This window comes from Streptomyces shaanxiensis, assembly GCF_039537145.1.
Taxonomy (GTDB): Bacteria; Actinomycetota; Actinomycetes; order Streptomycetales; family Streptomycetaceae; genus Streptomyces; species Streptomyces shaanxiensis.
On sequence record NZ_BAAAZY010000028.1, the window covers coordinates 165,910 to 255,539 of the forward strand.

Genomic DNA, 89,630 nt, shown 5'->3' on the forward strand with positions numbered 1-89,630 from the left:
CGTCGGGCCGGTACACCAGGCCCTCGCACTGGAAGCCGGGCATGTTCTCGTCGAACCCGAGGTCGAGGAGTGCCTCGACGGCCCTCCCGGCCCACGCCTCGGGCACGGTCCCGGTGACCCGAAACCAGCTGGTGCCCCAGGGAGCACCCCAGCGGGCGCCCACCTCGATCGGCTCGGGTTCGGCCGCGAGTCCCTCGGCGACGGGCACCGGCTCGCCGGGCGCATGCCACACCGCCACCTCCAGCGGCACGGACTCGGGGTACACGGCGGGGCGGATGCGCTCGTCGAGGACGCGCTTGAGGCGGGCTTCGACCAGGCTGCGGTCGTCATGCATGCGGGGTGCTCCGTAGGTCGTCGGGGCGGGTGGTTACCAGCGGGTCGTTACCAGGGGTGGGTGACGGTCGCGGGGGCCGACGTGGTGTACAGCTCCCCTACGGCGCGCAGTTCGAACCGTGCCTCCTGTTCGCCCTGTTCGGGGCCCAGTCCGCCGACGAAGAACGCGCGCTGACAGGTGCCGCCGAGGAAGCGCCGGGTGCCGTCGGGGAGGAGGCGGTGGAGGGTGTGGTGGCGTACGGCGCCGGGGGCGGGAGACCAGGCGAAGCGCAGGTCGCCGTCGCTCGCGCCGGTGATCCGGAGTGCGGTGGGCGCGGCGGGCGTCTCCGGTGCGTCGCGGACCGCGATGCCGCCCAGCCGCCATGTCACCGGCCCGTCGGTCGCGGTGAGCCGGACACCGATCGCGTGTGCGGTGCCGGTCAGGCCGGTGAGCCGTACGGTCGAGGTCTGCCAGGTGCTGCCCGAGTCGACAGGGAAATATGTGTACGGCGGTGTCGCACCCGGTGCGCTCGGCTCGGCGGTGGCCACCGCCAGCTCGACGGTCACGTTGCCCGCTTCGGTCCGGTGCGTCAGCTCGACGACCGTGTCACCGGTGAGCGGCAGCCGTGTCGCGTACACGTCCACCACCGCGGGCGTGTCCAGGTCACCGTCGACGAGCACACTGCTGCCGCCGCGCCAGGCGTCCTCGAAGTCGAAGGTCACAGCGGGCCGCTGCCCGTCGGTGTGCACGACCCAGCGCCGGGACGGCAGCCGGTCCTGCAGTCCCAGGTGGTTCCACGGGGCGTCCGAGGTCACTTCGCCGTCCTCGTACCACCGCAGCCCGTGCCCGGTGTTGAACACGCTCGCGAACGGCACCGATGCGACCGTCGACCGGTCGGCGACCGACACGGCCGGCGATCGCCAGCTGTCCGCGCCGTCAGGCCGCGACGGATCCAGTGACCGCCCGGTCCAGAACCGGTCGTCGGCGACATGGAACTCCCCCGGGCCCCGTCCGTCCGCCGGAAGGTGATTCCGCGTCCACTCGGGCCGATAGAAGCCGACCGACACGACGTGCGCCTTGTCGCGCGGCACGATCGCGTCCCAGTTCACGGACGAGTTCCAGCCGTTCGCCTCGACATCGACGCCCGCCCACAACTCGTACCGGCCGCGGCCCAGTTGGTCGGCCCGCTGCCCCGACGACGTCAGCTTGGCCGCCGTCCAGCGGAAGTCGACGAACATGGAGTCGGCGGCCTGGAAGAACGCCTCGTTCTGGGAGTTGAGCGCCCCCTGCCAGCTCACGGACCCGTTCACGGTCATCGAGTCGTACCAGGTGACCCGCTGCCCCTTGGCCTTCGCGCGTGTCTTCAGCTCGCGCATGAAGCCGAGCATGTCCGCGCCCAGCGCCGCGTTCCCGCCGCTCGTCTCGGCGTTGACGAACCACCCGTCGAAGCCGTAGGCCTCCGCGACCGCGACCAGCCGTTCGGCCAGCGGATACCGCCCGACCGCGTCCTTCTGCACCAGGTCACGCGTCCACTGCAACTGCCCGCCGTAGGCGACGGGCGGCAGGAAGATGTTGCCGAGGACCGGCACGCCGTGACGGTGGGCGGCGTCCACGATCGGGGCGTTCGGCGCCAGGATCAGCCCCTCGCCGGAGGAGCCGCCCCAGAACACCAGCTCGTCGATGTACGCCCAGTGCGTGAGGGCGTAGTAGTCGGCGGTGGCCGAGCCCTGGGAGGGGTTGGAGGCGGTGGGCCCGAAGGACACCAGGGACTGGATGCGGGCCTGACCTGCGCGGGCGGTCGTGTTCGCCGGCGTCGGAGTGAAGCGCGGGGCGAGCGGGACGGTCGCCGCGTTGAAGGCGAGGTCCGCGTCGTCGGCCGGGCGCCAGGACTTCAGGCTGCGCCAGGTGATGCCGGTGCCGGGGGTGCCGGAGGGCAGCGAGTCCGGGTACCAGTAGGAGGCGTACGGCTGGAGGGCGGCGGCCTTCGGATGCGGAGTCGCCGAGGCCGGAAGCGAGGGGAGCAGTGCGGCCGTGGCGCCGGCGATGAGGACGGTGCGTCTGGTGGGGTTCACGAGCGAGTGCCTCCTGGTGGGGTGGGGAGTACCTGATCGGAGGTGACGACTTCGGTGATGCCGCGCGCGGCGAGGTGATCGGCGTCCGCGGCGCGCTCGTCGAGGACGGTGGTGGGGCGGGCGCCGTCGGCGACCAGCCGGAAGAAGGCGTCGTAGACCGGGCCGCCCGGGGCGCACAGCGAACGCCTCGACGGGTGGGCGGGGACGACCAGCGCCGTGGTGCGGGGTGCCGGGGCGTATGTGTGCTCGCCGGCCGCCTTCGCCAGCGCCCGCGCGATGTCCTTGGGCCGGCGGTCGTTGGTCAGCAGGCCCAGCCCGTACTCGAGAGAGGGGAAGTCGGCGAGGTCCCGGGACACGTCATGGGAGCACCACCAGGTGATGCCCCACAGGTCGGGACAGTCCAGCGCGTTCGCGACGGTCGCCTCGGTGAAGGCGGCCGCGTGCTCGGGCGGGACGAGGGGCGCGGGCGCGCCGACCTCCTGGAGCCAGACGGGCCGGTTCGGGTCGTCGGCCCAGGCCTTGCTCAGCTCGATCAGGTACGCGGCGTGGTGCTCGGCCGGCACCGAGGTACGGCCGTGCCGCTGGGCGGTGCCGTTGAACACCCAGGAGTGCACGGCCGTGACGGCACCCATGCGTGCGGCCTGCGCCGGGGTGAACGGCTGGTCGTCCTGGTACCAGGTCGCGTCGTACTCGGCGTGCAGGTGCAGCCTGCCGGGGGCGCCCTCCTCACAGGCGGCGAGCAGACGCACGAGCCAGGCGTCGATCTGGTCGGACGTGGCCCGGTCGGGGTCCGGGTGGGGTCCCGCGGAGAACTGGTTGACCTCGTTGCCGAGGGTCATGCCGAGGAAGTTGGGCCGGTCGGCGAGGGCCTGGGCCAGCGTCCGCAGATAGGCTGCCTGGCCCTCGACGACCTCCGGGTCGGTGAAGAGGTTGCGCCGGTGCCAGGTCCGCGTCCAGGCCGGCACGAAGTCGAAACTGCTCAAGTGCCCTTGCAGACCGTCGACGTTGACGTCGAGACCCAGCTCGGCGGCGGCGTCGACGAGTCGCACGAGATCCGCGACCGCCCGCTCACGGATCAACGTCCGGTTGGGCTGGAAGTACGGCCACAGCGGGAACACCCGGATGTGGTCGAGGCCGAGCGCGGCGACGGAGTCGAGGTCGGCGCGCACGGAGTCGAGGTCGAAGTCGAGCCAGTGGTGGAACCACCCGACGCTCGGGGTGTAGTTGACGCCGAAACGCACGGCAGAAGGCATTCGATGTCCTTGCACTCGGTGGGGGAGGTTCAGCCCTTCACCGCGCCCTCGCCGACACCGCGGAAGAAGTACCGCTGGAGGCAGGCGAAGAGGGCGATCAGCGGCGCGACGGCGATGATCGTGCCCGCGGCGACGAGGCGTTCGTCGTTGGCGAAGGTGCCGTGCAGATAGTTGAGGCCGATGGTCAGCGTGAACCTGGACGGGTCGCTCAGCACGATGAGCGGCCAAAGGAAGTCGTCCCAGGCGCCCATGAAGGCGAAGATCGCGACGACGGCGAGGGTCCCCTTCACGGACGGCACCGCGATGCGCAGGAACCGCTGCCAGACGTTGGCGCCGTCGACGTAGGCCGCCTCCTCGATCTCGTACGGCAGATTGAGGAAGGCGTTGCGCATCAGCAGGACGTTCATCGCACCGATGCAGCCGGGCAGCACCACGCCGATCAGGGTGTTGTTGAGGCCGAGCTCCCGCATGGTCGTGAACTGGGCGATGATGATGCCCTCCACGGGCACGAGCATCGCCAGGATGAAGGCGAGGGTGGCGGCGCGACGGCCCCGGTAGCGCAGCCGGGCGAGGGCGTAGCCCGCGAGTGCCGCACCGACGCAGTTGGTCACGACGTTGGCGGTGGCGACCTTCAGCGAGTTGAGGGCGTAGTCCCAGACGGGGATGGTCTCGGCGACCCGCTCGTAGTTGTGCACGGTGGGTTCGCTCGGCAGGAACTTCGGCGGGGAGCTGAAGATGTCCTCGGTGGGGCCCTTGAGCGAGGTCGACAGCTGCCAGACGAACGGGCCGACGGTGAGGGCGAGTACGGCGAGCAGGAGCAGGTAGCGCAGGACGAGCTCCCACACTCGTATCCGACGGCCGTGTTCGTCGGTGACGCGGGGTTCGCGAGCGGTCGCCGGCTTCGAAGCGGCGGGCCGCACCTTCTCCAGCACGCTCATGACTCGTCCCTCCGGTCGGCGCGCAGCACGAGCAGCATCAGGGCGACGGTGACGACGAAGACGACGACCGAGATGGCCGAGGCGTAGCCGACGCGGCCGGTCAGGCCGGTGCCGGTGCGCTGGACGAGCATGACGAGGGTGGTGTCCTCGCCCGCCGGTCCGCCGCTCGGGCCGGCCATCAGGTACACCTCGGAGAACACCTTGAAGGCGGCGACCGAGGAGAGCGCCCCGACCAGGACCATCGTCGAGCGGACGGCGGGCACGGTGACCGTGAGGAAGCGACGGACCGCGCCCGCGCCGTCCACGGCCGCCGCCTCGTGCAGTTCGCGGGGCACGTTGGCGAGCGCCGCCAGATAAATGATCATGTAGTAGCCGAGGCCCTTCCAGACCGTCACGGCCATGGCGCTCAGCAGGAGCAGCCACTGGTCGCTGAGGAAGCCGACGCGGCCGACCCCGATCGTCTCGAGGAGCGAGTTCACCAGGCCGCGCTCGTCGAGCAGCCACACCCAGATAAGGCCGACCACGACGATCGAGGCGACGACCGGGGTGTAGAAGGCGGACCGGAAGAAGGTGATACCGGGGATGTTCTTCTGCACGAGCAGCGCGAGCAGCAGGGGCAGGACGACGAGGGCGGGGACCACACCGATGACGTAGAGCGTGCTGTTGCGCAGGCCGATCCAGAACATCTCGTCGTTCAGCAGCTCGCGGAAGTTGGCGAGGCCCACGAACTCGCCCGGGATCAGCGTGCGACGGTCGGTGAAGGCGTTGACCAGGGTGGAGACGAACGGGTAGAGAATGAAGGCGCCGATGATCAACAGGCCCGGGGCGGCGAACAGCCAGGGGCTGGTGGGCAGTTGGCGCCGCACCCGCAGTGCCGGACGTCGGACCCGGGAGACGGTGGAGCCGGCCATCGCGCGCTATCCCTGCTGCTGAAGGAGCCGATTGCAGGCCTCGACAGCGTTGTCAAGAGCTTGCTTCGGACTCTCCTTGCCCTGCAACGCCTTGGCGACCTCGTTGCGCAGCTCGGTCTTCATCTGCTCGCTGAACAGCACGGGTGTGTAGTTGACGGCGCTCTTCAGCGACTTGGCGGCAGCGATCCGCACGCGCGTCTCGTCGGTGCCGTCCTCCTTGGTGAAGTACGGGTCGTCGAGGGATCCGGCGGTGCTGGGGAAGATGGCGACCTGCTTGGCGAACGACATCTGGCGCTCGGCGTCGGTGACGAAGTGGGCGAAGGCGACGGCGGCGGGCGTGCGCTTGGTCTGCGCGTTGACCATCACGCCCATCACGTACATGTTGACGTGACCGGTGCTGGTGATCTGATCGGTGATCCCGATGTTCTTGTACAGGTTCGGCGCCTGCTTCTTGAAGTTGCCGAGGTCCAGCGCGCTGCCGGGGTTCATGGCGACGGCCTCGGTGAGGAACTTCTTGCCGGACGACTCGGGGGTGGCGGTGAGCGCCTGCGGGTCGAGGGCTTTCGCGTCGTACAACTCCTTGTATTTGCCGAGGAGTTCGACCCCCTTTGCGTCATTGAAGGTGAAGGCGGTGCCCTCCTTGTTCATGAGCTCGACGCCGTAGCGGCCGAAGTCCTCGATGGTGGGCACGTTGGCGAGGGTGGCGACCTTGCCGTCGGTCTCCTTCGCCATCTTCAGGGCGGCGGAGAAGACCTCGTCGTACGTCTTCGGCGGCTGGGCCGGGTCGAGGCCGGCCTCCTTGAAGAGCGACTTGTTGTAGAAGAGCGGACCGGTGTTGAGGTACCAGGGGAAGGCGTACGTGCCCGTCGTGCCCGGTATTCGATGACTGGCCCAGGCCCCTTCCAGGTACTCCTTCTTGTACTGCCCGGCCGCCTTGTCGAGGTCGAGCGCGAGGCCCGCCTTGGCCAGCGGGGCGACCAGGTCGGGCGAGACGTTGACGACGTCCGGGAGCGTGCCGCCGGCCGCGTCCGCGCTGATCTTGTCGGCGTAGCCCTCGGCGGGCTGGTCGATCCACTTCACGTCGGTGCCCGGGTACTTCTTCTCGAAGTCCGCGATCACGCCCTCGAAGTAGTCCTTGAAGTTGGCGCGCAGGTTCCAGGTCTGGAAGGTGATGTCGCCCTCGACCTTGCCGGAGGCGTCGGCCGTGCCGCCGTCGCCCCCTCCCGAGCCGCAGGCGCTGAGCGGCAGGACGACACAGACGGCGAATGCGGCGGCGAGGGCTCTACGGGAAACAGGCACGGCGAACCGGCCTCCTTTGCGGGCGAGTTGGCGAACGAGGCAGACCCTGCACGCCGATCCGGCAGCCCGTCAATGACTCTCGCAGAGCTAATTTCTTTAGTGACTAATACGCATTAGGATCACCGAGCTGAACCGCATTAGGCCCCCGAACCTGAACCGCATTAGTGCATACTGCTCCGGAATGTGTCGCCGGAATGGGGAATCACCATGTCAGGCAAGCGGTCACCGGCCCGTCGGCCGACGATGAAGGACATCGCGCGGCACGCGGGGGTCTCCCAGAGCGCGGTCTCCTTCGCGCTGAACGGCCGGCCCGGCGTGTCGGAGGACACCCGTGACCGGGTGCGGCGGGTCGCCGAGGAGCTGGGCTGGCGGCCCAGTACGGCGGCGCGCGCCCTGTCCGGGGAGGGCGCGGCGACGGTCGGCTTCGTGCTGGCGCGTCCGGCCGACACGCTGGGTGTGGACTCCTTCTTCCTGCAACTGGTCTCGGGCATCCAGGAGGTGCTGGCCGAGCGTCATCTCGGCCTGCTGTTCCAGGTGGTGGAGGACATCGCCGACGAGTGCGCGGTGTACCGGCGGTGGTGGGCCGAGCACCGTGTGGACGGCGTCCTGGTCGTCGACCCGCGCACCGACGATCCCCGCCCCGACCTCCTCGACGAACTCGGCCTGCCCGCCGTGGTCATCGGCGGCGCACCCGACGACCGCCACCCCGGCCTGTCGACCGTCTGGGCGGACGACGCGGGCGCGATGGCCTCGGTCGTGGACGGCCTGTACGCCCTCGGCCATCGCCGGATCGTGCACATCGCCGGTCTGCCGGGGCTCGCCCACACCGAGCGCCGCATCCGCACGCTGCGCGCGGAGGCCGGGCGCCGTGGCCTGTCCGAGGTGAAGTCGGTGACCACCGACTACTCCGACGCCGAGGGCGCGGCAGTGACCCGCCGGGTCCTGGAGGGCCCCACTCCCCCGACCGCGCTGATCTACGACAACGACGTGATGGCCGTCGCCGGCGCCGCGACCGCGGCCGAACTCGGCTTCTCGGTACCTGCGGACGTGTCGGTGGTGTCCTGGGAGGACTCGGCGCTGTGCCGCATCGTCAAGCCGTGGCTGTCGGCGCTGTCCCGGGACAGCGTGGAGTTCGGGCGCACGGCGGCGCGGGAACTGACCGCGCTGCTGGACGGGGGGTCGGCGCGGGCGGTGCGGGTGCCGGTGCCGCGGTTGCTCGAGCGGGGCAGCACGGGGGTGGCCCGGGGCGCGTGACGGCCTCGTGTCGGCCGTGACCGCCTCGGGCCTCCCTCCCACCCACCGAACGGCTCAGACGCGCAGCCCCTGAAGCCCTTCGTAAGCGGCCGTCACGATCTCCATGCCCCGGGTGTCCTCCGCGGGCTCGCGCATCTGGTTCGTCACGTACGCCACGACCAACCGGCTGTCGGGCTCGATCATCACCAGGGATCCGCCCCAGCCGCCCCAGCCGTACGTGGTGCCGAACCGTCCGTACCCCAGGCCCCAGCTCATCGGCATGCCCAGCACCCGGTCGTCGCCGGTGAACTGCTCCTCCCACGCGCGGTCACAGCCGGCCCTGGACAGCAGTCGTACTCCTCGCGCCTCTCCCCCGCAGGCGAGCAGGGACTGCACCAGGGCCACCGAACGGGCGTTGCCGTATCCGCTCGCCGCGGGAATCTGCGCGCGACGCCAGGCCAGGCCGTTGCCGTCCCGGACGCGTACGCCGTTGCCCGCCTCGGAGCCCTCGGGGTTGCCGGGCGCGCTCGCCGCGTAGTCCTCGCCGTGGCCCTTCGGCGGGATCGTGCGCGCGACCCGCTGGTCGTGTTCGGCGGCCAGCCCGACGTGGAAGTCGGCGCCCAGCGGCCCGGCCACTTCCTCGGCGAGGAACTCGCCCACGCTGCGGCCGGTGATGCGCCGCACGACCTCGCCGACCAGGAATCCCTGGGTCAGCGAGTGGTATCCGGCCGCGGTGCCCGGCTCCCACCGAGGCGCCCGGGCGGCGAGCCGTGCCGTGGCGGACTGCCAGTCGTAGAGATCCTCGACCGAGCCGTCCCAGTCGGGCAGCCCTGCGGTGTGCGCGAGCAGATGCCGTACCAGCACCTTCTCCTTGCCCGCCGCGCCGAACTCCGGCCAGTACCGGGAGACGGGCGCGGAGAGATCGAGTGCGCCCCGATCGGCCAGGACGAGGGCGCACAGTGCCGTCATCGTCTTGGTCACGGACCAGACGTTGACGATGGTGTCGCGCTCCCACGGAACGGTGCGCTCGGCGTCCGCGAACCCGCCCCAGACGTCCACGACCGGCTCGCCGTCCACGAACACCGCGACGGAGCCGCCCGCGTCCCCCGCGTCCAGCATGGCGGCGAGCGCGTTCGGGACGGCGAGGAACAGGTTGTCGTACGAACCCTGGATGTCGGCCATGTGCCCCATCCAGCCCGTGCCGCACCGCCCCGGTCAACCGAATTTCAGACCCGCGACCGGTACAGCCCGAACTCCACGAGCCGCACCGCGGCACGCGAACCGGTCACCCGAACCCGCCACCGACGCGCCCGCACCGGCGCCGCCAGCAGCAGGATCCGGCTCGCGCCGATCGTCCCGGCCCGGGTCACCTCCGTCCAGGCGCCGTCGCGCTGCGCCTCGACGACGAAGCTCTCCACCTGCTGGCCGAGGCTGATGTCCTCGGCCAGCCGGATCCGGTCCACCTCCCGCTCCCGGCCGAGGTCGACGGTGACACGGCCCGGCGCGGCGGTCGTCCGCGCGTCGCGCGCCAGGTCCTCCGGGAGTTCGCGGTCCACGCGCTCGCGGAACTCCCGCAGCCGTGCCACGTCGGCGGCGGGCAGCAGGCCGTCGGTGTCCGGTGGGATGTTGAGCAGCAGCACCGAGTTGCGGCCCACGGACCGGAAGTAGATGTCCGTCAACTGCTCGACGCTCTTGGGCTGTTGGTCGGCGTGGTAGAACCATCCGTCCCGGATGGACACGTCGCACTCGGCCGGCCACCACTGCAGGTAGTCGGCCACCGGCCGGGCCTTGACGAGCGCGTCGCGGCTGCCCATGTCGGGGGCGTCGTACGCGAGGGCGTAGTCGGTCCGGCCGTAGTCCTTCTCCTGCACCGGTACGACGCTCCACTCGTCCTCCCGGGCCAGCCCGCCCTCGTTGCCGACCCAGCGCACGTCCGGCCCGGAGACGGCGACGGTCGCGTCGGGGGCGAGCGCACGCACCAGCGCGTACCAGCTGTCCCAGTCGTACTTCTCCACCTTGTCCGGCGGGATGCGGCCCTGCGCGCCGTCGAACCACACCTCGTCGACCGGCCCGTACTCGGTGAGGACCTCGTAGAGCTGGTTGAGCATGTGGGCGCCGTAGTCGGTGGCCGGGAGGGTGTACGACCGTGGGGGTGTGCGGTCGTCGCCCGCGACGGGTGTGGGGATCGTGTGGTCGGCGCGGGCGCTGCCGTTGGCGTAGACGCCGTGGAGGTACTGGTTCTCGTCGGCGGGTGAGATGTAGACGCCGACCTTGATGCCGTACCGGCGCATCGAGTCGGCGAAGGAACGCAGGACGTCGCCCCGGCCGTCGCGCCAACTGCTCGATGCCACCGAGTGGTTGGTGTAGCGGGACTGGTAGAGCACGAAGCCGTCGTGGTGCTTGACGGTGAGGATGGCCAGCTTGAAGCCGCCGTCGCGCAGGGCGCGGGCCCACTGGTCGGTGTCGAGGCCGGTCGGCTGGAACACGTCCGGGTCCTCGTCTCCCGTGCCCCATTCCAGGCCGGTGAACGTGTTCACGCCGAAGTGCAGGAAGGCGGTCCGCTCCAGGCGCTGCCAGGCGATCTGGCGGGCGGTGGGGCGGATCTGGGAGGCCTTGCGGACCAGGTCGGCCTCGGTGTCGTCGGGGCTGACGGGGATGCGGTACTGGGGGTCGTTCGAGGTGTGCGAGGCGGCGGTGGGTGCCGCGAGGGCGGGTCTGGTGACGCCGGTCGCGGCGAGGACGGCGGCTGTCGCGACGAAGACGCGTCGGGAAACGGCCATGGGACGGCTCCTCGGGTCGGGTCATCAAGTCAGGTGCTCAGGTCCTCGGTCAGGCCCTCAGGCCAGTTGCCACACGGCGGGCGCGCGCTGGTCCGGCGGGTACTGCACGAGCCGACCGTCCTCCGTGACGGTCACCGTCATCCGGGTGATGGCGTTGACGAGCCGGTAGCCACCGGAGGCGGGCTCCAACTGCCAGCGCTGGAGGGTGTTCGCGGGATCGCACGTCTGCGGCGCCGCCTCCACTCCGGGCTGGAGCGGCACGTTGAGCGTCAGCCTGCCGCCGCGCACCTCGAGGCAGCCGTCCGCCGTCCGCACGGTCACGTAGCCGTCGGCCGTGCGCTCGACCTCGGCGGCGAAGGTCCGACCGCTCGCCCGGAAGGTGTACGAGCCGTCCGCCACCGGCACCCGGGTCAGGTCCCGCCACCCGGGCGCGTGCCCGACGGCCGTGGCGCGGGCGGTGAACCCGGCGTAGGTGGCGTCGGGGTGCGGAGCGCCCCAGGTGGCCTGGGCGATGTGGCGGAGGGCGGGCCACAGGGCGACGGCGACCTCGTTCTCGGTCTCGCCACGGCCGTTGTCCGGCCAGAGGCTGATCTTGGCGCCGGTGATGCCGCCGGCGGAGACCAGCTTCTCGCCCTCGAAGCTGCGCGGGTCCCAGCTCTGGTCGTAGAGCCCCTTGGTGTCGCTGTGAAAGCCGCCCCGGACCAGGTAGAGGGCGTAGGCCGCGTTCATCAACGGATAGCCCTGGGCGCGCAGTCGGCTCGGCTTCGTCGCCACGTTCAGCCAGTGCTCGACAGTCGTGCCCGCGGCCACCGGGACGGTGTTGGCGCCGGTGAGCCCGTCGTTCCAGATGCGCAGCTTCTTGCCGTTGCCCGCCGCGTAGGCGTGCACGCGGTTGACGAAGTCGATGAACGCGTCCTGGGGTGTGGCGTCGGGGCCGTACCTGTCCTGGGCGTACTTCAGGATCTGCGGGTACTTGGCGAAGTCGGAGCCGAGCATGTACTCGTCGGCGCCCATGTGCCAGGAGGTGGCGGGGAAGACCTGGGCGTACTCGTCGATGAGGCTCGTGTAGTAGGCGAAGGCCTCCGGCCGGGTGATGTCGAGGCGCGAGGGCTGCTTGTTGCCGTCGGAGTCGGTCAGTTGCAGGTCCGGGCGGTTCTCGATCCACGGGTCCATGTGGCCCGGGGAGTTGATCTCGGGGATGATCTCGACGTGGTACCGCTTGCCGAGGGCGACCAGGCGGCGTATCTCGTCCTTGGTGTAGTAGCCCCAGGTGTTGGCCTCGGGATGGGCGTCGCTCTTCACCTTCAGTTCCAGGAGAAGCTGGTTGAGCTTGTGGTACGCCATCTCGCGGACCAGGTTCTCCAGCCAGGGCATCGAGACGTGGATGTAGCAGGCGCAGACGCCGACGCCCCGCTCCTTGTAGCGCGGTACGTCGACCGTGCGGCCGGCGGGGACGCGGTCGCCCTGGGCGAGGAGCTGGAGGATGGTGCGGGTGCCGTGGAAGGCGCCGGTCTCGGTCGCCGCGGTGACCGACAGCCGCTTGCCGGCGCGGAGTTCGTAGCCCTCCGTACCGAGGGAGGTCCTGGAGGGCTGGACGTCGATAACGATGTCACCGGTCCGGGCACCGTCCGGCACCACGGGGACGGTGCCGTGTCCCGCGTCGCGGAGATCGTCGGCGAGGGTGTCGGCGACCCGCCGTTCGGTCGCGTCGTCGGCCACGAGCCGGGCGGAGCGCCCGTAGGTGTAACTGCCGGAGGCAGGCGTCCAGTCGGTCAGGGCGGGAACCGTGACCGGTGCGCCCTGCTCCTCCTCCGCGAGCGCCGGCACCGGCGCCGTGAAGAGCAGCGTCAACGCCGCCAGGACACCGGCCCATCTCAAGCGTGTCCTCATGAGGCACCCCCATTCATCGGATGTCTGATGATTGGGTGGGCCTCAGGGGCTGTCAATGGACCGTGAAGTGAGTGGAGTTCACTCATTGGTCGGATGATGTGCAGGTCAGCGGGGCTGTACCGAGGGAGGGCGGCGCGAAAAGTCCAAGAAGACCCTCCCGAATATCCAAGCCGAGTGCCCTCTCGACTCCGGGCCCGTCGCCCGGCAGAGTGCTCCTACATACTCGCGAGTAAGCCCTGAGGAGCGCCCGTGACCAACTGGGTCGGCCGGACCGCCGCCGAGATCGCCGCCGCCGTACGCGAGAAGCAGGCCACGCCCCGTGAGGTGGTGGCCGAGCACCTGGCCCGCATCGAGCGGCTGGACGGCCGCGTCGGCGCCTTCCGCCTGGTCCGGGCCGAGGCGGCGCTCGCCGAGGCCGACGAGGTGGGCTCGCGCGCGGACCTGGCCGAACTGCCCCTCGCCGGCGTGCCGGTGGCGATCAAGGACAACCTCGCGGTGTGCGGCGAGTCCAACCGCGTCGGCTCCGCGGCCACGCCGGACACCCCGGCCGACGACGACCACGTCACGGTGGCCCGGCTGCGGGCCGCCGGCGCGGTGGTCGTGGGCCTGACGAACGTGCCGGAGCTGTGTGTCTTCGGCACCACGGAGGGCGTGCACGGCACCGCCCGCAACCCGTGGGACACCTCGCGCACGGCGGGCGGCTCGTCCGGCGGCAGCGCGGCCGCGGTCGCGGCGGGCATGGTGCCGATCGCCCTCGGCAACGACGGCATGGGCTCCCTGCGCATCCCGGCGGCCAACTGCGGCCTCGTCACCATCAAGCCCGGCCACGGCGTGGTCCCGGCCGGCATCAGCGACGGCGACTGGTTCGGCATGTCGGAGAACGGCCCACTGGCCACCACGGTCGAGGACGCCCGGCTGATGCTGTCGATCCTCGCCGACACCGAGGTCGTACGCCCGGACACACCCGGCACCCACCGGATCGCCGTGTCCCTGCGCAGCCCGCTCGCGGGCGTCACCATCAGCAAGCCGTACGCGACCGCCGCCCGCGATGCCGCGGCGCTGCTGATCAAGGCCGGTCACCAGGTACGGCGCGCCGACCCGCCGTATCCGATGTCGCTGGGCGTCACCTCGCTCACCCACTGGACGGCGGGCACCTCGGTGGACGCCCAGGGCCTCGACCCACGGCAACTCACCCGCCGGACCCGGGTCCACGCCGCCGTCGGGAAGCGCTTCGTCGACCGGGTACGGGCCGGCGCGAGCCGGGAGGAGCTGCGCCGGCGACTGGAGCCGTTCTTCGCCGAGTACGACGTGCTGCTCACCCCGGCCCTGGCCCGCCGCTCCCCCAAGTCCGAGCCCTGGCACGAGCGGGGCTGGCTGCGCAACGTCATGGCCAACACCAACTACTCCCCGCTCACCCCACCGTGGAACCTCACCGGCTGGCCCGCCATGGCGATCCCGTTCGGCACGCTCCCCTCCGGTGCCCCCGCCGCCGTACAGCTGGTCGGACGCCCCGGCTCGGAGGCGGAGCTGCTGGCGCTGGCGGAGCGGATCGAGGCGCTGCGTCCGTGGCGGCGGACGGCCCCGCTGGACTAGGTCGTTTCGTTCAGCGCGGCTGACGGGACCGGACGATCGACGGTAGGTGGGAAGCGCGAGCGGGTGTGCTCGTGCTCAGTACACGTGCACCCCGTAGGCGTTGAGGGCCTCGGTGACCGGCTGGTAGAACGTCGTGGCGAAGAACGGGAAGCTGCAGCTGCCCGAGCCGCCGGAGGTGAGGCCCAGCCCCTGGCTGCCTGCGTAGAGGGGGCCGCCGCTGTCGCCGGGGTTGGCGCAGATGTTGGTGCGGATCAGGCCGGTGACGGTGCCTTGCGGGTAGCGGACGGTCCAGTTGAGGCCGGTGACACGGCCGCAGCGGGTGCCGGTCGTGGAGCCGCGGCGGCAGACCTGCTGATTGAGCTGGGCCTCGCCGGCGCTGGTGATGTCCTGGCTGCCGACCGTGCCGGGCGGGACGGGCTGTCCGCTGTCGTACCGCACGATGCCGTAGTCGTTGCCGGGGAAGCTGGACCCGGCGGTGGTGCCGATGTGCGTGACGAACCGGTCGGAGTACCAGTCGGTGATGCCGTTGGTGCAGTGGCCGGCGGTCAGGAAGAAGTAGTTCCCGGCCCCGTCCTGGGTGTTGAAGCCGAGGGAGCAGCGGTACTGGCCGGCGGGGCCGCTGCCGTAGACGGCGTCGCCTCCGGAGAGGTACGCGGTGAGTTTGCCGCGCAGACGCTCGACGCGCAGCGCGCCGACGTTGGCGCCCGCGCCCCGCCTGATGGCGTCGATCGCGGCGCCGGACACGGTGCTGTCGGCGACGAGCAGCACCCTGCCGGACGTGCCGTCCACGCTCCAGGCGGTGCCGGCCACATCGGCGCTCGCGACCGCCTTCTCGACCGCGGCAAGCTGCGCGGTGCTGTACGTGGTGGTCGGGCTGGGCTCGACGGCGCCTGCGGGGGCCGCGGTCCCGGCCAGGACCGTCGCCGCGAGGGCGGTCAGCCCGGACGCCAGGGCGACCAGGCGGGTATGGCGTCTCGCGCCGCGGGGCGCTGGGCGTCTGATCCTCATACGGGTCTCCAGGAAGGGTCGGGCCACACACCGCGGGACGGGAACGGCCGCTCGGTGATCTCTTCCGGACGCTAATCACGCCCCGAGCCTCCAGCGATCCGGACAGCTCGTACGGGTGACGGCGCGACAGCTCACCGCGTGCGGGCGGCGGCGCCGGCTCGGCCGAGTACGTGGCGCACACCGTCAGTGGCTCGGTGCGGTCACCACGCAGTGTGCGGCCTGGCCAGGCGCCGGCCGACCTCGGACGTGAAAGGGCAGCACGAGCGGCCGGCTCGGTGGTCAGACCAGGCTGACGTCACGCAGGGCGGTGAGGGACTGGGACACAGCGGCTGCGGACCTCGCGTTCTGTGTCTCCCACAGCCTCAGAGTCCGCGGAGGGCGAAGGGCCCGTCGGCGCCGAACGCCAGGCGCGCGAAGCGTTCGCCCATGCGCCGGTGGGTGGCGGCGTCGGGGTGGAGGTCGTCGGGCAGGGGCAGTTCGGCGGAGTCGGTCTCGCCGTAGAGGTCGCGGCCGTCGAGGTAGTGCAGGTTCGGGTCGTCGACCGCCCGCTGCTTCACGATGCGGGACAGCTCGTCCCGGATGACGGCCAACGTCAGCTTCCCGCTCGCGCGTTCCGCCGGGTCGCCCATGGCGACGAACCGCAGGCGTCCGGCGCCGAGGGTGCCGAAGTCCGGGGCGCAGGGGCCGGGCGTGTCCTCGTGCATCGGGCACAGGATGGGCGACACGACCAGCAGTGGTGTCGTCGGATGCCCTTCCCGGATGGTGTCGAGGAACCCGTGGACCGCCGGGCCGAAGGCGCGCAGCCGCATCAGGTCCAGGTTGACCAGGTTGATGCCGATCTTGAGGCTGATGAGGTCGGCGGGGGTGTCGCGCAGGGCGCGGGCGGTGAACGGGTCGAGCAGGGCGCTGCCGGCCAGGCCCAGGTTGATCAGTTCCACGCCGCCGAGGGAGGCGGCGAGCGCGGGCCAGATACCGGTGGGGCTCGCGGCGTCGGAGCCGTGACTGATCGAACTGCCGTGGTGCAGCCACACCCTGCGGCCCGGATCCCGCGCGGGCTCGACGGGGGCGTCGGTGCGCAGGGCGATCAGTTCGGTGGTCTCGTTGTGCGGCAGCCAGATCTCGACGTCCTTGTCGCCCTCGGGCAGCCCGGTGAAGCGGACGGTGCCGGCCCGGCCGGGGCGGTGCTCCGCGGTCCCGGCGGTCATGTCGATGATCATGACGTGGCCGTCGGTCACGCTCCCCTGCCCGGCGGGGCTGCCATCGACGATCAGGTCGTATACACCGTCCGGGCGGGGCGGAGCGCCCACGTAACTGCGTTTGGTGGGCAGCGTGTCCAGCTCCACGGCGGTGGCCCTGGTGCGGAAGGCCAGCCGTACGCCGGAGGGCTGTGACTCGGCCATGGCCAGCTGACCGTCGGTGTTCTGGGCGCGCGCCCGGGCCGGCAGCCGGTGCGGCAGTACGCCGTGCTCGGTGCGCTCGACGTCGAGGGCGCCGCGCAGGAGGTCGGCGGTGACGGGCGTGGTGATCCAGTCGTGCGGAGTGTCCATGTCCTCAAAGTCCTTGTCGTCGGCGTCCCGGTCCCCGGCCCTGCCGGTCAGGGGGTGGGAACCGTGGGCCAGTTGCGCAGCAGGGCGTCGAGGGCGTCGAGGATCCGGGTCCAGGTCTCCTCGGAGTCGGGGGCGCTGTGGCTGAAGCCACCCGCCGACTCCAGGCTGGCGTAGCCGTGGAAGACGCTGCCCAGCAGCCGTACGGCGTGGGTCGCGTCCGGCTCCGCCAGGTCGTAGCCGCGCAGGATCGCCCGCGTCATCTGCGCGTGCCGGACGCCCGCACTCGCGGCCGCCGTCTCCGGGTCCAGCCGCATGCGCGCGGCGGCGGCGCGGCCGGGGTGCTCGCGCTCGTAGTCGCGGTAGACGTTCGCGAAGGCGACCAGGGCGTCCTTGCCGGCCCGTCCGGCGATGGCGTCGGCGGCCCGGTCGGCCAGTTCCTCCAGCGCGAACAGGGTGATCCGGGTCTTGAGGTCCTGGGAGTTCTTCACATGCGAGTACAGGCTCGCGACCTTGACGTCGAACCGCCGGGCGAGCTCCGACGCGGTCACCTGCTCGAAGCCGATCTCGTCGGCGAGCTCCGCACCTGCCCGGACCAGACGTTCCGTACTCAGCCCCACACGCGCCATAACCATCCCCTCGATTGCCATAATCGAGTATGCATTCACCTAAAGCATTTAGGCAAATACCGATGGCGCAGCGACAACCCGCTAAAGCTCCCTGTACATGATGTGCAGCCCCACCCGTCCATGCCGGGGATGGTCGAACGCGTCCGGGACCGTGCCGAGGATCGTGAAGCCGAAGGAGGTCCACAGGCGCACGGCCGGGTTGGTCTCGACGACCGCGTTGAAGACCATGCCCCGGTAGCCGCCCTTCCTGGCCTCCGCCAGGACATGTTCGGCCAGGGCGCGGCCGAGGCCACGGCCGCCTTGGTCGGGGTCGACCATGAAGCCGGCGTTGGCGATACGGGCGGCGGGGCCACCGTAGTTGGGCGTGAGATACGCGGAGGCGACGATGCCACCGGCGCCGTCCTCGACGACGTAGACACGCTTGGCCGGGTTCATCCACAGCGCCCGCGCCGCGTCTTCGGGAGTGTCCGGATCCCAGGTGTAGGTCTCGCCGGCGGCGACGATCCGGTGCCAGAAAGACCAAATCCGCGGCCAGTCGTCGGCCGCGGCTTCTCTGATCAGCATGGGCGTGAGTCTCGCACGCCCATGCGGTCGGCGATCGCGAAGGGTTCTGCCCTGTCAGTCGACGCTGGGCAGGATGTGGGGCTCGGCGAGGTCGTCCTCGTAGCCGGCCAGGCGGATCGGGGCGGACCTGGCCCACACATCGAGACTGCCGATCTCCTTGGACCGGCGGCCCGAGCGCTCCGTGCGTTCCTTGGGGCGCTGTTCGCGATTCGTCTGCTCAGGTGTCACCGCGCACTCCTTCTGTGTCGGATCACCCTCGGGGCGGGGCCGGCCAGTCTGCGGTCCGGTACCTGACGCCCGCTCGGGTCTTACTCAAAGTCGGCTCGGACGCGGTGGCGCCGGTAACTGGTGTGCAAGCAGGCCGTTGTGCACCGGCTTGTCCCGGGACGGACCATGGGTGTGGGTTGGGACCCTGTACTGCTGTCCGTCCGCTACAGATTAACCAAATGAGCGGGTGCCCGCTCGATGGGGCTGCAAACAAGGTGTAACTATCCGGAGACAACCGGCATTCGGCCAACCCGTTATTCACGTGTTTGTTACGGAATGCGCGGTTTACCAGTCACCCGTTCGGCTCAACATCATCTTTCGTCCCCGCTCCGGACACCCGCACGCCGCGCAGTTCAAGTCCCGTTGGCCGATTCGCAAGGCGGCCATGATCTGCTGACGGACGGCAACGGCTTGTCCGGCGGGAGGACTGACGCATGGAGCTGCGCAGTGTCGAAGAGCTGATGGATCTGCTGTACGCCTGCCCGCACCAGCGCGCGCTGCGCACCGCCGCGCTGCTGCGCCGCAGCCGCCCCGCCGACAAGGAGCTCCAAGTGGCGGGGCTGGTGCACGACATCGGGGAGCTGCTGTCCCCCGGCGACGAGGTCCGCCGCACCGAGAGCGCGGCCGAAGCCGTACGACCGCTGCTGGGCGAGCGCGTCTACCGCCTCGTACGCGGTCACGGCACCGACGAGGACGCGTTCCGCCTCAGCCTGGCGGAGGAGGAGAGCCGGGCCACCGGATTCGACGCCGGTGTCCTGGAGGACTGGCGCACGGTCCTTGAGCTCGTGGCGGCACGGCACTCGCGTCTTGGGGCTGTTGACTGACGGTCCGTCATGAGACGGTACGGCGATGAGGCCGTCGTACGGACTTCAGGGCAGGGCCGCCGTCGTCACCGGCGCCACCCGCGGCATCGGGCACGCCGTCGCCCGGGAACTGGCCGCCGCCGGGGCTCGGGTGTGCGTGACCGCGCGGGACGCGGACGAGGTACGGCGGACGGCTGCCGAGCTGGGCGGCGTGGGGGCGGCCGGGAGCGTGGCCGACCCGGACCATCTGCGGGCGGTCGTGGACCTGACCCTGCGAGAGTTCGGCCGGATCGACGTGATCGTGAACAACGCGGCGACGAATCTGCCGTACGGCCCCCTCATGGACGTGGATCCCTTGGCGTGGCGCGAGGCGTTCACCGTGAACGTCGAGGCGCCGCTGCGGCTCGTGCAGTGTGCCTGGCAGGCCTGGATGCACGAGCACGGCGGCGCGGTGATCAACGTCTGCACCGAGGGCGCCGGCCATGTCGGCCCCGACATCGGCGCCTACGGCACGAGCAAGGCGGCCCTCCTCCACCTGACCCAGCAGCTCGCGGGCGAGCTGGCCCCGAAGGTACGGGTCAACTCCGTGTCCCCCGGTCTCGTCCGCACCGAGATGGCGCGGTTCGTGTGGGAGCCGGGCGAGGAGGAGGTGGCCGCCGGCCTGCCGCTCGGGCGCATCGGGGAGCCGGAGGACGTGGCGCGGGCGGTGGTGTGGCTGGCGTCGGACGCGGCGCAGTGGGTGACGGGGGCGGACCTGCTGGTGGATGGCGGGACACGGGTGCGGGCAGCACGAGCACTTACCTCACGGGGTACCCCAACCCCCGGGGGCACGGGGCTGTGTCGACATGCGACTCCGCCGCGTGGGCGCGACCAGCCCCCGACGACCCGCAGCCTCCCACCGACGTGATCACCCCGCCCCCGTAGGGCCTACCACTTGCCCGGCGCGTAGTCCTTCAGAAAGACGCCGTACAGATCCTCGCCCGCTTCACCGCGCACGACCGGGTCATAGACCCGAGCCGCCCCGTCCACCAGGTCCAACGGCGCGTGGAACCCCTCCTCCGCAAGCCGCAGCTTGTCGTAGTGGGGCCGCTCGTCCGTGATCCACCCGGTGTCGACGGAGGTCATCAGGATGCCGTCGCTCTGGAACATCTCCTGTGCACTGGTCCGCGTGACCATGTTCATCGCGGCCTTGGCGGCGTTCGTGTTCGGATGCCCCGCACCCTTGTAGCCGCGCCCGAAGACACCCTCCATCGCCGACACGTTCACGACGTACGCGCGCCCGCTCGCCGCCTTCTTCGCGGCCTCGGCCATCGCCGGCCGCAGCTTGCTGATCAGGATGAACGGCGCCGTGTAGTTGCACAGCTGGGTCTCGAGGAGCTCCACCGGGGAGATCTGCTCGATGGTCTGGACCCAGGTGTTGGTGTCGACGACGTCGGGGACGAGCCCGCCCGCGTCGATGGCGGTGCCGTCGAGGTGCCGGGCGACGCTGGCGTTGCCCGCGACCAGGGCGAGGTCGGCGACCTTCTGGGCGTCGAGGCCGCTGGTGCCGAGGGGCAGCGCGGCCACCCCGTCGACCGCGCCGGAGTTGAAGGCACCGATGACGTGGTGGGCGGGCAGCTCACCGGCGGGCAGCGGAGCGCTCTCGCCGTCGACCAGGGCGGCGTAGGCGGAGGGCAGGCGGCGTACGGTCTGCGTCGCGTTGTTGATCAGGATGTCCAGGGGGCCCGCCTCGGCGACCTGGTCGGCGAGGGCCACGGCCTGGGCCGGGTCGCGCAGGTCGATGCCGACGACCTCCAGGCGGTGCATCCAGTCCGCCGAGTCGTCCATCGCCTTGAAGCGGCGGATGGCGTCCTTCGGGAAGCGCGTGGTGATCGTCGTGTGCGCGCCGTCGCGCAGCAACCTGAGCGCGATGTACATGCCGATCTTGGCGCGGCCCCCGGTGAGCAGGGCCCGCTTGCCGGAGAGGTCGGCGCGGACGTCGCGCTTGGCCCGGTTCACGGCGGCGCAGTCCGGACAGAGCTGGTGGTAGAAGTAGTCGACTTCCACGTACCGGGACTTGCAGGTGTAGCAGGAACGGGGACGCTGGAGTATCCCCGCGATCTTCCCGGCCTCGGTGACCGACGACGGCAGGATGCCCTCCGTCTCGTCGTCGATGCGCTGGGCGGAGCCGGTCGCCGTGGCCTCCGTGACCGCCTTGTCGTGGGCGGTCTTGGCGGCCCGGCGCTCCTGGCGGCGGCGCTGCTTGACGGTGCGGTAGATGCCCGCGGTGGCCCGGCGCACGGCGATCGCGTCGGGGTGGTCGACCTCCAGCTTGTCCAGCTCGTCGAGCACGCTGAGGCAGACGGCGAGCCGCTCGGGGTCGATGCCGGGGCCGTACACGACCTCGTCACCGGGCTCGCGCACGACCTCGTCCGTGATCGCCGCCGAGCCGTCCTCTGTCACCGTCATCGCCGCTGCCGTTCCCTGATCCACCGCGGCGCTCCGGTCGCGCCCGCTTTCGAACGGGGAATTGTACGGAGCGCCGGGCCCGACCTCCAAAAACCGGAGAGGGAACCCTGGGGCAGGGGCTCAGGGAGCGCAGGCGGTGATCAGCTCCGCCACCTCCTCGGACACCGCCCTGGCGAGCACGTCGAGGTCCGGCACGGCCTCGGCGTCGGCGACGAGGCCGTAGTGCACCCGTCCGCGGTACGTCGAGATCGCGATCGCCAGGGACTGGCCGCGGGCCAGCGGGGCGAAGGGGTAGACCTCGGTGACGGCGTGGCCGCCGAGCTTCAGGGCGATGCCGGGCAGCGGCACGCTGGTGACCAGGATGTCGAACCAGAGCCGGGCGGCCCCGCCGACCAGCGGTCCGCCGAGTCGGTGGCCGAGCGCCGGGACGTGATCGGCGAGCAGGGCGACGGCGCCCGCGCCCCGGTTGGGGCCGGCGTCCTTGTTGCGGTCCATGGCGATGCGGACCGTGGCGAGGCGGCGCAGCGGGTCGGGGTCGTCGACAGGAAGCCGTATCAAGTAGCCGGACAGCCGGTTGCCCTGAGGGTGCGCGGTGCGCGGGCGGCGCTTGGAGACGGGGATCAGGGCGCGCGGGGCGACGCCCTCGCTGCCGTCGCCGCGTTCGTCGAGCCAGCGGCGCAGGGCGCCCGCGACGACGGCGATGAGGACGTCGTTGACGGTGCCGCCGACGGCCTTGCGGACCACGTGCACGTCGTCGATGTCGACGACGACGCCGGCGGTACGGCGGGTGCCGCTCGACTCGGCGGTCAGCGCGTGCGACGAGCGCATCCCGAGGGTCGACACGGCGACGGAGGCGCCGATGTCGAGGGCCCGGCCCACGTCGGACAGGGCACCGCGCACCAGCCCCGGCAGCTTGCGCACATCGGGCAGGCGGCTGCGCGAAGGCTCCTCGGGGCGGGGTTTGCGGGCGGGCATGTCCATGGGGTCCAGGACGGCGGCGGCGAGCGTCAGTGCCCGCAGGCCGTCGGCCAGGGCGTGATGGAACTTGAACAGCACGGCGAACGACACCCCGTCCTCGCCCGGCAGCACGTGCGCCTCCCACGGCGGCCGCCCGCGCTCCAGCGGGCGCTCCATGAGCCGGCCCGCCACCGCCTGGAAGTCGGCGGTCGGGGCGTGCAGCCGGACGTGGTCGAGGGGGTCGAAGTCGGGCGCGGGCTCGCGGGCGGCACCCCCGAAGGAGAACGGCTGAAGCAGGCCGCGGGGCTGCCAGGCGTCCCGGATGCGCATCCGCAGCCCCGGAACGGCTGCGGCGCGCGCGGCGAGCAGGTCGGCCGCGTGGGCGCCCGCGGTGGGCGAGTGCGCCGTGAACACGCCTAGCGCGCCCAGGTGCATGGGGTGTTCGGCGGACTCGATGTTCCAGAACGCCAGATCGAGAGGTGCGAGCACGTCAGAAGTCAATGGCTTGCCTCGCGTCGACGACGGGGGACCAGAAGTCAATCGCCCTGAAGCGATTACGGTCAAGTACGATCAAGCTACGCTCAGTTAACAGCAGATTAAGTCCCGCCCCTGGTGAAAGGGGCGGGACTCATGGTGCATATGAGGTCACTCCAACACAGGTTGCGGCGCCGGGCATCCCGTCGGTGTCACCCGGGAGGCGTCACGGATGAGCGCCTCGTGAGCTTCCTTGAGCCGTTTCGTGTCCGGTTTCAGTACGGCCCGGTCGTAGGTGAGGAAGCCGTTCAGCTCCCCCTCGACGTCCGAGATCTGGGTGTACACGGCACCGTTGCCGCCCCGGCAGACCAGGGCCCGCACCTCGGCGAGCCTGGCGAGGTAGTCGTCGGTGTAGGTCGCCGGGTCGACGTCGACGTACGACATCTGCACCGACCAGGCGTGCCCGGGCACCGCCAGGCCGAGTCCGCCGTACTCGCCGCTGACCAGTGCCCGTTCGCCGTCGGGGCGCGGCGGCAGCGCCGGGCTCGGATAGCCGTGCTCGTCCATGATGTCGCCGGCGCCACCGTCGGCCCCGAGGTTCAGACCTGACTGGTTGTTGACCAGCCGGGTGGGGTCCCAGGCCTTCGCCTGCTCGGCGACCCGGCCGATGTCGTACTGGCCCCAGCCCTCGTTGAAGGTGACCCACATGACCACCGACGGGCTGCTGATGTGCTCGTCGATCATCCGCTTCATCTCGCGCTCGTACTGCGCGCGGGCCTCGGCGCTCGGGTTCACCCCCGCGGTCATCGCGGGCATGTCCTGCCACACCAGCAGACCCAGCCGGTCGGCCCAGTGGAACCAGCGGTCCGGCTCGACCTTGATGTGCTTGCGCACGGAATTGAAGCCCAGCCGCTTGTGGACCTTCAGGTCGTACGCGAGGGCTTCGTCGGTCGGCGCGGTGTGCAGGCCGTCGGGCCAGAAACCCTGGTCGAGGGTGGCCATCATGAAGACCGGCTCGCCGTTGAGGACGGTGCGCGGGACCCCGTTGATCTTCTCGACGGCGATGGAGCGCATGCCGAAGTAGCTGCCGACGCGGTCGGCGCCGACGGTCACCTTCAGGTCGTACAGGAAGGGGTCGTCGGGTGACCACAGGTGCGGATCGGGGAGGGTCAGGGTCAGCGCCCGGCCGGTGCGGCCGCTCGCGGTGGCGACCTTGCGCCGTCCGTCGTACGCCGTCGCCGTGACGGGTACGCCGTCGCGCACGCCCTGCGGCCCGACGGTGAGGGTGCCGGCGTCGACGTCAGGGATGAGCTTGAGCCCGTCCACGTGATCGGGGGCGACCGGCTCCATCCACACCGTCTGCCAGATGCCGGAGGACGGGGTGTACCAGATGCCGCTCGGGTCCAGGCGCTGCTTGCCGAGCGGCGGGTTCTCGCCGTTCGCCGCGTCGGTCGGGTCGTACACGCCGACGATCAGCTCCTGGGTGCGGCCGGGTTTCAGCGCGTCGGTGATGTCGGCGCCGAACTTGTCGTAGCCGCCCGTGTGCTCGGTGACCTTGGTGCCGTTGACGTACACCTCGGTCCGCCAGTCGACGGCGCCGAAGTTGAGCTTGAGGCGCTTGCCGGAGCCGATGCGCCAGTCGGCCGGGACCGTGAAGGTGCGGCGGTACCACATACGGTCCTCGTGGCGCTGCAGCCCGGAGAGCTGGGACTCGACCGGGTACGGGACGAGGATCCGCTCGGGCAGGTTCTTTCCGACCGGGGGCCGCTCCCCCGCCGTGGCCGCCGCGAACTGCCAGCGGCCGTTGAGGTTGCGCCAGGCGTCCCGGGTGAGCTGCGGGCGCGGGTACTCGGGGTGGGCGTTGTCCGGGCCCACCTCGTCGGCCCACTTCGTGCGCAGCTCGTATGTCGAACGGTTGGTGCCGCTGCTCCAGAAGGCTTTGACAACGTTGCCTTCGGTGTCGGCGAGGCCGCCCTCACCGTCGTAGCGGACATCGGCCGTGCCGCGTGCGGTGCCTGTCCTGTTGCCGACCACGGGCTCCTTCAGCGCGACCAGGAGGGCCTTGGGGTCGGCCGGGTCCGGGCGGGCCGACCCGAGCGGCCACGCGGCGCCGCCGATCACCGCGTCCAGGTGGTCGGTGACGTCGGCCGGGGGTGCGGTGAGGTTCCGGGCGAAGTCGAGCTTGAGCGTACGTCCGTCGCCGAGGACCGTGGCCGCGATCGCCCCGTTGTAGTCGAAGCCGTCGGGGAGGCGGAACGCGGACTGCGGGACGGGCTCCTTGCCGCCGCCGGGCTCGGTCCAGCGGAGGTGGAGGTTGGAGCCGCCGTAGTGCTCGAAGTACTCGACCTTGATGTCGTAGGCAGTGCCCGCGGTCAACTCGACGGGGGCGGCGGTCTGTTCGCGGTCCCAGTCGTCGACCCAGTGGTCGATGGCGAGTTTCCCGTCGATCCAGAGCCGGAAGCCGTTGTCGCCGGTGATCGAGAAGGTGTGCGGGCCGGTCTTCTCCGGCACGATCTTTCCGGTCCAGCGGACGCTGACGTCGTCCGAGCGGCCGGTGGCGAAGGCCAGACGCGGCTCCAGGTTGTCGAAGTCGAGGTCAGGGTCGAAGGCGGTCGCCTTGAGCTCGTGGAAGTCGAAGGCGCCGGGGGCGGACTGGGTGTGGTACTCGCCCTTCAGGCCGTGGATCTCCACGGGATCAACGGCCGCGGCCGGGGCGGGTGTCGCGGTCAGGCCGGCGAGGCCGAGGGCCCCTGCGAGGAGTAACGCGAGTCGGTTCCTGAGGCGTTGTATGCGCACAGTGCCTCCATAACAACGTTGTCATGGACAGTAGTTTGCATAACAGCACGGATTCCAACACCCGTCCAGGTACATGCCAAGAGTGTCCCCGGGCCCCTAGACGCGCGGAAGTCACGCCGGGCTTGACGTCACCGCGCCTCGCCGGTCGCGGCGGCCGCCAGGAGAGCCTGGGCCTGTTCGCCGGCATGGCCGATGGGGTCCGCGAAGACGTTCAGGCCGTGGGCGACGAGCGCCCCTTCGTGGAGGAGCATGAGCGTCCGGCCCAGGCCGTCGGCCCCGTCCGGGGTGATCTCCCTGGCGAGGTCGGTGAACAGGGCGAGCATCCACTGCTTCTGGCCGGTGATGATCGGGTAGGCCGGATGGGCCGGATCGCCGATCTCGGCATGCGCGTTGACCATGCTGCACCCCTTGGAACTGTGCTTCACGGACCACGCGCGTGAGGCGTCGAAGACGGCCCGGACGCGTGCGGCCGGCGCGGGCTGCGCGTCGTCGAGGTACCGGGCGAGGAAGGCCCGCCAGCGTTCGTCGCGATCCGCGAGGTACTCCACGACGATCTGTTCCTTGGAGCCGAACCGGTCGTAGAGGGTCTTCTTCGTCACCCCGGCCTCGGCGGCGATCAGGTCCACCCCGACGGCATGGATGCCGCGCTCGTAGAACAGCCTCGCGGCGGCCTCCAGGGCGCGCCGTGCACCGGGCGTCATCGTGATCCGTCGTGGCGTCTCGGTAGTCCCCATGGCTCGCAAGTATACCGATCTGTATAGTGGAGAGCGTGGTATACCGATCTGTTTAGTGGAGGAGGACGAGCCGTGAACTTCCTGCTCTCGATCGCCTTCGTGCTGTGCTGGAGTTCCGGGTTCATCGGCGCCAAGCTCGGCGCGGGCAGCGCGTCCGCGGTCACGATCCTGATGTGGAGGTTCCTGCCGCTGGCCGTCGTCCTGATCGGCGTGGCCGTCGTCTCCAGAGCGTCGTGGCACGGCCTCGCAGTGCGGGATGTTGCCCGGCAGGCAGCGATCGGCGTGCTGTCGCAGAGCGGCTACCTGCTCACCGTCTACTACGCGATCCAACTCGGCGTCTCCAGCGGCACCACAGCCCTGATCGACGGCGTCCAGCCCCTCGTCGCCGGCGCACTGGCCGGACCGTTGCTGCGTCAGTACGTCTCGCGCAGGCAGTGGCTGGGCCTGTGCCTGGGGGTGAGCGGTGTCGCCCTCGTCACCGTGGCCGACGCCGCGGCGGGTACGGGTGCGGCCTGGTGGGCCTACCTCGTCCCCTTCCTCGGCATGTTCGCGCTGGTGGCGGCCACGTTCGTGGAAAGCCGTTCGCGCTCACAGGTCGCGCCCACGGTGTCGATGACCGTCCACTGCGCGACCAGTGCGGTCATCTTCACGGCAGTCGCCGTGAGCGCCGGAGCGGCGGGGCCGCCCGCCGAGTTGTCGTTCTGGACCGCGGTCATCTGGCTCGTGGCCTTGTCGACCTTCGGCGGGTACGGGCTGTACTGGCTCATCCTGCGGCGCTCCGGGGTGACCAAGGTCAACACGCTCATGTTCCTGATGGCTCCGGTCACGGCGGTCTGGGGAGCCCTCATGTTCGGCGAGCCGTTCGGCCCGCAGACCGCGCTCGGCCTGGCCATCGGCCTCGCGGCGGTCGTCATCGTCCATCGCGGCGACACCTCGGTTCGCCCCGCGCCGGTCAATTGACGTCACCGGCCGCCTAATTGACGGTTCATCAGTTGCGAAATCAAGTACAACTTTACGACCTCTTGGTGTAGCTCGGCCCTCGACTACGTGAGCCTCGTGGGCACCACAAGGTGACTGCAGCCCCAGTGAGAACAACGGGCGGGATCACCCTTCCCCCACGTACGGCGAGAGGCAACAACCATGACGAGGAACCGCGTACTGCGGTACGGCGGACGCACCCTGGTGCTGGCGGCGACGGCGTTCGGGATGATCGCGACGGCCGTGCCCGCGGTGGCCGAGGACCAGCCCACCACGGAGCAGATCATGGCCGACTGCGCGTCCGGCGAAGGCAAGTGCACCTTCAACACCCCGGAGATCGGCCAGGCTTACCTCGGTACCCCCCGTCAGGTCTCGGAACTGCTCTTCAACTGCACCGCCTCGCCCGCCTCCCAGTCCATGTCGTGGGCCGACACCGTGGGCTCCTCCCACTCGGTGGGAGGGTCGGTGACCGTCGGTGGAGGCATCGAAGGGATCATCACCGCCAGCGTGACCGCGACGTACAACTACACGTGGCAGAGCTCGCGCACGGAGACGAGTTCCTTCACCGTGAACGTACAGCCGGGAGAAGTGGGCTGGATCTCGCGCGCCCAGGTGATGCAGCGGATATCCGGCACGTGGCAGACCCACTACGACGACCCCAAGTGGGGCCACTACTACTGGTTCGTACCCGACGTGATCACCGGCCCCGCCCCGAACGGCACGGACGGCAAGCACAGCGCGGTCGTGGTCAAGTCCCGCAAGATGACGGCCGACGAGAAGAAGCTCTGCTCCACCGGCTCCACCCGCGGCGAGGTCTTCACCCGCAGCGGCTGACGAGGCGGCCCGCCGGCTAGGACACGAGCTGTCCCTTCCCCAGCGCGATCACCCCGCCCTTGGAGACGGTGTACAGCTCGGAGTCCCGGTCCGGATTGACGCCGATCGTCGCGCCGGGCGGCACCTCGACGTTCTTGTCGAGCACGGCGCCCCGCACCACCGCGCCCCGCCCTATGCGCACGTTGTCGTGCAGCACCGCCCCCTGCACCACCGCCCCCGGGTCGACCACCACCCCCGGCGAGAGCACGGACCGCGTCACCTGCCCGCGGATCAGGCACCCGGCGCTGATGATGGACTCGCTCGCCATGCCTCCCGCGTTGAAGCGGGCCGGGGAGAGCTGGTTGGAGTGGGTGTAGATGGGCCAGCTGCGGTTGAAGAGGTTGAAGGCGGGGCGCTCGGCGATCAGGTCCATGTGGGCGTCGTAGTAGGCGTCCAGGGTGCCGACGTCCCGCCAGTAGCCCCGGTCGCGGTTGGTCTCGCCGGGGACGTGGTTGGCGCTGAAGTCGTAGAGCTGGGCCTCGCCCCGGTCGGTGAGCTGGGGCAGGATCGAACCGCCCATGTCGTGCACGGAGTTCCGGTCCTCGGCGTCCCGCTGGAGGGCTTCGATGAGGGCCTTGGTGGTGAAGATGTAGTTGCCCATCGAGGCGTAGACGGTCTCCGGGTCGTCCGGGAGTCCGGGCGGGTCGGCGGGCTTCTCCAGGAAGCGTTCCACCGTCTGGCCGTCCGAGCCGGGGCTGATCACGCCGAAGGACGAGGACTCGGCGCGCGGCACGCGTATGCCCGCCACCGTCACGCCCGCCCCGTTCTCGATGTGCTGAGCCAGCATCTGGCGCGGGTCCATGCGGTACACGTGGTCGGCGCCGAACACCGCGACGTACTCGGGGCGTTCGTCGTAGATCAGGTTCAGCGACTGCAGGATCGCGTCCGCGCTGCCCAGGTACCAGCGCGGGCCGAGCCGCTGCTGGGCCGGGACCGGGGTGACGTAGTTGCCGAGCAGGCTGGACATGCGCCACGTCGTGGTGATGTGCCGGTCCAGGGAGTGCGACTTGTACTGCGTGAGGACGCAGATGCGCAGGATGTCGGCGTTGACGAGGTTGGAGAGGACGAAGTCGACCAGGCGATACGTCCCTCCGAAGGTGACCGCGGGTTTCGCGCGGTCCGTGGTCAGGGGCATCAGGCGTTTGCCTTCTCCGCCCGCGAGTACGATTCCGAGCACCGAAGGTCCGCCACGACGCATGGCCGCTCCCCTCACCGTGGTTGCTCCCAGCCTGCCCCTGTGCAGTGCGCGCTAAGCCTGTTTGAGGATCTCCCCGTAGAGCCGGACCGTCCGCCGCGCCACCGCGTCCCAGCCGAACTCCCCCACGGCGCGCTCCCGTCCGGCCTCCCCCATCCGGCGGGCGGTCTCCGGGTCGCCGATCACCGAGTCCAGCGCCCGCGCGAGGCCGGTCTCGAAGTCGTCGTCCAACGGGACGAGCAGGCCCGTCTTGCCGTCGTCGACGACCTCGGGGATGCCGCCGACCCGCGAGGCCACCACGGGAGTTCCGCAGGCCATCGCCTCCAGGTTGACGATGCCGAGGGGTTCGTACACCGAAGGGCAGACGAACACGGCGGCGTGCGTGAGGAGTTGGATCACCTCCGGGCGCGGCAGCATCTGCGGGATCCAGAGCACGCCGTCGCGGACGCGGCTCAGCTCCTGGTAGAGATCGCGGAACTCCTGGTCTATCTCGGGAGTGTCGGGCGCGCCCGCGCACAGCACGACCTGCACCGACGGGTCGATGTGTCGTACCGCGCGCAGCAGGTGAGGCACGCCCTTCTGGCGGGTGATGCGGCCGACGAACAGCACGTACGGGCGGTCGGCGTCGAGGCCGAACCGGTCGAGGGCGTCGGTGCGGTGGTCGGGCCGGTAGAGGGTGGTGTCGATGCCGTTGTGCACGACGTGGACGTCGGCCGGGTCCAGCGCCGGATAGCAGCTGAGGATGTCCTCGCGCATGGCTCCGGAGACGGCGATCACCGCGTCGGCGGCCTCGATCGCGGTGCGCTCGGCCCAGCTGGACAGGGCGTATCCGCCGCCGAGTTGCTCGGCCTTCCAGGGGCGCAGGGGCTCCAGGGAGTGGGCGGTCATCACGTGCGGGATGCCGTACAGGAGCTTGCCGAGGTGGCCCGCGAGGTTGGCGTACCAGGTGTGGGAGTGGACGAGTTCGCGGCCTTCGAGGCCGGCGGCCATGGCGAGGTCCACGGAGAAGGTGCGCAGGGCGTCGTTGGCGGTGTCGAGCGCGGACCAGGGGCGGTGGCGCTGCACGCCCACTCCGCGGCCCTCGCCCCAGCAGTGCACCTCCAGGTCGACGAGGTCCCTCAACTCCCGGGCGAGGAACTCGACATGGACGCCCGCGCCGCCGTACACGTCCGGGGGGTACTCCCGGGTCAGCAGTCCCACTCGCACCCGGAACCCCCTGTTCTCAGCGGCTGGTTGCCCTTTCATGGTCACCCAGATGGGGCGCGTGGGGAAGAGCGCGGGGCTCGTGTGAAGCAACAGTCACCGCACACACCGCCGCCGGGCACCCGGTAGTAGAGGCAGCAGCTGCGGCGCCGGAACGCTGTTCCGGTGAGAGTGCCGGTACCGGCCAGGAGGGGGTGGGTGAGGAGTTCCGCGGTCAGGGCGCGGGCCCGGGCGGCGGTGTCGGTACGGCCGCCCGCGCGCGCCCACTGGTCCAGTTGGCGGGCGGCGCCCGCGAGGGCGGAGGCGGCGTTGCCCCACAGGAGGCCGGAGGCGACGCGGTACCGGTGGTGCAGGGCGGCGGTCAGGGGTTCCAGGTGGCCGTGCAGGACGACGTCCGCGATGCTCGCCGGGTCCGACGGCAGCGGGCGCACCTCCGTGAGCCACAGGTCGTCGGGGGCGCTGCCGTCGGGGTCCCAGCGCAGCAGGCGCGCGTCGAGGTCGGGGACCCGGCCGTGGAGGGCGGCGCAGCCGAGCGTCACCGACCACAGGCGGGCCGCGAGTCCCTGCTGGGCCACGGACGCGGCGATCCGCAACTCGGGGGCGCGCAGGGCGTTCGCGACTTTCCGGACGCGGAAGCCCAGGGGATCTCCCTGAGGGTCCGAGGAGGGTTCGGCGTACGCCTCCGCGAGGGTCGGAAGTGGCCGAAGTGCTTCCCCTGGTGTGCGTAGTACGAAGAAGCCGCCGAGCGGCCCGAGCGCGGCGAGATCGGGGTCGAGGTCCACGAAGAGCAGTAGTACCAAGGCCTGTCGGGGATCTCACCTGGGGGTCTCCACCCGGGGTCACCCGACCAGAGGATGAGGCGGGCCGCGTAGTACTCCATCGGCAGTACGACATGGTCGGTGCTCTGGTACGACGACGGGAAGAGCTTTTCGAGGCATCGTGTTGATTATGAGAGCCGACCGTTCGCCGCGCCGGGGCTGCCGCCCCCGCCTCACGCAGAGGAGCAGCTCATGAGCGCCCTCGCGTTGTCCGTGCTCCTGTCGCTCATCTCCGCGGTCGCGTACGCGGGCGGGGCGATCGTGCAGGAGCGTGTCGCGGTGTCCTCCCCGGGGCAGCAGTTCGCGCCGATGCGTCGGCCGGGCTGGTGGGCGGCGGTCGCGCTGAACGGCCTCGGCGGTCTGCTGCACGTGGTGGCGCTGGCCTTCGGTCCGCTGAGCCTGGTGCAGCCGCTCGGTGCCCTGACGATCGTGTTCGCGTTGCCGATGGCGGCGCTGTTCGTGGGCCGCAAGGCCGGTTCGACGGCCTGGCGGGGCGCGATCATGGCGACCGTGGGTCTCGCCGGGCTGCTCTCCCTGGTCGGCTCCTCCGAGTCGCAGTCGCTGGCCACGGCGGAGCGGGCCGCGGTGGCCCTGGTGACCGGCGGCATCGTCGTGACGCTGATGGTCGCGGGCCGGGCGGCCCACCGGCACCCGGCGGTGCGCAGCATGCTGCTCGCGACGGGCTCCGGCATAGCCTTCGGCATGTCCTCGGTGTTCACGAAGATAGTCGCCGTCGACTGGGACGGCGGGGTGTCGGCGGCCGACATTCCGTCCCTGGCCACGATAGGCGTCTTCGCCACGGCCGGTCTGCTGCTGTCCCAGGCCGCCTACCGGGGCGCCGGCCTCGCGGCGCCGCTGGCCACGCTGACGGTGGTGAACCCGGTGGTGGCGGCCGCGGTCGGCATCACGATGTTCGGCGAAACCTTCCGCTACGGCACCACCGGCACCGTGCTCGCCCTGGGCTGCGGCGTGGTGGCGGCGGGCGGCCTGATCCTGCTGACGACGGAGCGGATCGCGCGCACCGAGGCGGAGGCCTCGGAGGCCCTGCCCGAGACGGCGGCCCCGGCCGAGCCGGCGGTGGCCCCGGTGGGCGCCGGGGAGCTGCTCGCCGGCCTTCCGGAGCAGCGCGCGGCGATGCCGGACGAGGAACTCCTCGTACCGGACCGGATCGATGGCATCCTCATCCCGGCCCAGGCCGCGGAGGGCGTGTACGGAGACGGGGAGCCGACGCGCACCGACAGCGAGCCCGCGAACCTCTACGGCCCCTTCTACGGCGGCCCGTACGTCCCCATGCCACTCGTCGACCGGCATCGGATGCGCGTCAAATCCTGACGCCACCGGCCCGGAGATAGGCGACCGGGTCGATGTCCGCACCGAAGCCGGGCCCCGTCCGCACCTCGAAGTGCAGATGCGGGCCCGTGCTGTTGCCCGTGGACCCCGAGCGGCCGATGCGCTGCCCGGCACCCACCGACTGCCCGGCCTTCACGGAGATGGCCGAGAGGTGGGCGTACTGGGTGTAGCGGCCGTCGCCGTGCCGGATCACCACCTGGTAGCCGAAGGAGCCGCCCCACCCCGCGCTGACCACCTGACCCGCCCCGACGGACTTCACGGACGTGCCGGTCGGCACGGGGAAGTCGACGCCGGTGTGGTAGCCCTTCGACCAGGAGGAACCGGCCTTGCGGTACGGGGTGCCGGTGGCGGAGCCCACGGGGGCCACGAGCGAGCGACTGGTGGTCGTGGCCTGTTCGTCCCGGTCCGAAGCGGTTTTCCCGGACGACGACGAAGAGTTCTTCGCAGGCGAGGACTTGGGGGCGGACGTTGTCCCGGTCGTCGTCCCGGTCGTCGTGGTGGCGGCCTTGCCGCGCAGCGCGAGCCGCTGCCCCGGCAGGATCAGGTCGGGGTCCGCTCCGATGGCCTTCCGGTTCGCCGCGTACAGCCCCCGCCAACCGCCCCTGACCTTCTGCGACTCGGCGATCTCCGAGAGGGTGTCGCCGCGCACGACCGTGTACATCTCGGCGGTGCCCGCGCGTGACTGGGGCGTGGTCTGCGGCTGGACGTCCTGGACCGACGTCTTCTTCGTGGTGCCGGCGGGGTGGATGTCCGGGGTGTCCCCGCCCCGGGTCAGCCCGGCCCGCACCGAGCACTCCGGCCAGGCGCCGGGCCCCTGCCCGTCCAGCACCTTCTCCGCGACGGCGATCTGCTGGTCCTTGGTGGCCAGATCCGCCCGGGCCGCGTAGCGCGTACCGCCGTACGCCTCCCACGTCGACTGGGCGAACTGCAGACCGCCGTAATAGCCATTGCCGGTGTTGACGTGCCAGCGGCTGGTGGACTCGCACGCGGCGACCTTGTTCCAGGTGTCCATGTCGGCCGCCTGCGCGACGCCGGTGCCGATGAGGGGGAGCGCCATTCCGGCGCCGCCCGCGGTGACGGTGAGCGAGGCGCGGTTGATCCTGTTCGGCTGGTACCGGCGGTGCCGGCCGCGTGCGGCCATGTCGGAGCCTCCCCGTCGACCATCGACATGCGTCAGGAGGGGCAAAAGTAAGCGCTGCGAACAGGCCATGACAAGACAGCAATTCAGCCGCTCGGTCACGCCAAGTGGCGAGGAATCGGCGTACGTTGCCCGTCGCCCCGGGATGACGCGCGGGACGGGCTGAGTGCGGTGGGGCCTTCCGTGCGTATGTGCCTGCGACATCGCGCCACCCCGGATGTGCGGTCGGAGTACCAGCACGTCAGGATGGACGATGGGGCAATACTGGCGGGCATGACCGGCACCGCTGATATATCGAGGTCACTAGGAGCCAACGCATGAGCACTTCGGCGCAGATCGGCGTCACGGGTCTCGCGGTCATGGGCCGCAATCTCGCCCGGAACTTCGCCCGCAACGGCTACACGGTCGCGGTGCACAACCGGACGTCGGCGCGCACGCACGCGCTGGTGGAGGAGTTCGGGAGCGAGGGCGAGTTCATCGCGGCCGAGACCGCCAAGGACTTCGTGGCGGCGCTGGAGCGGCCGCGACGGCTGGTCATCATGGTGAAGGCCGGTGAGCCGACCGACGCGGTGATCCAGGAGTTCGCGCCGCTGCTGGAGCCCGGCGACATGATCATCGACGGCGGCAACGCGCACTTCGCCGACACCCGGCGCCGCGAGCGCGACCTGCGTGAGCAGGGCATCCACTTCGTCGGCATGGGTGTCTCCGGCGGCGAGGAGGGCGCGCTGCACGGGCCGAGCATCATGCCGGGCGGCCCGAAGGAGTCGTACGACTCGCTGGGCCCGATGCTGGAGAAGATCTCGGCGAAGGCGGCCGACGGGGCGCCCTGTGTGACGCACGTGGGTCCGGACGGTGCCGGGCACTTCGTGAAGATGGTGCACAACGGCATCGAGTACGCCGACATGCAGCTCATCGGCGAGGCGTACCAGCTGCTGCGCGATGTCGCCGGGTACGAGCCCGCGCAGATCGCGGAGATCTTCCGGACCTGGAACACGGGCCGGCTGGACTCCTACCTGATCGAGATCACCGCTGAGGTGCTGTCCCACGTGGACGCCGCGACGGGCAAGCCGTTCGTGGACGTGGTGGTCGACCAGGCCGAGCAGAAGGGCACGGGACGCTGGACCGTGCAGATCGCGCTGGACCTGGGCGTGCCGGTGTCCGGCATCGCGGAGGCGGTCTTCGCCCGCTCCCTGTCCGGGCACGCGGCGCTGCGGGACGCGTCGCGCGGGCTGGCCGGACCGAAGGCGTCGCCGCTGAGCGAGGCAGAGGCGGCGGCGTTCGCCGACCGGGTCGAGCAGGCCCTGTACGCGTCGAAGATCGTGTCGTACACGCAGGGCTTCCACGAGATCGACGCCGCGCGCGCGGAGTACGACTGGGACATCGACCTGGGCGCCGTCTCCGCCATCTGGCGCGGCGGCTGCATCATCCGCGCGGCGTTCCTGGACCGCATCCGTGCCGCGTACGACGCCCGGGCCGATCTGCCGAGCCTGCTGTCGGACGAGACGTTCGCGCAGGAGATCGCGGATGCGCAGGACGACTGGCGTGAGGTGATCATCGCCGCGACTCGGCAGGGTGTGCCGACGCCGGGGTTCGCCGCGGCGCTGGCGTACTACGACGCGTTGCGTGCGGAGCGGTTGCCTGCGGCGCTCACGCAGGGGCAGCGGGACTTCTTCGGGGCGCACACGTATCGGCGGACCGACCGGGACGGGGCGTTCCACACGTTGTGGGGTGGGGACCGGTCCGAGGTCTCCGCCTAGTAGCTCGGCTGGTCAGCACGTATCGCGAGTGCGGCTGCGGGTGCGGGTGCGTGGGGGTTGATCGCGCCCACGCGGCGGAGCCGCACATTGATACAGCTCCGCGCCCCTCGAGGGCGTTGCGGTGGGCGGCGTTCGACAGTCGCCCACCGCTTTCGTTTCCTCGCTCAGGTGAGTGGAGGTCCTGGCTCCGGGTTCGGCACCGGCTCCGGTCCCGGTGGGATCGGGGACGGGGAAGGATCCGGGGGTGGAGTCGGGCTCGGGGGCGGGGGTGGCCCGGGCGCGGGAGGTGGACCCGGCGTCGGGGGCGGCTCCGGGGCGGGCGGTGGCTCGGGGGGTGGGACCGGGTGCGGTTCCGGGCCCGGCGTCGGTCCCGGATGGACGGGGTCAGGATGGACGGGGTCCGGGTACGGATTCGTCATGGCGTCCTCCAGCCAGTCGGTGACGTCGGCTCTGGACTACTCCCCCGCGTACCCGACGGCCGCGCCGACAGTCACTCACCCGCGTCATCGCGGGGGCCCGGGTGGGCCTACCGGAGCTGCACCGCGTCCGCTGCCGCCGCCAGTCCCGGGCCTGGGCTGGACAGTACGGGCACCGGCGTCGTCGCCGACCGCTGAGCCCCGGCGATGGAGACCTGGGCGAGGACGATCGCGTCGGCGTCCGTGACCTCGTCCGCAACGGCTGCCACCAGCCGGGCGCAACCGTCGACGTCCCCCGCGTCGAAGAGCTCCCACGCCCCCTCGACGAGACGCGTCCGCACCTCGACGGGCCGCCCCGCGCGCCGGGCCTCGTCCTCGATCAAGGACGCCGTCGGGCCGAGGGTGCTCTCCACCGTGGCGAGGACGACTACACGCGCGCCCTCGGCCACCGCGGCCGCCGCCATCGGACGGTCGACGCGCAGCACCGGCACCCCGGCCTCGGCTGCGGCCTCCTCCGCGACGCCGCCGATGGTCGAGCAGGTGCACAGCACGGCTCGCGCCCCGTCGGCGACGGCCTGGTGCAGTGCCTTGCGGACATCGCCTGCGACCGCTTCGGTGCCTTCGCGGCGGGCCCGGCTCAGCAGTTCCTCGTCGACGAAGTGCCGTAGTTCCAGGTCCTGATGGTGCTCCTGGCGCAGGGCGTCGAAGACGGGGATGTGCAGGGGTGAGGTGTGCAGGAGGGCGAGCATCAGAACCGCCCGGGGTGGGCTCGCAGCCAGTCCTTCGCCGCTTCCAGCAGCTCGGGGTCGGCCGCCGGGGCCTCGTCGGGGTGGCGTTCGGCCCACTTGACGACATACGGGCACAGCGGCGCGACGACGACTCCCTCACGCGCCGCCATGCCGTACAGCTCGCGTGCGAGGGAGCCCGCGATGCCCTTCCCCTCGTGGGCCGGTTCCACGATGGTGTGGACGGGGACGAGGGCGCGTGCCGGGGCTTCGAGGACGAAGTACTCGATGTGGCCGGTGACTTCGTCGCCCAGGAGGGCTTCCAGACGGCCCGCCGCCCGGTCGTCGCGGATCTCTGTCTCGCTCATCGCACCCTCCTGGGCCTGGGCCGTCTTCCGTTGTCCGCTCGTGCGGGGCCGAGCGCCGTCAGGCCACCGGCACGGCCTGCGGGCTGCGCGCCTGGTCGGAGCCAGGCACCGGCTCGGACGGGTCGGCGCCCAGCGCCACGATGCGGTTGGCGCCGTCCACGTGCACGACCCGGGGCTCGAACTCCCGCGCCTCGGCGTCGGTCAGCTGAGCGTAGCTGATGATGATCACCAGGTCGCCGGGGTGGACGAGATGGGCGGCGGCACCGTTGATCCCGATGACCCCCGAGCCACGCTCGCCCTCGATGACGTAGGTCTCCAGGCGGGCACCGTTGGTGATGTCGACGATGTGGACGAGTTCGCCGGGCAGCAGGTCGGCGGCGTCGAGCAGATCCGCGTCGATCGTCACCGATCCCACGTAGTGCAGGTCGGCCTGGGTGACGGTGGCGCGGTGGATCTTGGACTTGAACATGGTACGCAGCATCGGGGCACTCCGGAGACTAGGCTCCCTGCCTGCGTTATTGCAGGTCAAGGGCTGTTGGCACACCGTACGGCCAGGCGTATGTGGCCGATGCCAGCCTACGCAACAGGCTGGGAACATGGTCGTGACCATCGCCACAGCCTGAAAGAGGGAAGCCGCCGTCTTCCTCCGATCACGTCCGGGTCACTCCACCGCCGTCGGCCTTCGCGACGCCGCCGTCGCCTCGGCCACGTCCGTCAGCGGGCGCAGCCGGTACGTGTAGGAGTAGTCGCGGCTCGCGAACAGCTTGTACTCGTCGTGGGTGTGGGCGCCCCAGCTGTTGTCGCCGCCCAGACCCATCTGGCGGTGGTTGACGCGCAGGACGATCTCGTCGCGCGGGGTGAGCTGGTAGTCGTGGCGGACGCCGGACGACAGGTCCTCCGGGGTGAAGTGGGAGGCGTTGACCTCCAGGAGGGGTTCGCCGGTGACGAGGAGGCCGGTGCCCCTGGCGTCGGTCAGGGCGATCCAGCGGACGTCGGTCTTGTTGCCGTTCTCCTGCGGGCGGATGTACGGGGTCCACTGCCCGGAGACGGTTCCGGAGTACACGCCGACGTCGGTGGCGTCCTTGCGGTCGATGTAGTTGTCCTCGGGTCCGCGGCCGTAGTAGCGCAGCCGCTCGAAACGTCCGGGCAGACGCAGCAGCGTGCCGATCTCCGGGATGTACGGCAGGGACGCGGCGCCCGGGTGCAGGGTGTTGTCGACCTTGATCTCGCCGTTGCCGAACACCGTGTAGGTGGTGGTGTACGTCGACTCGACCGTCGTCGGCAGCGTGCCGCTGACCTTGATCTCCACCGCCTTGTCGCGCAGGGTACGCACCGCCACGTCCATCACCTCGCGGTTCGTGCCCGCGTCGCGCCAGGTCTGGTTGCGGGTGTGCTGGCCGTTGCCGCGGTCGTTCTCGGTGGGCGCCCGCCAGAAGTTCGGTACGGGTCCGGAGGTGATGAGGCGGGTGCCCCGGGCCTCGTACGACGTGATGACACCGGTGTTCTTGTCCACCGTGACCGAGAAGCCCTCGCCCTTGACCACGACGGCCTTGTCGCCGTCCTCGTGGCGGAGTGCCGGCACGTCCGCCAGGGGGACGGGTGTCACGGCCGGGGTGTCGGCGTCCAGGGCGAGTTGCTGCTTGGCGACCTCGAAGCCGGCCTTCGCCCACGGGGAGGATTCCTTGGTGGTGAAGGACAGTTGGAGGTAGTACTCGGTGCCCGGGGCCGGGTCGTCCGGCAGCTTCACCGGCACCGTGATGTCCTTGCTGCTCAGGGGCGCGACGTCCAGCTGCGAGCGGCTCAGCTTTCCGCGCCGCACGACCTCTCCGTCGGCCACGAGCGCCCAACGGCCGTCGAACTCACGGAGGTTGGTGAACAGGTACTCGTTGGTGAGGGTGACGGCCGCGTCCGCGGTCACTGAGTCGCCTGATGTCGGTGCCGCGTTGACCGCCTGGTAGATCTGCTTGACCTCGGCCGCCTTGCCGGTGTGGCGGCGGTCGGCGGTGACGATGCCGTCGGCGTTGGAGGTGCCGTCGTTGGGGTTGTCGCCCCAGTCGCCGCCGTAGGGGAAGAAGGTCTTCTCGCGGGGCTGCTTCTCGGTGAGGCCGACGGTTTCCGCGTCGAACCAGAACCGTACGCCCTCGTCAGCGGGGCCACGGCCGGTGGAGCGGAGTTCGGCGGCGCTCAGCGCACGGGCGTACACGCGCGCCCGGCGGATCGTGCCGCTGAACTCCCGGGTGGGGTTGTCCACGTCGGTGGCGAGGGCGAGGGGCGCGGTGTTGGCGGCGGGTCTGCGGGTGGTGGTCCGGGTGGCCTTCACCGCGCCGTCGACGTGGAGGGTCAGTGTGCCCGCGTCCGCGTCGAAGACGCCGGCGATGTGGTGCTCGCTGCCGGTCCAGTCGGCGGGGAGGGCCCAGCTCGCGGTGATCCACTGGCCGCCGCCGTAGATGAAGAACTCCAGGCTGTTGTTCGTCTGCTTGAGGGCGTACTGGGTGTCGCCCTTGGCGAGGATCGGCTGGTGGTAGCCGGTGTGGTGCGGGGTGACCCAGGCCTCCAGGGTGAGCGAGCCCGTGAGGTCGAGGCGCTCGTCGCGGGGGAAGACGGTCGCGCCGAAGACGCCCTTGGCGCGGTCGAAGGTGCCGCTCGCGGTGAGGATCTCGCCGCGCAGCCCGGCGGGCCCGGACTCGGTGAGGAACTTGCGGGCGGGCACCGGCCAGCTCAGGGACTGGTCGACGAAGTCCCAGATCCAGCCGCCCTGGAGAACGTCGTAGCCACGGACGAGGTCCCAGTACTTCTTGAGGTTGCCGTTCGAGTTCCCCATCGCGTGGGCGTACTCGATCATGACGTACGGCCGGGTGTCGGCCGTGTCCTTCGCGCGCTGCTCGACGCGGGAGGGGCTGTCGTACATCTCCGAGCGGATGTCGCTGATGGTCGGCCGGTCGTCGCCCTCGTACTGGACGACGCGTGTGGTGTCGTACGACTTGATCCAGTCGCGCATGGCTACGAAGGTGCTGCCGCCGCCCGCCTCATTGCCGAGCGACCAGATGACCACCGAAGCGTGGTTCTTGTCGCGGTGGACCATGCTCTGGGCGCGGGCCACGCAGGCCTTGGTCCAGTCGGCGTGGTTGCCGGGGTACTCGCCGCGGATGCCGTGGGTCTCCAGGTTGGTCTCGTCGACGAGGTAGAGGCCGTACTCGTCCGCGAGTTCGTACCAGAGCGGGTTGTTGGGGTAGTGCGAGGTGCGGACGGAGTTCATGTTCATCCGCTTGATGATCTCGATGTCCGTGACCATGTGCTCGCGGGTGAGCGACATGCCGCTGTCGGGGTGCATCTCGTGCCGGTTCGCGCCGCGGAAGGAGACCGGCTTGCCGTTGATCCGCATCAGGCCGTCCTTGAGCGCGAACTCGCGCAGGCCGACGCGGTGCGAGAGGGTCTCGATCACCTTTCCGGCCGGGTCGCGCAGACGCAGTACGGCGGTGTAGAGGTTCGGGTGCTCGGCGGACCACAGCTTCGGCTCGGGCACGGCTCTGCTCGCCCGGACGGTGACGTCCTCTCCGGCGGGGGCGGAGGCGAGGTCGACGGGCTGCTGGAGGGGCCTCGGCCAGACGGCGTGGCCGCGGGAGTCGTACAGCTGCGTCTCGACGGAGTAGCCGCCCTCGCTCGTCCCGCCGTACGAGCGCACGCTCGCGGTGACCGCCAGCTCGGCGGCCGTGTAGTCGTCGCTGAGCGGGGTGTCCAGCTTGAAGTCGCGCAGGCGGACTTCCGGCGTGGAGTAGAGGTAGACCGAGCGGAAGATGCCGCTCAGCCGGATCATGTCCTGGTCCTCCAGCCAGTCCCCGTCGGAGAAGCGGTACACCTCGACGGCGATCTGGTTGGTGCCGGGCTTGAGGTGCGCGGTGATGTCGTACTCGGCGGGGGTGAACGAGTCCTCCGCGTACCCCACCAGCTCCCCGTTGATCCACACGTAGTGCGCGGACTTGACGCCCTCGAAGTGCAGGAAGGTGCGTCTCCCCTTCCAGCCGCGCGGCACGGTGAAGGTGCGCCGGTACTGCCCCACCGGGTTGAAGCGGGTCGGCGCGGCCGGGGGCTGGGCCTCCTCGCCGAGGCCGTTGGGTCCCCACCAGGGGTAGGTGATGTTGACGAAGATCGGGCGGTCGTAGCCGTGCATCTGCCAGACGGAGGGGACGGGAATGGTGTCCCAGTCGCTGTCGTCGACGTCGGTGCGGTGGAAGTCGGCGTCGCGGTCGTCGGGCCGGTCGGCGTAGGCGAACTTCCACTTGCCGTCGAGGCCGATCCGGTACGGCGAGCGGGTCCGGTCGGCGTCCAGCGCCTGTCTGACGTCCGCGTACGGCATGAGGGTGGTGTGCGGCGGCTGGGTGCCGATGCGGAAGACGTCGATGTGGCCGTTCCACTCCGGGGTGCCGGCCGCCGCCCCTTCGGCCGCGTGCACCGTGGCGGACGATCCGGAGACGGCGAGCGCGCCGAGCAGCGCGGCTCCTCCCTCCAGAAGACGGCGGCGGCTGACCGGCATGCCCGGGGAGCGGGACGGGCCGGCGGGAGACACGGGAGAGAGCGGCATTGACGGCGGCCTTCCTCGGGACGACTGTGCGGCGCTGCACGGCTTTGAGGGAGCGTCAGATCATGTGCGGTGCTGTTGGCAAACCGAACGCACACTAGGTTGTGGAGACGGTTGAAGCAACGATGTTGTCGATGTTTGTGTGTTCCTGATGGCTACCGGACCCGACCTTGGCCGAATCCAGCCGCTCGGCCGAATCCTGCTGCCGGAACGCCGGATCCGGCTGCTGGAACTGCGTCCGGTGCAGCTCGGCATAGCGTCCCTCCGCCGCCAGCAACTCCTCGTGCGTGCCGCGCTCCACGATCCGGCCGGCCTCGACGACGAGGATCTGGTCCGCCGCCCGTACGGTGGACAGCCGATGGGCGATCACGACCGCGGTCCTGCCCTCCAGCGCCTCGGTGAGCGCCTCCTGGACGGCTGCCTCGGAGGTGTTGTCGAGGTGGGCGGTGGCCTCGTCGAGGATGACGACGCGCTGACGGGCCAGCAGCAGCCGGGCGATGGTCATGCGCTGGCGTTCGCCGCCGGAGAGCCGGTAGCCGCGCTCGCCGACCACCGTGTCGAGGCCGTCGGGCAGGGACCGTACGAGTTCGTCGAGGCGGGAGCGGCGCAGGGCGTCCCAGAGTTCGTCGTCGGTGGCGGTGGGGCGGGCCAGCAGCAAGTTGGCGCGGACGGTGTCGTGGAAGAGGTGGCCGTCCTGGGTGACCATGCCGAGGGTGCCGCGCAGGGACTCGGCACTCAGGTCGCGGACATCGACGCCGCCCACGCGTACGGCGCCCTCGTCGACGTCGTAGAGCCGCGGCAGGAGTTGGGCGACGGTCGACTTGCCCGCGCCGGACGAGCCGACGAGGGCGACGGTCTGGCCGGGTTCGGCGCGGAAGGAGATGCCGTGCAGCACCTCGGCGCCGCCGCGCGTGTCGAGGGACGCGACCTCCTCCAGGGAGGCGAGGGAGACCTTGTCGGCGGACGGGTAGCCGAAGCGGACGTTGTCGAACTCCACCGCCACCGGGCCGTCGGGGACCTGCTGCGCGTCCGGCTTCTCCTCGATCAGCGGCTCGAGGTCGAGCACCTCGAAGACCCGCTCGAAGCTCACCAGGGCGCTCATGACCTCGACACGGGCGCCGGCGAGCGCGGTGAGCGGCGCGTACATACGGGTCAGGAGCAGCGCCAGCGAGACGACGGCGCCCGGCTCCAGGGTGCCGCGCAGGGCGAACCAGCCGCCGAGGCCGTAGACCAGGGCGAGGGCCAGGGCGGACACCAGGGTGAGCGCGGTGATGAACACCGACTGGGCGGTGGCCGTCCGCACGCCGATGTCGGCGACCCGGCGAGCTCGGGACGCGAACTCCTCCGACTCCTCCCCCGGGCGTCCGAACAGCTTGATCAGCGTGGCGCCGGGTGCCGAGAAGCGCTCGGTCATACGGGTGCCCATCGCGGCGTTGAGCGCGGCCGCCTCCCGCTGCATCCGGGCCATGCGGTGGCCCATGCGTCGGGCCGGGAGCACGAACACCGGGAGCAGGACGAGGGCGAGCAGGGTGATCTGCCAGGACAGGGTGAGCATGACGGCGAGGGTGAGCAGCAGCGTGACGAGGTTGCTGACCACTCCGGACAGCGTGTTGCTGAAGGCGCGCTGGGCGCCGATCACGTCGTTGTTGAGACGGGAGACGAGCGCTCCCGTACGAGTGCGTGTGAAGAACGCGACCGGCATGCGCTGCACATGATCGAACACAGCCGTCCGCAGATCGAGGATGAGACCCTCGCCGAGGGTCGCCGACAGACGCCTCGCGAGGATCCCGAGCGCCGCCTCCCCCACCGCGATCAGGGCGATCAGCAGGGCCAGACGGACGACGGTGCCCTCGGCGCCGCCCGTCACGATCGCGTCGACGACGCGTCCGGCCAGCACGGGGGTCGCGACGGCGAGCAGCGCGGTCACCACCCCGAGCACGACGAAGAGCGCGATCCTGCGGCGGTGCGGGCGGGCGAACGCGCCGATGCGGCGCAGCGTCGCGCGGGCGAACGGGCGACGCTCCCGTTCGGCGCTCATGACGCTCTGCAGCTGTGTCCAGGCTGTGGTCTCCATACTCATGAGAGGGAACGTAGAACCTCAAGCAGTCTTGAGGTCAACATCGCAGAGTCCGGGAGCGGCGGCACGGACGGAGCCGAGGGCGGTATCGGCGGCTTCGCGAAGATCGACAGTCGTCCGCAGCCGGTCCGTAAGCCGCCGTCTCCGCTGCCGCAACCCGCCGTTGTCGCGGCGCGGAGAACCTCTCCGAATGTGACAGCGGTACGACTCTCCCTGGGACGCCTGCTCCGGCGCGTCCCGCTCCGCCGGATACTGGTCCTGCTCCCACTCGTCCTCGTGGTCGTGGTCGCGGTGCGGCACCGGGCCGTGCTCGCCGAGGGCATCGGTCATCTGGCGACGGCCAAGTGGCCGTGGCTGTTCGCCGCGGCCTGCGCCACCTGCCTGACCTGGGTGGCTGCGGCGGTGACCCGGCAGGGTGCCGTGGTCGACCGGCTGCCGAAACTGCGGCTGCTCGTCACACAGTTCGCGGCGGGCTCGGCCAATCACCTGCTGCCCACCGGGCTGGGCGCGAGCGCGGTCAACCTGCGCTTCATGACAGTGTGCGGGCTGCCGCTCGCCCGCTCCTCGGCCGCGCTGGCGCTCTATCTGCTCGCGGAGAGCGTGGCCCGGGTCGGTCTGCTGGCCGCGCTGTTGATCGCCTTCCCCCATGCGCTGCAGCTCGGCCCCCTTCTCCCGGAGGGAGCCTGGGGCCCGCTGTTGCTGATCATCGGCGCGGCGGCCGTCCTGGTCGTGGCCGTCTTCGCACTCGTACGCCGACTGCGCGCCGCCGTGGCGTCGTTCCTGCGCACCGCGCTGGGCGAGGCGCGCTCGGTGCACGCCCGGCCCTCCCGGGCGCTGGCGCTGTGGGGCGGTTCGCTGGCGTTTCCGACGCTCCAGGCGGCCGGGCTGGTCCTGGTCGGGCTCGCGCTGGGACTGGACGTGCCGCCGGCGCACATGGCGCTCGCGTATCTGGCGGCGACCGTCGCCGTCGCCCTCGTGCCCACACCGGGTGGCGTCGGCTCGGTCGAGGCCGCGCTCGTCGTGGCGCTGGTGGCGGCGGGCGCGCCGGTGGCAGTGGCCACGGCGGTGGTGCTGGCGTACCGGATCATCACGGTGTGGCTGCCGCTGCTGCCGGGGGCGTTGACGCTGGGGGCGCTCGTGCGCTGGAAGGTCATCTGACCGGTCGGTCGCGATGGAAGGTCACCCGACCGGTCAGTAACGTACGGGGTCCGACCCACGGAAAGGGCACCCCGCCATGCCGGTCCGCGTCGAGCGCCAGGAACACGTCACCACCGTCGTCCTCTCCCGGCCCGAGGTCCGCAACGCGGTCGACGGTCCGACGGCCGCCGAACTCGCCGCCGCGTTCCGGGCGTTCGAGGCGGACGACGAGGCGCGGGTGGCGGTGCTGTGGGGCGAGGGCGGCACGTTCTGCGCGGGCGCCGACCTGAAGGCGCTGGGCGGCGACCGGAGCAATCGGGTCGCCGAGGACGGTGACGGCCCGATGGGGCCGACCCGGCTGCGGCTGTCGAAGCCGGTGATCGCCGCGGTGGCCGGACACGCGGTGGCGGGCGGCCTTGAGCTGGCGCTCTGGTGCGATCTGCGGGTGGCCGAGGAGGACGCGGTCTTCGGGGTGTTCTGCCGCCGCTGGGGCGTACCGCTGATCGACGGCGGCACGGTACGGCTGCCCCGGCTGATCGGCACGAGCCGCGCGCTGGACATGATCCTGACCGGGCGGCCGGTCTCGGCTGACGAGGCCTACGGCATGGGGCTCGCCAACCGTGTCGTGCCGCATGGGCGTGCCCGCGCCGAGGCGGAGGAGCTGGCCGCCGTGATCGCCCGGTTCCCGCAGGGCTGCCTGCGCGCCGACCGTGCCTCCGTGCTCGACCAGGAGGGGCTGGACGAGCGGGCGGCGATGCGGGGTGAACTCCGGCACGGGACGGGTGTGTTGGCGGACAGTCTGGAGGGCGCCGCCCGCTTCGCCTCGGGTGCGGGGCGGCACGGGTCGTTCACGGAACTCTGAGGGCGCGGGCATTTCTGCGAACCCAGGCAACTCTGCGCACTCAGGCAACTCTGCGAGCACAGGCAACTCTGAGAGCGCACGCAGCCCAAGCGTGCCCGGTCCGTACGCCGGGGCGCGCGTCGGCAAGCGCCCGTCGTGCCGCACCCACGCATCAAGCGCGCCCCGGGATGCGGTCGTTCGGCCTCGGAGTCGGCCGGAGTTCCGGGGAGAATGCCCGAAAGCGACCGATGAGGCCGTCCGCCCGACGATCCCGGCACGAACACGTGTACCCGATACGGCAGGATGAACCCTCGTGCCGGTCACGGGGGACGGGGTGGCCGGCGCGACGGCACATCGCGGAATCGAGCAGGTGACAACGTGACGAGACTTCACATCCGGCCGTCGGCGAAGGGGTTCGCCGCCGCTTTTCTCCCCGGAGGTGACCGGTGACGCGAGCGCTCACTGTGGACGACCTGGTCATCGCCGGGATCGCGCTGGCGGCGGGGCTGCTGGCGGCCTTCCTGCTGCGGATGCTGCTGCGCTGGCTGGGCAAGCACGCGGACCGCACCCGCTGGAGCGGTGACGACCTCATCGTGGACACGCTGCGCACCGTGGTGCCGTGGGCGGCGTTCCTCGGCGGCGCGGCCTCGGCGGGAGCGGCGCTGCCGCTGACGAAGACGGTCCAGCACAACGTCAACCAGATCCTGACCGTGCTGCTCATCTTCGTCGTGACGCTGTCGGTGGCCCGCGGGATCGCCGGGCTGATGCGGACGGTCACCCAGTCCCGCCCCGGCGTCGCCGGCTCGGCCACGATCTTCGTCAACATCACCCGGGTCCTGATCCTGGCCATCGGCTTCCTGGTGGTGCTGCAGACGCTGGGCATCTCCATAGCGCCGCTGCTCACCGCGCTGGGCGTCGGCGGTCTGGCGGTCGCGCTCGCCCTGCAGGACACGCTCGCCAACCTCTTCGCGGGCATCCACATCCTCGCCTCCAAGACCGTCCAGCCCGGCGACTACATCCGGCTCAGCAGCGGCGAGGAGGGCTACGTCGAGGACATCAACTGGCGCCAGACGACGGTCCGCAACCTGTCCAACAACCTGGTCGTGATCCCCAACGGGGAGCTCGCGAAGACGAACATGACCAACTTCATGCGTCCCGAGCAGCAGTTGACGATCCTGGTCCAGGTCGGCGTCGCCTACGACAGCGACCTGGACCACGTCGAGCGGGTGACGAACGAGGTCATCGGCGAGGTGATGGCCGAGGTCGAGGGGGCCGTGCCGGACCACGAGCCGATCATCCGCTTCCACACCTTCGGCGACTCCCGGATCGGCTTCACCGTCATCCTGGGCGTCGGCGAGTTCAGCGACCAGTACCGGATCAAGCACGAGTTCATCAAGCGCCTGCACAAGCGCTACCGCGCCGAGGGCATCCACATCCCGGCGCCCACTCGCACGGTGGCCATCCAGCAGGGCTCGGTGGCGATTCCCCAGCAGCGCATCCCCGGGGAGGCGGACGAGATGACCCCCGTCCGCCTCGACTGACCTGCCCGACGTCCCTACAGGGTGGCCGAGTTGTCGTGGGAGCGGCTGCGCTTACGGCTGTGCGGCGCGGCGAGCGCCGGGTTCACCGGCGTGACCGTCCAGTCCGGGTGCCCCGGCATCCGCGGCGTCTTCGTGCCGTACAGCCAGTCCCGAAGGAATCCGGACAGATCCTGACCGGAGACCTCGGAGGCGACGGCGATGTAGTCGGCCGTCGACGCCGAGGAGTTGCGGTACCGGTCGAGGAAGGCGCGCTCCAGCGCGTTGAAGGCGCTCTCGCCGACGAGGTTGCGCAGCGCGTACAGGACCAGCACGCCGCCCAGGTAGCGCTGGCCGTCGAACAGGTTGGCCGCGTTGGGCGCGGCGACCGGCCCGGAGTCGCGCCGCCACTGGTCGCCCTGCGCGTAGGTGTGCTTCATCCGGGCTTCCAGGGTGGTCATGCCCAGGGAGTCCGGCCAGCCGCGCTCGTAGCGGTAGAGCAGCCCGTAGAAGTCGGCGTGGCCCTCGTTGATCCACAGGTCGGCCCAGGAGGCGGGGCTGACGCTGTTGCCGAAGTAGGAGTGGACCAGCTCGTGCATCATGTGCGAGCCGATCTTCGGCTCCGCCTGGAGCAGATAGTTCGGCTTGTAGATGGTCAGGGTCTGGGTCTCCAGGCCGGTGAAGTCGAAGGCGTTCGGGGCGTCGGAGTTGCAGGGCAGCAGGCCGTACGTCTCGAAGGGGTAGGCCCCGAGCCGCGCCTCCAGCCACTCGACCAGGTTCGGCGTCAGCGCGAGCGCCGGTTCCAGTGCCTCGGCGCGCGCGACCGGGACGACGTCGCGCAGCGGGAGGCCGTGCGGGCCCTGCCGGTCCTTGATCACGTAGTCGCCGACCGTGATCTGCACCAGTTCGGTGGCCATGGGCTCGCGGGAGCGGTACGTGTAGGCGGTACGGCCGCCGGAGAGGCTCTCGGTGCGGACGAGCAGGCCGGTGGCCACGCCGCGCAGGCCGCCGGGGACGGTTATGCGGAACGTGAAGTCGGCCTTGTCGGAGGGGTGGTCGTTGCACGGGAAGACGGTGTGGGCCAAGTTCGGCTGGCAGCAGACTGCGAACCCGTCCAGCGTGTCGACCCAGCCGGTGTGCGGCGGCAGGATACGGCGCGGATCCGCCGAGTACTCGACGCAGACGGTGACCCCGGACTTGGCGGGCAGGGTCCGGGCCGGCGTGATGCGCAGCTTCTCGCCGACCTGCTCGTACGTCGCCGTGCGGCCGCCGACGCGGACGGCGCGTATGTCGAGGCCGAGGGCGTCGAGGGAGAAGCGGGTCAGGGCCTGGGTGGTGCGGATCCGCAGGGTCGCGGTGGCATCGACCAGGCGGGTCGTGGCGTCGTAGGAGAAGTCGAGGTGGTAGGCCGCGACGCGGTAGCCGTCATTGCCGAGGGCCGGGTAGACGGGGTCGCCGAGGGTCTCGGGGCCCGGGGTGCCGGAGGTCTTGGCGGCCGACGTCCCCGTGCGTGTCGGTGCCGCGTGGGCGGAGGGGGCGGCGGCGAGGGCCGCTGCCGTGCCGATCAGGGCGGCCGCGGGGGCCGTCACTCGGGTGCGATATCTCATGGTCCGCTTTCGCTGGGGCAGCCGGATGGTCAGGCCCGGCCGCCGGATCGGTGATCTCCCTACATGACTCTGCGATCAGGCGATCCGGTTGCACGGAGGCGGTGCCTCCATTTGCGCGGATCCAAGATGTCGGCGCAGATACCGCACCACTGTGCGGACCCCTGTCGAGCCGAGGTCGATCACGAGATATCTTGATGTCGAGCAATGTTGCAGACGTGGAGCGGAGCACCCGGTGACTGACTCGACCATCATCTATACGCACACTGACGAGGCCCCGGCCCTGGCGACGTATTCCTTCCTGCCGGTGGTCCAGGCGTACGCCTCGCAGGCGGGTGTCGCCGTGGAGACGCGTGACATCTCGCTGGCCGGCCGCATCATCGCGGTGTTCCCGGAGTACCTGACCGAGGACCAGCGCATCCCGGACGCCCTGGCCGAGCTCGGTGAGCTCGCCAAGACGCCCGCCGCCAACATCATCAAGCTGCCGAACATCTCGGCGTCGATCCCGCAGCTCAAGGCCGCGATCGCCGAGCTCCAGGGCCAGGGCTACGCGCTGCCGAACTACCCGGACGACCCGAAGACCGACGAGGAGCGGGAGATCCAGGCCCGCTACGACAAGGTCAAGGGCTCCGCCGTGAACCCGGTCCTGCGTGAGGGCAACTCCGACCGCCGCGCCCCCGCCTCGGTCAAGAACTACGCCAAGACCCACCCGCACCGCATGGGCGCCTGGGCCTCCGAGTCCAAGACGAACGTGGCGACCATGGGCCAGAACGACTTCCGCTCCACCGAGAAGTCCGTCGTGATCTCCGAGGCGGGTTCGCTCCGGATCGAGCTGGTCGCCGAGGACGGCACCACCACCGTCCTGCGCGAGTCCGTACCGGTCCTCAAGGACGAGGTCGTCGACGCCTCCGTGATGCGGGTCGCAGCGCTGCGCGAGTTCCTGACCGCGCAGGTCGCCAGGGCCAAGGCCGAGGGCGTGCTGTTCTCCGTGCACCTCAAGGCGACGATGATGAAGGTCTCCGACCCGATCGTCTTCGGCCACGTCGTGCGCGCCTTCTTCCCGAAGACCTTCGAGAAGTACGGCCAGGCCCTCGCCGCCGCCGGTCTGTCCCCGAACGACGGTCTGGGCGGCATCCTCAAGGGCCTGGAGGCGCTGCCGAACGGCGCCGAGATCAAGGCGTCCTTCGACGCGGAGATCGCCGAGGGTCCGGAGCTGGCCATGGTCGACTCCGACAAGGGCATCACCAACCTGCACGTGCCGTCCGACGTCATCGTCGACGCCTCGATGCCGGCCATGATCCGCACCTCCGGCCACATGTGGGGCCCGGACGGCCAGGAGGCCGACACCCTCGCGGTGCTCCCGGACTCCTCGTACGCCGGTGTCTACCAGGCCGTGCTCGACGACTGCCGCGCCAACGGCGCCTACGACCCGTCGACGATGGGCTCGGTCCCGAACGTCGGCCTGATGGCGCAGAAGGCCGAGGAGTACGGCTCCCACGACAAGACCTTCGAGATCAAGGCCGCGGGTACGGTGCGCCTGGTCGACCAGGCCGGCAACGTGCTCATCGAGCAGCCGGTCGCCGAGGGCGACATCTTCCGCGCCTGCCAGACCAAGGACGCGCCGATCAAGGACTGGGTGAAGCTGGCCGTCACCCGCGCCCGCGCCACCGGCGACCCGGCCGTCTTCTGGCTGGACGAGACCCGCGCGCACGACGCCAACCTGATCGCCAAGGTCAACGCCTACCTGCCGGAGCACGACACCGAGGGCCTGGACATCCGCATCCTCGCCCCGGTCGAGGCCACCAAGCTGTCGGTGGAGCGCATCCGCCGCGGCGAGAACACGATCTCGGTGACGGGCAACGTCCTGCGCGACTACCTCACCGACCTGTTCCCGATCCTGGAGCTGGGCACCAGCGCCAAGATGCTGTCGGTCGTCCCGCTGATGGCGGGCGGCGGCCTGTTCGAGACGGGCGCCGGCGGTTCCGCGCCGAAGCACGTCCAGCAGCTGGTCAAGGAGAACTACCTGCGCTGGGACTCCCTCGGTGAGTTCTTCGCGCTCGTTCCCTCCCTGGAGCAGTACGCGACCGCCACCGGCAACACCCGCGCGAAGGTCCTCGCGGACACCCTCGACCGCGCCACGGCGACCTTCCTCAACGAGGACAAGTCCCCGACCCGTCGCGTCGGCGGCATCGACAACCGCGGCAGCCACTTCTTCCTGTCCCTGTACTGGGCGCAGGAGCTGGCCAAGCAGACCGACGACGTGGACCTGGCGAAGGCCTTCGCCCCGCTCGCCGAGACGCTCACCGCCAACGAGCAGAAGATCGTCGACGAGCTGAACGCCGTCCAGGGCAAGCCGGCCGAGATCGGCGGCTACTACCAGCCCGACCCGGCCAAGGCCGCCGCGGTCATGCGCCCGTCGGCCACCTGGAACGAGGCGCTCGCGTCCCTGAGCTGACGCGAGGGTCCCACGGGCCCGCTTCAGCGTCTCTGCCCCGGTCGGCACACTGCCCGGCCGGGGCAGAGCCGTGATGTCCGGCCTGTCCCGCACGAACGGCGTACCACGGCGGGAGTTCGGTGGCGTGGGCCGGTCTACTGGGCGGGGTAAGCCGAAGCAAAGGAGCAGGCCCATGGCTGTTGTGTTGTCCTTGCGCTGGCCCGGAGCGACGCCCGAGCAGTACGAAGCCGTCCGGGACGCGGTGCGCTGGGAGGAGCAGGTGCCGGAGGGTCTGAGCCTGCACGTGGCCTGGTTCGACGAGGGCGCGCTGCACGTCACCGACGTATGGGATGCGCAGGCGGACTTCGAGCGGTTCTTCGCCGAGCGGCTGACGCCGGCTGTCCAGGAAGCCGGCATGCCCGGTGAGCCGGAGGCGCGGTTCTCGCCGCTGCACCGGCGCTTCGTGGTACCCGGCGTCAGTGGCGGCGCCTGACACGTCTAGTCGGGAAGGACGAGCTCCAGGTCGAGCCATCGGGCCAGGTCCTCGATCTCCCGGCCGATCTCCGCGCTCATCGCCTGGGTGAATCGCTCGTCCTCGTGCACGGCATCGACCCGCAGCACCCCGGCCTTGCGGTCGGCGGTGGCGTCGAGCTTGCCCACCAGCCGGTCGCCGTACAGGATCGGCAAGGCGAAATAGCCCCAGCGGCGCTTGGCGGCCGGCTTGTACATCTCCAGCTGGTAGTCGAAGCCGAAGAGCTCGGTGGTGCGCCTGCGGTCGTGGATCAACCGGTCGAACGGCGACAGCAGGGCGGCGCGCCCGACGAACGGCTGCCCCAACCAGGCAGGATCGACACGCCACTTGCCCCGTACGCCCTCGACGACGGCCGGCTCACCGGCGTTCCCCACGTCCGCGGGCTCCACCTGGCACTCCGGGCCACGGGCGCGGGCGATGCCGAGGGCGCGCAGCCGTCTCTCGTCCCGTAGGCGCAGCGCCTCGTGCACGGGGACCGCGGGTGTGTCGGGGTAGACGCGCTCGGCCAGGTCCCACAGCCGGTCACCACCCGTCCGTCCCGCCACGGCGACCTCGCCGCGCTGCACCATGAGCTCCAGCAGCTTGGTGACATTGCGGTTGTTGCTCCACCCGCTGGACCGCCACGGCAGCGCGCAGGAGTCGGGCAGTTCGCGGGACGGCAGCGGCCCCGCGGCGCCGAGCCGGACGAGGATGTCCCGGCGGCAGGCCTCGTTGGCCGCCACCCACGCGCGGTGATACTCACGCCAGGAGGTCGGCGTCCCGCGCTCGGGCCACTCGGCCATCTCGGCGCGGTACAGCGCGAGATCCTCACCGGGCCGGATCATCGCCCGCAGCTCCAGCAGCGTCCGGTCGGCGAGGGCGGCGCTCAGCTCGGCCGATGCGTACCCGGAGGACCCGAGCCGACTCCACGCCACGAGGTCGGCGTTGGGCGCGACGGCGGCGGTCGGGTCGACCTGGAGCAGGGTCAGCTGTCGTACGACATCCAGCAGCCCGCTCGGCCGCCGAGCGCCGTCCAGGAGCTGTGCGCGTACGGCGATTCGACGGGCGTCGGCCCTGGAGAGCTCGTGGACGGTCATCCGCGTCACCAGTCCCGGGTGGCGATCAGTTCCTCCGCATCGGCGTCCGCGAAGCCGTAGGCGTTCGCCACGAACCAGAACTCCTCGGCTATCTCCTCCCGGGCCACGGTCTCGATGTCGAAGTCGTCGTCCTGAAGGTCGTTGAACTCGTCGGTGGCCGCCTGCGTCAGGACGTACAGCGCGGCAAGGTCGGCCGGCCGCTCCGCCTCGATGCGCTCGCACAGGCGCAGCAGGATCTCCTTGCCCCGGCCCACCGCGTGGTCGGGGTAGTAGCCGTCCCCGTGGAGCCCCTTGAGGAACGGGTGTGCGCTCACCTGCTGGTTGCTGATGTTCATGCTGTGATGGTGCACCACGCCACTGACAACGCCCCGGGAGCAGCCCTGATGACCTCTGCCGTACCGTCGTTCGAGCTGCTCCCCGGCGCCGCGCAGTCGCCGGTGATCCTCCATGTGCCGCACTCGGCACGGGAGATACCGCCCGGGGTGCGCGCGGGCATCGTGCTGGACGACTCCGCGTTGGAGCGGGAGCTGGACCACATCGTCGACGCGCACACCGCGCGGCTCGCGCAGGAGGCGGCCGCCGCGGCGGAGGTCACCCCGTGGCGGTTCGTGAACCGGCTGTCCCGGCTGGTCGTCGACCCGGAGCGGTTCCCGGACGAGCGGGAGGAGATGCTCGCCGTCGGAATGGGCGCCGTGTACACGCGAACCACGCATCGGGAGGCGCTGCGGCCCGACGATTTCGACCCCGCGCCGTTGATCTCCCGCTACTTCGAGCCGTACGCCCGGGCGATGACCGACGCCGTCGCGCAGCGGCTGACCGCCACGGGACGGGCCGTGATCATCGACGTGCACTCCTATCCCACCGCGCCGCTCCCGTACGAGCTGCACGGCGCGGGCCCGCGCCCGCCGGTCTGCCTGGGCACCGACTCCTTCCACACGCCGCCCGAGCTGCTCGCCGCGGCCCGGGAGGCGTTCGCCCCGTGCGGGGAGACGGGGCTGGACAGTCCGTTCAGCGGCACGTACGTCCCGCTGGAGTTCTACGGCCGCGATCCCCGTGTCAGTGCCCTGATGATCGAGCTCCGGCGGGACACGTACATGGCGGAGCCGGGCGGTCCGGCAGGTCCCGGACTCACCCGGCTCGCGCGGGCGCTGACGGCGCTGGTGGACGCCGCCGCACGCTGACCCGGTGGGTCAGGCCCGCAGCCACTCCGTGACCACGACCTCCCCGCCGGTGCGCAGCCGCAGGGCGAACGGCCCGTTCGGGGGTGCGGAGCTGGTGAAGCGGCCCATGTCGTCGGCCACGACCGGCGTGGCCGTCTGCGGGCCGCCGAGCACCTCGATCCGCGCCTGCTGCGGGGGCAGCACCTGCCCCATCAGCCCCTGCGCGGTCACCTCCACGTCGACGGTCACCTCGCCCGCGCGGAAGGTCAGCATCCGCGGGACGTCCGTCGCTCCCCTGACCGGAATGGCGTCCACCACCGAGTCGAACGTCAACTCGGCGATACGGGCGTCGAGGTCGTGCAGCGCGAACGCCTCCACGGCGATCTGCCGCAGCTGGGCCGGCACGGGGTCCAGGATGGCGGCGGCCTGCCGGAGCTCCTCCTCCAGCAGCTCGACGTCGAACCCGTCGTCGCCGAAGGGCTCGTCGCCCGTCACTTCGTCGTGCGTGTCGTCGTTCACAGCGCCCCCCGCGCGTCGAGTCGGGCCCGGAGTCGGCGCAGGCAGCGCTGGCGCAGCGGCCCGATGCTGCCCACGGCGATGCCCAGTGCGGCGGACACCTCCTGGTAGCTGGGCGGCGGCGAGGCCATCAGGACGCGCAGCAACTGGCGGCAGCGTTCGCCGAGTTCCTCGAACTCCTGCCACATCCAGCGGATGCGCTCGGTCTCGGCGGCCGCCTCCTCTGAGTCCAGGAGCGACTGTTCGGGCGTACGGTCCTCGCTGACCCGGTCGAGCAGCTGCGGATCGCTCGTCACCGTCAGCCGCCTTAAGCTCTTGAGCACCTTCAGGCACTCGTGCCGTGCGGTGCTGGCGAGCCATGACCCGGCCTTCTCGGGTTCACGGATGCGCCCGAGGTGCTGGGCGAAGCGGAACCAGACGGTCTGGTAGACCTCATGGGCGTCGGCGTCGTTGAGTCGGTGCGCGCGCACGACCGACCACACCAGTGGGCTCAGCCCTTCCACGAGCGCCTTCCAGGCCGCCGCGTCGCCGTCGACGGCGGACTGGACCAGCGCACCGACATCTGCTCGGTCCACAGCCCCACCCCTCGTGTACGGCAAGTCATCGTACGCCGCGGAGGGGATGGTTCCGACCCTCATGACCGAGGAGCCGGCTGCATGACGGGCACAGGGCGCCAGGTCGGGGGGCGAAGTGCCGGTACGTGCGCCCCCCGCACCTCCGCGTACCCGGAGTTCGCCGCGAGCATCTTGTACCGGGCGACACGCGGGTCGCTCTCCTGCTGTGCGGTCATGTGGGCGGCGATCATGCCGGCGACGAGGGGGGTGGCGAACGACGTGCCGCTCCAGTGCGCCAATCCCTCGAACATCACCTGGTCGGGCTTGGTGGCGCCGCCCTGCTCGCTCAACACACCGGTGTGGCGCGGGGACACGCAGGTGCAGGAGTAGCCGAAGCCGTAGCGGCAGGTGTCGTAGGTGGAGTGCTGGTAGACGTACGGCACGGGCGTGTCGAAGCCGGTCAGGACGCTGGTGAGCCGCTCGCCGGGCGCGTAGGCCTTCACCCAGGCGCCGTGGTTGCTGAAGCAGGCGCCGAACTCGCCGTCGCCGCGCAGTGCTCCGACCGACAGCACCGCGTCCTGGTAGTCGGACAGGTCGGCGTAGGCGGCGGGCCAGAACGGCGTGGCGCTGCCGTTGTTGCCGGCCGCGGCGACGAGCAGGGTGCGCTGTTCGCGCAGCTCCTGCATGAAGGCCTCGATGCCGAGCAGACCATCGGTGCGGCCGTTGGAGGTGCCGGCGGAGAGGCTGAGGATGTCGGGCCAGCCGCCCGCATCGACGGCCTCGAAGAGCTTCTCGCCGAACTCGGACTCCAGGATGGCGCCCGCGTCGTTGAGGGAGTTGCGGACCGTGATGGTCGTGTTGGGTGCGACGGCGGCGACGAGTCCGGCGATGAACGTGCCGTGGCCGACGTACTGCTGGAGGACGCCGTCGTCGTCGCACTCCTTGATCTGCGCGTCGCCGTCGGTGTGGGCGAGCAGCGGGGAGGAGCGGAAGTCGCGCATCAGGCCGGTGTCGATGACCAGAACGCCGACGGCGCTGTCCGCGTCGTGGGTGCCCTCCGCCACCGCGGGGTTGAGTCCCTCGGCCTGCGCGACGGGGGCGGGTTCGTCGCCGGGGCACGAGTTGACCGCGATCGACACCAGGTGGTTGCGGCTGACCAGCCGGCGTCCGGCGCGGCCCTCGGTCTCCCGCAGGGCACGCAGGGCGTGCGCGACGGGGCGGTCGCCGCCCCGGTCGCCCTCACCGGGGTCGCCGACCTGGATACGGGTGATGCCCGACCGGTTGGTCTGCGGGCTCGCGCGGCGCACGTTGTCCTGCACCAGTTCGGGCTCGGCGGTGAAGTGCGCGCGTACGGTGTCCTCGACGAGACGGGCGTCCTCACCGTCGCGGACGAGCACATAGCCCTTCTCGTAGATGAACTCGGCGGAGTCGTCCGGCCCCATCGCTAGGGGGACGTCGGGCATGGAGCGCTGGATCTGCTCGAACTGCTCGTGGAATCGCTGTGGTGCCATGGCGGGTCCTCCCCCTGAGGCGACGTTCGTCAGTCAGAGCCGTGCGGTCACTGATTGATACAGCGCCAAACCGGTGTGGCACGGTTCCGTGGCAACTACCATCCGTGGAGTGACAGCGGGAAGCGACTCGGTTCTCGAACTGCTGCCGATGGTGTTCGCCGCCCCGAACGACGCACTGGCGAGGGCGGAAGGGGTGCTCGACGCCGATCCGTCGCCGTTGCACGCCTCCGTCGCCCACCAGGTGATCGGCATCTGGCAGCGGGATTGGGGCGACATGCGCCTCGCCCTCCATCACCTGCGGCGTGCCCGGGATCTCGCGGCACGCGCGGAATCGGCCGACCGGGAGGCGGACGTCCTGGCGGCGCTCGGGGTCGCGTTGGTGCATGCGGGGCGCACGCAGCAGGGGTTGGCCGCGCTGGAGCGCGGGGTCGCGCGCGGGAGCGGACACACCCGCGCCCGGGTGCTGTTCCGCCGGGCCTACGCGCGCTGGGTCCTGGGCCACCACCGCGAGGCGCTGGAGGACGTGCGCAAGGCGATCCCCGTGCTGCGGCAGGCGGAGGACGTCATCTGGACGGCGCGCGCGCTGACGCTGCGGGCGACGGTGCATCTGGCGCTGGGCACGGTGGACCGCGCGGACGCCGACTTCACCGCGGCCGAGGCGCTGTGGGACACCACGGGCCAGGAGCACGACAAGGCCGACGCGGTGGAGAGCCGGGGGCTCGCCGCGTTCCGGTCGGGCGACATTCCGGCGGCGCTGCGGCTCCTCGACGAGGCCGAGGAGCGGTACGCCAAGCTGGGCACGCCGACCTTCATGCTCAACATCCGTCGCTGCGAGGTGCTGATGGCCGCGGGGCTCGCCCCGGAGGCGCTGGCCGAGGCCGACGCGGCGATCGCCGTGCTCGACGGCATCGGCGGCCAGTCCACCCGCAAGGCCGAGCTGCTGCTGGCCGCCGCGCGTGCCGCCCGGCTGGCCGGCGAGGCGCACACCGCGATCGCGCGCGCCGACATGGCCGTACGGCTCTTCGCCGGGCAGCGGCGCAGCTGGTGGGAGACGCATGCCCGGCTGGTGCTGATCGAGGCGCGGGTGGCCGCCGGGCGCAGTTCGGGGCGGCTGGTGGCCGACACGGCGGCGGTCGCCGAGCGGCTGGCCTTCTTCGGCGCGCCGGCCGCGCCGGAGGCCTCGCTGCTCGCGGGCCGGATCGCGCTCACCCTGGGCTGGCGGGCCGACGCCGAGCAGCATCTGGCCGTCGCCGCCCGCAGCCGGCGCAGCGGTCCGCCGCTGGCGCGGATGACGGGCTGGGCGGCGCAGGCGCTGCGGGCCCGGGCGGCGGGGTCCGGTCGGGGTGTCCTGGAGGCCTGTCGGCGTGGCCTGGACGTGCTGGACGCCCACCGGATGACGCTCGGCGCGTCGGAACTGCGGGCCCGCGCCACCGAGCAGGGCGCCGAACTCGCCGCACTGGCCCAGCAGGCCAGCCTCGACTCCGGCAGTCCGCGGCGGCTGCTGGTGTGGAGCGAGCGCTGGCGGGCCACCGCGCTGTCCACCCCGCCGACCCGGCCGCCGGCCGACCCGGAGCTGCAGGGCGCCCTGACCGCGTTCCGGGTGATCGCGGCCCGCGCGGAGGAAGCGCGTATGGACGCGCGGCCCGTTCCGGCGCTGGAGCGCGAACAGCGACGCCTGGAGCGGGAGATCCGGTCCCGGACGCTGCATCTGCGCGGCGACACGCCCGGCGACGGCTACCGCTTCGACCCGGGCCGACTGCTTCAGCGGCTGGGCGACGACGTCCTGCTGGCCGAACTCGCCGTGCTGGACGGGCGGGTTCAGGTGCTGCTGTGCGGGCAGGGGCGTGTGCGCCGGTTCGAGGCCGGGCTGCTGGCCGAGGCGGAGAGGGAGGCCGAGCACGTCCAGGCCGGGCTGCGGCGGCTGGCCCACCCTGGTGCGGAGGGGCGGCTGCCGGTGGTGGAGGCCGCGGGGCGGCGCCTGGAGGAGCTGCTGCTCGGTCCGGCCGCGGCCCATCTGGGCGACGGCCCCGTCGTGGTCGTACCGCCCGCCCGGCTGCACCGGGTGCCGTGGGCGCTGCTGCCGTCCCTGCGCGAACGCGTGCTCAGCGTGTCGCCGTCGGCCAGCAGTTGGCTGCGCGCACGAGAGACCGAGCCGCCGCCCGGCGGGCGTCAGGTGCTGGTGCGCGGGCCGGGACTGGCGACCGGCGGCGCGGAGGTACCGCACCTCGCTTGCCGGTACCGCGGTGCGGTCGTCCTGGAGCACGCCGACGCGCGCGTGCCCCGCGTGCTGGAGGAACTCGACGGGGCCGAGCTGGCCCACATCGCGGCCCACGGCACGTTCCGCGCGGACAGCCCCCTGTTCTCGTCGCTGCGCATGGCCGACGGGCCGATCGTCGTGCACGACTTCGAGCGCCTGGACCGCAGCCCGTACCGGATCATCCTCTCCTGCTGCGACACCGCCCGCTTCGCCTCCGTCGGCGCCGACGAACTGCTCGGCCTGGTCACCGCGCTGTTGCCGCTGGGCACGGCGGGCGTGGTGGCGGCGAGCGCGCCCGTCAACGACGCCGCGGTGGTGCCGCTGATGCTGGCGCTGCACAAGCGCCTGAGCGACGGCCTCTCCCTTGCGGAGGCACTGCGCGACGCCCGGGCGGCACTGCCGGGCGACGCGCTGCACCAGGCGACGGGGTGGGCGTTCTCGGCGTTCGGGGCGGCCTGACGTTTCTCATCGGGGCGACCCGCTGAACTCCCTTACGCCGGCTGCGCGTCCGGCAGCTCCACCAGCCACGGCAGTGCGCCGCGGTCGCTGGCGCCGAGGCGGGCGTAGGCGCTGTACAGGTGGTTGCCGACCGTGCGGACGGACAGGGTGAGCTTCTCGGCGATCTGCCGGTTGCTCAGTCCCGCGGCGGCCAGCGTGACGATCTGCCGTTGCCGGGCGGTCAGTTCGCCCAGGACCAGCCCGGACAACGCCGGGGTGCGGGCGCCCTGGCAGCGGCGGGCCAGGGCGACGGCACGCGTGCGTGCGGTGCGGGCGGCGCGCGGGTCGCGGTGGGCCCGTACGGCCTGGGCGTGCGCCTCGGCCGCGAAGAGCAGGAAGCCGCGCTCCTCCAGTTGTTCGGCCACCCGGTCGAGCGCGGCACCGTCCCCCTGGGCGAGCGCGTCGGCGTGCGCGGCGAAGACACCCGTCAGGCGGCCCGCGGCGAGCTCGGGGGTGCCTAGGCGGACGGCGTCGTAGGCGTCACCTGCAAGCGCCTCGACAGCCGTGTCGCGCTCGCCGGTCAGCGCCCCGACAGCCCCGTCCGCACCGCCGACGTACGCGGGGACAGCCCCGTCCGCATCGCTGATGCCGGCCGAGACAGCCCCCTCGGCGTCGCCGATGCCCGCCGAGACAGCCCCGCCGGCGTCGCCGCGGGCCGGCGTCGGCCGGGTGACCGCCCCACCCCCGTGGGGGCGGCCACCCAGGATCTCGTGCGCGGCCGTCGTGTCGCCCGACTGCGCTGTGGCGAGGGCGAGTTCAAGGCGGCAGGACGGATCGTCGCCGCCGTCCCGCAGCCCCTCCCGCGCCCACGCCGCCGCCTCCCGCAGCTCGCCGCGCAGCCGCGCGAACCGGGCGCGTACGGCCGCGTACCCGGCCGGCACCGGCGCGCCCTCCGCCACCAGCCACTCCCCCACGGGCGTGGGCATCTCCCGTACGTCCGCCCGCTCGATGCGGCGGGTCAGCGCGGCGCGCTCGGCGTCGACGGCGGGGCCGCACTGGTCCGGCGTACGGGACAGCCGCCTCGCCCGCAGCCTGCCGGCCGCGGCCCGCAGCACCGGGCCGTGCAGGGGGTGGGCGAGGCGGACGGCGCCCTGGTCGTCGACCTGGATCAGGGCGCCGGCCTCCAGGTGTTCGAGGGTGTGCAGATCGAGTCGGTCCTGCTCCAGGTCCAGCGGCAACGGCTCGGCGAAGGCGAGGCGTTCGAGGATGGCTCGCTCCTCGGGGCACGTGCGGTCGAGTACCGGTGCGGTGCGCTCGCGTACCGCCGTGGTGACCGGCATCTGACCGCGCCACGCCCACTCGTCCCGGTCCGGGACCCGGGTCAGCAGCCCGCGCTCGCGCACCGCGTCCACCAGGTCGCGCAGCAGCCGGAGGTCCCCCTGGCACAGATGGTGCAGCCGGTTCACGGTGAGCGGCTCCAGGGCCGCGCCCGCGGCTCCGCCCGCCAGCAGTTGGGCGGTCTCCTCCCGGGGCAGCGGCTCCAGGGTGAGGCGGGGCAGGAGTTCGCCGGTCCACAGACGGGAGACGGCGCCCGGGACCGGGGCGCCGTCGGTGGTGACGACCAGGAGACGGGTGCGTCCGTGCACGGCCAGCTGGTGGACGAGGGCGGCCGAGGCGTCGTCGAGCAGATGCGCGTCGTCCACGAGCAGCAGCCGTACCCCGGACAGGTGCTGGACGGCGCCGTGCAGGGATGCGGTCTCGGGTACGAGGTGCGCGAACGCGGCGAAGCGGATCCGGCGCGTCTCGGGGGTGCCGGCCACCCGGGCGCAGTCGGTGCCGCGGACGGCCTCGGTGACGAGCCGGGTCTTGCCGCAGCCCGCCGGTCCGGTGATCACGATGCCGTGCCGGCCGGCGGTCAAGGCTCCTCGGACCAGTTCGAGTTCGTCCTCCCGGCCGGTGAACGGCCAGGGCAGTTCCAGGGTCTTCGCGTCACGTTCCCAAGGCATCACGGCAATAAGAGCGCGGTGACTCACCCTTGATACAGGGGTACTTGAGTAGCCCCCGACTCAGGCGCCCGCGGCGGTACGACGGCACCCTGTTCGCATGACCGCACGCTACTGCTCCCTCGCGCAGCAGCCTGCCCCCGCTTTCGCACCGGGGCTGGCCGCCGAGCGGCTCAGTGCGCTCATCGGCGGACGCCGGATGTGGGTCAACGGCACCGTGCTGCACTACCACTTCTTCGACCGGGAATCCGACGGATCCGTGATCCCCGACCCGGAGACCGGCAAGGCCCGGCATGTGTCGTGGGTCGGCAGCAAGGAGCAGCGGGACGTCGTGCGCGAGTGCTTCCAGGAGTGGCAGGGCCTGGGCATCGGCCTGTCCTTCGTGGAGGTGGCCGACCGGTCGGAGGCCGAACTGCGCATCGGGTTCCAGCTCGGCGACGGCTCTTGGTCGACCGTGGGCAAGGACGCGCTCCAGGTCGGCCTGAACGAACGCACCATGAACTTCGGCTGGGACCTGACCGTGCCCGGGGAACGCGGAACGGCCCTGCACGAGATCGGGCACGCGCTCGGCCTGCTGCACGAGCACCAGAGCCCGTTCGCCGGGATCCACTGGGACGACGAGGCCGTGTACGCCGATCTGGCGGGCCCGCCGAACTTCTGGAGCCGGGACAAGACGTTCTTCAACATCCTGCGCAAGCTGGACCCGAACGAGGTCAACGGCTCCGCCTGGGACCCGCACTCGATCATGGAGTACCCCTTCTCGGCCGGGCTGATCCTGGAGCCGGAGCAGTTCCGCGGGGGCCTCAACCCGCCGGGTGTGCTGTCCAAGGCCGACAAGGAGTTCGTCCACCGCTGGTACCCGCCTGCCGAGACGCCGGGGCCGCGGGAGCTGGTGCCGTTCCGTTCGGTGCCGCTGCGGCTCGGGCCGGCCGAGCAGGCCGACTTCGTCGTGGAGCCGCCGGAGACCCGCGAGTACACCCTGGGCACCTTCGGCGACGGCGACACCGTCGTCGTGGTCTTCGAGGAGCGGGACGGCGAACCCCGCTACCTCGCCGCCCAGGACGACGGCGGCACCCCGCACAACGCCACGGTCAAGGCCCGACTCGTCAAGGGCCGCCGCTACTACGTCCGGGTGCGTCTGTACTCCAGCTGGGGGTCGGGGGAGACAGCGGTCATGTGCTGGTGACGGCACGGATCCGCGGACGCGCACGGACGCCTCGGTCCACTGTCCGGCGCCGGGGGAAGTGAGCGGGACGCCACCTTCGGGGGAGGGTGACGTCCCGCTCACGCCGTTCGCGGGGGCCGCCACGCCGGGCCCGGACCCGCCACGCCGTTCCCGGGCCCGGCGAAGGTCACGGCCGCCGACCCGGGCGATGCCCGACGGTCACGGCCGCCGGCCGGGCTGCCCGACAGTCCCACCCCTCTTGCCTCGCATGCAGTACCCACCTAACCTGACTTTGTGCCGCTAATAAACAAATCCCGAACGCACAACGCCGTGCCGGGCAACCGCAGCACCCTGACCCGCCTCCGCATCGCCCTCACCGCTTTCTTCGCCCTCGACGGCTTCCTCTTCGCCGGCTGGGTCGTCCGTATCCCCGCGATCAAGGAACAGACCGGCGCCTCCGCCAGCGCCCTCGGCCTCGCCCTCCTCGGCGTCTCCGCGGGCGCCGTCCTCACCATGACCCTGACCGGTCGGCTGTGCCGTCGCTACGGCACCCACCAGGTCACCGTCGTCTGCGCGGTCCTGCTCTCCCTCAGCGTCGCCCTGCCCCCGCTCACCCACTCCGTGCTCGCCCTCGGCTCGGTGCTCGTCGTCTTCGGCGCCGCCTACGGCAGCATCAACGTCGCCTTCAACAGCGCCGCCGTCGACCTGGTCGCCGCCCTGCGCCGGCCCGTGATGCCCAGCTTCCACGCGGCCTTCAGCCTGGGCGGCATGGTCGGCGCGGGGCTCGGCGGGCTGGTCGCGGGGGCGCTCTCCCCGACCCGGCACCTGCTCGGCCTCGCCGTGATCGGGCTGCTGGTGACGGCCGTGGCGGGCCGTACGCTGCTGCGCCACGAACCGCCGACGGCCGCGGGCCCCGTACAGCCCGAGAGCGGCACCCCGCGCCGCCCGGACACCAGGACCCGCGGGCTGGTGATCGTCTTCGGCCTGATCGCCCTGTGCACCGCCTACGGCGAGGGCGCCATGGCCGACTGGGGCGCCCTCCACCTCGAACAGGACCTGGACGCCTCCCCCGGCGTCGCCGCCGTCGGCTACTCCTGCTTCGCGCTGGCCATGACGATCGGCCGCCTCAGCGGCACGGCCCTCCTCGAACGGCTCGGCCACGGCCGTACCGTCGTCGCGGGCGGCGCCACCGCGGCGGCCGGCATGCTGCTCGGCTCGCTCGCGCCCTCCCTGTGGGCGGCGTTGCTCGGCTTCGCGATCACGGGGCTCGGTCTCGCCAACCTCTTCCCCGTGGCCGTCGAACGCGCGGGCACCCTCGCCGGCCCGAACGGCGTCGCCACCGCCTCCACCCTCGGCTACGGCGGAATGCTCCTCGGACCGCCCGCCATCGGTTTCATGGCCGACTGGTTCTCCCTGCCCGTGGCCCTCACCAGCGTCGCGGTGCTGGCGGCGATCGCCACGCTGATCGCCATCGCGACCCGCCGCGCGTCGCCGAACTGACCGAAGGGGTCGACGCCACCGCGTCCGGTGAGCACGACGGGTGTCACCCGGCAGGGTCAGCAGCCGGTCCGGGCTCGACTCGACGACGGTCGGGAATCGGCGCCGAGGTGGCGTGCGGCCGCCGTGAAGGCCTGCTCGGTGGCTGTACGACCGTCCCGTCACCCCCGGCCCGCCCGCGAGCAGCGTGAGGACCTGGCCGTCGGTCGGTTCGGCGTCCGGCGCCCGGTCCGGAGGGACCTGCGGCCGTTGCCCGCCCCACCCCGGCTGCGCATCATGACCGGATGGCCCGACTCCACGACATCGTCATCGACTGTGCCCGTCCGGCCGCCACGGCCCGTTTCTGGGCCGCCGCCCTCGACGACCACGCCGTCGCCCCCTACGACGGCGCCGAGCTCGCCCGGCTGCGCGCGCAGGGGATCGACGACCCCGAGGACGACCCGACCGTCCTCGTCGAGCCCCGGGTCCGAGGGCCTCGCCTGTGGTGTCAGCTCGTTCCCGAACCCAAGCGCGGGAAGAACCGCCTGCACCTGGACCTGACCTCCCCCGCCCCGGAGACCGAGCTCGACCGCCTCACCACCCTCGGCGCGACCGTCCTGGCCCGGCACGACGACCACTGGTTCCTGGCCGACCCCGAAGGAAACGAGTTCTGCCTGTTCCCCGCCCCGTCCTGAGGGCTGAGAGCTGAGCACTGAGCGCCCCTCACGGGGGCCGTCGCCGACCGGACGAGTCGGCCAGATGGCCTGCCCACCCGCCATCAGCGCTCAAGGCCGCCCTTGTGCAGGGCCGCACTCGCCCGGAAGCCGATGCGCCCGCAGCGACCGGGCGAGGAACCGGCGCCGTCGAATCCGCGCAGCGGGCTTGACTCGGTCATCAAGACTCCGCCGACGCACAACGGAAAGGCACCTCCCTTCGACCGCACTCCATCCGGCACACTCACCCGCATGGAGACCGCTGACTTCGTCCGAACCCTGGACCGCGAAGGACTGCTGCTGGCCGCTGCCGCCGAGGAGGCCGGAGTCGACGCCAAGGTGCCGACCTGCCCGGACTGGCAGGTGCGGGACCTGCTGCGGCACACAGGGGCGGTGCATCGGTGGGCCGCTTCGTTCGTCGCGCAGGCGCACACCTCGCCCCGACCCCTGGGCAGTGGCCCCGACCTCGACGGTCCCGAGCTCCTGGCCTGGTACCGGGACAGCCACCGGCACCTGGTCGACACCCTCGGCGGAGCCTCACCCGACGTGGAGTGCTGGACCTTCCACCCCGCGCCCAACCCGTCACCCCTGGCCTTCTGGGCCCGACGGCAGGCCCATGAGACGACCGTCCACCGCTTCGACGCGGAGTCGGCGCGCGGCGGCACGCCGACCGGCATCGCTGCGGAGTTCGCGGTGGACGGGATCGACGAGCTGCTGCGCGGCTTCCACGCCCGCCCCAGGAGCAGGGTCCGCACGGAGGAGCCGCGCCTGCTACGGGTGCGGGCCACGGACGCGGGTGCGGATGCGGATGCGGTGTGGGCCGTACGGCTGTCGGCGGAGCCGCCCGTGACCACGCGGGAGGAATCGGACGGGGACGCGGACGCCGAACTGGCCGGTCCCGCCGCGCAGCTGTACCTGGCGCTGTGGAACCGGCTGCCGGTGCCCGACGTGACGGGTGATGCCTCGCTCGCCGCACTGTGGCGGGAGAAGTCGGCGATCGGCTGACGCCGGTGACGGGCGGTCAGCCGGCCGGGCCGCCCGCCAGCATCCGGGTCAACACCGCACGCTGCACCGGCAGCACATCACCGTGCAGTGAGCGCCCCTTCGCCGTGAGCGCCACCTTCACACCCCGCCGGTCCTCCGCGCACATCCCGCGCTCGACCAGCCCGTCCTTCTCCAGCCGCGCGATCAGCCGCGACAGCGCGCTCTGGCTCAGGTGAACGCGCTCGGAGATCTCCTGGACGCGGTAGGAGCAGGCACCGACCGCCAGTACGTCAAGGACCTCGAAGTCGCTGGCGCACAGCCCGTGTTGATGGAGTGCACGGTCGAGCTCGCACTGCGTGCGCGCATGCAGCGCCAGAATGTCCCGCCACTGGTCCACGAGCGCCTGTTCGGCCTTCTTCGCCGCCATGGGCGCACCGTAGCAGAGATCCGCTTTCATTGCATCAGCATTAAATGCATTTGCATTCGATGCATGCGCATGTACTGTCGTCGCCATGACCTCTCCGCTCACCCACCCCACGTCCGCGGGCCGTTGGACGCCCCGCCTGTGGGGCACCCTCCTGGTGCTGTGCGCCGCGATGTTCCTGGACGCGCTGGACGTGTCGATGGTCGGTGTCGCCCTGCCGTCCATCGGCGCCGACCTGGGCCTGTCCACCTCGACCCTGCAATGGATCGTCAGCGGCTACATCCTGGGCTACGGCGGCCTTCTCCTCCTCGGCGGACGGACCGCCGACCTGCTGGGCCGCCGCCAGGTGTTCCTGGTGGCCCTCGCCGTCTTCGCGCTCGCCTCCCTGCTCGGCGGGCTCGTCGACTCGGGTCCGCTGCTGATCGCCAGCCGCTTCGTCAAGGGCCTGGCCGCAGCCTTCACCGCGCCCGCCGGCCTGTCCATCATCACCACGACCTTCGCCGAGGGCCCGGTCCGCAACCGCGCGCTGGCGATCTACACCACCTGCGGCGCCACCGGCTACTCGATGGGGCTCGTCTTCTCGGGCCTGCTCACCGAGGCCAGTTGGCGCCTGACCATGCTGCTGCCCGCGCCCGTCGCCCTGATCGCGCTGTTCGCGGGGCTGAAGCTGCTGCCGCGCAGCGAGCGGGAGAAGAGCACCGGCGGCTACGACGTCCCGGGCGCCGTCCTCGGCACCGCCTCGATGCTGCTGCTCGTCTTCACCGTCGTCGAGGCGCCGGAGGCGGGCTGGGGCTCCCTCCGCACCGTCCTGTCCTTCATCGCCGTCACCCTCCTGCTGACCGCCTTCGTCGCCGTGGAGCGGCGCAGCCCGAGCCCGCTGATCCGGCTGGGGGTGCTGCGTTCGGGTCCTCAAGTACGGGCTCAGCTGGGCGCGTTGACGTTCGTCGGCAGCTACATCGGCTTCCAGTTCCTGGTCACGCTGTACATGCAGCAGCTGCTCGGCTGGTCGGCGCTGCACACCGCGCTGGCCTTCCTGCCGGCGGGCGCGCTCGTCGCGCTGTCGGCGACGAAGGTCGGGGCGATCATCGACCGGTTCGGTACGGCCCGGCTGATCGCGATCGGGTTCGCCCTGATGGTCGCCGGCTACGTCCTGTTCCTGCGCATCGACCTCGACCCGGTCTACGCGGCGGTGATCCTGCCCACCATGCTGCTGGTCGGCTCGGCCTTCGCGCTCACCTTCCCCTCGCTCAACGTCCAGGCCACGAACGGCGTCGACGAGCACGAGCAGGGCATGGTCTCCGGACTGCTCAACACCTCGGTCCAGGTCGGCGGCGCGCTCTTCCTGGCCGTCGTGACGGCGGTCCTGACGGCGAACGCGCCGGAGGAGCCGGGGGCGTCCCCGCAGGCCGTCCTCGACAGCTACCTGCCCGCCCTGGTGGTGATCACGGTGATCGCGGTCGCGGGTCTGCTGATCTCCCTCACCGGGCTGCGCACCCGCCGTACCCAGCAGACCGTCGTGGTCGCCAAGTCCACATCCCAGGAGGCGGAACGCGTCGTCGTACGCGACTAGGGGGCCGCCTCCGACACCGTGCGCCCGGCGGAGCCCGCTTGCTCCGCCGGGCGCACATACGCCCTGTGCCGTGGGGCGTTGGCTGCGATCGCAGCCGCCGTGCTCTTCGTCGCCCGCGTCGTCAGCGTGCTGGTCCGCTTCGGGCGGCCACGGGCCGACGGGGGCGGGGCGGCTCAGCCCAGCCAGCCCGGCCGTACCAGCCCCGACTCGTAGGCCAGGACGACGAGTTGGGCCCGGTCGCGGGCGCCGAGCTTCACCATCGTGCGGCTGACGTGGGTCTTCGCGGTGAGGGGGCTGACCACCAGGCGGCGGGCGATCTCCTCGTTGGACAGACCGATGCCGACCAGCGCCATCACCTCCCGCTCGCGCTCGGTGAGTTCGGTGAGGGCACCGGCGGCCGCGGGCTCCTTGGAGCGGGCGGCGAACTCGGCGATCAGGCGCCGCGTCACTCCCGGCGAGAGCAGCGCGTCCCCGTCCACGACCGCCCGTACGGCGCGCAGGAGTTCCTCCGGCTCGGTGTCCTTGACCAGGAAGCCGGAGGCGCCCGAGCGGATGGCCTCGAAGACGTACTCGTCGAGTTCGAAGGTGGTCAGCATGACCACCTTGACGCCGTCCAGGGTGCCGTCCTCGGTGATCCGGCGGGTCGCGGCCAGGCCGTCCAGGACCGGCATGCGGATGTCCATCAGGACGACGTCGGGCCGCAGTTCGCCAACCTTGCGCAGCGCCTCCTCCCCGTCGGACGCCTCTCCCGCCACCTCGATGTCGGGCTGCGCGTCGAGCAGCGCCCGGAAGCCGGCCCGCACCAGTGACTGGTCGTCGGCGAGCAGTACCCGGATCACCGGTCCTCCTTGGTCTCGGCAGAAGCCTTCAACGGCAGTACGGCGAGCACCCGGAACCCGCCGTCGGCACGCGGTCCCGCCTCGATCGTGCCACCCAGTGCGGCCGCCCGCTCCCGCATTCCGGCGAGTCCGTTGCCGCTGCCGCCCGCGTCGGCGCCGGTCGCCGGACCGTCGTCGTCGATACGCAACCGTAGCGTCGCTCCGTCGTCGTGATCGAGGTGCACGCGCGCGTGCCGCGAGCCCGAGTGGCGTACGACGTTGGTGAGGGCCTCCTGGACGATCCGGAACGCGGCGAGGTCGGTGCCGGGCGGCAGGCGGGGCGGCTCGCCCTCTACCTCGACGGTGAGGCCCGCGCTCGCCGCCTGCTCCACCAGTTCGGGCAGCCGGTCCAGGCCGGGTGCCGGGGCGCGCGGCGCGTCGCCGGGGGTGCGCAGTGTGTCGAGGACCTGGCGGACCTCGCCGAGCGCCTCCTTGCTCTGGGCCTTGATGGTGGTGAGCGCCGTGCGCGCCTGCTCGGGGTCGGTGTCGAGGAGCGCGAGGCCGACGCCCGCCTGCACATTGATCACGCTGATGCTGTGCGCGAGGACGTCGTGCAGCTCGCGGGCGATCCGCAGCCGCTCCTCGTCGGCCCGGCGTCGCGCCGCCTGCGCCCGCTCGGCCCGCTCCCGCGCCCACTGCTCGCGCCGGGTCCTGGCCAGCTCCGACACCGCCAGAATGGCCGCGACCCAAGCGGCGATCACGCCCTCCTGCCCCCAGGGGGCGGCCGAGTCGCCGGACGGCGGCAGCCACTCGTACAGCCAGTGGGCCACCAACGCGTGCCCGGCCCAGAACACCGTGATCGCCGACCAGGCGGCCCTGCGGTGTCCCATGACGATCGCGTTGAAGCAGGCCACGGCGACGGCCAGGAAGACCGGCCCGTACGGGTACCCGGCGCCCAGGTACACAGTGGCGGCCACCGCCGTGCCGAACACGACGGCCACCGGATACCGCTTGCGCCACAGCAGCAGTCCCGCCGCCACGACCAGCAGCACGCGCGCGAAGGCGTCGAGGGCCTCCCGGTCGTCCAGTTGCCCCCGAGCCGCGAAGTTCGAGCCGGCCAGCACGAAGACGGTGATCAGCACGGTGGAGCGCCAGGGCCAGCGGGAAGAAGCGCGCTCGTCGCCGTCTTCCTCCCGGTTCCACCACGGCGGCCCGTGCCGCCACCACATCGGCGGACCGCCGCCCCCGCGTCCCTGCTGCTCGTCCATGTCCGCCACGCTAGACGCGACGGCCGCCGGGCGGCGTCACCCGCGCGTGGTGATCACACGTACTCCCCGCGAAGTACGTCCGCGGCCTCGGGCTCCCTGATCCGCAAGCGCCGCAGCCGCCGTGGCACCCACCAGTTCGCCCGCCCGGCGAGCCGCATCGTCACCGGCAGCAGGACGACCCGGATGAGGGTCGCGTCGACCAGGATCGTCAGGGCGGTGCCGACTCCGAGTTCCTTGAGGAAGACGACGCCGGAGGTGGCGTACGACAGGAAGGACAGGGCGAGGATCCCGGCCGCCGCGGTGATCAGCGGCGCGCTGCGCCGGATGCCCTCGCCGACCGCCCGCTCGGTGTCCCCCGTGCGCTCGTACTCCTCCTTGATGCGGGCCAGCAGGAAGACCTCGTAGTCCATGGACAGCCCGTACGCCACGCAGAACATCAGCACCGGGATGCTCGGCTCGATCGAGCCCGTCGGCGTGAAGCCGAGCAGCCCGGACAGATGACCGTCCTGGAAGACCCACACCAGGCAGCCGAACATCACCGAGAGGCTGAGCAGGTTCAGCGCGGTCGCCTTCACGGGCAACAGCACACTGCCGGTCATCAGGAAGAGGATCACGTACGTCGCCACCAGCACGAATCCGACGGCGAGCGGGAGCCGGTCGAGCAGCGTGGCGCGGAAGTCGGTGGTCTCGCCCGGGTAGCCGCCGACGAGGGCGGGTGCGGGTGCGGGCGTGTCCCGGATGCGTTCGGCGAAGGCGGGGACGTCGCCGTACATGGCCTGCTGCGTGGGTACGACGGCCAGCCGGACGCGTCCGTCCGGCGCGGTGAGCCGGTCCTGGCCGGGGGCGCCGACGCGGCTGCCGTCCCGGTAGGCGCCGCTCGGCGAGTCGACCTGGAAGACGCCCGGGAGCCGGGAGAGTTCGGCGGCGTACGCACGCGTGTCGGACGGCTTGGTGAGCACCACCTGGACGGTGTCCGTGGGTTCGGCGGCGAAGTCACGGTGCACGGTCTCGGAGGTGGTGCGCGAGGAGGTGCCCTCGGGGAGCGTGCGCTCGTCGGGGAGGCCGAAGCGCAGGCCGAGGACGGGTGAGGCGGCCAGGAGGAGGACGGCCAGGACGGCGGAGCCCGCGATCAGCGGGCGGCGCATGGCGGCGAGGGCCGTGCGGTGCCAGAACCCGGAGGCGGGTGCGGTGGGGCGCTCGACGCGGTGGCCCCAGCGGGCGAGGGCCGCCGGGAGCACCAGGACGGCACCGGCGACCGCGGTGAGCACGACGAGGACCCCGGCGTACGCGAACGAGCTCAGGAAGAAGAACGGGAACACCAGCAGCGCACAGAGCGAGACCGCGACGGTGACGCCGCTGAAGACGACCGTGCCTCCGGCCGCCGCGGTGGCCCGCACCACGGCCTGCTGCTGCGCATGCCCGGCGGTCCGTTCCTCGCGATAGCGGTTGATCATGAAGAGGCCGTAGTCGACGCCCAGTCCGAAACCGAGGACGAGCGCGAGGTTCGCGGCGAACGTGGACACCTCGGTGAACCGCGCGAGCAGCCGCAGCCCGGCGAGCGTGCCGAGGACCGAGAACAGGCCGACGGAGACGGTCAGCAAAGCGGCCACGGTCCGCCGGAAGACGAGGATCAGCAGGAGCAGCACAGCGGGCAGCACGAACGCCTCCGCGCGCAGGAAGTCGGCGCGGGCCTCCTCGCCGACCTGCCGCGAGATCTCCTCCTGGCCGCCCACCTGGACATCGAGGTCGGCGGTGGTGCGGGTCAACCGCGGGGACAGCTCGGCGAGGTGCTCGCGCGTCTCGGTGGCCGTGCCTTCGAGACGGGCGAGGATCAGGGCACGCCGGCCGTCCGCCGCGCGCAGGGCGGGGCTGTCGGCGTCCCAGTAGGAGGTGACGTCGGTGACGAGCGGCACCTCACCTACCTCCACGGCGAGTTCACGTCCGGCGCGCTCGGTGCGCGGGCTGTCCACGTCGCCGTCGCGGGCGGTGACGAGCAGGGCGAGATTGGGGTTGCCGGTGCCGAAGTCGTCGCGCAGCACGTCGCCGGCGCGCACCGACTCCGTGCCGGGCGAGCTCCAGCGCGCGAGGGCGAGGTCGCCCTGGGCGCCCGCGCCGTACGCGCCGAGGCCGAGGAGGACGAGCAGGGCACCGACCAGCACGGCACGGCTGCGGTGCACGGCCAGACGGCCGAGCCGGGTGAGCATGGGGCGGCCTTTCTCCGGGAGTTGAGGACTCACACAGTCACCCGGCCCGCTGGAACGGCCGCTGGAAGATCCACTGGAACGCGGGCCCCGGGATAGGCTCGACACATGGGTGAGGGGACATCGGAGGGCACGACCGGCGGCACGTCTCACGACCTGCGCTGCGAAGTGCTCGGCCCGCTGCGCGCGTTGCGCGACGGCACGGAGATCCCGCTCGGCCCGCCGAAACAACGCGCCGTCCTCGCCGTACTGCTGCTCCAGGAGGGCCGTCCGATCTCCTACGACGGCCTGGTCGAGGCGGTGTGGGGCGGGACGCCGCCGGCACACGTCCGCAACCTCGTGCAGAAGTACGTCTCCGGGCTGCGCCGCGCGCTCGGGGCGGGGCCGGAGCTGTCGTGGACCGGCACCGGCTATCTGCTCACCGGCGTCGAGGCCGACGATCTGCGGGAGCGGCGGCGTCTGGTGGACGCGGCGCTGGCGGCGCGGGACGCGGGCGAGCTGCACCGGGCGGGCCAACTCGCCCGGCGCGCCGAGGAGTTGTGGCGCGGCGAGTTCGCCGAGGGCCTGCGGGCGCCGTATCTGGCGGCGGAGCGCCTGCGCTGGGCCGAGAAGCGCCTCACCGTCCTGGAGGCCGTGCTCGCCGGTGAGATCGAACTCGGCCACGCCTTCGAGTACGTCCACGAACTCATCCGCCTCGTCGCGGCGCACCCCTTGCGGGAACGCCTCGTCGAGCTGCTGATGCTCGCCCTGTGCCGCACCGGCCGCCCGTCGGACGCGCTCACCGCGTACGAGGCGGCTCGGCGCAGGCTGGCCGACGCCCTGGGCACGGACCCGGGGCCCGCACTGCGCTCACTGCACGCACGGATCCTGCGCCAGGACCCGGAACTCCTGCCGTCGCCGCCGGTGCCCGTGGCCTGACGATCCGCGCGGGCCTACCGCTGCCCCTCCACCGGGCCGTCCACCAGGCCCACCCCTTGCGCGAGCCGGGCCGCCGCGTGCCGGAAGAACGTCTCCCTGTCCTCCACGACCCGGTTGAACTGCCCGAACAGCTCGAACCCGACGAGCCCGAAGAGCTCGCCCCAGGCGGCGATGAGCGCCGCGACCGCCGCGGGAGGGAGGTCGGGGGCCAGGTCGGCGGCCATGCGCTCGGCCTCGGGGCGCAGGTCGGCGGGCAGGGGCGGGGGTTCGGTGAGGGCGGAGCCGTGATGGGCGTCGCGGACGATGCCGATGAAGACGAGTCCGACGCGGGAGGCGGGCGGGACGGTGGTGTCGGGGGCGGTGTAGCCGGGCACGGGCGAGCCGTAGATCAGCGCGTACTCGTGCGGATGCCGCAGGGCCCAGTCGCGTACGGCCTGCGCGACCGCCGTCCAGCACTGTACGGGGCCGGCGTCCGCGGCCTTCTCGCGCGCCGCTTCGGCACTCTCCCCGATGGCGTTGTAGGCGTCGATGATGAGAGCGGTCAGCAGGTCGTCGCGGCTGGGGAAGTAGCGGTAGAGCGCGGAGGAGACCATGCCGAGTGCGCGGGCCACGGCGCGCAGCGACAGCTTGGCGGCGCCCTCGGCCGCGAGCTGTCTGCGTGCCTCGTCCTTGATGGCGGCGGTGATTTCCATCCGGGCGCGGGCGCGGGCGCCCTGTGCGGTGCTGCTGCTCATGGGAGGCAGTCTCCCACGAACAGCGGAGCAGTGCACCAATTCGAGAGCACTGCTCTTGCTTTGGATCACCGATCTCGTGCACACTGCTCTCAAGCGAGAGCACCGCTCTCTCAAACGGGAACTCCGGGGAGTCACCATGTCGTCGCCGTACTACCTCAAGGGCAGCCCGCTGAACGTCCGCCTCAACAGCGTCATCGGCTGGCTGGCCCGGCACGGGCTCAGCCTCGCCGGCACGGCGGAGATGTCCGTGCGCGGACGCAAGAGCGGCAAGATGCAGCGCATTCCGGTCAACCCGCACGCCTACGAGGGCACGCAGTACCTCGTCTCGGCGCGCGGCCACTCCCAGTGGGTGCGCAACATGCGTGCCGCCGGCGGTGGGGAGCTGCGGGTCGGACGCAAGGTCCGTGAGTTCACCGCGGTGGAGCTTCCCGACGCGGAGAAGCTCCCGATCCTGCGGACCTACCTGGAGAAGTGGGGCTGGGAGGTCAACCAGTACTTCAACGGGGTCACCGCGAAGTCCTCCGACGAGGAGATCGTCGCGGCCGCCCCGGACCACCCCGTCTTCCGGATCACCGTCCAGAAGTGACCCGGGGGGCGCTCAGGACGTGGCCTCGTCGCCCGCCACCACCGGACGGCGGTCCAGCGCGGTCAGGGCGCGGTGGGCCATCGGGTGGGTACGGACGATGTCGGCCAGCGACGTGGAGCCCCGGGTGATGTCCATGAACGCCTTCCAGGCCGGCCGGAAACCGGTCAGGGTGGCGTGGAAGAGGCCGGGCCGGCGCTCGAACACCGTCAGCAGCCGCTTGCCGACGCTCATCTCTACGCCGAGGCCCGCCTTGACCGCGAAGGCGTAGTTCAGGGCCTGGCGCCGGGTGTCCACCGCGTCGTGCGCCTCGGCGATGCGCACCGCCCACTCCCCCGCGAGGCGCCCCGACCGCAGCGCGAACGAGATCCCCTCGCGCGTCCACGGCTCCAGCAGGCCCGCGGCGTCACCGCACACCAGCACGCGCCCGCGCGAGAGCGGCGAGTCGTCGGCACGGCAGCGCGTCAAGTGGCCGGAGGAGATGCTCGGTTCGAACCCGGCGAGCCCGAGCCGCCCGATGAACTCCTCCAAGTACCGCTTGGTCGCGGCGCCTTCACCGCGCGCCGAGATCACCCCGACCGTGAGGGTGTCGCCCTTGGGGAACACCCAGCCGTAACTGCCGGGAATCGGCCCCCAGTCGATGAGCACCCGCCCCTTCCAGTCCTCGGCGACCGTCTCGGGCACCGGGATCTCCGCCTCCAGGCCGAGATCCACCTGGTCGAGCTTCACCCCGACGTGTGCCCCTATGCGGCTGGCACTGCCGTCCGCGCCCACGACCGCCCGCGCGAGCAGCGTCTCGCCGCCCTGCAGGACGACGGCGACGCTGCGCCGGTCCGGCACCGCCGAGCCGTGCTGCTCGACGCGCTGCACGGTGACGCCCGTACGCAGCTCGGCGCCCGCCTTCTGCGCGTGCTCGACGAGCTGCTGGTCGAACTCGGGCCGGTTGATCAGCCCGAACAGCATCTGCTTGGAGCGGCGGGTCCGGCTGAAGCGGCCGTTGTTCGAGAACGTGACCGCGTGCACCCGGTCCCGGAAGGGCAGCTCGAAGCCGGGCGGCAGGGAGTCCCGCGAAGGGCCGATGATGCCGCCGCCGCACGTCTTGTAGCGCGGCAGCTCCGCCTTCTCCAGCACCAGCACGCGCCGCCCGGCGACCGCTGCCGCATAGGCGGCCGAGGCTCCCGCGGGCCCCGCGCCCACCACGACGACGTCCCACACCCGCTGCACGTCGTCCGCCGAAGAGTTCTCGCTGCTCACGATGGTCTACTGCTCCTGATCAAGCCGCCGTCCGCTGCTGTCCCCCGCATCCTACGGCGGGCATCGTCGCAGGCTGCTGTGGGAGGATCACAGCACTCACACGTACAACGTCGCACCCACAAGGAGCGTGCCCATGTCGTCGAATCCGGTCGCCGAGACCGTCGCCTCGCTGATGCCCAGGGCGCGGGCGGAGCTCACCGAACTGGTGGCATTCAAGTCGGTGGCGGACTTCGACCAGTTCCCGAAGAGCGAGAGTGAGGGCGCCGCCCGCTGGGTCGCCGACGCGCTCACCGCCGAGGGCTTCGAGGACGTGGCCCTGCTCGACACCCCTGACGGCACGCAGTCGGTGTACGGCTACCTGCCCGGCCCCGAGGGCGCCAAGACGGTCCTGCTGTACGCCCACTACGACGTGCAGCCCCCGCTGGACGAGGCCGCCTGGAGCACGCCGCCCTTCGAGCTGACCGAGCGCGACGGCCGCTGGTACGGGCGCGGCGCCGCCGACTGCAAGGGCGGCGTGATCATGCACCTGCTGGCCCTGCGCGCGCTCAAGGCGAACGGCGGCGTGCCGGTGCACGTGAAGGTGATCGCCGAGGGCTCGGAGGAGATGGGCACCGGCGGTCTGGAGCGGTACGCCGAGGAGCACCCGGACCTGCTGGAGGCCGACACCATCGTGATCGGCGACGCGGGCAACTTCCGCGTCGGCCTGCCCACGGTCACCTCCACCCTGCGCGGCATGACCCTCGTCCGCGTGCAGATCGACACGCTCGAAGGCAACCTCCACTCGGGCCAGTTCGGCGGCGCCGCGCCCGACGCGCTCGGCGCGCTGATCCGCGTACTGGACTCGCTGCGTGCCGAGGACGGTTCGACGACGGTGGACGGGCTGACCGGCGAGTCGTCGTGGGAGGGCCTGCAGTACGAGGACGATCAGTTCCGCCAGGACGCCAAGGTCCTCGACGGCGTCGAGCTGATCGGCTCCGGCACGGTCGCCGATCGCATCTGGGCGCGCCCGGCCGTCACGGTCCTCGGCATCGACTGCCCGCCGGTCGTCGGAGCCACCCCGTCCGTGCAGGCGAGCGCGCGGGCGCTGATCAGCCTGCGGGTGCCGCCGGGCGTGGACGCGGCCGAGGCGACCAAGCTGCTGCAGGCCCACCTGGAGACGCACACGCCGTGGGGCGCCCGGGTGCGCAGCGAGCAGATAGGGCAGGGCCAGGCGTTCCGCGCCGACACCGGCAGCCCGGCGTACCAGGCGATGGCGGACGCGATGGCGGTGGCCTACCCCGGCCAGGAGATGCAGTACGCCGGCCAGGGCGGCTCGATCCCGCTGTGCAACACCCTCGCCGCCCTCTACCCGCACGCGGAGATCCTCCTCATCGGCCTGAGCGAGCCGGAGGCCCAGATCCACGCCGTGAACGAGAGCGTGTCCCCGCAGGAGCTGGAGCGTCTTTCGGTCACCGAGGCGCTGTTCCTGCGTAATTACGCGGCGAGTTGAGGGGCCGCGCGGTGACGATGGGGGGATGACCCGCACTGATCGCCTCGCCGCCCACACGGACATCGCCACGTCCCTCTCGCTCCTCAGCGACCACGAACTCGCGGACCTCGTGGAGTCGGGCGCGCCGCTCGCCACCGGCATCGGCGGCCGCTCGACGCTGATCGAGGTGGACGGCAGACGGGTCTTCGTGAAACGCGTCCGGCTCACCGACGTCGAGCTGCGGCCGGAGAACGTCCGCTCCACGGCGAACCACCTCGGCCTGCCGGCCTACTTCCACTACGGCGTCGGCAGTCCGGGGTTCGGCGCCTGGCGGGAGCTCGCCGTACACACCATGACGACGAACTGGGTCGTCGCCGACCGCTTCGCGGGCTTCCCGCTGATGCACCACTGGCGGGTCCTGCCGCAGCCGCCCCAGCCCCTTCCCGACCAACTGGCCGACGTCGAGGGGGCCGTCGCCTATTGGGGCGGCAGCCCGCAGGTGCGCCAGCGCATCGAGGAGCTGCGGACGGCGTCCGCGAGCCTGGCACTGTTCCTGGAGTACGTGCCGTACACCCTGCACGAGTGGTTCGACGCCCAACTGCGCACGGACGGCGCCGAGGCCGCGTGCACCCTGGTGGAACAGGGGCTCAGGGCCACCACCGACTTCCTCCACGAGCGCGAACTCCTGCACTTCGACGCCCACTTCGCCAACATCCTCACCGACGGCGAGCGGCTCTACCTGGCCGACTACGGCCTCGCGCTCTCGGCCCGTTTCCCGCTCACCCCTCGGGAGCGCGAGTTCTTCGACCGGCACCGCGTCTACGACCGCTGCTACACCGCCGCCCACCTGGTGAACTGGCTGGCCACCGCGCTGCACGGGTACGGCCGCGAGGAGCGCGAGGCCTTCGTGCGGGACTGCGCCGACGGCAGGCGGCCCGAGGGCATCCCGCGGGCCGCCGCCGACATCATCGTCCGGTACGCGCCCCTCGCCGCCGTCGCGAACGACTTCTTCGGGCGGCTGATTCACGAGAGCAAGCTCACGCCGTACCCGTACGAGGCGCTGGGCGGGCTGCTTCAGGACGTGGGGATCCCGGCCTCCAGGTAGAGCGCCGCCCCGCGTTCGCGCGCCCGCAACGCCCAACGCAGCCGCTCGTAGCGCACCGGTGGCAGCAGGTCGGCGGCCTCCTCCTCGGTCACGAAGCGCCAGTCGCGCAGCTCGGGCCCGGGCAGCAGGAGACGTCCGGCCTCCCCGGAGTCGAGGCGTCCGCCGTCGAAGAGGAGCCGCAGACCGCCGTAACCGGGGGGCTTGGGCCGCTCCCAGTCGACGACGAGGAGGCGCGGCACGTCGTCCAGCCGTATCCCCGTCTCCTCGGCGACCTCGCGCATGCCCGCGCGCGCGGGCGCCTCGCCGGGTTCGACGACTCCGCCGGGGAACTCCCAGCCCGCCTTGTAGGTGGGGTCGACGAGCAGCACCCGGTCCTGCTCGTCGAAGAGGAGGACCCCCGAGGCCAGGGTCTCGGAGGTGGGCTCCGGGGTCTGCACGATGTCGCAGACGGGGACCGTACCGCCGCCGACCGCCTCGGCGATCCGGACGGCGGTCTCGTACGGAGTCAGGCCGCTGTTGTCGACCGGGTAGGCGTCGGCGGTGAGCCAGGAGGCGAGCGCGGCGCGGTACGGCTCTATGTGGTCGTACGACCACTGCCGGATCCGTATGTCGCCGTCGGGCAGGTCGGCCGGGATCTCCCGACCGGCTATTCGCTCCCGCAGGATCGTTTCCGCCGGAGCGAGGAGGACGTGCTGGACAGTGATGCGGCGGGCCGCGAGGCCACCGAAGATCTCGTCGCGGTACTCCTGACGCAGCAGCGTCATCGGGACCACTAGGGTCCCGCCCAGCTCGGCGAGCAGCGCGGCCGCCGTATCGATCACGAGACGTCGCCAGATCGGCAGGTCCTGGAAGTCACCGACCTCGGTGAGGTGTTTGGGCGGGAGCAGGTGGGTGAGTGCTCCGCCGATGACCTCGGGGTCGAAGAGCGTGCTGTTCGGGATCAGCTCGATCAGGTCCCGTGCGGTGGTGGTCTTCCCCGCACCGAACGCACCGTTGATCCAGACGATCACGTTTCCCCCTCTTCTGTTGGCCCCCTGTGGCTTGCCCGCTCCACACTGCCACGGAAACCACCTCCCGTAGAGGGCGCATGACCACGGCGCCGGAGTCCCCGCGGGTGCGGGGGCTCCGGCGCCGTGTGGTCGGGGCGGTGGGCTCGTCAGCGCTTCTTCCCGTGCGGGGCGTTGTTCACGGCCCGGTCCGTCTCACGGTTGATGGCCCGGCCGAAGGTGTTCAGGGCCTGGTCCACGTTGACGCCGGCGACCTTGGTCTCACCGCCGGCAAGCTTCGTGCCACCGGTTTCACTGCCGGCAAGCTTCATCCCGCCGGCCTCACCGCCGAGGAGCTTCATTCCTCCGCCGCCGATGCCAGGAGTCTCCGTGGAAGGGGTCCCGGTGACAGGGGCCTCGGCGGCGTGGGACGGAGTGACCGCCGCGACGACGAATCCGGTGGCCAGGGAGGCGATGGCGAGCATGCTGCGCTTCTTCATGACCGGTTCAACTGTGAAACGGAGCGGGAGTCACGCCCCACCTCAGGACAATCGGGACAACGCCGGAACTCCGGCCCCGGACCGGCGCCGGTCGACCCGGCGCAGCCGCACCCGTTGCGCGAGGTCCTCGGCCGCCTGGGGCCATCGGCCGTACTCGAAGGTGAACCCCTCGTCGAGCAGCCGGCCAGGGACCACACGCCGGCTCTTGAGCAGCAGCTCGGTGTCGGAGCGCAGCGCGAACGCGCCGAGTTCCGCCATCCACTTCGTCGCGGGCAGGCCCACGGGGACGCCCCACGCGGAGCGCAGCGCCCGCATGAACGCACGCTGCGGCAGCGGCTCGGGGGCGGCGAGGTTCACCGGCCCGGTGAGATCGTCGCGGTCGACCAGGAAGTCGACCGCGCGGACGAAGTCACGGTCGTGGATCCAGGAGACGTACTGCGCGCCGCCCGCGACAGGGCCGCCGAGCCCCAGCCGGGCCATCCTCAGCAGGATGTCGAACACGCCGCCACGGTCGGGGCTCATCACCATGGCGGAGCGCAGGGCGACCTTGCGGGTGTGCGGGGTGTCGGCCTCCTCCTGGGTCCGCTCCCAGGCCTTGGCGATCTCGATGCTGTACGCCCAGTAGTCAGGTACGTCGGGCTCGCTGCCGCCGATGACGCCGGTCGCCTCGTCGTTGGGCGCGTCGAAGCGGTGGGCGTAGACGGTCGCGGTGCTCATCTGCAGCCAGATCCGGGGCGGCCGGGCGGCCCGCGCGATCGCCTCGCCCACGACCTGGGTGGAGTGCACTCGCGAATCCATCATGGCCTGCAAATTGGGCGCGGTGTAGCGGCAGCTGACGCTGCGCCCGGCCAGGTTGATCACGATGTCGCTGCCGTCGATCACCTCGGCCCACCGGCCCAGCGTCTCGCCGTCCCAGCGAATCTCCCGGTCCCGCGTGGGCCGCCTGGTCAGGACCACGACCTCGTGGCCCGCGGCGGTCAGCGCGCGGTTCAGGACGTTGCCCACCTGCCCGGTTCCACCGGGGATCACTATCTTCATCGACTCCCCCATCTCGTGTGAGTACGAGCGTATCGCAACTCTTGAACATGTTCAAAAATCTGCCGGACAAGATTTTCGGGCCACCCGGAGCCCTCCCCCGCCGCCACTCACCTTCCAACGCGACCCACCGGGCCCTACCGTGGACACGGTCATGACGCGTACATGCCGCCATCCCGCTTTTGCAGGTTCGGAGGAACGTAACGATGCGTCACCTTCACATCCGCACAACCCGCAAAGCCCGAAGAAGAGCGGTCGGCGCCCTCGCGGCAGCCCTGCTGTGCGCGGCCGGACTCGCCGTCCCCACGGCCACCGCGGCCCCCGTCGCGCCCACCCTGGACGACGGTCTCGCCCTCACCCCGCCCATGGGGTTCAACAACTGGAACTCCACGCACTGCCGCGCCGAGTTCGACGAGGCCATGGTGAAGGGCATCGCGGACATCTTCGTCGACAAGGGCCTCAAGGACGCCGGGTACGAGTACGTCAACCTCGACGACTGCTGGGCCCTGCCGAACAGGGACGCGAACGGACAGCTCGTGCCCGACCCGGTTCGCTTCCCGGGCGGGATCAACGGGGAGAGCGCCGCGGGCGACGGCCAACCGATCACCGTCGGCGGCGTGGTGTACGACAACGGACTCGGCGTCCATGCCCAGAGCACCGTCGAGTACTACACGGGCGGCGGATGCGAGACGGTCACCGCGGACGTCGGCGTCGACGACGAGGAGGGCGCGGGCGGCACCGTCACCTTCGAGATCTGGACCGACGACACCCGAGCAGCCTCGACGGGCCTCCTCACCAACGCGATGCCGGCCCAGCCGATCACCGCCGACGTGACCGGGGCCCAGGTGGTCCGGTTCGTCGTCACCGACGGCGGCGACGGGATCGACTCGGACCATGGGGACTGGGCGGAGGCACGGGTGAGTTGCTGAGGGGGGTGGGCCGACAGGCCGGCCCACCCGCCGCCAAGCGCGCCTCCAGCAGCCGCGGGAACGTTCCTCCCCGCCCCCTCAGACCGTCGCCGCGTCCGTTCTCCGCGCCAGTGCAGCCGCCGCGGCCCCCACCAGTCCCGCGTCCGTGCCCATCTGGGCCGGTGTGATCGCCAGCCGCTGGACGAAGGACAGGGTGGCGTAGTCGGTCAACGCCTTGCGGAGGGGTGTGAAGAGGACGTCGCCCGCCTTGCCCACGCCCCCACCGATCACGGCGATGTCGATCTCGACGAGGGTCGCGGTGGCCGCGATCCCGGCGGCCAGGGCCTGGGCGGCGCGCTCGAAGGAGGCCACGGCGACCGGGTCGCCGTCACGGGCGGCGGCGGCCACCGCGGCGGCGGAGGTGTCGCCGTCCGGACCCGGCCGCCAGCCGTTCTCCAGCGCCCGCCGGGCGATGTTGGGGCCGCTGGCGATGCGCTCCACGCAGCCGCGCGAACCGCACGGGCACAGGTCGCCGTCCAGGTCGACGCTGATGTGGCCGATATGGCCGGCATTGCCGGTGGGGCCGGGGTGCAGTCGGCCGTTCAGGACGAGGCCCCCGCCGACTCCCGTGGAGACGACCATGCAGAGGGCGTTGTCATGCCCCCGGGCCGCTCCCTGCCAGTGCTCGGCCGCGGTGATGGCCACGCCGTCGCCGATCAGCTCGACGGGCAGCCCGCCGGCCGCCTCCCGGACCCGCCGGACCAGCGGATAGTCGCGCCAGCCGGGCACGTTCACCGGGCTGACGGTGCCCGCCGATGCGTCCACCGGTCCCGCGCTGCCGATGCCGAGGGCCGTGGCGCGCTCCCACAGGGGCGACGCGGTGAGCTCGCCGACGACCTCCTCGACGGCCCGCATCACCGTCTCGCCGTCCTCCCGGGCCGGCGTCGCGCGCTGTGCCCGGACCACGATCGTGCCGTGGCCGTCCACCAACGCTCCGGCGATCTTGGTGCCGCCGATGTCGAGCGCAGCCACGAGGTCGGTGTGCATCTGTGTCAGTTCTCCCCGTCAACCATTCGGATCTCCCCGCCGGCCACGGGAATTGGACTAGCCGGTCTCGCGGTGGGGGCGCAGGCCGGAGATTGCGGTGGACAGTGTCTCCCGGATCTGACAACGTTGTCCAGGCTCTATGCTCGACGCCACATCCTCATACAAACCCATGGACCGACGCATCCCCATGGACAGACGTACTCCGCGGGTCGTCGTAAGCCGCATCGACGAACGCACTCCCGCGGATCTACGTAGCACCATGGACCGCCGCATCCCCGTGGACGACGACAGGACAGGACACCGCATCGTGCCCGAGGCCATCCGCCGATCCGACCGCCCTGCTGACCGCCTCGCCGGGGCCCGCTACGGCAATCGTCCGACCATGAAGGACGTCGCGGCGCGTGCCGGAGTCGGCCTGAAGACCGTCTCGCGCGTGGTCAACGGTGAGCCCGGAGTCACGCCGGAGACGGAGCGCCGCGTCCAGGAGGCCATCGACGCACTGGGCTTTCGTCGCAACGACAGCGCGCGGGTGCTGCGCAAGGGCCGTACGGCGAGCGTCGGCCTGGTCCTGGAGGATCTCGCGGACCCTTTCTACGGTCCCCTCAGCCGGGCGGTCGAGGAGGTCGCCCGAGCGCACGGTGCCCTGCTCATCAACGGCTCCAGCGCCGAGGACCCGGACCGCGAGCAGGAGCTGGCGCTGGCGTTGTGCGCACGGCGGGTGGACGGGCTCGTGATCATTCCGGCCGGTGACGACCACCGGTACCTGGAGCCCGAGCTGAAGGCGGGCGTCGCCACGGTCTTCGTCGACCGCCCGGCAGGGAAGATCGACGCCGACTGCGTCCTGTCCGACAACTACGGCGGCGCCCGGGACGGCGTCGCCCACCTCATCGCCCACGGACACCGCAGGATCGGTTTCATCGGCGACATGCCCCGCATCCACACGGCCGCCGAGCGGCTGCGCGGCTACCGGGCCGCGATGGAGGACGCGGGCATACCGGTGGAGGACTCCTGGATGTCCCTGGGCGTCACCGACCCGGAGCGGGTGCGCGACGCGGCCGAGGGGATGCTCACCGGCCCCTCCCCCGTGACCGCGATCTTCGCGGGCAACAACCGGGTGACGGTCACCGTGATCCGTGTCCTGGCCGAACAGACCCGTCGCGTCGCCCTCGTCGGCTTCGACGACATCGAACTCGCCGACCTGCTGGAACCCGGTGTCACCGTCGTCGCACAGGACGCGGCGGCGATCGGCCGTCACGCCGCCGAGCGCCTGTTCCGCCAGCTGGACGGCACCCTGGTCACCCCGGAACGCATCGAGCTGCCGACCCGGCTCATCACCCGCGGCTCGGGTGAGCTGCCGCCGGCGGACTGAGCGGCCCATGGCGGACCTCACCAGCGGGTCATGGCTGCCCCGACGCGGGCGCACACTGGAGTCGCTCGGCCTGGCCGAGGCACCGCGCGATCGTCCGCTGCTCTATCCGGGCGCCTGGCCCTCGGACTCCGGGCTCCTCGACGGGGACCGGCTGCTGCCGCTCGACCGACTGGTGCACGACGACCGCGTGCCTGTCCTCGCGGTCGGTTCCAACGCCTGTCCGGGCCAACTGCGGCACAAGATGGACGAGTTCGGGATCGTCTCCCCCATCCCGATGGTGCGGGTGCGGGTCACCGGGATCGACGTGGGTGTCTCGGCGCACGTGAGCCGCATGGGGTACGTGTCCGCCTCGCCGTTCCACGCGCCCGGCCGCGTACGGGAGTTGTTCGTCACCTGGCTCGACGCCGAGCAGCTCGCGGTGATCGACGCGAGCGAGGGCGTTCCGCTGCCGAACGGCAACTACGGCCGCCCCTGGCTGTCGGCACCCGAGGTGCGGATCGAGCTGGCGGACGGCGGCACACTCCCGGGCGCCTTCGCCTACGTCAACCGCCACGGCGTCCTGCACGACGGCACCGACGCGCCGCGCACCCACCCCGGCCAGCGGGCGCTGCTCACCGAACTCCTGCTGGGCTCGGCCCGGTTGAGGGGCCTGTTCGGGGTCACCGCCGACGAGTTCTGCGCGCGGGCGCGTGCCGACGCCGCGCTGTGCGAGCAGGGCACGCGGCTGTTCGCGGCGGAGAAGCTGGTGACCGCCTCCGGGTTGGAGAGGTACCTCCGGGAGGAGCGAGCCTGACCTCGGCGGCCGGGCAGGGGCAGGCGCCCCTGAGTCAGCAGACCGGAAGTCCGGGCACCGGCTCGTCGTTGTTGCCGCCCTCGAGGTAGACGTCGCTCACGAAGACGTTGGTGTTGCCGCTGTCGTCGTCCGTCTTGGCCCACCAGACGTTGGTCCACTCGCCGTAGGTCTCGCGGCGGCCCAGATTCTGCTGGCAGTAGAAATAGTTGGTGCCCGCGTTGAGGACACCGACCTCGGTGCCGGAGGCGGTGTAGGACTTGGCGGTCGTCCAGACCTGGCAGTTGTACTTGCCCCCGCCGATGGAGTTACAGGCCGGGGCCTGTGTGGTGCCGCCCCCGCCCGTCGTACCGCCGCCGCCCGAGGTTCCTCCGCCTCCCGTCGTACCGCCGTCGCCGGAACCGCCGCCCGTGGTGCCGCCGTTGGTGCCGCCACCGCCAGAGGTCTTGGTCGGGGACGCGGTGGGCCGGTCGGTGGGCTCGTCCTCCGCCGAACGGCTCGGCGACTTGCTCGCGCCGGGGTCCTTCTCGTCGTCCTTCTCGGTGAGACCGGATTCGCCCGAGCGCTGGGCGTCGGGGCTGGCCGCCTGCGGGGCGGACGCGTCCGGTGAGGTGGCGGACGAGGACGTGGCCCGCGCCTTGTTCTTGCTGTCGTCGGTGTTGCTCACCAGCGCCACCGTGCCACCGGCCGCCGCGAGCACCACGGTGACGGCCACGGCGGCGAGCAGGGCACGGCTCCTGCGCCGGGTGGACGTATCGGAGGACGTGGTCAGAGGGCCCGTGGGGCCAGAGTCGTGCGGCGACGGGGCGGGGCCGCCGTAGCCGTGCGGGGGTTGGCCGGACGGCACCGGCGTACCGCCGTACGGCGCGGGGGCCGGCTGCCCGGGGGCGCCGTGCCCGTGTCCGGCCGGGCCGGGATGGCCGACGGCGCCGAAGGGTTGGGCCGGCGGCGTGCCCTGCCCGGGAGTCGTGGGCCCTTGCACCCACTGGGCGCCCAGTCCCGCCGCACCTTGAGCTCCCTGCTCCGCAGCGCCTTGAGCCCCCTGCCCGGCGAGCCCTGGCGTGCCCTGCCCCGCAGACCCGAAGGGCGGTGTCCCCGGCCCGCCCGGTGCGGGAACGCCCTGCGCCGGCGTGGCGATGCCCTGAGCCCCGGGCACGCCCTGACCCTGGCCGTCGTACGCCTGCCCGGCGGGCCCCGTAGGCGCGGATGACGCGAGTCCCTGCCCGTCCACCGTGGTGGGCCCGGAATTCTGCGGCGCCGACGGAACGCCGTGCTCCGTCCCCTCCGGCGCGGGCCCGGCGCCCGTCGACCCCAGCAGCGCCGCCGTCGGTGAGTCGGTGCCGACCGAGTCCGCCACCGCTTGGAGGAGTTCGCGCGCCTCGTCGGCCTCGGGGCGGGACTCGGACCGCTTGTCCATGAGCCGCTGGAGGACGGGGCCGAGGGGCCCGGCGTTGTGGGGCTCCGGCAGGGGCTCGGTGATGATCGCGGTGAGTGTGGAGAAGGTCGACGTACGCCGGAAGGGGGCCGAGCCCTCGACCGCCGCGTACAGCGTGGCGCCCAGGGCCCAGACGTCCGAGGCGGGGCCCGGGTCGGCGCCCTGGGCGCGCTCGGGCGCCAAGTAGTCCAGGGAGCCGACGAGATGACCGGTGCGGGTCAGATGCGTCGCCGAACCGTCGCCCGGGTCGTCCATGGTGGCGATGCCGAAGTCGGTCAGGACGACGCGGCCGGAGCGGTCGAGCAGGATGTTGCCGGGCTTGACGTCACGGTGCAGGACGCCGGCGCGGTGGGCGGCGGCAAGCGCGTCCATGACCTTGGCGCCGATCCCGGCCGCCTCGCGCGGGTCGAGCGGGCCGCGCTCGCGCAGCACTTTCTCCAGGGACGGGCCGTCGACCATCTCCATGACGATCAGCGGGCGTCCGTCGACCTCGGCGACGTCGTGCACCGCCACCACACCGGAATGCCGCACCCGGGCGGCCGCGCGGGCCTCGCGCTGCATCCGCAGCCGCAGGTCCGCGAGTTCGGGGCCGTCCGCGTCGCTGTAGGTGCGCAGTTCCTTGACGGCGACCTCGCGGCCGAGGACCTCGTCGACGGCCTTCCAGACCACACCCATGCCGCCGCGCCCGAGCTGCCCGACGACGCGGTAGCGCCCGGCGAGCAGCCGACCGGCCTCGTCCGGCTGTCCGTTCTCCCCCGATGACACCGCTGCCCCGTTCCTGTGACACGTCAATGAGTCCGTACAGACTACGGGGCGGCGGTGACAACACCAGCCGGTGGTGGCCGTTGTGACAGGCCCGCCACGTGGAGGTCCTGTGAGGAAATTACTGGGCGGAGACCGTCAGGTCGCCGCGCCTGGGCGCCGCGAAGCCCTCCAGGTCGGCGCGGGTCAGGCCGGTCAGCCGAGCGACCTCGGCGATGTCGAGGGCGCCGCAGTCCAGGCCGCGCAGCAAGTAGCCGCTGAGGGCCTTGGCGGTGGCGGGCTCGTCCATGACGTCGCCGCCGGCCCGGTTGGCGTACCGGGCGAGACGGGCGGACGCCTGCTCGAAGCCCTCACGGTAGAAGGCGAAGACGGCCGCGTACCGGGTCGGGATGTGGCCGGGGTGCATGTCCCAGCCCTGGTAGTAGGCGCGGGAGAGCGCCCGCCGCGTCAGGCCGTAGTGCAGGCGCCAGGCGTCGTGGACCTTCTCGGTCGGGCCGACCGGCAGGACGTTCGTCGAGCCGTCCGAGACGCGTACGCCGGTGCCCGCCGCCGCGACCTGCATGATCGCCTTGGCGTGGTCGGCGGCCGGGTGGTCGCTGGCCTGGTAGGCGGCGGAGACGCCGAGGCAGGCGCTGTAGTCGAAGGTGCCGTAGTGCAGGCCCGTGGCGCGGCCCTCGGCGGCCTGGATCATCCGGGCGACGGTCGCGGTGCCGTCGGCGGCGAGGATGGACTGGCTGGTCTCGATCTGGATCTCGAAGCCGAGCCGGCCGGGCTCAAGACCGTGCGCCTTCTCGAAGGCCTCCAGAAGCCGCACCATCGCGGTGACCTGCTCGGGGTAGGTCACCTTCGGCAGGGTGAGGACCAGCCCGTCGGGCAGGCCGCCGGCCTCCATCAGTCCGGTGAGGAAGATGTCCAGGGTGCGGATGCCCCGGTCGCGTACGGGTGCCTCCATGCACTTCATGCGGATGCCCATGTACGGGGCCGCCGTGCCGTTCTCGTACGCCTCGGCGATCAGCCGTGCCGCCCGGGCGGCCGCCTCGTCCTCCTCGGCGTCCGGACGGGGGCCGTAGCCGTCCTCGAAGTCGACGCGCAGGTCCTCGATGGGCTCGCGCTCCAGCTTGGCGCGCACGCGCGCGTGGACGGGTTCGGCGAGCTCGTCGGCCAGGCCCAGGACGGCGGCGAAGGACGCGGCGTCCGGCGCGTGTTCGTCGAGGAGTGCGAGGGCCTGGTCGCCCCAGGAGCGGATGGTGTCGGCGGCGAAGACGTCGCCGGGGACGTAGACCGTGTGGACGGGCTGGCGGCTGCCGGGGTCTCCGGGGTAGCGGCGCTCCAGCTCGGCGTCGACCGGCGCGAGGGAGGCGCTGATCTCCTCGCTGATGGCGCCCGCGAGGCTCGTCGCCACCTTCTCCTGCTGGCCCTGACCCATTCCCACACCCTCCTGGTTTCCGCTATACGGAATCAACAATCCGTAGAACGAAGTTATCCGGGGACCTTCCGACTGGTCAACACCATGTCCACGGGGAGTCACTCCACCATCTCGTCATGTTCACGCTCATCTCAGGACGCGGTATCACACTTCCATACGCACGTCCCACACGACTCGTCCGGCCGTTCCCACCGAAGGAGCCCCCGTGCCGAAGCACAGCCGAGTCACGCGCCGTCTGGGCCTGAAGGCCGCGTTAGCCGCGGCGGTCACCGCGCCCCTCTCCAGTACAGCACTGCCCACGTCCTCCGCCTCGGCGGACGAACGCCCGACCCGTCGGCACCTGCAGGTCATGTCCTTCAACCTGCGCTTCGCGAGCACCACCGAGCCCAACAGCTGGACCGTGCGCAGACCGGTGATGCGAGAGCTGCTGCGCCGCGAAGCCCCGCACGTCATCGGCACCCAGGAGGGCATCTTCTCGCAGCTGCTCGACATCGATGCCGACCTCGGCCCGCGCTACGACTGGGTGGGCGCCGGCCGGCTGCACGGCAGCAGCGACGAGTCCATGGCGATCTTCTACGACTCCCGCCGCCTGCGCCCGACCGAGTACGACCACTTCTGGCTCTCCGACACCCCGAACGTGATCGGCTCCAACACCTGGGGCGCGGCCTTCGCCCGTATGGTCACCTGGATCCGCTTCCGCGATCTGGCCGACGGCGCACGGGAGTTCTACGTCCTCAACACCCACTTCGACCATGTGAGCCAGTACGCGCGCGAGCGCAGCGCCTCGCTCATCGCCCAGCGGATCGCCGGCTTCGACCGCTCCCTGCCGGTCGTGGTGACCGGCGACTTCAACGTCGCCGCCCACAGGAACACGGTGTACGACACGCTGCTCGGCGCCGGTCTCGTCGACACCTGGGACACCGCGGGCGAGCGCAGCGCGCTGTACGCGACCTTCCACGGCTACAAGCCGCTGACGCCGAACGGCGATCGCATCGACTGGGTCCTGAGCACGCCCGGCGTCAGGACGCACCGGGCGACGATCAACACGTTCTCCGCCGACGGCCAGTTCCCGAGCGACCATCTGCCCGTCCAGGCGTCCCTGACCCTGGGATGAGCAAAGGCCCCCGTGAC

The 89,630-nt window shown here is 71.6% G+C and carries 74 protein-coding genes and 2 pseudogenes (1 of these 76 running past the window's edge); 30 read left to right on the forward strand and 46 right to left on the reverse strand.

Features of this window, described 5'->3' with window-relative positions; genetic code table 11:
- The 6 genes in view from ABD932_RS39000 to ABD932_RS39025 are tightly spaced (at most 47 nt apart) and all read right to left on the reverse strand, a layout consistent with a single transcriptional unit that may run on beyond the window.
- Window positions 1-334 carry the beginning of an alpha-mannosidase gene (locus ABD932_RS39000; RefSeq protein ID WP_345020558.1) on the reverse strand. It extends 2,690 nt beyond the left edge of the window, so 334 of the gene's 3,024 nt are visible here — the first part of the coding sequence; the start codon lies at window positions 332-334; its stop codon lies off the left edge, out of view.
- Between the two features lie 47 nt (window positions 335-381).
- Window positions 382-2,385 (reverse strand): endo-beta-N-acetylglucosaminidase, encoded by a 2,004-nt coding sequence (locus ABD932_RS39005; protein ID WP_345020561.1) that lies wholly within the window; start codon window positions 2,383-2,385, stop codon window positions 382-384.
- A complete protein-coding gene (locus ABD932_RS39010) occupies window positions 2,382-3,638 on the reverse strand; it encodes a glycoside hydrolase 5 family protein (RefSeq protein ID WP_345020564.1) in 1,257 nt (418 codons plus the stop codon). The genes ABD932_RS39005 and ABD932_RS39010 overlap by 4 nt, the downstream gene beginning before the upstream one ends.
- Before the next feature lie 29 nt (window positions 3,639-3,667).
- Window positions 3,668-4,576: a carbohydrate ABC transporter permease gene (locus ABD932_RS39015; protein WP_345020566.1), complete on the reverse strand. Its 909-nt coding sequence runs from the start codon at window positions 4,574-4,576 to the stop codon at window positions 3,668-3,670.
- Complete coding sequence (locus ABD932_RS39020; protein ID WP_345020568.1) at window positions 4,573-5,487, reverse strand: carbohydrate ABC transporter permease; 915 nt, start codon at window positions 5,485-5,487, stop codon at window positions 4,573-4,575. The genes ABD932_RS39015 and ABD932_RS39020 overlap by 4 nt, the downstream gene beginning before the upstream one ends.
- Window positions 5,488-5,493: 6 nt before the next feature.
- Window positions 5,494-6,786, reverse strand: a complete 1,293-nt coding sequence (locus ABD932_RS39025; protein ID WP_345020571.1) for an ABC transporter substrate-binding protein — start codon at window positions 6,784-6,786, stop codon at window positions 5,494-5,496.
- 207 nt (window positions 6,787-6,993) lie between these two features.
- Here ABD932_RS39025 and ABD932_RS39030 point away from each other — a divergent pair, with 207 nt between their 5' ends.
- Window positions 6,994-8,040 (forward strand): LacI family DNA-binding transcriptional regulator, encoded by a 1,047-nt coding sequence (locus tag ABD932_RS39030; protein WP_345020574.1) that lies wholly within the window; start codon window positions 6,994-6,996, stop codon window positions 8,038-8,040.
- A gap of 54 nt (window positions 8,041-8,094) precedes the next feature.
- On the opposite strand, the gene ABD932_RS39035 is transcribed toward ABD932_RS39030, so the two are convergent.
- Genes ABD932_RS39035 through ABD932_RS39045 form a run of 3 tightly spaced genes read right to left on the reverse strand, consistent with a single transcriptional unit; the run spans window position 8,095 to window position 12,689 of the window.
- Window positions 8,095-9,201 (reverse strand): serine hydrolase domain-containing protein, encoded by a 1,107-nt coding sequence (locus ABD932_RS39035; RefSeq protein WP_345020578.1) that lies wholly within the window; start codon window positions 9,199-9,201, stop codon window positions 8,095-8,097.
- A 44-nt stretch (window positions 9,202-9,245) separates the two neighbouring features.
- The gene (locus tag ABD932_RS39040; protein ID WP_345020581.1) at window positions 9,246-10,799 is read right to left on the reverse strand and encodes an alpha-L-fucosidase; all 1,554 of its coding nucleotides are present in this window, start codon (window positions 10,797-10,799) and stop codon (window positions 9,246-9,248) included.
- A 57-nt stretch (window positions 10,800-10,856) separates the two neighbouring features.
- Complete coding sequence (locus ABD932_RS39045; RefSeq protein WP_345020583.1) at window positions 10,857-12,689, reverse strand: family 20 glycosylhydrolase; 1,833 nt, start codon at window positions 12,687-12,689, stop codon at window positions 10,857-10,859.
- A 249-nt stretch (window positions 12,690-12,938) separates the two neighbouring features.
- Between ABD932_RS39045 and ABD932_RS39050 the strand changes: the two genes are divergently transcribed.
- Entirely contained in the window at window positions 12,939-14,282 is a 1,344-nt protein-coding gene (locus ABD932_RS39050) for an amidase (protein WP_345020585.1), read from the forward strand.
- 75 nt (window positions 14,283-14,357) lie between these two features.
- Here ABD932_RS39050 and ABD932_RS39055 read toward each other — a convergent pair whose 3' ends face one another.
- The 5 genes from ABD932_RS39055 to ABD932_RS39075 form a co-directional block, all read right to left on the reverse strand.
- Window positions 14,358-15,290, reverse strand: a complete 933-nt coding sequence (locus ABD932_RS39055) for a S1 family peptidase (protein WP_345020587.1) — start codon at window positions 15,288-15,290, stop codon at window positions 14,358-14,360.
- Between the two features lie 362 nt (window positions 15,291-15,652).
- On the reverse strand, window positions 15,653-16,837 hold the full coding sequence (locus ABD932_RS39060) for a GDSL-type esterase/lipase family protein (protein WP_345020589.1): 1,185 nt from the start codon (window positions 16,835-16,837) through the stop codon (window positions 15,653-15,655).
- Between the two features lie 47 nt (window positions 16,838-16,884).
- Entirely contained in the window at window positions 16,885-17,463 is a 579-nt protein-coding gene (locus ABD932_RS39065; protein WP_345020591.1) for a TetR/AcrR family transcriptional regulator, read from the reverse strand.
- A gap of 81 nt (window positions 17,464-17,544) precedes the next feature.
- The gene (locus ABD932_RS39070; protein WP_345020593.1) at window positions 17,545-18,027 is read right to left on the reverse strand and encodes a GNAT family N-acetyltransferase; all 483 of its coding nucleotides are present in this window, start codon (window positions 18,025-18,027) and stop codon (window positions 17,545-17,547) included.
- 54 nt (window positions 18,028-18,081) lie between these two features.
- Window positions 18,082-18,255, reverse strand: coding sequence for a hypothetical protein (locus ABD932_RS39075; RefSeq protein ID WP_107489266.1), 174 nt, complete (start codon window positions 18,253-18,255; stop codon window positions 18,082-18,084).
- A 473-nt stretch (window positions 18,256-18,728) separates the two neighbouring features.
- On the opposite strand from ABD932_RS39075, the gene ABD932_RS39080 reads away from it, so the two are divergent.
- Both ABD932_RS39080 and ABD932_RS39085 read left to right on the forward strand, forming a co-directional pair.
- Window positions 18,729-19,118 (forward strand): HD domain-containing protein, encoded by a 390-nt coding sequence (locus ABD932_RS39080; protein WP_345020596.1) that lies wholly within the window; start codon window positions 18,729-18,731, stop codon window positions 19,116-19,118.
- A 25-nt stretch (window positions 19,119-19,143) separates the two neighbouring features.
- On the forward strand, window positions 19,144-20,004 hold the full coding sequence (locus ABD932_RS39085; protein WP_345020599.1) for an SDR family oxidoreductase: 861 nt from the start codon (window positions 19,144-19,146) through the stop codon (window positions 20,002-20,004).
- 20 nt (window positions 20,005-20,024) lie between these two features.
- Here the strand turns inward: ABD932_RS39085 and ABD932_RS39090 are convergent, their stop codons facing one another.
- The 4 genes from ABD932_RS39090 to ABD932_RS39105 form a co-directional block, all read right to left on the reverse strand.
- Window positions 20,025-21,545 carry an SDR family NAD(P)-dependent oxidoreductase gene (locus ABD932_RS39090; protein ID WP_345020601.1) on the reverse strand — a complete coding sequence of 507 codons (1,521 nt, stop codon included), beginning with the start codon at window positions 21,543-21,545 and terminating at the stop codon, window positions 20,025-20,027.
- A gap of 120 nt (window positions 21,546-21,665) precedes the next feature.
- Window positions 21,666-23,003, reverse strand: coding sequence for a wax ester/triacylglycerol synthase family O-acyltransferase (locus ABD932_RS39095; protein WP_345020602.1), 1,338 nt, complete (start codon window positions 23,001-23,003; stop codon window positions 21,666-21,668).
- Window positions 23,004-23,147: 144 nt separating this feature from the next.
- Complete coding sequence (locus ABD932_RS39100) at window positions 23,148-25,772, reverse strand: PA14 domain-containing protein (protein WP_345020604.1); 2,625 nt, start codon at window positions 25,770-25,772, stop codon at window positions 23,148-23,150.
- 128 nt (window positions 25,773-25,900) lie between these two features.
- Entirely contained in the window at window positions 25,901-26,506 is a 606-nt protein-coding gene (locus ABD932_RS39105; RefSeq protein WP_345020606.1) for a TetR/AcrR family transcriptional regulator, read from the reverse strand.
- A gap of 72 nt (window positions 26,507-26,578) precedes the next feature.
- Between ABD932_RS39105 and ABD932_RS39110 the strand changes: the two genes are divergently transcribed.
- Together ABD932_RS39110 and ABD932_RS39115 are read left to right on the forward strand one after the other, a co-directional pair.
- Window positions 26,579-27,466, forward strand: a complete 888-nt coding sequence (locus ABD932_RS39110; protein ID WP_345020608.1) for a DMT family transporter — start codon at window positions 26,579-26,581, stop codon at window positions 27,464-27,466.
- A gap of 180 nt (window positions 27,467-27,646) precedes the next feature.
- A complete protein-coding gene (locus ABD932_RS39115; RefSeq protein ID WP_345020610.1) occupies window positions 27,647-28,318 on the forward strand; it encodes a hypothetical protein in 672 nt (223 codons plus the stop codon).
- 16 nt (window positions 28,319-28,334) lie between these two features.
- On the opposite strand, the gene glgC is transcribed toward ABD932_RS39115, so the two are convergent.
- From glgC to ABD932_RS39130, 3 genes are read right to left on the reverse strand one after another with little or no spacing between them, the layout of a single operon-like run.
- Window positions 28,335-29,555 (reverse strand): glucose-1-phosphate adenylyltransferase, encoded by a 1,221-nt coding sequence (gene glgC, locus ABD932_RS39120; RefSeq protein ID WP_126388980.1) that lies wholly within the window; start codon window positions 29,553-29,555, stop codon window positions 28,335-28,337.
- A gap of 51 nt (window positions 29,556-29,606) precedes the next feature.
- Window positions 29,607-30,758: a glycogen synthase gene (gene glgA, locus ABD932_RS39125; RefSeq protein ID WP_345020613.1), complete on the reverse strand. Its 1,152-nt coding sequence runs from the start codon at window positions 30,756-30,758 to the stop codon at window positions 29,607-29,609.
- Window positions 30,759-30,799: 41 nt separating this feature from the next.
- Window positions 30,800-31,537 (reverse strand): (2Fe-2S)-binding protein, encoded by a 738-nt coding sequence (locus tag ABD932_RS39130; RefSeq protein WP_345020615.1) that lies wholly within the window; start codon window positions 31,535-31,537, stop codon window positions 30,800-30,802.
- Between the two features lie 228 nt (window positions 31,538-31,765).
- Here ABD932_RS39130 and ABD932_RS39135 point away from each other — a divergent pair, with 228 nt between their 5' ends.
- Complete coding sequence (locus ABD932_RS39135) at window positions 31,766-32,905, forward strand: DMT family transporter (RefSeq protein WP_345020617.1); 1,140 nt, start codon at window positions 31,766-31,768, stop codon at window positions 32,903-32,905.
- On the opposite strand, the gene ABD932_RS39140 is transcribed toward ABD932_RS39135, so the two are convergent.
- Window positions 32,895-34,064: a transglycosylase family protein gene (locus ABD932_RS39140; RefSeq protein ID WP_345020618.1), complete on the reverse strand. Its 1,170-nt coding sequence runs from the start codon at window positions 34,062-34,064 to the stop codon at window positions 32,895-32,897. The genes ABD932_RS39135 and ABD932_RS39140 overlap by 11 nt on opposite strands.
- A gap of 314 nt (window positions 34,065-34,378) precedes the next feature.
- Between ABD932_RS39140 and gndA the strand changes: the two genes are divergently transcribed.
- Window positions 34,379-35,818, forward strand: coding sequence for an NADP-dependent phosphogluconate dehydrogenase (gene gndA, locus ABD932_RS39145; protein WP_345020619.1), 1,440 nt, complete (start codon window positions 34,379-34,381; stop codon window positions 35,816-35,818).
- Between the two features lie 526 nt (window positions 35,819-36,344).
- On the opposite strand, the gene ABD932_RS39150 is transcribed toward gndA, so the two are convergent.
- The 5 genes from ABD932_RS39150 to ABD932_RS39170 form a co-directional block, all read right to left on the reverse strand.
- Window positions 36,345-36,983, reverse strand: a complete 639-nt coding sequence (locus ABD932_RS39150; protein WP_345020621.1) for an aspartate/glutamate racemase family protein — start codon at window positions 36,981-36,983, stop codon at window positions 36,345-36,347.
- Window positions 36,983-37,327 carry a GNAT family N-acetyltransferase gene (locus ABD932_RS39155; protein WP_345020623.1) on the reverse strand — a complete coding sequence of 115 codons (345 nt, stop codon included), beginning with the start codon at window positions 37,325-37,327 and terminating at the stop codon, window positions 36,983-36,985. The genes ABD932_RS39150 and ABD932_RS39155 overlap by 1 nt, the downstream gene beginning before the upstream one ends.
- 58 nt (window positions 37,328-37,385) lie before the next feature.
- Complete coding sequence (gene panD / locus ABD932_RS39160; protein WP_345020624.1) at window positions 37,386-37,808, reverse strand: aspartate 1-decarboxylase; 423 nt, start codon at window positions 37,806-37,808, stop codon at window positions 37,386-37,388.
- Between the two features lie 180 nt (window positions 37,809-37,988).
- The gene (locus tag ABD932_RS39165) at window positions 37,989-41,906 is read right to left on the reverse strand and encodes a glycoside hydrolase family 2 TIM barrel-domain containing protein (RefSeq protein ID WP_345020628.1); all 3,918 of its coding nucleotides are present in this window, start codon (window positions 41,904-41,906) and stop codon (window positions 37,989-37,991) included.
- A gap of 94 nt (window positions 41,907-42,000) precedes the next feature.
- Window positions 42,001-43,983 carry an ABC transporter ATP-binding protein gene (locus tag ABD932_RS39170; protein WP_345020630.1) on the reverse strand — a complete coding sequence of 661 codons (1,983 nt, stop codon included), beginning with the start codon at window positions 43,981-43,983 and terminating at the stop codon, window positions 42,001-42,003.
- A 189-nt stretch (window positions 43,984-44,172) separates the two neighbouring features.
- On the opposite strand from ABD932_RS39170, the gene ABD932_RS39175 reads away from it, so the two are divergent.
- From ABD932_RS39175 to ABD932_RS39185, 3 genes are all read left to right on the forward strand, one after another.
- Window positions 44,173-45,138, forward strand: a complete 966-nt coding sequence (locus tag ABD932_RS39175) for a lysylphosphatidylglycerol synthase transmembrane domain-containing protein (RefSeq protein ID WP_345020632.1) — start codon at window positions 44,173-44,175, stop codon at window positions 45,136-45,138.
- A gap of 76 nt (window positions 45,139-45,214) precedes the next feature.
- Window positions 45,215-45,979, forward strand: coding sequence for a crotonase/enoyl-CoA hydratase family protein (locus ABD932_RS39180; RefSeq protein ID WP_345020633.1), 765 nt, complete (start codon window positions 45,215-45,217; stop codon window positions 45,977-45,979).
- 425 nt (window positions 45,980-46,404) lie between these two features.
- Entirely contained in the window at window positions 46,405-47,499 is a 1,095-nt protein-coding gene (locus tag ABD932_RS39185; RefSeq protein ID WP_345020635.1) for a mechanosensitive ion channel family protein, read from the forward strand.
- A 14-nt stretch (window positions 47,500-47,513) separates the two neighbouring features.
- On the opposite strand, the gene ABD932_RS39190 is transcribed toward ABD932_RS39185, so the two are convergent.
- Window positions 47,514-49,082, reverse strand: a complete 1,569-nt coding sequence (locus ABD932_RS39190) for a M1 family metallopeptidase (RefSeq protein WP_345020637.1) — start codon at window positions 49,080-49,082, stop codon at window positions 47,514-47,516.
- Between the two features lie 232 nt (window positions 49,083-49,314).
- Between ABD932_RS39190 and ABD932_RS39195 the strand changes: the two genes are divergently transcribed.
- Both ABD932_RS39195 and ABD932_RS39200 read left to right on the forward strand, forming a co-directional pair.
- A complete protein-coding gene (locus ABD932_RS39195) occupies window positions 49,315-51,534 on the forward strand; it encodes an NADP-dependent isocitrate dehydrogenase (protein ID WP_345020639.1) in 2,220 nt (739 codons plus the stop codon).
- Window positions 51,535-51,706: 172 nt separating this feature from the next.
- Window positions 51,707-52,006: a hypothetical protein gene (locus ABD932_RS39200; protein ID WP_345020641.1), complete on the forward strand. Its 300-nt coding sequence runs from the start codon at window positions 51,707-51,709 to the stop codon at window positions 52,004-52,006.
- A gap of 5 nt (window positions 52,007-52,011) precedes the next feature.
- Here ABD932_RS39200 and ABD932_RS39205 read toward each other — a convergent pair whose 3' ends face one another.
- Window positions 52,012-53,121 (reverse strand): DNA glycosylase AlkZ-like family protein, encoded by a 1,110-nt coding sequence (locus ABD932_RS39205; RefSeq protein WP_345020643.1) that lies wholly within the window; start codon window positions 53,119-53,121, stop codon window positions 52,012-52,014.
- Window positions 53,122-53,126: 5 nt separating this feature from the next.
- On the reverse strand, window positions 53,127-53,456 hold the full coding sequence (locus tag ABD932_RS39210) for a DUF5713 family protein (protein WP_345020644.1): 330 nt from the start codon (window positions 53,454-53,456) through the stop codon (window positions 53,127-53,129).
- A gap of 48 nt (window positions 53,457-53,504) precedes the next feature.
- On the opposite strand from ABD932_RS39210, the gene ABD932_RS39215 reads away from it, so the two are divergent.
- The gene (locus ABD932_RS39215) at window positions 53,505-54,302 is read left to right on the forward strand and encodes an N-formylglutamate amidohydrolase (RefSeq protein ID WP_345020647.1); all 798 of its coding nucleotides are present in this window, start codon (window positions 53,505-53,507) and stop codon (window positions 54,300-54,302) included.
- A 9-nt stretch (window positions 54,303-54,311) separates the two neighbouring features.
- Here the strand turns inward: ABD932_RS39215 and ABD932_RS39220 are convergent, their stop codons facing one another.
- From ABD932_RS39220 to ABD932_RS39230, 3 genes are read right to left on the reverse strand one after another with little or no spacing between them, the layout of a single operon-like run.
- A complete protein-coding gene (locus ABD932_RS39220) occupies window positions 54,312-54,800 on the reverse strand; it encodes a hypothetical protein (protein WP_175647315.1) in 489 nt (162 codons plus the stop codon).
- Complete coding sequence (locus tag ABD932_RS39225) at window positions 54,797-55,372, reverse strand: RNA polymerase sigma factor (protein ID WP_126389027.1); 576 nt, start codon at window positions 55,370-55,372, stop codon at window positions 54,797-54,799. Before ABD932_RS39225 ends, ABD932_RS39220 begins: the two co-directional genes overlap by 4 nt.
- Window positions 55,373-55,431: 59 nt before the next feature.
- On the reverse strand, window positions 55,432-56,862 hold the full coding sequence (locus ABD932_RS39230; RefSeq protein WP_345020650.1) for a S8/S53 family peptidase: 1,431 nt from the start codon (window positions 56,860-56,862) through the stop codon (window positions 55,432-55,434).
- 148 nt (window positions 56,863-57,010) lie between these two features.
- Between ABD932_RS39230 and ABD932_RS39235 the strand changes: the two genes are divergently transcribed.
- Window positions 57,011-59,578: a CHAT domain-containing protein gene (locus ABD932_RS39235; protein WP_345020950.1), complete on the forward strand. Its 2,568-nt coding sequence runs from the start codon at window positions 57,011-57,013 to the stop codon at window positions 59,576-59,578.
- A 32-nt stretch (window positions 59,579-59,610) separates the two neighbouring features.
- Here the strand turns inward: ABD932_RS39235 and ABD932_RS39240 are convergent, their stop codons facing one another.
- Window positions 59,611-61,563, reverse strand: coding sequence for a LuxR family transcriptional regulator AbsR2 (locus tag ABD932_RS39240; protein WP_345020652.1), 1,953 nt, complete (start codon window positions 61,561-61,563; stop codon window positions 59,611-59,613).
- 97 nt (window positions 61,564-61,660) lie between these two features.
- Here ABD932_RS39240 and absR1 point away from each other — a divergent pair, with 97 nt between their 5' ends.
- The 4 genes from absR1 to ABD932_RS39260 all read left to right on the forward strand — a co-directional run bounded on the left by absR1 (window position 61,661) and on the right by ABD932_RS39260 (window position 65,919).
- Window positions 61,661-62,746: a beta-glucuronidase AbsR1 gene (gene absR1 / locus ABD932_RS39245; protein WP_345020654.1), complete on the forward strand. Its 1,086-nt coding sequence runs from the start codon at window positions 61,661-61,663 to the stop codon at window positions 62,744-62,746.
- 309 nt (window positions 62,747-63,055) lie between these two features.
- On the forward strand, window positions 63,056-64,225 hold the full coding sequence (locus tag ABD932_RS39250) for an MFS transporter (RefSeq protein ID WP_345020656.1): 1,170 nt from the start codon (window positions 63,056-63,058) through the stop codon (window positions 64,223-64,225).
- A 281-nt stretch (window positions 64,226-64,506) separates the two neighbouring features.
- Window positions 64,507-64,896, forward strand: a complete 390-nt coding sequence (locus ABD932_RS39255) for a VOC family protein (RefSeq protein WP_345020658.1) — start codon at window positions 64,507-64,509, stop codon at window positions 64,894-64,896.
- A 270-nt stretch (window positions 64,897-65,166) separates the two neighbouring features.
- Window positions 65,167-65,919, forward strand: a complete 753-nt coding sequence (locus ABD932_RS39260; RefSeq protein ID WP_345020660.1) for a maleylpyruvate isomerase family mycothiol-dependent enzyme — start codon at window positions 65,167-65,169, stop codon at window positions 65,917-65,919.
- 16 nt (window positions 65,920-65,935) lie between these two features.
- Here the strand turns inward: ABD932_RS39260 and ABD932_RS39265 are convergent, their stop codons facing one another.
- The gene (locus ABD932_RS39265) at window positions 65,936-66,325 is read right to left on the reverse strand and encodes a MarR family winged helix-turn-helix transcriptional regulator (protein ID WP_250081431.1); all 390 of its coding nucleotides are present in this window, start codon (window positions 66,323-66,325) and stop codon (window positions 65,936-65,938) included.
- An 85-nt stretch (window positions 66,326-66,410) separates the two neighbouring features.
- Between ABD932_RS39265 and ABD932_RS39270 the strand changes: the two genes are divergently transcribed.
- A complete protein-coding gene (locus ABD932_RS39270) occupies window positions 66,411-67,892 on the forward strand; it encodes an MFS transporter (protein ID WP_345020661.1) in 1,482 nt (493 codons plus the stop codon).
- Window positions 67,893-67,910: 18 nt separating this feature from the next.
- On the forward strand, window positions 67,911-68,105 hold the full coding sequence (locus tag ABD932_RS44155; protein ID WP_425587582.1) for a DUF6332 family protein: 195 nt from the start codon (window positions 67,911-67,913) through the stop codon (window positions 68,103-68,105).
- On the opposite strand, the gene ABD932_RS39280 is transcribed toward ABD932_RS44155, so the two are convergent.
- From ABD932_RS39280 to ABD932_RS39290, 3 genes are read right to left on the reverse strand one after another with little or no spacing between them, the layout of a single operon-like run.
- Entirely contained in the window at window positions 68,066-68,731 is a 666-nt protein-coding gene (locus ABD932_RS39280; RefSeq protein WP_345020662.1) for a response regulator, read from the reverse strand. The genes ABD932_RS44155 and ABD932_RS39280 overlap by 40 nt on opposite strands.
- Window positions 68,728-69,978 carry a sensor histidine kinase gene (locus tag ABD932_RS39285; RefSeq protein ID WP_345020663.1) on the reverse strand — a complete coding sequence of 417 codons (1,251 nt, stop codon included), beginning with the start codon at window positions 69,976-69,978 and terminating at the stop codon, window positions 68,728-68,730. The genes ABD932_RS39280 and ABD932_RS39285 overlap by 4 nt, the downstream gene beginning before the upstream one ends.
- Window positions 69,979-70,031: 53 nt before the next feature.
- The gene (locus ABD932_RS39290; RefSeq protein WP_345020664.1) at window positions 70,032-72,182 is read right to left on the reverse strand and encodes an MMPL family transporter; all 2,151 of its coding nucleotides are present in this window, start codon (window positions 72,180-72,182) and stop codon (window positions 70,032-70,034) included.
- Window positions 72,183-72,287: 105 nt separating this feature from the next.
- Here ABD932_RS39290 and ABD932_RS39295 point away from each other — a divergent pair, with 105 nt between their 5' ends.
- A complete protein-coding gene (locus tag ABD932_RS39295; protein ID WP_345020666.1) occupies window positions 72,288-73,097 on the forward strand; it encodes an AfsR/SARP family transcriptional regulator in 810 nt (269 codons plus the stop codon).
- A gap of 14 nt (window positions 73,098-73,111) precedes the next feature.
- On the opposite strand, the gene ABD932_RS39300 is transcribed toward ABD932_RS39295, so the two are convergent.
- A complete protein-coding gene (locus ABD932_RS39300) occupies window positions 73,112-73,831 on the reverse strand; it encodes a TetR/AcrR family transcriptional regulator (protein ID WP_345020668.1) in 720 nt (239 codons plus the stop codon).
- A 136-nt stretch (window positions 73,832-73,967) separates the two neighbouring features.
- On the opposite strand from ABD932_RS39300, the gene ABD932_RS39305 reads away from it, so the two are divergent.
- Window positions 73,968-74,417 carry a nitroreductase family deazaflavin-dependent oxidoreductase gene (locus ABD932_RS39305; RefSeq protein ID WP_345020670.1) on the forward strand — a complete coding sequence of 150 codons (450 nt, stop codon included), beginning with the start codon at window positions 73,968-73,970 and terminating at the stop codon, window positions 74,415-74,417.
- Between the two features lie 12 nt (window positions 74,418-74,429).
- Here the strand turns inward: ABD932_RS39305 and ABD932_RS39310 are convergent, their stop codons facing one another.
- A complete protein-coding gene (locus ABD932_RS39310; protein WP_126389055.1) occupies window positions 74,430-75,668 on the reverse strand; it encodes a geranylgeranyl reductase family protein in 1,239 nt (412 codons plus the stop codon).
- A gap of 133 nt (window positions 75,669-75,801) precedes the next feature.
- On the opposite strand from ABD932_RS39310, the gene ABD932_RS39315 reads away from it, so the two are divergent.
- Both ABD932_RS39315 and ABD932_RS39320 read left to right on the forward strand, forming a co-directional pair.
- The gene (locus tag ABD932_RS39315; RefSeq protein WP_345020672.1) at window positions 75,802-77,157 is read left to right on the forward strand and encodes a dipeptidase; all 1,356 of its coding nucleotides are present in this window, start codon (window positions 75,802-75,804) and stop codon (window positions 77,155-77,157) included.
- Between the two features lie 25 nt (window positions 77,158-77,182).
- A complete protein-coding gene (locus ABD932_RS39320; RefSeq protein ID WP_345020674.1) occupies window positions 77,183-78,241 on the forward strand; it encodes a protein kinase family protein in 1,059 nt (352 codons plus the stop codon).
- On the opposite strand, the gene ABD932_RS39325 is transcribed toward ABD932_RS39320, so the two are convergent.
- The 3 genes from ABD932_RS39325 to ABD932_RS39335 all read right to left on the reverse strand — a co-directional run bounded on the left by ABD932_RS39325 (window position 78,211) and on the right by ABD932_RS39335 (window position 80,765).
- Window positions 78,211-79,251, reverse strand: coding sequence for an NUDIX hydrolase (locus ABD932_RS39325; protein ID WP_345020676.1), 1,041 nt, complete (start codon window positions 79,249-79,251; stop codon window positions 78,211-78,213). The two genes, ABD932_RS39320 and ABD932_RS39325, sit on opposite strands and share 31 nt — an antisense overlap.
- A 146-nt stretch (window positions 79,252-79,397) precedes the next feature.
- Window positions 79,398-79,727 (reverse strand): hypothetical protein, encoded by a 330-nt coding sequence (locus ABD932_RS39330; RefSeq protein ID WP_250082101.1) that lies wholly within the window; start codon window positions 79,725-79,727, stop codon window positions 79,398-79,400.
- 42 nt (window positions 79,728-79,769) lie between these two features.
- On the reverse strand, window positions 79,770-80,765 hold the full coding sequence (locus tag ABD932_RS39335; protein ID WP_345020678.1) for a TIGR01777 family oxidoreductase: 996 nt from the start codon (window positions 80,763-80,765) through the stop codon (window positions 79,770-79,772).
- Between the two features lie 362 nt (window positions 80,766-81,127).
- Here ABD932_RS39335 and ABD932_RS44160 point away from each other — a divergent pair.
- Together ABD932_RS44160 and ABD932_RS44165 are read left to right on the forward strand one after the other, a co-directional pair.
- Window positions 81,128-81,325, forward strand: a pseudogene (locus ABD932_RS44160) (NPCBM/NEW2 domain-containing protein); the annotation flags it as partial.
- Between the two features lie 6 nt (window positions 81,326-81,331).
- Window positions 81,332-81,691: pseudogene (locus ABD932_RS44165) on the forward strand (NPCBM/NEW2 domain-containing protein); the annotation flags it as partial.
- A 78-nt stretch (window positions 81,692-81,769) separates the two neighbouring features.
- On the opposite strand, the gene ABD932_RS39345 reads toward ABD932_RS44165, so the two are convergent.
- A complete protein-coding gene (locus ABD932_RS39345) occupies window positions 81,770-82,717 on the reverse strand; it encodes an ROK family protein (RefSeq protein WP_345020682.1) in 948 nt (315 codons plus the stop codon).
- A gap of 259 nt (window positions 82,718-82,976) precedes the next feature.
- Here ABD932_RS39345 and ABD932_RS39350 point away from each other — a divergent pair, with 259 nt between their 5' ends.
- Both ABD932_RS39350 and ABD932_RS39355 read left to right on the forward strand, forming a co-directional pair.
- On the forward strand, window positions 82,977-84,086 hold the full coding sequence (locus ABD932_RS39350) for a LacI family DNA-binding transcriptional regulator (RefSeq protein WP_345020684.1): 1,110 nt from the start codon (window positions 82,977-82,979) through the stop codon (window positions 84,084-84,086).
- 7 nt (window positions 84,087-84,093) lie between these two features.
- Window positions 84,094-84,879: a hypothetical protein gene (locus tag ABD932_RS39355; protein ID WP_345020686.1), complete on the forward strand. Its 786-nt coding sequence runs from the start codon at window positions 84,094-84,096 to the stop codon at window positions 84,877-84,879.
- Window positions 84,880-84,913: 34 nt separating this feature from the next.
- Here the strand turns inward: ABD932_RS39355 and ABD932_RS39360 are convergent, their stop codons facing one another.
- Window positions 84,914-87,076, reverse strand: coding sequence for a serine/threonine-protein kinase (locus ABD932_RS39360; protein ID WP_345020688.1), 2,163 nt, complete (start codon window positions 87,074-87,076; stop codon window positions 84,914-84,916).
- 118 nt (window positions 87,077-87,194) lie between these two features.
- Entirely contained in the window at window positions 87,195-88,499 is a 1,305-nt protein-coding gene (locus ABD932_RS39365; protein WP_345020690.1) for a DUF6986 family protein, read from the reverse strand.
- A 205-nt stretch (window positions 88,500-88,704) separates the two neighbouring features.
- On the opposite strand from ABD932_RS39365, the gene ABD932_RS39370 reads away from it, so the two are divergent.
- Window positions 88,705-89,613, forward strand: a complete 909-nt coding sequence (locus ABD932_RS39370) for an endonuclease/exonuclease/phosphatase family protein (RefSeq protein WP_345020692.1) — start codon at window positions 88,705-88,707, stop codon at window positions 89,611-89,613.
- Window positions 89,614-89,630 lie beyond the last annotated feature (17 nt).

Coding starts and splice junctions, on each gene's coding strand:
- ABD932_RS39300 (WP_345020668.1), bottom strand. CDS start 73,831: ATGAGCAGCAGCACCGCACAGGGCGCCCGCGCCCGCGCCCGGATGGAA.
- ABD932_RS39290 (WP_345020664.1), bottom strand. CDS start 72,182: ATGCTCACCCGGCTCGGCCGTCTGGCCGTGCACCGCAGCCGTGCCGTG.
- ABD932_RS39020 (WP_345020568.1), bottom strand. CDS start 5,487: ATGGCCGGCTCCACCGTCTCCCGGGTCCGACGTCCGGCACTGCGGGTG.
- ABD932_RS39150 (WP_345020621.1), bottom strand. CDS start 36,983: ATGCTCGCCCTCCTGCACACCTCACCCCTGCACATCCCCGTCTTCGAC.
- ABD932_RS39330 (WP_250082101.1), bottom strand. CDS start 79,727: ATGAAGAAGCGCAGCATGCTCGCCATCGCCTCCCTGGCCACCGGATTC.
- ABD932_RS39040 (WP_345020581.1), bottom strand. CDS start 10,799: ATGGCCGTTTCCCGACGCGTCTTCGTCGCGACAGCCGCCGTCCTCGCC.
- ABD932_RS39060 (WP_345020589.1), bottom strand. CDS start 16,837: ATGGACACTCCGCACGACTGGATCACCACGCCCGTCACCGCCGACCTC.
- ABD932_RS39080 (WP_345020596.1), top strand. CDS start 18,729: ATGGAGCTGCGCAGTGTCGAAGAGCTGATGGATCTGCTGTACGCCTGC.
- ABD932_RS39015 (WP_345020566.1), bottom strand. CDS start 4,576: ATGAGCGTGCTGGAGAAGGTGCGGCCCGCCGCTTCGAAGCCGGCGACC.
- ABD932_RS39240 (WP_345020652.1), bottom strand. CDS start 61,563: ATGCCTTGGGAACGTGACGCGAAGACCCTGGAACTGCCCTGGCCGTTC.
- ABD932_RS39140 (WP_345020618.1), bottom strand. CDS start 34,064: ATGGCCGCACGCGGCCGGCACCGCCGGTACCAGCCGAACAGGATCAAC.
- ABD932_RS39155 (WP_345020623.1), bottom strand. CDS start 37,327: ATGAGCGAGACAGAGATCCGCGACGACCGGGCGGCGGGCCGTCTGGAA.
- ABD932_RS39135 (WP_345020617.1), top strand. CDS start 31,766: ATGAGCGCCCTCGCGTTGTCCGTGCTCCTGTCGCTCATCTCCGCGGTC.
- ABD932_RS39335 (WP_345020678.1), bottom strand. CDS start 80,765: ATGAAGATAGTGATCCCCGGTGGAACCGGGCAGGTGGGCAACGTCCTG.
- ABD932_RS39085 (WP_345020599.1), top strand. CDS start 19,144: ATGAGGCCGTCGTACGGACTTCAGGGCAGGGCCGCCGTCGTCACCGGC.
- gndA (WP_345020619.1), top strand. CDS start 34,379: ATGAGCACTTCGGCGCAGATCGGCGTCACGGGTCTCGCGGTCATGGGC.
- glgC (WP_126388980.1), bottom strand. CDS start 29,555: ATGCGTCGTGGCGGACCTTCGGTGCTCGGAATCGTACTCGCGGGCGGA.
- ABD932_RS39065 (WP_345020591.1), bottom strand. CDS start 17,463: ATGGCGCGTGTGGGGCTGAGTACGGAACGTCTGGTCCGGGCAGGTGCG.
- ABD932_RS39045 (WP_345020583.1), bottom strand. CDS start 12,689: ATGAGGACACGCTTGAGATGGGCCGGTGTCCTGGCGGCGTTGACGCTG.
- ABD932_RS39030 (WP_345020574.1), top strand. CDS start 6,994: ATGTCAGGCAAGCGGTCACCGGCCCGTCGGCCGACGATGAAGGACATC.
- ABD932_RS39315 (WP_345020672.1), top strand. CDS start 75,802: ATGTCGTCGAATCCGGTCGCCGAGACCGTCGCCTCGCTGATGCCCAGG.
- ABD932_RS39305 (WP_345020670.1), top strand. CDS start 73,968: ATGTCGTCGCCGTACTACCTCAAGGGCAGCCCGCTGAACGTCCGCCTC.
- ABD932_RS39090 (WP_345020601.1), bottom strand. CDS start 21,545: ATGACGGTGACAGAGGACGGCTCGGCGGCGATCACGGACGAGGTCGTG.
- ABD932_RS39235 (WP_345020950.1), top strand. CDS start 57,011: ATGGTGTTCGCCGCCCCGAACGACGCACTGGCGAGGGCGGAAGGGGTG.
- ABD932_RS39165 (WP_345020628.1), bottom strand. CDS start 41,906: ATGCCGCTCTCTCCCGTGTCTCCCGCCGGCCCGTCCCGCTCCCCGGGC.
- ABD932_RS39265 (WP_250081431.1), bottom strand. CDS start 66,325: ATGGCGGCGAAGAAGGCCGAACAGGCGCTCGTGGACCAGTGGCGGGAC.
- ABD932_RS39170 (WP_345020630.1), bottom strand. CDS start 43,983: ATGAGTATGGAGACCACAGCCTGGACACAGCTGCAGAGCGTCATGAGC.
- ABD932_RS39350 (WP_345020684.1), top strand. CDS start 82,977: ATGGACCGCCGCATCCCCGTGGACGACGACAGGACAGGACACCGCATC.
- ABD932_RS39035 (WP_345020578.1), bottom strand. CDS start 9,201: ATGGCCGACATCCAGGGTTCGTACGACAACCTGTTCCTCGCCGTCCCG.
- ABD932_RS39295 (WP_345020666.1), top strand. CDS start 72,288: ATGGGTGAGGGGACATCGGAGGGCACGACCGGCGGCACGTCTCACGAC.
- ABD932_RS39055 (WP_345020587.1), bottom strand. CDS start 15,290: ATGAGGATCAGACGCCCAGCGCCCCGCGGCGCGAGACGCCATACCCGC.
- ABD932_RS39345 (WP_345020682.1), bottom strand. CDS start 82,717: ATGCACACCGACCTCGTGGCTGCGCTCGACATCGGCGGCACCAAGATC.
- absR1 (WP_345020654.1), top strand. CDS start 61,661: ATGACCGCACGCTACTGCTCCCTCGCGCAGCAGCCTGCCCCCGCTTTC.
- ABD932_RS39210 (WP_345020644.1), bottom strand. CDS start 53,456: ATGAACATCAGCAACCAGCAGGTGAGCGCACACCCGTTCCTCAAGGGG.
- ABD932_RS39320 (WP_345020674.1), top strand. CDS start 77,183: ATGACCCGCACTGATCGCCTCGCCGCCCACACGGACATCGCCACGTCC.
- ABD932_RS39270 (WP_345020661.1), top strand. CDS start 66,411: ATGACCTCTCCGCTCACCCACCCCACGTCCGCGGGCCGTTGGACGCCC.
- ABD932_RS39115 (WP_345020610.1), top strand. CDS start 27,647: ATGACGAGGAACCGCGTACTGCGGTACGGCGGACGCACCCTGGTGCTG.
- ABD932_RS39205 (WP_345020643.1), bottom strand. CDS start 53,121: ATGACCGTCCACGAGCTCTCCAGGGCCGACGCCCGTCGAATCGCCGTA.
- ABD932_RS39255 (WP_345020658.1), top strand. CDS start 64,507: ATGGCCCGACTCCACGACATCGTCATCGACTGTGCCCGTCCGGCCGCC.
- ABD932_RS39180 (WP_345020633.1), top strand. CDS start 45,215: ATGCCGGTCCGCGTCGAGCGCCAGGAACACGTCACCACCGTCGTCCTC.
- ABD932_RS39200 (WP_345020641.1), top strand. CDS start 51,707: ATGGCTGTTGTGTTGTCCTTGCGCTGGCCCGGAGCGACGCCCGAGCAG.
- ABD932_RS39070 (WP_345020593.1), bottom strand. CDS start 18,027: ATGCTGATCAGAGAAGCCGCGGCCGACGACTGGCCGCGGATTTGGTCT.
- ABD932_RS39230 (WP_345020650.1), bottom strand. CDS start 56,862: ATGGCACCACAGCGATTCCACGAGCAGTTCGAGCAGATCCAGCGCTCC.
- ABD932_RS39190 (WP_345020637.1), bottom strand. CDS start 49,082: ATGAGATATCGCACCCGAGTGACGGCCCCCGCGGCCGCCCTGATCGGC.
- ABD932_RS39285 (WP_345020663.1), bottom strand. CDS start 69,978: ATGGACGAGCAGCAGGGACGCGGGGGCGGCGGTCCGCCGATGTGGTGG.
- ABD932_RS39365 (WP_345020690.1), bottom strand. CDS start 88,499: ATGGGTCAGGGCCAGCAGGAGAAGGTGGCGACGAGCCTCGCGGGCGCC.
- ABD932_RS39215 (WP_345020647.1), top strand. CDS start 53,505: ATGACCTCTGCCGTACCGTCGTTCGAGCTGCTCCCCGGCGCCGCGCAG.
- panD (WP_345020624.1), bottom strand. CDS start 37,808: ATGCTGCGTACCATGTTCAAGTCCAAGATCCACCGCGCCACCGTCACC.
- ABD932_RS39260 (WP_345020660.1), top strand. CDS start 65,167: ATGGAGACCGCTGACTTCGTCCGAACCCTGGACCGCGAAGGACTGCTG.
- ABD932_RS39355 (WP_345020686.1), top strand. CDS start 84,094: ATGGCGGACCTCACCAGCGGGTCATGGCTGCCCCGACGCGGGCGCACA.
- ABD932_RS39105 (WP_345020606.1), bottom strand. CDS start 26,506: ATGGGGACTACCGAGACGCCACGACGGATCACGATGACGCCCGGTGCA.
- ABD932_RS39010 (WP_345020564.1), bottom strand. CDS start 3,638: ATGCCTTCTGCCGTGCGTTTCGGCGTCAACTACACCCCGAGCGTCGGG.